General features: G+C 61.6%; 117 protein-coding genes and 1 pseudogene (2 of these 118 cut by a window edge). 28 read left to right on the top strand and 90 right to left on the bottom strand.

What is annotated here, in order from left to right:
* The 19 genes from M2333_RS01375 to M2333_RS01285 all read right to left on the bottom strand — a co-directional run.
* A protein-coding gene (locus tag M2333_RS01375) for a Bax inhibitor-1/YccA family protein (protein WP_264610624.1) crosses the window boundary here: on the bottom strand, positions 1-130 show its beginning. It extends 602 nt beyond the left edge of the window; 130 of the gene's 732 nt are visible here — the first part of the coding sequence; it begins with the start codon at positions 128-130; the stop codon falls past the left edge of the window.
* Positions 131-360: 230 nt separating this feature from the next.
* Positions 361-1,449, bottom strand: coding sequence for an OmpA family protein (locus tag M2333_RS01370; protein ID WP_264610623.1), 1,089 nt, complete (start codon positions 1,447-1,449; stop codon positions 361-363).
* A gap of 194 nt (positions 1,450-1,643) precedes the next feature.
* Entirely contained in the window at positions 1,644-2,141 is a 498-nt protein-coding gene (locus M2333_RS01365) for a DUF2793 domain-containing protein (RefSeq protein ID WP_264610622.1), read from the bottom strand.
* A 45-nt stretch (positions 2,142-2,186) separates the two neighbouring features.
* The gene (locus M2333_RS01360) at positions 2,187-4,409 is read right to left on the bottom strand and encodes a phage tail protein (protein WP_264610621.1); all 2,223 of its coding nucleotides are present in this window, start codon (positions 4,407-4,409) and stop codon (positions 2,187-2,189) included.
* Positions 4,410-4,412: 3 nt separating this feature from the next.
* Entirely contained in the window at positions 4,413-4,811 is a 399-nt protein-coding gene (locus tag M2333_RS01355; protein WP_264610620.1) for a peptidoglycan endopeptidase, read from the bottom strand.
* A 3-nt stretch (positions 4,812-4,814) separates the two neighbouring features.
* Positions 4,815-5,630, bottom strand: a complete 816-nt coding sequence (locus M2333_RS01350; RefSeq protein ID WP_264610619.1) for a DUF2163 domain-containing protein — start codon at positions 5,628-5,630, stop codon at positions 4,815-4,817.
* Entirely contained in the window at positions 5,627-7,954 is a 2,328-nt protein-coding gene (locus tag M2333_RS01345) for a DUF2460 domain-containing protein (protein WP_264610618.1), read from the bottom strand. The genes M2333_RS01350 and M2333_RS01345 overlap by 4 nt, the downstream gene beginning before the upstream one ends.
* Positions 7,955-8,056: 102 nt before the next feature.
* The gene (locus M2333_RS01340; protein ID WP_264594040.1) at positions 8,057-8,620 is read right to left on the bottom strand and encodes a tail tape measure protein; all 564 of its coding nucleotides are present in this window, start codon (positions 8,618-8,620) and stop codon (positions 8,057-8,059) included.
* Complete coding sequence (locus tag M2333_RS01335; protein WP_413716103.1) at positions 8,613-8,786, bottom strand: phage tail assembly chaperone; 174 nt, start codon at positions 8,784-8,786, stop codon at positions 8,613-8,615. The genes M2333_RS01340 and M2333_RS01335 overlap by 8 nt, the downstream gene beginning before the upstream one ends.
* Positions 8,787-8,818: 32 nt before the next feature.
* Positions 8,819-9,139 (bottom strand): gene transfer agent family protein, encoded by a 321-nt coding sequence (locus tag M2333_RS01330; protein ID WP_264610617.1) that lies wholly within the window; start codon positions 9,137-9,139, stop codon positions 8,819-8,821.
* The gene (locus M2333_RS01325; protein ID WP_181560368.1) at positions 9,136-9,543 is read right to left on the bottom strand and encodes a phage major tail protein, TP901-1 family; all 408 of its coding nucleotides are present in this window, start codon (positions 9,541-9,543) and stop codon (positions 9,136-9,138) included. The genes M2333_RS01330 and M2333_RS01325 overlap by 4 nt, the downstream gene beginning before the upstream one ends.
* A 61-nt stretch (positions 9,544-9,604) precedes the next feature.
* Complete coding sequence (locus M2333_RS01320; protein WP_264610616.1) at positions 9,605-9,988, bottom strand: DUF3168 domain-containing protein; 384 nt, start codon at positions 9,986-9,988, stop codon at positions 9,605-9,607.
* A gap of 8 nt (positions 9,989-9,996) precedes the next feature.
* Positions 9,997-10,536, bottom strand: coding sequence for a head-tail connector protein (locus M2333_RS01315; protein ID WP_264610615.1), 540 nt, complete (start codon positions 10,534-10,536; stop codon positions 9,997-9,999).
* A 94-nt stretch (positions 10,537-10,630) separates the two neighbouring features.
* Entirely contained in the window at positions 10,631-11,782 is a 1,152-nt protein-coding gene (locus M2333_RS01310) for a phage major capsid protein (protein WP_264610614.1), read from the bottom strand.
* Between the two features lie 79 nt (positions 11,783-11,861).
* Complete coding sequence (locus M2333_RS01305) at positions 11,862-12,281, bottom strand: HK97 family phage prohead protease (protein WP_264610613.1); 420 nt, start codon at positions 12,279-12,281, stop codon at positions 11,862-11,864.
* Positions 12,278-13,423: a phage portal protein gene (locus M2333_RS01300; protein WP_264612536.1), complete on the bottom strand. Its 1,146-nt coding sequence runs from the start codon at positions 13,421-13,423 to the stop codon at positions 12,278-12,280. Before M2333_RS01300 ends, M2333_RS01305 begins: the two co-directional genes overlap by 4 nt.
* Positions 13,424-13,543: 120 nt before the next feature.
* Positions 13,544-14,251: a helix-turn-helix transcriptional regulator gene (locus M2333_RS01295; RefSeq protein WP_264610612.1), complete on the bottom strand. Its 708-nt coding sequence runs from the start codon at positions 14,249-14,251 to the stop codon at positions 13,544-13,546.
* Between the two features lie 106 nt (positions 14,252-14,357).
* Positions 14,358-15,662 carry a DNA-packaging protein gene (locus tag M2333_RS01290; RefSeq protein WP_413716515.1) on the bottom strand — a complete coding sequence of 435 codons (1,305 nt, stop codon included), beginning with the start codon at positions 15,660-15,662 and terminating at the stop codon, positions 14,358-14,360.
* Positions 15,663-15,675: 13 nt separating this feature from the next.
* Entirely contained in the window at positions 15,676-16,215 is a 540-nt protein-coding gene (locus M2333_RS01285) for a hypothetical protein (protein ID WP_264610610.1), read from the bottom strand.
* Between the two features lie 720 nt (positions 16,216-16,935).
* Here M2333_RS01285 and M2333_RS01280 point away from each other — a divergent pair.
* The 7 genes and pseudogenes from M2333_RS01280 to M2333_RS01250 form a co-directional block, all read left to right on the top strand.
* Positions 16,936-17,916, top strand: a complete 981-nt coding sequence (locus M2333_RS01280) for an AAA family ATPase (protein ID WP_264610609.1) — start codon at positions 16,936-16,938, stop codon at positions 17,914-17,916.
* Positions 17,917-17,918: 2 nt separating this feature from the next.
* Complete coding sequence (locus tag M2333_RS01275) at positions 17,919-20,417, top strand: S8 family peptidase (protein WP_264610608.1); 2,499 nt, start codon at positions 17,919-17,921, stop codon at positions 20,415-20,417.
* Positions 20,418-20,541: 124 nt separating this feature from the next.
* Positions 20,542-21,153 carry a hypothetical protein gene (locus M2333_RS01270; protein WP_264610607.1) on the top strand — a complete coding sequence of 204 codons (612 nt, stop codon included), beginning with the start codon at positions 20,542-20,544 and terminating at the stop codon, positions 21,151-21,153.
* Positions 21,154-21,589: 436 nt separating this feature from the next.
* On the top strand, positions 21,590-22,342 hold the full coding sequence (locus M2333_RS01265) for a LuxR family transcriptional regulator (RefSeq protein WP_264610606.1): 753 nt from the start codon (positions 21,590-21,592) through the stop codon (positions 22,340-22,342).
* Between the two features lie 128 nt (positions 22,343-22,470).
* Positions 22,471-23,100, top strand: a complete 630-nt coding sequence (locus M2333_RS01260) for an acyl-homoserine-lactone synthase (protein ID WP_264610605.1) — start codon at positions 22,471-22,473, stop codon at positions 23,098-23,100.
* Positions 23,097-23,972, top strand: a complete 876-nt coding sequence (locus tag M2333_RS01255; protein WP_264610604.1) for a phytanoyl-CoA dioxygenase family protein — start codon at positions 23,097-23,099, stop codon at positions 23,970-23,972. The genes M2333_RS01260 and M2333_RS01255 overlap by 4 nt, the downstream gene beginning before the upstream one ends.
* 3 nt (positions 23,973-23,975) lie before the next feature.
* Positions 23,976-24,119 (top strand): annotated as a pseudogene (locus M2333_RS01250) (GntR family transcriptional regulator); the annotation flags it as partial.
* Between the two features lie 252 nt (positions 24,120-24,371).
* Here the strand turns inward: M2333_RS01250 and M2333_RS01245 are convergent.
* The 20 genes from M2333_RS01245 to M2333_RS01150 all read right to left on the bottom strand — a co-directional run bounded on the left by M2333_RS01245 (position 24,372) and on the right by M2333_RS01150 (position 47,642).
* A complete protein-coding gene (locus M2333_RS01245; protein WP_264612654.1) occupies positions 24,372-24,545 on the bottom strand; it encodes a hypothetical protein in 174 nt (57 codons plus the stop codon).
* Between the two features lie 272 nt (positions 24,546-24,817).
* Complete coding sequence (locus M2333_RS01240) at positions 24,818-26,113, bottom strand: hypothetical protein (RefSeq protein ID WP_264610603.1); 1,296 nt, start codon at positions 26,111-26,113, stop codon at positions 24,818-24,820.
* 52 nt (positions 26,114-26,165) lie between these two features.
* Entirely contained in the window at positions 26,166-26,489 is a 324-nt protein-coding gene (locus tag M2333_RS01235) for a hypothetical protein (RefSeq protein WP_264610602.1), read from the bottom strand.
* The gene (locus M2333_RS01230; protein ID WP_264610601.1) at positions 26,486-28,051 is read right to left on the bottom strand and encodes a S41 family peptidase; all 1,566 of its coding nucleotides are present in this window, start codon (positions 28,049-28,051) and stop codon (positions 26,486-26,488) included. Before M2333_RS01230 ends, M2333_RS01235 begins: the two co-directional genes overlap by 4 nt.
* 37 nt (positions 28,052-28,088) lie before the next feature.
* A complete protein-coding gene (locus M2333_RS01225; RefSeq protein ID WP_264610600.1) occupies positions 28,089-28,760 on the bottom strand; it encodes a GntR family transcriptional regulator in 672 nt (223 codons plus the stop codon).
* A gap of 15 nt (positions 28,761-28,775) precedes the next feature.
* Positions 28,776-29,510: an amino acid ABC transporter ATP-binding protein gene (locus tag M2333_RS01220; protein WP_264610599.1), complete on the bottom strand. Its 735-nt coding sequence runs from the start codon at positions 29,508-29,510 to the stop codon at positions 28,776-28,778.
* Positions 29,507-30,187 carry an ABC transporter permease subunit gene (locus tag M2333_RS01215; protein WP_264610598.1) on the bottom strand — a complete coding sequence of 227 codons (681 nt, stop codon included), beginning with the start codon at positions 30,185-30,187 and terminating at the stop codon, positions 29,507-29,509. Before M2333_RS01215 ends, M2333_RS01220 begins: the two co-directional genes overlap by 4 nt.
* Positions 30,184-30,927, bottom strand: a complete 744-nt coding sequence (locus tag M2333_RS01210; protein WP_264610597.1) for an amino acid ABC transporter permease — start codon at positions 30,925-30,927, stop codon at positions 30,184-30,186. Before M2333_RS01210 ends, M2333_RS01215 begins: the two co-directional genes overlap by 4 nt.
* A gap of 46 nt (positions 30,928-30,973) precedes the next feature.
* A complete protein-coding gene (locus M2333_RS01205) occupies positions 30,974-31,924 on the bottom strand; it encodes a transporter substrate-binding domain-containing protein (protein WP_264610596.1) in 951 nt (316 codons plus the stop codon).
* A gap of 133 nt (positions 31,925-32,057) precedes the next feature.
* The gene (locus M2333_RS01200; protein ID WP_264610595.1) at positions 32,058-35,060 is read right to left on the bottom strand and encodes a TonB-dependent receptor plug domain-containing protein; all 3,003 of its coding nucleotides are present in this window, start codon (positions 35,058-35,060) and stop codon (positions 32,058-32,060) included.
* 422 nt (positions 35,061-35,482) lie between these two features.
* A complete protein-coding gene (locus M2333_RS01195; protein WP_264610594.1) occupies positions 35,483-36,010 on the bottom strand; it encodes a hypothetical protein in 528 nt (175 codons plus the stop codon).
* Between the two features lie 80 nt (positions 36,011-36,090).
* On the bottom strand, positions 36,091-36,726 hold the full coding sequence (locus M2333_RS01190; protein WP_264610593.1) for a hypothetical protein: 636 nt from the start codon (positions 36,724-36,726) through the stop codon (positions 36,091-36,093).
* Positions 36,727-37,093: 367 nt separating this feature from the next.
* Positions 37,094-38,026 (bottom strand): SPOR domain-containing protein, encoded by a 933-nt coding sequence (locus M2333_RS01185; protein ID WP_264610592.1) that lies wholly within the window; start codon positions 38,024-38,026, stop codon positions 37,094-37,096.
* A gap of 605 nt (positions 38,027-38,631) precedes the next feature.
* Positions 38,632-39,231: an OmpH family outer membrane protein gene (locus M2333_RS01180; protein WP_264610591.1), complete on the bottom strand. Its 600-nt coding sequence runs from the start codon at positions 39,229-39,231 to the stop codon at positions 38,632-38,634.
* A gap of 13 nt (positions 39,232-39,244) precedes the next feature.
* Positions 39,245-41,203 (bottom strand): YadA family autotransporter adhesin, encoded by a 1,959-nt coding sequence (locus M2333_RS01175; RefSeq protein ID WP_264610590.1) that lies wholly within the window; start codon positions 41,201-41,203, stop codon positions 39,245-39,247.
* 212 nt (positions 41,204-41,415) lie between these two features.
* Positions 41,416-41,904 carry a hypothetical protein gene (locus tag M2333_RS01170; RefSeq protein ID WP_264610589.1) on the bottom strand — a complete coding sequence of 163 codons (489 nt, stop codon included), beginning with the start codon at positions 41,902-41,904 and terminating at the stop codon, positions 41,416-41,418.
* On the bottom strand, positions 41,901-42,731 hold the full coding sequence (locus M2333_RS01165) for a molecular chaperone (RefSeq protein ID WP_264610588.1): 831 nt from the start codon (positions 42,729-42,731) through the stop codon (positions 41,901-41,903). Before M2333_RS01165 ends, M2333_RS01170 begins: the two co-directional genes overlap by 4 nt.
* Positions 42,732-42,743: 12 nt before the next feature.
* A complete protein-coding gene (locus tag M2333_RS01160) occupies positions 42,744-45,332 on the bottom strand; it encodes a fimbria/pilus outer membrane usher protein (protein WP_264610587.1) in 2,589 nt (862 codons plus the stop codon).
* A gap of 182 nt (positions 45,333-45,514) precedes the next feature.
* A complete protein-coding gene (locus M2333_RS01155; protein ID WP_264610586.1) occupies positions 45,515-46,084 on the bottom strand; it encodes a hypothetical protein in 570 nt (189 codons plus the stop codon).
* Between the two features lie 169 nt (positions 46,085-46,253).
* Positions 46,254-47,642, bottom strand: coding sequence for an EAL domain-containing protein (locus M2333_RS01150; RefSeq protein WP_264610585.1), 1,389 nt, complete (start codon positions 47,640-47,642; stop codon positions 46,254-46,256).
* 197 nt (positions 47,643-47,839) lie between these two features.
* Here M2333_RS01150 and M2333_RS01145 point away from each other — a divergent pair, with 197 nt between their 5' ends.
* The 3 genes from M2333_RS01145 to M2333_RS01135 all read left to right on the top strand — a co-directional run bounded on the left by M2333_RS01145 (position 47,840) and on the right by M2333_RS01135 (position 49,617).
* Positions 47,840-48,442, top strand: a complete 603-nt coding sequence (locus M2333_RS01145) for a tyrosine-type recombinase/integrase (protein ID WP_264610584.1) — start codon at positions 47,840-47,842, stop codon at positions 48,440-48,442.
* Between the two features lie 23 nt (positions 48,443-48,465).
* Positions 48,466-48,639 (top strand): hypothetical protein, encoded by a 174-nt coding sequence (locus M2333_RS01140; RefSeq protein WP_264610583.1) that lies wholly within the window; start codon positions 48,466-48,468, stop codon positions 48,637-48,639.
* A gap of 369 nt (positions 48,640-49,008) precedes the next feature.
* The gene (locus M2333_RS01135) at positions 49,009-49,617 is read left to right on the top strand and encodes a tyrosine-type recombinase/integrase (RefSeq protein WP_264610582.1); all 609 of its coding nucleotides are present in this window, start codon (positions 49,009-49,011) and stop codon (positions 49,615-49,617) included.
* A gap of 8 nt (positions 49,618-49,625) precedes the next feature.
* Here M2333_RS01135 and M2333_RS01130 read toward each other — a convergent pair whose 3' ends face one another.
* Both M2333_RS01130 and M2333_RS01125 read right to left on the bottom strand, forming a co-directional pair.
* A complete protein-coding gene (locus tag M2333_RS01130; protein WP_264610581.1) occupies positions 49,626-50,285 on the bottom strand; it encodes a response regulator transcription factor in 660 nt (219 codons plus the stop codon).
* Between the two features lie 110 nt (positions 50,286-50,395).
* Positions 50,396-52,477 (bottom strand): sensor histidine kinase, encoded by a 2,082-nt coding sequence (locus tag M2333_RS01125; RefSeq protein ID WP_264610580.1) that lies wholly within the window; start codon positions 52,475-52,477, stop codon positions 50,396-50,398.
* 523 nt (positions 52,478-53,000) lie between these two features.
* Here M2333_RS01125 and M2333_RS01120 point away from each other — a divergent pair.
* From M2333_RS01120 to M2333_RS01105, 4 genes are all read left to right on the top strand, one after another.
* Positions 53,001-53,603, top strand: a complete 603-nt coding sequence (locus M2333_RS01120) for an RNA polymerase sigma factor (RefSeq protein ID WP_264610579.1) — start codon at positions 53,001-53,003, stop codon at positions 53,601-53,603.
* Positions 53,600-54,700, top strand: a complete 1,101-nt coding sequence (locus M2333_RS01115; protein ID WP_264610578.1) for a FecR domain-containing protein — start codon at positions 53,600-53,602, stop codon at positions 54,698-54,700. Before M2333_RS01120 ends, M2333_RS01115 begins: the two co-directional genes overlap by 4 nt.
* 157 nt (positions 54,701-54,857) lie before the next feature.
* Complete coding sequence (locus M2333_RS01110) at positions 54,858-57,377, top strand: TonB-dependent receptor (protein WP_264610577.1); 2,520 nt, start codon at positions 54,858-54,860, stop codon at positions 57,375-57,377.
* 113 nt (positions 57,378-57,490) lie between these two features.
* Positions 57,491-59,503, top strand: a complete 2,013-nt coding sequence (locus M2333_RS01105; RefSeq protein WP_264610576.1) for an Atxe2 family lasso peptide isopeptidase — start codon at positions 57,491-57,493, stop codon at positions 59,501-59,503.
* Here the strand turns inward: M2333_RS01105 and M2333_RS01100 are convergent.
* The 15 genes from M2333_RS01100 to M2333_RS01030 form a co-directional block, all read right to left on the bottom strand.
* Positions 59,465-61,222, bottom strand: coding sequence for an asparagine synthase C-terminal domain-containing protein (locus M2333_RS01100; protein WP_264610575.1), 1,758 nt, complete (start codon positions 61,220-61,222; stop codon positions 59,465-59,467). The two genes, M2333_RS01105 and M2333_RS01100, sit on opposite strands and share 39 nt — an antisense overlap.
* Positions 61,219-61,869: a lasso peptide biosynthesis B2 protein gene (locus M2333_RS01095; protein ID WP_264610574.1), complete on the bottom strand. Its 651-nt coding sequence runs from the start codon at positions 61,867-61,869 to the stop codon at positions 61,219-61,221. Before M2333_RS01095 ends, M2333_RS01100 begins: the two co-directional genes overlap by 4 nt.
* 53 nt (positions 61,870-61,922) lie before the next feature.
* Entirely contained in the window at positions 61,923-62,060 is a 138-nt protein-coding gene (locus tag M2333_RS01090) for a benenodin family lasso peptide (protein WP_264610573.1), read from the bottom strand.
* Between the two features lie 329 nt (positions 62,061-62,389).
* Positions 62,390-62,605, bottom strand: coding sequence for a DUF2274 domain-containing protein (locus M2333_RS01085; RefSeq protein ID WP_264610572.1), 216 nt, complete (start codon positions 62,603-62,605; stop codon positions 62,390-62,392).
* Positions 62,602-63,864, bottom strand: a complete 1,263-nt coding sequence (locus M2333_RS01080; protein WP_413716466.1) for a TrbI/VirB10 family protein — start codon at positions 63,862-63,864, stop codon at positions 62,602-62,604. Before M2333_RS01080 ends, M2333_RS01085 begins: the two co-directional genes overlap by 4 nt.
* The gene (trbG, locus tag M2333_RS01075) at positions 63,861-64,775 is read right to left on the bottom strand and encodes a P-type conjugative transfer protein TrbG (protein ID WP_413716465.1); all 915 of its coding nucleotides are present in this window, start codon (positions 64,773-64,775) and stop codon (positions 63,861-63,863) included. Before trbG ends, M2333_RS01080 begins: the two co-directional genes overlap by 4 nt.
* Positions 64,772-65,455 (bottom strand): conjugal transfer protein TrbF, encoded by a 684-nt coding sequence (gene trbF, locus M2333_RS01070; RefSeq protein WP_264610571.1) that lies wholly within the window; start codon positions 65,453-65,455, stop codon positions 64,772-64,774. The genes trbG and trbF overlap by 4 nt, the downstream gene beginning before the upstream one ends.
* 20 nt (positions 65,456-65,475) lie before the next feature.
* The gene (gene trbL / locus M2333_RS01065; protein ID WP_264610570.1) at positions 65,476-66,852 is read right to left on the bottom strand and encodes a P-type conjugative transfer protein TrbL; all 1,377 of its coding nucleotides are present in this window, start codon (positions 66,850-66,852) and stop codon (positions 65,476-65,478) included.
* Positions 66,849-67,097: a putative entry exclusion protein TrbK-alt gene (gene trbK-alt / locus M2333_RS01060; protein ID WP_264610569.1), complete on the bottom strand. Its 249-nt coding sequence runs from the start codon at positions 67,095-67,097 to the stop codon at positions 66,849-66,851. The genes trbL and trbK-alt overlap by 4 nt, the downstream gene beginning before the upstream one ends.
* Position 67,098: 1 nt before the next feature.
* On the bottom strand, positions 67,099-67,818 hold the full coding sequence (gene trbJ / locus M2333_RS01055; RefSeq protein WP_264610568.1) for a P-type conjugative transfer protein TrbJ: 720 nt from the start codon (positions 67,816-67,818) through the stop codon (positions 67,099-67,101).
* Positions 67,815-70,298 carry a conjugal transfer protein TrbE gene (gene trbE, locus M2333_RS01050; protein ID WP_264610567.1) on the bottom strand — a complete coding sequence of 828 codons (2,484 nt, stop codon included), beginning with the start codon at positions 70,296-70,298 and terminating at the stop codon, positions 67,815-67,817. The genes trbJ and trbE overlap by 4 nt, the downstream gene beginning before the upstream one ends.
* Positions 70,295-70,567 carry a VirB3 family type IV secretion system protein gene (locus tag M2333_RS01045; RefSeq protein WP_264610566.1) on the bottom strand — a complete coding sequence of 91 codons (273 nt, stop codon included), beginning with the start codon at positions 70,565-70,567 and terminating at the stop codon, positions 70,295-70,297. Before M2333_RS01045 ends, trbE begins: the two co-directional genes overlap by 4 nt.
* Positions 70,567-70,899 carry a TrbC/VirB2 family protein gene (locus M2333_RS01040; protein WP_264610565.1) on the bottom strand — a complete coding sequence of 111 codons (333 nt, stop codon included), beginning with the start codon at positions 70,897-70,899 and terminating at the stop codon, positions 70,567-70,569. The genes M2333_RS01045 and M2333_RS01040 overlap by 1 nt, the downstream gene beginning before the upstream one ends.
* Positions 70,896-71,879 carry a P-type conjugative transfer ATPase TrbB gene (gene trbB / locus M2333_RS01035; protein WP_264610564.1) on the bottom strand — a complete coding sequence of 328 codons (984 nt, stop codon included), beginning with the start codon at positions 71,877-71,879 and terminating at the stop codon, positions 70,896-70,898. Before trbB ends, M2333_RS01040 begins: the two co-directional genes overlap by 4 nt.
* A gap of 226 nt (positions 71,880-72,105) precedes the next feature.
* Positions 72,106-72,288, bottom strand: coding sequence for a hypothetical protein (locus M2333_RS01030; RefSeq protein ID WP_264610563.1), 183 nt, complete (start codon positions 72,286-72,288; stop codon positions 72,106-72,108).
* A gap of 94 nt (positions 72,289-72,382) precedes the next feature.
* On the opposite strand from M2333_RS01030, the gene M2333_RS01025 reads away from it, so the two are divergent.
* Positions 72,383-73,312, top strand: coding sequence for a nucleotidyltransferase and HEPN domain-containing protein (locus M2333_RS01025; RefSeq protein ID WP_264610562.1), 930 nt, complete (start codon positions 72,383-72,385; stop codon positions 73,310-73,312).
* Here the strand turns inward: M2333_RS01025 and M2333_RS01020 are convergent, their stop codons facing one another.
* Positions 73,313-73,477, bottom strand: a complete 165-nt coding sequence (locus M2333_RS01020) for a DUF6771 family protein (protein WP_264610561.1) — start codon at positions 73,475-73,477, stop codon at positions 73,313-73,315.
* 309 nt (positions 73,478-73,786) lie between these two features.
* Between M2333_RS01020 and M2333_RS01015 the strand changes: the two genes are divergently transcribed.
* From M2333_RS01015 to M2333_RS01005, 3 genes are all read left to right on the top strand, one after another.
* Positions 73,787-74,128 (top strand): hypothetical protein, encoded by a 342-nt coding sequence (locus M2333_RS01015; RefSeq protein WP_264610560.1) that lies wholly within the window; start codon positions 73,787-73,789, stop codon positions 74,126-74,128.
* The gene (locus M2333_RS01010; protein ID WP_264610559.1) at positions 74,128-74,505 is read left to right on the top strand and encodes a hypothetical protein; all 378 of its coding nucleotides are present in this window, start codon (positions 74,128-74,130) and stop codon (positions 74,503-74,505) included. Before M2333_RS01015 ends, M2333_RS01010 begins: the two co-directional genes overlap by 1 nt.
* A gap of 70 nt (positions 74,506-74,575) precedes the next feature.
* Positions 74,576-74,848 carry a hypothetical protein gene (locus M2333_RS01005; protein WP_264610558.1) on the top strand — a complete coding sequence of 91 codons (273 nt, stop codon included), beginning with the start codon at positions 74,576-74,578 and terminating at the stop codon, positions 74,846-74,848.
* A gap of 62 nt (positions 74,849-74,910) precedes the next feature.
* Here M2333_RS01005 and M2333_RS01000 read toward each other — a convergent pair whose 3' ends face one another.
* Positions 74,911-75,690, bottom strand: a complete 780-nt coding sequence (locus M2333_RS01000) for an NAD(P)H-dependent oxidoreductase (RefSeq protein WP_264610557.1) — start codon at positions 75,688-75,690, stop codon at positions 74,911-74,913.
* A 96-nt stretch (positions 75,691-75,786) separates the two neighbouring features.
* Between M2333_RS01000 and M2333_RS00995 the strand changes: the two genes are divergently transcribed.
* Positions 75,787-76,719: a LysR family transcriptional regulator gene (locus M2333_RS00995; protein WP_264610556.1), complete on the top strand. Its 933-nt coding sequence runs from the start codon at positions 75,787-75,789 to the stop codon at positions 76,717-76,719.
* A 22-nt stretch (positions 76,720-76,741) separates the two neighbouring features.
* Positions 76,742-76,975: a VOC family protein gene (locus M2333_RS00990; RefSeq protein WP_264610555.1), complete on the top strand. Its 234-nt coding sequence runs from the start codon at positions 76,742-76,744 to the stop codon at positions 76,973-76,975.
* 76 nt (positions 76,976-77,051) lie between these two features.
* Here M2333_RS00990 and M2333_RS00985 read toward each other — a convergent pair whose 3' ends face one another.
* From M2333_RS00985 to M2333_RS00950, 8 genes are all read right to left on the bottom strand, one after another.
* Positions 77,052-77,714 (bottom strand): hypothetical protein, encoded by a 663-nt coding sequence (locus M2333_RS00985; RefSeq protein WP_264610554.1) that lies wholly within the window; start codon positions 77,712-77,714, stop codon positions 77,052-77,054.
* 124 nt (positions 77,715-77,838) lie between these two features.
* Entirely contained in the window at positions 77,839-78,405 is a 567-nt protein-coding gene (locus M2333_RS00980; protein WP_264610553.1) for an alpha-ketoglutarate-dependent dioxygenase AlkB, read from the bottom strand.
* 417 nt (positions 78,406-78,822) lie between these two features.
* Complete coding sequence (locus M2333_RS00975; protein WP_264610552.1) at positions 78,823-79,086, bottom strand: DksA/TraR family C4-type zinc finger protein; 264 nt, start codon at positions 79,084-79,086, stop codon at positions 78,823-78,825.
* Between the two features lie 57 nt (positions 79,087-79,143).
* Positions 79,144-79,434 (bottom strand): hypothetical protein, encoded by a 291-nt coding sequence (locus M2333_RS00970; protein ID WP_264610551.1) that lies wholly within the window; start codon positions 79,432-79,434, stop codon positions 79,144-79,146.
* Entirely contained in the window at positions 79,421-82,693 is a 3,273-nt protein-coding gene (locus tag M2333_RS00965; RefSeq protein WP_264610550.1) for an error-prone DNA polymerase, read from the bottom strand. Before M2333_RS00965 ends, M2333_RS00970 begins: the two co-directional genes overlap by 14 nt.
* Complete coding sequence (locus M2333_RS00960; protein ID WP_264610549.1) at positions 82,693-84,258, bottom strand: Y-family DNA polymerase; 1,566 nt, start codon at positions 84,256-84,258, stop codon at positions 82,693-82,695. Before M2333_RS00960 ends, M2333_RS00965 begins: the two co-directional genes overlap by 1 nt.
* Before the next feature lie 178 nt (positions 84,259-84,436).
* A complete protein-coding gene (locus tag M2333_RS00955; RefSeq protein WP_264610548.1) occupies positions 84,437-85,210 on the bottom strand; it encodes an ImuA family protein in 774 nt (257 codons plus the stop codon).
* A gap of 102 nt (positions 85,211-85,312) precedes the next feature.
* Positions 85,313-85,975 (bottom strand): SOS response-associated peptidase family protein, encoded by a 663-nt coding sequence (locus M2333_RS00950; protein WP_264610547.1) that lies wholly within the window; start codon positions 85,973-85,975, stop codon positions 85,313-85,315.
* A 54-nt stretch (positions 85,976-86,029) separates the two neighbouring features.
* Between M2333_RS00950 and M2333_RS00945 the strand changes: the two genes are divergently transcribed.
* On the top strand, positions 86,030-86,527 hold the full coding sequence (locus M2333_RS00945) for an SOS response-associated peptidase family protein (RefSeq protein ID WP_264610546.1): 498 nt from the start codon (positions 86,030-86,032) through the stop codon (positions 86,525-86,527).
* A gap of 83 nt (positions 86,528-86,610) precedes the next feature.
* Here the strand turns inward: M2333_RS00945 and M2333_RS00940 are convergent, their stop codons facing one another.
* The 13 genes from M2333_RS00940 to M2333_RS16955 all read right to left on the bottom strand — a co-directional run bounded on the left by M2333_RS00940 (position 86,611) and on the right by M2333_RS16955 (position 96,689).
* Positions 86,611-87,027, bottom strand: a complete 417-nt coding sequence (locus tag M2333_RS00940; protein WP_264610545.1) for a CopG family transcriptional regulator — start codon at positions 87,025-87,027, stop codon at positions 86,611-86,613.
* A gap of 11 nt (positions 87,028-87,038) precedes the next feature.
* Positions 87,039-89,171 carry a conjugal transfer protein TraG gene (locus M2333_RS00935; RefSeq protein WP_264610544.1) on the bottom strand — a complete coding sequence of 711 codons (2,133 nt, stop codon included), beginning with the start codon at positions 89,169-89,171 and terminating at the stop codon, positions 87,039-87,041.
* 34 nt (positions 89,172-89,205) lie between these two features.
* The gene (locus tag M2333_RS00930; protein ID WP_264612533.1) at positions 89,206-90,948 is read right to left on the bottom strand and encodes a relaxase/mobilization nuclease domain-containing protein; all 1,743 of its coding nucleotides are present in this window, start codon (positions 90,946-90,948) and stop codon (positions 89,206-89,208) included.
* A 244-nt stretch (positions 90,949-91,192) separates the two neighbouring features.
* Positions 91,193-91,990 (bottom strand): lytic transglycosylase domain-containing protein, encoded by a 798-nt coding sequence (locus M2333_RS00925; protein ID WP_264610543.1) that lies wholly within the window; start codon positions 91,988-91,990, stop codon positions 91,193-91,195.
* Between the two features lie 3 nt (positions 91,991-91,993).
* Positions 91,994-92,338 carry a DUF736 domain-containing protein gene (locus M2333_RS00920; protein ID WP_264610542.1) on the bottom strand — a complete coding sequence of 115 codons (345 nt, stop codon included), beginning with the start codon at positions 92,336-92,338 and terminating at the stop codon, positions 91,994-91,996.
* Positions 92,329-92,928, bottom strand: a complete 600-nt coding sequence (locus M2333_RS00915; RefSeq protein WP_264610541.1) for a S26 family signal peptidase — start codon at positions 92,926-92,928, stop codon at positions 92,329-92,331. The genes M2333_RS00920 and M2333_RS00915 overlap by 10 nt, the downstream gene beginning before the upstream one ends.
* Positions 92,925-93,440 carry a DUF2840 domain-containing protein gene (locus M2333_RS00910; RefSeq protein WP_413716464.1) on the bottom strand — a complete coding sequence of 172 codons (516 nt, stop codon included), beginning with the start codon at positions 93,438-93,440 and terminating at the stop codon, positions 92,925-92,927. Before M2333_RS00910 ends, M2333_RS00915 begins: the two co-directional genes overlap by 4 nt.
* A 370-nt stretch (positions 93,441-93,810) precedes the next feature.
* A complete protein-coding gene (locus M2333_RS00905; RefSeq protein WP_264610539.1) occupies positions 93,811-94,704 on the bottom strand; it encodes a replication initiator protein A in 894 nt (297 codons plus the stop codon).
* 4 nt (positions 94,705-94,708) lie between these two features.
* Positions 94,709-94,969 carry a helix-turn-helix transcriptional regulator gene (locus tag M2333_RS00900; protein ID WP_264610538.1) on the bottom strand — a complete coding sequence of 87 codons (261 nt, stop codon included), beginning with the start codon at positions 94,967-94,969 and terminating at the stop codon, positions 94,709-94,711.
* Between the two features lie 132 nt (positions 94,970-95,101).
* Entirely contained in the window at positions 95,102-95,599 is a 498-nt protein-coding gene (locus tag M2333_RS00895) for a DUF2285 domain-containing protein (RefSeq protein WP_264610537.1), read from the bottom strand.
* Between the two features lie 64 nt (positions 95,600-95,663).
* Entirely contained in the window at positions 95,664-95,873 is a 210-nt protein-coding gene (locus M2333_RS16960) for a transcriptional regulator domain-containing protein (protein WP_413716463.1), read from the bottom strand.
* A gap of 54 nt (positions 95,874-95,927) precedes the next feature.
* Positions 95,928-96,203: a hypothetical protein gene (locus M2333_RS00890; RefSeq protein ID WP_264610536.1), complete on the bottom strand. Its 276-nt coding sequence runs from the start codon at positions 96,201-96,203 to the stop codon at positions 95,928-95,930.
* Between the two features lie 87 nt (positions 96,204-96,290).
* Positions 96,291-96,689 (bottom strand): GFA family protein, encoded by a 399-nt coding sequence (locus M2333_RS16955; protein WP_413716514.1) that lies wholly within the window; start codon positions 96,687-96,689, stop codon positions 96,291-96,293.
* Positions 96,690-96,797: 108 nt separating this feature from the next.
* Between M2333_RS16955 and M2333_RS00885 the strand changes: the two genes are divergently transcribed.
* Entirely contained in the window at positions 96,798-97,247 is a 450-nt protein-coding gene (locus M2333_RS00885; protein WP_264612532.1) for a DUF488 family protein, read from the top strand.
* Between the two features lie 283 nt (positions 97,248-97,530).
* On the opposite strand, the gene M2333_RS00880 is transcribed toward M2333_RS00885, so the two are convergent.
* A complete protein-coding gene (locus M2333_RS00880; protein ID WP_264610535.1) occupies positions 97,531-97,935 on the bottom strand; it encodes a MerR family transcriptional regulator in 405 nt (134 codons plus the stop codon).
* A 64-nt stretch (positions 97,936-97,999) separates the two neighbouring features.
* Here M2333_RS00880 and M2333_RS00875 point away from each other — a divergent pair, with 64 nt between their 5' ends.
* Complete coding sequence (locus M2333_RS00875) at positions 98,000-98,656, top strand: cation transporter (protein WP_264610534.1); 657 nt, start codon at positions 98,000-98,002, stop codon at positions 98,654-98,656.
* Here M2333_RS00875 and M2333_RS00870 read toward each other — a convergent pair.
* From M2333_RS00870 to M2333_RS00860, 3 genes are all read right to left on the bottom strand, one after another.
* Complete coding sequence (locus tag M2333_RS00870; protein ID WP_264610533.1) at positions 98,619-100,523, bottom strand: TonB-dependent receptor plug domain-containing protein; 1,905 nt, start codon at positions 100,521-100,523, stop codon at positions 98,619-98,621. The genes M2333_RS00875 and M2333_RS00870 overlap by 38 nt on opposite strands.
* Positions 100,524-100,851: 328 nt before the next feature.
* Positions 100,852-101,010 carry an SHOCT domain-containing protein gene (locus M2333_RS00865; protein ID WP_264610532.1) on the bottom strand — a complete coding sequence of 53 codons (159 nt, stop codon included), beginning with the start codon at positions 101,008-101,010 and terminating at the stop codon, positions 100,852-100,854.
* A 28-nt stretch (positions 101,011-101,038) separates the two neighbouring features.
* Positions 101,039-101,299 (bottom strand): hypothetical protein, encoded by a 261-nt coding sequence (locus tag M2333_RS00860; protein WP_264610531.1) that lies wholly within the window; start codon positions 101,297-101,299, stop codon positions 101,039-101,041.
* 388 nt (positions 101,300-101,687) lie between these two features.
* Here M2333_RS00860 and M2333_RS00855 point away from each other — a divergent pair, with 388 nt between their 5' ends.
* From M2333_RS00855 to M2333_RS00835, 5 genes are all read left to right on the top strand, one after another.
* Positions 101,688-102,266 (top strand): hypothetical protein, encoded by a 579-nt coding sequence (locus M2333_RS00855; protein ID WP_264610530.1) that lies wholly within the window; start codon positions 101,688-101,690, stop codon positions 102,264-102,266.
* Between the two features lie 84 nt (positions 102,267-102,350).
* Positions 102,351-103,403 carry an ImmA/IrrE family metallo-endopeptidase gene (locus tag M2333_RS00850; protein ID WP_264610529.1) on the top strand — a complete coding sequence of 351 codons (1,053 nt, stop codon included), beginning with the start codon at positions 102,351-102,353 and terminating at the stop codon, positions 103,401-103,403.
* On the top strand, positions 103,387-103,887 hold the full coding sequence (locus M2333_RS00845) for a hypothetical protein (protein WP_264610528.1): 501 nt from the start codon (positions 103,387-103,389) through the stop codon (positions 103,885-103,887). Before M2333_RS00850 ends, M2333_RS00845 begins: the two co-directional genes overlap by 17 nt.
* 17 nt (positions 103,888-103,904) lie before the next feature.
* Complete coding sequence (locus M2333_RS00840) at positions 103,905-104,198, top strand: DUF6378 domain-containing protein (protein ID WP_264610527.1); 294 nt, start codon at positions 103,905-103,907, stop codon at positions 104,196-104,198.
* Between the two features lie 92 nt (positions 104,199-104,290).
* The gene (locus M2333_RS00835) at positions 104,291-105,415 is read left to right on the top strand and encodes a hypothetical protein (RefSeq protein WP_264610526.1); all 1,125 of its coding nucleotides are present in this window, start codon (positions 104,291-104,293) and stop codon (positions 105,413-105,415) included.
* A 16-nt stretch (positions 105,416-105,431) separates the two neighbouring features.
* Here the strand turns inward: M2333_RS00835 and M2333_RS00830 are convergent, their stop codons facing one another.
* From M2333_RS00830 to M2333_RS00800, 7 genes are all read right to left on the bottom strand, one after another.
* The gene (locus M2333_RS00830; RefSeq protein WP_264610525.1) at positions 105,432-106,892 is read right to left on the bottom strand and encodes an argonaute/piwi family protein; all 1,461 of its coding nucleotides are present in this window, start codon (positions 106,890-106,892) and stop codon (positions 105,432-105,434) included.
* The gene (locus tag M2333_RS00825) at positions 106,889-108,211 is read right to left on the bottom strand and encodes a DUF4365 domain-containing protein (RefSeq protein ID WP_264610524.1); all 1,323 of its coding nucleotides are present in this window, start codon (positions 108,209-108,211) and stop codon (positions 106,889-106,891) included. Before M2333_RS00825 ends, M2333_RS00830 begins: the two co-directional genes overlap by 4 nt.
* Positions 108,212-108,638: 427 nt before the next feature.
* Positions 108,639-108,959, bottom strand: coding sequence for a DUF736 domain-containing protein (locus tag M2333_RS00820; protein ID WP_264610523.1), 321 nt, complete (start codon positions 108,957-108,959; stop codon positions 108,639-108,641).
* A gap of 306 nt (positions 108,960-109,265) precedes the next feature.
* Positions 109,266-110,120, bottom strand: a complete 855-nt coding sequence (locus M2333_RS00815) for an HNH endonuclease (protein ID WP_264610522.1) — start codon at positions 110,118-110,120, stop codon at positions 109,266-109,268.
* A 386-nt stretch (positions 110,121-110,506) separates the two neighbouring features.
* Positions 110,507-111,433 (bottom strand): DUF2493 domain-containing protein, encoded by a 927-nt coding sequence (locus M2333_RS00810; protein WP_264612531.1) that lies wholly within the window; start codon positions 111,431-111,433, stop codon positions 110,507-110,509.
* A gap of 306 nt (positions 111,434-111,739) precedes the next feature.
* Positions 111,740-112,792, bottom strand: coding sequence for a toprim domain-containing protein (locus tag M2333_RS00805; RefSeq protein WP_264612530.1), 1,053 nt, complete (start codon positions 112,790-112,792; stop codon positions 111,740-111,742).
* Between the two features lie 14 nt (positions 112,793-112,806).
* A protein-coding gene (locus M2333_RS00800) for a strawberry notch family protein (protein WP_264610521.1) crosses the window boundary here: on the bottom strand, positions 112,807-113,577 show its end. Its footprint extends 3,588 nt past the window's final position; only the last 771 of its 4,359 coding nucleotides appear in the window; the start codon falls outside the window, past its right edge; it ends in the stop codon at positions 112,807-112,809.

Genomic DNA, 113,577 nt, shown 5'->3' with positions numbered 1-113,577 from the left:
CGCTGGCCATGTAATTGTAGATCGAGAGCATGTAGGAGCGCAGGCCTGCGTCATAAGCAACCTCGCTCGCATGCGTGGAAGCACCACCGTAGCCCGTAGCGGACGACCGGGGATCTGGCCAATTCGCCATTTTATCATCTCCTCTTTCCGGCAACAGCGCCGGACTGTCAGCGCACAATATCGGGCTATGCCCTTAGATTTCAAGTGAAACCGGTCTGCGAGGCTCATCATGCCTGCTGTATCGCCCGCTCTCTATGCGCGCCCATAGACGCAAGCTGACAGCCCGACGCTCTTTCACACAAAAAAAGGGGCCGGATAAGCCGGCCCCTTCCTTGTTCGTCCCGCCGAAGCGGAGAGTTCTTAGTTGCCCGAACCCGGACCGTAGGTGATTTCCACGCGACGGTTCTGGAGTTCACGCACACCGTCGGCCGTGTCGACACGCGGACGCGTCTCACCGAAGGCCTGCGTCGAGATGACGCCGTCGGAGATGCCACGCGAGGTGAGGTAGCCACGGACCGAAGCGTTACGACGCTCGGAAAGGCCCATGTTGTAGCGCGGCGAGCCCGAACGGTCAGCGTGACCAGCGAGCATGACCTGCGCACTACCGCAGTTCGCATAAGCCGAAACCGCGTTGTCGAGGATCGAGGCAGCATCCGGCGTAATGTCGGCGCTATCCCACTCGAAGAACACGATGTACGGCCCCGGCTGGCACTGCGCGACCGGCGGAGGCGGCGGAGGCGGAGGCGGCGGGGGAGGCGGCGGCGGGGGCGGCGGGGGAGGCGGCGGCGGAGCCGGCTCTTCACCACCGAAGTTGAACACCAGGCCAGCCAGGATGCTGTGGCTGCGAACCTCAGTTTCCAGCGGCGTGCCAGCGGTGTTGATCAGGTCGATGTTGCTGTGGTTAAAGAAGCGATACTTCAGCGACAGATCGACATTGTTGCTCACCGGATAACGGACGCCAGCGATTGCCTGCCAGGCGAAGCCGGTGTCGGAATCGCGCGTGTCGGGCAGCGAGATCTTGGACCGCGCAACGCCGACGCCACCGCCGACGAAGCCCTGCAGGCCATCATCGGGACCGAAGTCGAGCATACCGTTCAGCATGATGCTGTCCACGCGAGCCTGGCCGCCGGGCAGAGCCGTCGTCCGGTTCGAGTAGGTGGTGTTCTTGTTCATCGCCTTCTTGTGCGAATATTCGGCTTCCAGGCGGAACGCGCCGAAGTCGTAACCCACATAACCCGCGGCGTCGTAACCGACCTTGTGCGGGGTGTTGGCCGTGACACCAGTGGTCGCTGCCACACCGGCAACGGTGCCGGCGTCATACGTGGTGTCAGAGTCCTCGACGATGATCGCGCCAATGTCACCGCCCAGATACCAGGCGCCGTCTTTGGCGAGCGATGGTGATGCCATCGCGGTCGAAGCGAGCGCTATGGCGAGGCCAAGCTTCCGCATATCATTCCCCTTTCAGGTTGATCGTAAAATGCTGCTCGACGTTTTTAGGAGTGCGCCGCAAAGGTTTCAAGCGCACAATCGCATGATGTTGCCTAAATGCCGCATTGTGATCAGCTAATGTTGGCCCTGCAGGAAATATTGCCTGTCGCGTCCGCATGTTGGGAACCGACAACGTCTTTGTGCTTTATGCGTGGTTACGATGCGATGAGGCCGTGTGCCCTCAGGGTATCAAGCACTGAAATGATCGCCTCTCTCGCCTGCGAATCGACGGGCGCGCCCCCGGATGGATTCGGTATTGCAGGCCGCCTGCTGCCAATCACTTTCTCGCCATCAACATAGAAACCGTCAGTCCGCAGACCGTCTTCCCGCCAGTCGCCGGCCTGGAATCTTACGCCGCTTTGCGTATCCCGCTTCCAGCAATGCAAGCCCTCGAACGGCGCAAGGAAGCGCCACCCAGCGGCGGTCCACGCCGCAATCGTCCGCTCTCGTCCCGTCCATTCGCCTGTCGCCCCACTCCCAACGAGCCAGCAGGCACCCAGATCGGGCGCAGCGGGAGGCGCTGACAGGCTCGCGCTTTCCACCACTCGTCCAATCGCGATGTCGATGAGCGACAACGCCTCATTATGGGTGAGTTCCTTTTGCGCCTGCCCAGCAGAGAGCAGCGGCAAGCCAAATCGATCGGTCTGAGCCATTGATCGTTATCCTTCTTTGGGGGATCGCGCGGACACGCTGATAAGTCAGGGCCAAGGAATGACGAGCGCCCGCCCCGCTCCCCAGCTTCCCATCTGCCTTACTTCGATCTGCATGCCAGCCGAGGCCGCGGCTGCGAGATCGGTCGCAACGTCACTCGCCGCGTAAATGCACGACGAGAGCGTCGTCTCCCATCGCCGCAATGTCACGCCGTCCGCGACGACACTGACCGCATAAGCCTCCCGCTCCTCCCCGAGAGGCGCATCCACGCCGTCGATCCATGCCGAGCCAAGCCGGCTTCTGCGAACCCAACTGATCTCAACATCATCACCGGCCAAAGTCGTGCGCCGCCCGTGCACCGGCGAAAGGGGCATCAACGCGCGGCCGTCGATCAAAAGGCTGTCCTGCGCGGGCGTACTGTCCCCGCTGCCGATTGCCCTCAGAGTCAGCGTCGTTCCAACCGCGCTTTGCTCTACCGGGATCGGCGCCAGCCGCTCGCGGTCGATCAGCACGAACCGTTCGCCCGCATCGTGCCCAGTCATGGCCCATTCGGTCCCCATGCGCCCGCGAACGAGCCGCGACAGTCGATAATGCCCCGGCGCGACCACGTCCGCCTGGCCAAATTGCAGCAGTTCCTTTCCAATCTGGCAGATGTTAGCGCCGCCGAGCAGAAGATCGTCCCCCACCCCGGTCAACACATCACCAGGATCGTCGAGAATGATCTCAACGCTGCTGAAAAGGTCGATCCGCCACGGCGCGCCCGGAGGCAGCGCGCCAACAGTGCGGCCCATCACGGCGCGCGGCGCTGTGCTGCCAATGGGCTCGGCAATCTCCAGAACCGGATCATAGCGAAAGAGGGTTGCGCGCCGCCACCCGGCATTCGAGCCGCACGCCGCTGCCGCAACGACGGGGCTCGTGGAAATCGTAGTCCCGTCACCCGGCAACTCCACAATCGCCAGACTGGTCGGCCCCTGGACGAGGTCGGGCTGACGGACCGGTTCCCCGGAGGCCCCTACGCCTGCGATCGCCCGCGTGCCGCTCTCAAAAGCCTGCAAGCTGAGCCTGAAGGCCATGTCATCCCATTCCGTCGTCTCGACGAGCCACTGCCCCGGCTCGCCCGCGACCGTCACAAGATCGCCCGGACCAAGGTCCAGCGCGCTCCAACCAGTGCCGATATTGACACTTCGGCGCCGCCGGAGCGCATTGCGCAACTTCCGGTCGGCTAGGCGCCGGGCATCGTCCGCGCCCATCGCGGCCGGCAAGTCGATTTCCTCGCTGCGCATCCCCGGCCCCGCCCGCAACGCGGTCTGCAAGCCAAGCTGATAGTCGCGAGCCGGGTCGTGGTGACGGATCGCCAGCCGGGCAGCCACCGTCTCGATCGGTGTGCGGACATGCTGAGGCTCGGCTTGCTTCTCGCCATCGATGCAGCGCACGGCGGTGACCGGATCGATGACATGGCTCGACGGCGTCCCGCTGCTCAGCGCGAGCTCCCCCTCGCGCTCTGTCCATCGCACGTCGTGCAGCGAAACGATGTCGCGCATCGCCTCATCGACCGTCCCCTCCGCCGCGAAGCCCAGCAGGCGCGCAGGATCGCCGTCTCCGGCATGACTGACGGTGCGTCCGGCAAGGTCGGTGGCAATCGCCGGCAGGGCCACTGGTTCGGCATCAGCGATCACTTCGAACGTCAGCGAGGGAATCCGGTTGCCGAAGTCCGCCAGCTGAAGCCCTTCGAACACGACATAAGCGCAGCCGCGATAAGCAGGGCATTGCGCCACGCCCACTGCGGACGCCACCAGCGGGTCCACCATTTGATCCGGCCCGCCCAGATACAGCCGAAATGCCGTGAGCGGCGATTTGAAATCCCCCACGGCACCACGAAGCAGATTGCCGTCCGCCCAGATGCGCCCGATGCCGAGAATAGGCCGTGAGGAAAGCGCAACAGCCAGGCTCGCGGAATAGCTGTAGGTCGTGACGCTTGGGCTGCCCTTGCCTCCACCGCTCGTCGATGTGCTCTCCTGAAGGTCCGTGGCCCAGATCACCGTCCCCGCGACACGGAGCGTTCCGTGGATGCGCGGGATCGCCGCGCCGTAACGAGATGTCTGGACCTGAAGGTCACTTAGCCGGGGCCCCGTCCGCCCGCTTGGTCGAAAAATCAGCGCGTCGACAGACCGTCCGGCGAGCGCGCCGACCGCGCCGCCAACCGCCGCGCCCACAGCGCCGAACGTTCCGCCAAGGGCACTGCCCACGGCGGTGAGAACCAATGTCGCCATGCGCTACTCCTGAAATTGCCAAGCGCCCAGCACCGGCCAGGGCGATGGCCCCGGCATCAGCACCACCTTGCCCAGTCCGGCATGAGCATGGACATGGCCGCCCCGCGTCACGATCATCAGATGCAACTGCATCGGACCGCTATCGACCAGCAGCACGGCGCCCTCGCCCATCTCCGGCGCCGGCGAGAGGCCGCATGCCGCGAGGTTCTGCACTGCCCTCGCCTGCCCCATCCCCCTCAGCTTATAGGTCGGGAGCGTGGGAACGCGGACTCCGGCGCGCCGCGCCGCCAGCGCAACCAAGCCCACACAGTCCACCCCCGTCTCTACGCTGCGCCCGTGCAGCCGAAAGGGCACACCGACCAAGGCCAAGCCCTCGGCCGCCATTCGTTCGCCCACGTCCATCACTCAGCTCCCCGGATAGCGCGTCAGCAGGTCCATGCCGGGCAGATGCGGCTCCCCGCGGAAATTGACAGCATTGCCGAACCGCCCCGCGCAGGTCGCGAGGCGCTTGTCGCACCCCTGCGTCAGCAGCGCGCGCGTGCCTGCTGCCACCGGGAACACCGGCGGCTCCGCCAAGAAAACGCCCCCCGCCCCCTGATCGACAATGGTCTGCACGAGGCCACAATTGGGCCCCTCCAGCCAGCGCAACGAGCCGAACGGATACACGGCGGCGACCAAGCCACTGCACGCAACGCGGTCATCAGCCACGGCATCAACCGCGACGATCTGCTGATGCCGCCGCAAAGCGATCCGGCAATCCGCATCCCCCAGCGCCGCCCGGCAGCTGGCGCTTGTCGCCGGCGCGACCGGGCGCTCGAGCGCCTCCGCAAGCGTAGATCGCAGGCTCACCGAATAAGCGCCGCCGCGCCGCTCGATGCTTCCCAGTTCGCCGCGCGCAAGTTCCAGCCACAGCACCCCGGGTTCGGTCCACTCGGTGAGATGCAGGAGCAGTGTCGCGCCGTCCCAGCGCCCGGCATCGAGATCGACCTCACTGATGGCCGCGCTGCTGATGGCGCCCTGCAAGTCCGTCAGGTCCGGGTCGTTGCCACCCTGCATGATAGCGCTCGGCGTGATCCCGGGTGCTGCCGCATAATGCAGGCCGTGCGCCTGCAGGCCCCGGTCATGGCTGGTCAGGCCGATGGTCACGCCATCCCGCCGCTCCAACCGCCAGCAAAAAGCGAGCGCGCAAAGCGGCTTGCTCAGGATCGCCGCAGCGCTCACTCACGCACCTCCATCAGGGGGACGGACGGGACAACGCCCGCCGCAAACGTCTCTTGGTCGATTTCCAGCCGGTCTTCGGCGAAGCGCACGGGCACGTCGAAGACAAAGCCCGCCGTCACCACCGCGCCCTCGGGCGGCGGGTCATCAAACGCGACCTGACCCATGCCCGGATGGGACCAGCCGGCAAACCGCTCGACCCCGTCCACCGCAACCCTGATGGTCCCCGTGACGGGCCGCGTGATCCGTCGTTGCTGGGGATCATCCACCCCGTAATTCTTGCGCAACTGGAAGCTCGTCGTCACGCCATCGCCCGTTCCGATCCACTGATCAAGCGGCCCCGGCGCAAGGCCGAACGAGCCAGACGCATGATCGAACGGATCACGGAACCGAAACCCTCGCGCTGCACCGCGTCGAGCCCGAAAAAAGGCGATGAGCGTCGCGATATCCGCCTCGGATCGCACCCCCGGCCCCGCATCGAACTGCAGCCTCGCGTCAGCCCATTGCGTGCTGCGCTGCTCGTGGCCGGACACGCTCTCCACGATCCGCGTCGAGAAAGCCGGCGCCACCTGCGCGCGATTGCCGATGTCGAGCGGAAAGGCGAGGTCGTCGAAATGCTGCACGTCCGCATCTCCTGAAAGCTGGAAATAGGTAAAGCCGTCCCGCGCGACCTGGGGCAGCGCCCAGATGAAGGTGGCGGCATGGCCGCGCGCTCGCGCAGCATCTGCAGCTGCGGCGATCCGGTCCCAGCCGATCTGCGTTGACTCATCGGTGGAGCCAGCCGGCAAAAATCCGGCGAAATAATGCTGCTCATCTGGCGGATAGCCCAGGCGCGCGTCCATCGCGGCGCGCCCTGCGGCTGAGCGGGCGGTTCGGCCCTCGGTCACCCAGTCATAATCTTCGATCTGCAACCGGTCGAAAGCCGGCGCGGCCCAGCCTGTCGGCACGTTCGCGCGTTTGAGCTCCGGCGCCTCAGGGTCCAGCACGCTCGGCAGATAGACAAGCAGAAGAAGCTCGGCGCCCGGCGTCTCCGCGCGCACGGCATCCGCCACGCCCGCCGTCGAAGTGGCCAGCAGAGCGCCAGCCGCATCCAACAAAGCCATCTGCCCGCTGTCGAGCGTATCGCGAACCGTCGGAATTTCCACGGCGGCACTCCCGAACGCAGCGCGGGCGGCATCGTCGTACAGGCAGGGTCGCCCATCCGACATCACCCACCACCAGGGCTCGCCGATCTGGAAACGCACCGCTAGCCCGGCATCCCGCGCGATGCCCGCAAAGGCCCGCGCCACCGCACGCAAATAGTCGTTAGCCGCAGCATTGGCTGGCGAAAGCAGGGCGGAGGGCGGAGTCCACCCTGTCAGCGCGGGCGCTCCGTCCCACGCCCGCTGCTTCCAATCAGGTGGGCAATAAGCATCGAACAACTCGTAAGAGAGCGACAGGATTAGCCCGAACCCCAGCGCATTGCAGCGCGCCGCGAAATCCTCGTGCCAGCGCCGGCATGGCGTCGCCAGCGCACCGCCCTCCAGCGTCACGCGAAAATCGCTACCGTCAGGGGCGAGCCGCATATAGTGGCTCATTCCGACATAATGATTGATCGCGCCGCGATAGCCGAGCGCCAGCACCTGCCGCAGCAAGCGCTCGGGCGTCTGGTTGTACGCATCATCATAGCCGCTGGCGATGGACAGCCCATGCTCCGGCAGCATCGGATCGCCCATGGCGATGACCGATCCTGCCCCCTCGCAAACCATCTCGCTGACCTCCACCCAGCCTTCGCGGGCGTCAGGAAAGGTCGTCTCTCCCTCGTCATAATCGGTCTGGACGATGGAGATGAACAGGCGGTCAATATCCCGCGCATCCACCGGGTCCGCATCGGCGGGCAAGGCAAAGCCGCCGACCAACGCGTCGAAGTCGAGGGTGACGACCGCATCCTCCGGACTGCCTTCTGCATAGTTCCATAGCCGCACGTACCAGGCGCACGCATTGCCGGCCGCATCCCGCCCCTCAAGCGTCAACGTCGGGCCCTGAATGGCATCGAGCGGCTTGACCCCAGCACTCCGCCACCGGAACCGCAGGGTGCAGCCACGATAATCCCGTCGCGTCTCATAACGGAGCAGCGGATGATCCCAGACATCAGCCGATTCCCAGATCAGCCCGGCAAGATCGCCCGAGCTGTGGAACACCGCATCCACGCGCAATCCATCATCCCCGACCGTCACGACGGAGGCCGTCATCGGCCGTGGGAAATTGACTGTCCAGAAAGGTGGCGAGAAGCGCTTGATGACATTGCTCTCCTGATTGCGCCTCTCGGTCGCCAGCCAGTAGGCCATAAGGATTGTCCTTTACTGATGCCATTTCGGCGGCGGATCCCCATCCGACCCCGCCCGCTCGTGTCGAGCGAAGTCGAGACACGGCCAGGATGGAAAAACCGCCTACTCCCCGAGCGCCCCACGCACCGCCCGCGCCACCTGACGCGCACTGCGCGCCAGCGCGCGCGGCGCCTCCTGGCCGCTGCCATTGACGGTGATCGACACGCGCACGTCTCGTCCGCCCTGCCCACCGACGCCAGGCGCGATCTGGCCGCTGTTCGTCGGGACGAACACTTCGGGCCCGCGCTCGCCGACGAGATAGGCCCGCCCCGGCGCCACCGGGCCGCCCGTTGCCCGGCCGGGCAACCCAAGCGCACCGGTGAGGAGGCTCGTTCCCAACCCCAAAAGCCCGGAAGAGCCTCCGCCGCCAAGGACGGCCTCCAAGCCGTTACGGACCGCCGAACGGGCAATCTGGTCCATGACGGACAGCGCGATCTTGCCGAGATCTTCAAAGCCGATCCGCCCCGTCCGCACGGCACGCAGCAGCCCAGCCTCGATGGCGCGGCTCGCTCGTTCCGCGCCTGCGCTCAGTAAATCCAGCTCGTCCCGCAGACCGCTCGCATCTTCGCGCAAGCGGGCCATGTCGCTACCCATCGGCGCGAACAGGCTTTGCATATCCTCATCCATCGGGATGCCTTTCCATCATCTTGGCCAGTGCAGATCGGTCGAACGGCGCGACCTGAGGCCCGGTCAAATCGCGCAACACCGCCAGGGCGTCGGCCAGCTCGGCCGGCGTCGCGCGCCAGAACTCGTCGGGGCGCCAGCCGAGCAACAGCCCGGCCTGCCCGGCCAACGTCCGAGCGACCTCCGCAAAGCAGGCCGACGTCATACCCCGCCAGCCACGACCTGCCGCATGATTGCCCGAAGCGCCGGCAAGGCCACGCCCACCCCTTGCGCGATCAGCGCGTCGCCCAGATCGGCTCGAGCCATCGCCTCGGGTCGATCCGTAAGGCAGTGCCACAACAGAGCTTCCATCTCGGCGAGGCCGAGCCGCCCGTCCGCCGCGCGCTCGACCAGCGCGATCAACGGCCCGGTCTCACGCTCGGCAGCGACCAACGCCGCAAAGGTCGGGCGCACCGTCAGGCAGTGCGCGCCGACCATGAGCGCGGCTTCCCCGCGCGCCTCATTCGCGACCGCCCCGCTCATAGTGCGCTCACGGCGCCTGAGCTTTCCAGCGCGAGCGTATAGGTGCGCTCGCCATTATAGTCGCCGGCATAGTCCAGCCGCGTGACCAGAAACCGCCCACGCAGCTTCTCGCCACTCTCGAAGCTCAGTTCATAATCGTCGATGGCACCGGCCAGCGCATGATTGCGCAGCCGGGTTTCCGCCGCCGATCCGGTAAAGATGCCGGAGCCTGACACACTCACGGAGCGCACCCCCGCGCCCGGCAGAAGGTCGCGCCAGCCGCCGGAATCCTTGGAGGTGACATTCACCGCCTCACCATTGACGGAAAGCTGCGTAGCGCGCAGCCCCGCCACCGTCGCATAGCTTACCGGCGTGCTGCCATTGCCGATCTTGAGCAGAAACGCGCTGCCCTTCTCCACTGCCATCGCCTTGATCCTTTCAATATCCGCATCCCCGTTCGCATCGAGCGAAACCGAGATGTCGGCTTCAGTTCAGCCGTGCCGCCCGCACGGCATAGTCGGCGCTCGCTCGCCACTCGGTGCGGCTGCGCAGGATGCGTGATCGCTCGAACCGCAAGCTGGTGATCCGCCAGTCGCCCAGATCGCCATCGACCCCCGCGAGCACGGCATCCAGGCGCGCCAGCACGGCGGTCACCCGCGCCAGATCATCGCCACGAACGACCAGCTGGATGGGCAAGCGGAGCGCCAGACCCGTCACATCCCGCGCGCCCCAGCCGGTCGACATCATCTCGCCGACCAGAAGCCAGGGCGGGCTCGCCTTGATCGGCTCGCCATTGCTCACGAGGTTGACCAGCGCCATCAGGTCCGCATCGTTGCGGAGGGCGGCGACGACCGCGCCCCTCACTGCCATCTCGCCGCTCATGCGAGGTGCACCCGTCGCCAGGGCCGCAACAGGGAGACAACCGATGCCGGCAGGTCTCCCTCCAGCCCGTCGCGTCGCGCATACCACTCGCCCGCCAGCCGAACGACGGCGTGCTGAAGCGCATCGGGCACCTCGGCGGTAGGAAGGGCAAGCCCGGCACGATAGGTCACGCGAACCCGTCCGGCCGATCCCGGATTGAGGATGCGCACCCACCCCGCCCCGTGCCCATCGATATCGATGGCATAGGCCGTGACCGGCAGCACGAATGCCGCGCCATCCGCCGGCAGTCCTTCTACGCTGCTGATCGCGCTGACCGGCGCCATCGTCAGCCGGTTCCATGCACCGCTGGCCCCGCGCACTTCGGTCACAGTCCTCTCGATCAGCATCTGGCCGAGATATTGCTCGGCCGCCTCGCTCGCCGCGCACAGCAGATCGGTGAGCGCAGCATCATCGTCGCTAAGGCTGATGCCCAGATACTGCTTCAGGTCTTCGAGCGGCACCGCGAGCGGCCCGCCCTTCTCGATTGTCACGGTCATGATCGCAGCCGTCCTTCAAACATGAGAAAAGGCGCCATGCCGGCGGGGAGAGACCGGCATGGCGCCCCTCATCGGTTCGCCGATCAGGGCCTCCTCAGGAGGCGGCGAACTTCATGAGCTTGATGGCCTCGCTGTTGGCGACCGCGCCGCCGATCCGCTTCACTGCGTAGAAGTGGACGAACGGCTTGTTGGTGAAGGGATCGCGCAGAATGCTCGTCTCGCTGCGCTCGGCGATCACATAGCCATTGGCGAAGTTGCCGAAGGCGATGGAGAGGCTGTTGGCGGCCACGTCCGGCATATCCTCGGCCTCGATCACCGGATAGCCAAGCAGCGTCGCCGGCTGGCCCGCGATCATGCTCGGCTGCCACAGGAATGCCCCGTCGCTGGTCTTGAACTTGCGGATCGTCGCCAGCGTCGCGGCATTCATCACAAACACCGCGCCCTGCCGATAGGGCGCCCGCAACGACTGGACGAGGTCGATCAGCCGATCCTGCGGATTGCTGGCCGGGAAGCCGCCCGCTGCCCCGGATGCGACATATTGCAGCGATCCGAACGGACGAACGCTATCCGCCTGATTGGTGGTGGCATACGTCAGGAAGCCCTTGGGCTTGCTCGTCCCGTCGCCATTGATGAATGCCGCGCCCTCGGCCCGGCCAAACTCGCGGGCGATTTCCTCGGCGAGCCAGCTCTCCACATCGAACTGGGCATCGTCCAGCATCGCCTGGCTGGCCGACGGATTGGCGTAAAGGTCGCCGGAGGGCGGCGCGATTTCCTGGAAGGTGGGGGTCGCCGTCTCGGGTCGCGCTGCCGTCTCGGCCGCCCAGCCGGATACGACACCGCCGGTCGTCACAAGCTTGCGGTATCCCGCCGACCCCGTACGCACCACATTGGCCACCGCGCGGATCGGGGAAATCGACTTGAGCGCCGCGTCGATCATCTGGTCGATCTCGCGCGGCACCGCATAGCCACCGCTGCCGCCGCTCGCGCCCGAGAAGCTCTTCAGCTCCACACCGGCCTCGATGCCGCGCCGCAGATAGCGGTCGGTAAAGGCCGCGCGCGCCGGGTCGACATCGCTGCCCTTGGCGCCATCCAGCGGCGGCCGACCGGCCAGCGCCATCGCCCGCTCGGCCTGCTTGCGCAGCGCTTCGTCAAAGGCGTCCATCCGGGCTTCCATGCCCGTCAGCCGGTCTGCCTGCAGGATCGCGTCGAAGCTCTCCTCAAGGCTTTTGGTTTCCACGTCCTGCATTGCGTCATTCTCCTACGGTCAAAAACAAAAAAGGGGCCGCAGTCGGCCCCTCGAACATCCAGAAAATCGGCGCGCGCTGTCAGCCAGCCTCCACCGCGTGAACCCGCGCCAGCGGCTGCATCGGGTGAGTCACCAGGCTCACCTCGACCAGATCGAGCGCATCGAGCCGTCGGGGTTGATGGCCCTGCGCCGCCACCACGCGATAGCCGAAGGACAATCCCTCGATCCGGCGATCGCGCAGCAGCGCCTTCGCCTGATCCGCTGTCGGCCCGGCCGCACTAATCGTACCGATCACCCGCAACCCGCGTGCGTCCTCCGCGACATGATCAATCCGCCCGATCACCGCGCCCGCCCGATGCTGCCAGAGCAGCGGCAGCGCTGTCGCCGCACGGCGCGCGAGGCTGGCCGAGAAGGCACCCTGCGCGATGACATCGCCGCCCTGATCAATCTTGTCGAAGATCGCCGCATAGCCGGCGAACCGCACGGTCCCGGCGCTCATGCGCGCGTGGCGTCCAGCCCCAGCATCGCGCGCTTTTCCTCGGTCGAGAGGAAATCCGCCCTCTCGATCCGGTCCCACAGCAGCATCCTGTCCTCGGCGAGCGCGGGCAAGCGGTTGAGATCGACCTCCAGCACCAGTTCGGGCCAGAAGTCGCGCAGCCCCTGCCCGAGCGCGCCAAGCAGTTTGGCCAGCAGCGGCAGCACGCTTTGCCGCCACAGCGCCTTATTGGCCTCCCGATAATTCGAGTAGGTGCTGTCCCCCGGCATCCCAATCAGCACGGGAGGCACACCGAAGGCGAGCGCGATGTCCCGCGCCGCCGCTGCCTTTAGCGCCACGAAATCCATGTCGTGCGGGGAAAGGCTCATCGACTGCCAGTTCAGCCCGCCTTCCAGCAGCATCGGCCGCCCCGCATTGTCCGCACCCTGAAATGCGCCTTCCAGTTCGGCCTTCAACCGGGCGAACTGCTCGGGCGCGAGCACGCTGCCATCGCCCGGCGCATAAATGAGGGCGCCGGATGGCCGCGCCGCATTGTCGAGAAGCGCCTTGTTCCACTGCGTCGCCGCATTGTGGATCGCCACCGCACCCGCTGCAGCGCCCAGGCAGCCTAGCCCATAATGATCGTCTGCCGGGTTGATCGCTTTGACATGGATGACCGCAGTCCGCCCCGCCGCGTCCTCGCTGGCATAGCGCATCTCGCTATCGCCCGCCCGGTAGCGATAGCCCACGGGCCAGCCGGCGCGATCCTGCTCGATTGTCACCCGTTCGGGGCGCAGGGCATAGAGGGTCGCGGGCAGACCATCGGCGCCATGGCCAATCTGTGCGTAACCATTGCCATGCAGCAGCACATGCGCGGCGAGCGTCTCGATGAGACTTTGCCCCGCCACGCGCCGCTGCACGAGCGCCAGGGCCGCTTGCGCATCCCCCTCCTTGGCAGCCACCGCGTGCAACGCCGCGCTTCCCGCCGCCTCCGCCACCAGCCGCACCGCACGCTGCGCCACCGGGTTGGCAATCACTGCCCCCTTGAGCTGCGCCTCATAGCTTTGCGGCCAGTCGCCCGCTCCTGCCCAGCCAAGCCCCAGCCACGCGCGCGCCAGCGGCGGCCGCGTCGGTGTCGACGCGGCTTTTCGTCCAAACCATTTCACCTGATCGTCTCCTCGCTTGCGCACGAAAAAGCCGCCAGCGTCGCGGCTGGCGGCTGCAAGATTCACTTATGGGTCGCGACGGTCGATGCGCGGCAACGCCCCCGATCGCGCAGGAATGGATCAGGCCGCGATCAAGCCCGACCCCACACCTTTGACGGCGGCGGACGTCCGGTCAGACACCTCCAGCTTCTCGTAAATTCGCCGCATATAGGTATCGACCGTTCCCGGCGATATCTGGAGGATGTCGGCAATCACCGTGTTGCTCTTGCCCCGCGCCACCCAATGCAGGATCTCCTTTTCCCGCGCAGAGAGTTGCCGTTCCCGCCCCGTTTCCTCAGAAAAAAGGCCGCAGATCCGCAAATGCGCCGCTTGCGCCGCAAAATGCAGCTGGGTCATCCGCTCTTCGCTCAGGTCCGCACCCGGCGCGATTCTCCCCAGGCCAACAACGCCATTGCGATTGCCGGGGCCATAACAGGGCAAGGAGAACCCATCGGTGAAATCGATCTGCCGCATGGCCTCCAGAAACTGGCGCTCCTCTACCGTCAATTCGGTATTGCCCCACACCTCATGCCACCGGATGGGTACGCCTGCTGCCAGCGCCGCACGCGGCACGATATCCAGCCGCTGGAAGTCGAACGAGCAATAGAGCGCCACCTCCTTTTTGGAGAAGCCATGTTGCAGCGGCAGGGTCGCCGGCATGTTGGTGCCGATTTTCACCCAATAATAGCTGACCGCGCCGAAACCGTTGCGCGCATAATAGCGCGTCATCCCGCGCCACAGCAGCGGGAGGCTGGATGCCTCGGCAATCTTCTCCAAAATGTCGTTCACCCGTGGAAGCTCCTGGGGACAGCTTCATGGGACGATCATGCTGTGCCTGCTTGCAACCAATAGCAAGCACTTCCGTATCGTTCCCGAAACGGGGTGAAGCGACAAGCTAGAGTGATCGAACCCGCGCCTGCGGATTGGTCTTCAAAAGCAGTTCGGTCAGGCACCAGACGAGGGCGTCCGCACGGTCAGGCGATCGTCCCGGCCCCTCGTAACGCCCATTGATCAACAAGCCGCACAACTGGTCCTCCAGTATCGCAAAGGGTCGGGCATGGCGGACCCGACCAGCCTCATAGGCGGCGGCAATCGGCTCGGCTCGCGCCACTTTTCCCTGCGCCGCGTGAACGAGGCGGACCGGCAGGGTCATGTCGGCTCCGCGCAGCACGGTACGCACCATCTCGCCGCCATTATTCGCTTCCGCCACAATGCGGTCTGCCGCCCAGCGCTCCGCGGCGTGCGCTACAGCCTGTGCCCAGCGTTGCGGGCTCGCCCACTCGACGCTCGCATCCTCCAGCACGATTGCCTCGCCGGCCTGATCGATTCCTGCGACAATGATCCCGCAGGCGTCGCCTCCCGCGCTCGCTGGCGGATCGACCCCCACCGCGACACGCGCCAGTTCTGCACGCTCAGGCACAAGGCCGGCTAAACGGCACGTCTCAATGAGCGCCCGCGTCCACAGCGCGCCTTCGTGATCGAGCAACAATTCCCCGTCCAGCTCCTGTCGCCCCAGCCGCGTGCCCCCGAAATTTCGTTCCATCTCCGCGAGGAAGCTCTGCGGAAGCGCACCACGATTGTCCTGCGTGCTGCCTCGCGTCACCACCACGCGCGGATCGGCTGCCAGACGTCGGATCAGTGGCACGGCGCGCGGTGTGGTGGTCGCGACAATGGCCGGTCGATTGCCCAGACGCAGCCCCATCGCCAGATTGTCCCACGCCGCTTCTCCGCGCGCCCACTTCCCGATCTCGTCTGCCCAGGCGTGGCTGTGCTGTGGTCCGCGCAACGTCTCCGGGTCCGCAGCGCCGTAGAGCATGGCGCACGCCCCACTTGGCCAGCGCAAATGACGCTTGGCCGGAAACCATTTCGGTTCATTGCCTTGTGTCGCGATGGCAAGCAGTCCGCTCTCGCCTTCCACCATCACGGCTCGCGCTTCATGCAGGCTCGCCCCAACCAAAGCGATGCGCGCGGTGGGATCGCGCTCGGCCACCATCTGCACCCATTCGGCGCCGGCTCTCGTCTTGCCAAAGCCCCGCCCAGCCATAATCATCCAGGTGAACCAGTCGCCCCGCGGCGGCAATTGCGCAGGTCGCGCCCGAAAGCGCCAAGCCTGCGTCAAGCGCCGCCGTTGGGTGAGTGACAAGTTCCGTAAGAGTTGCTGCCGCCGCGCGGGCGTCAGTCTGGCCAGGCGATCGATCATCGACAGCCTGTCGTCATTCACCTGCCGGCTCCCCGGCATTCTCCTTTCCATCGTCCTCCGTGAGGAACCGCTCGCAAATGGCCTCCAGTTCGGCATCCAGCCCGTCCAGATCTTCCGGCTCATCGCCAGCGCCACTTGCCGCCTCGGTTTCGCGCCGCCAGGATTCCACCTCCTGCCGATGGGCTGTCAGCAATCGCACTGCCACCGTCAACGGATAGCTGTGGATGGTCCGCACCTGCTTGACCGCCTTGGTCTCGCCATCGATAACCGTTTCGGTTCGCATCGTCCCGTCAAGCGATTGGCGCATGAGATGTAGTTCGAGGTCGGAATAGCCCTGCTCCAGCGCCTCTTTCCAGGCTCGGGCGAATTCCGGATCACGTCCCTTGAGCGCATAGGCCGTGCATCGATGCATAGAGACTGCTTGCGCCGCTGCACTGACATTGGATGTCTCGGCGAGCACGGCAAGAAACTGGCGGCGGCGCTGGATCGTCCAGCGCGGGCATCGGGGACGCGACATGCGCGGTCGCGGCGCACCGATCGGGCGTTGCGTCATGAACACCATCCTGTTGAGAGAAGCCTTCGCAATGCGCCGCATGACGAGGTGGCCGGCTCTGTCAGAGCGGCCCGCTCGAGCGATTCGAATTGCGATGATGCCTTCTTCTAACCAGAGAGCGTCACGATGTCAACAATAAATAACCTAAATGGTTATTTTTACTTCCGGCGATACCGGAAGTACCAGACAACACTTCCCATTCAATCTAACACCCTGAATAAGAAAACGAAAATGCTATTTTACCCAAGTGTAATTCTTCTCAGCAACCATATAGCAAACATGGCCATGAAAAGTGATGCGAAAAAGTGGCGCGCCAATCATGCTTCGAGGGCCGAAATGGAATCAGCTAAAATGGCACGGTTTTTATGAATTATTATATCCTAATTGGTTTCAATAATCCGTTTCTCTGAGGCTGGCTGGACCATCATTCAAGGCACCAAAGCACCTGATATGAGGACACCGCGGAGAAATTGGCTTTACCCGCTTCTGCAACAAGCCTTGTGTCGCAGCTGGCCTATCACCGTTGATGATCCTAAAAGCCGGAAGGCGCGCTAAGGCAGGTCATGCACCCGTGCATCAATTCATTGTCACCCGCGCCCAACGACGATAGGATCGCCATGCGACTTGGGGGCAGTCGAACAGACGCGATTTCCGAGCGTTGCCGCAACAGACAGCGCGAGTGGATGGCATGGTAATATTTTCGATAGCATATCGGCGCTTATGACTAAGGCCACACATCTCGTCGCGCTGCTGCAAAGCCATATTGATGGCGATGATGAGCAGTTTCTGACTGTGGCCATGCAGGCTGCGGCCAACGAGGCACGCCAGGGTCATGGTAAGCTTGCTCAGCAGATGCGCGAAATGGTCGATGACGCTCGCGCGCGACCCAAATCGAAGGCGCCAGGACGGGCTGTGCCTCTGGTTCAGCCACGGGGCGAATTGGGGAACCTGGTTGCCGCTCGGTACACCGACACACGCCTCTCCAGCATGGTGCTGCCAAACGCGCTTCGCGAGCGTCTCGAGCGCGTGGTCCTCGAGCAGCGCCAAGCTTATCGACTCCGCGAACATGGCTTGCAACCAAGGCGCAAACTGCTTCTGATCGGTCCACCTGGCGCTGGCAAGACTATGACGGCCGCCGCAATGGCGGGGGAACTCAAGCTTCCACTGTTTTCCGTGCTTCTGGATGGCCTGTTGACCAAGTTCATGGGCGAAACGGCCAGCAAGCTCCGAACCGTTTTCGCAGCGATGGCCGAAACGCGCGGCGTCTACTTCTTTGACGAGTTCGATGCGATCGGCGCCAAGCGCAGTGAACGCAACGATGTGGGGGAAATTCGCCGTGTCCTGAACTCCTTCCTTCAGTTTCTGGAGGAGGATGACAGCGAAGGTCTAATCGTCGCAGCGACCAATCACCCTGAGCTACTCGATCCGGCGCTATTCCGCAGGTTCGACGATGTGATCGAGTATGAGCTCCCCAGTCCTGAGGTGGCACTCGCAATTCTGGTAGGACGCCTGTCGACATTCCAGACGAGCGGCGTCGACTGGGGCCAAGCCGCGAGGGATGCCGAGGGCCTAAGTCAGGCTGATCTATCACGCGTTGCCGACGACGCTGCCAAGCATGCTCTCCTCTCAGGAAGAGACAAGGTCGATACCGGCGATATCCTTACCGCGATCTCCGAACGGAGAGCGGCGGCACGCCGCTAAGCATGGCAGACGAGCCCGCGCGGCCCTATCGGCATATCTATCTGCAGAAAACCGGCGATCGGCGGGCTTACACCGCACACCCGGGTGGCGGTGATAACGGAGATGGTCCGCCTGCGCGCAACCGCGAACAACATGCCGAGGCCTTGACACAGGCATTGACCCTAGCGGTTCAGCAGGGCGAAGCGCTGCTCGCAAATCGGCAAGCCAATCTCGAGGCCGGGACCAAAGGCTTCTACATCGAGTTCAGCCTCCCCGAGGCTCAGGCTGATATCGTCGACAAGCTCGAATACCGCCGCGGCAAGCTGCCGATCGAACTTGTCAACGTCCGTGCGCCCGTCGACGGCCAGATCAGGGCGACCGTCTTCGTTCCCGAAAAGCAGAAGGACTATTATCTCAAGAAAGTTGCGAGCTATCGTGACGAGGATAAGATCCGGCAGAAGGTCAAGGAAGACGGGACGGTCGAGGTCATTTCCCGTCCCAAAAACGAATTGCTTGTTGCGTCGATCGAGACCGCGCGCCTCGCCGTCGCCCGGTCCTTCTACACCGATCAACCCGACCTCTTTCCGGCGCCCGGCGATGCTGTCTGGTGGGAAGCGTGGCTTCGTTCTGGCACACGCGGCGCGTTCGAAATTGCGTCTCAGGCCTTGGACCTAAGTACACGCGAACACAGCCTCAGCTTTGCGGAACGCGAAGTGATCGTGGTCAGAGCGACGGCCGAGCAGCTGGGCAGCGTGATCGCAAACACCGATTGCGTGGCGGAACTCCGGCTTGCGCGCGATACGCCTGCACTGTTCATGGGCATGGATGGTGCCGAACAACGGGCATGGAGCGATGACCTTGCCGGCCGCCTGGTCCCTTGTGACAACAACGCGCCGGCAGTGTGTCTCCTGGATTCCGGATCAACGATCACCCATCCGCTGATCGCGCCGTTCCTGAATGTCGATGACATGCACGCCTTCCATGGCGGAGCGCTGGTCGGCGACACCAGCCTGCAAAGCCATGGCGGCCATGGCACACGGATGTCGGGCACTGCGCTCTACGGTGACCTTACTGAGGTACTCGACGGCAACGGTCCTGTGGAGGTCCGCCATCGACTGGAATCTGTAAAGATACTGCCGGACCACGGCGCCAACGATCCCGATCTTTACGGGGCGATCACCGCCGACTCGATTTCTCGTGCAGAGATCGCGGCGCCTCACCGCCCGCGCGCCATCTGCCTCGCACTGACCAGTCCGGGAGATCACTTGCGCGGCCGCCCCTCTTCCTGGTCAGCCAAGCTCGACGCCCTGTCATTCGGACGAGATGAGGTAACGCGCTTCCTCGCGGTTTCAGCAGGCAATATTCGCGAAGCTATCGTCTCGACGGATTACCCAGCCCATAATGACACGACCCCGATCGAGAGTCCTGCGCAGGCATGGAATGTCCTGACAGTCGGCGCTTTCACGGAGCGCACCGTGATCGCGGATCCTGCTTTCAACGGCTGGGCGGCGCTTGCGTCTGCTGGAGACATCCATCCGTGCAGCCGCACCTCGGTCAGCTGGAATCGGGAGTGGCCGCTCAAGCCGGACGTGGTGTTCGAAGGCGGCAATCTCGGTGTCGACCCTGGCACAGGCCAATCGGACAGCATCGATGATCTTGCGCTCCTAACAACGTTCCATCGGTTCAACGAGCGCGCCTTCTCCACAACCGGAGACACGAGCGCCGCCACCGCGCTTGCCGCGCGCATGGCTGCACAAATCCTCGCCGATAGGCCGGCGCTTTGGCCTGAGACTGTCCGCGGGCTCATCGTTCACTCTGCGGAATGGACGGCGGCTATGCGCGCTAATCAGGCGGACATCGGCAAGACAGCGCTACTGCGACGCTATGGCTTTGGCGTACCATCGCTCGTTCGGGCGCTGGGAAGCCTCGACAACGACGTGACCATCGTTGCCGAAGAAGAGCTGACCCCGTTCAAGAAAGACGGCTCGTCGGGGGCAACGGACGAACTGGCGGTGCATCAGTTGCCTTGGCCAAGACACAAGCTGCTCGAACTGGACGACGCTCTGGTCCAACTCAGGATCACGCTCAGCTACTTCATCGAGCCTAATCCCGGCGAGCGCGGCGTGTCCCGGCGCCACACCTATGCGAGCCACGGCCTTCGATTTGACCTTAAGCATGCAGATGATTCGCTCGACGTGTTTCTGCGTCGGCGCAATGCTCGGGCGGGTGCCAGGCCGCCAAAGCGGGTGGCGCCTGATACGGGTTGGACGATAGGCCCCCAGCTGCGAAACCGCGGATCGCTCCATGCAGACATTTGGGAAGGAACAGCGACCGAGCTGGCGTCCCGCGACGCGATCATCGTCTATCCGGTGGGAGGCTGGTGGCGAGAGAATGTTGCTCAAGGCCATCTTAGCGAGACGGTTCGCTACAGCCTGATCGCGAGCATTCGCGCCGCGCCGGGCACCGAACTTTATACTGAGATCGCGATGCCGATTGCTCCCGAGATCGAGATCGGAGTCTGACGGCCCCTGCCCTGATGGTCCAGCGTAGCTCACGGCAAGACACCGCTGCCTTGATTGGCGTTATAAGAAAGCCGAGAAAGAGCAAGTGAACTTAAAGCACCGTCCCCAGCGCTATTCGTAAGTGATGCTCGCCAAAGTCATGACCGATCGAGGCCTGACAGCCAAAGTCGCCCGTCCGACACCACAGATGCGCGCGCTGTTTCGCGAGATTGCACGAGACATCATTGCGGACGATCGCAAGGCTCGCAAATATGGGCTAGCGCAGAACGCGATCGGCAGGATCGAGCGCGCGATGGTGAAGGCCTATGTTGCGGGTCAGCAAGCGCTCCTTGATGATAGCATGGCGCTGCCCCCTGTGCCTGATGCAGCAATCGAATGGCTAGAACTACCACCAAGAGCACGGAACACGCTGATTTCGATGACCGGTGCCCTCTCTGGGCTTGTCGCCCGGCTGTTCCCCGATCGCCCGATTCCCCACGCCAAAGCGCCGGATGAGATAGAATTGACAATCGAGAACGGCCGCAAACGCTGGACGCTGGTTCGGGACGACAAGCGCGACGCCGAGTCAATTGCGGACGGCAGCGTGGCTCCACTGATCCGTCTCGGCCTGCTCGCACCCAGGCCGGACAGCGACGGACGTTATGCCCTTACCGATTCCGGGCTCGCCGCCGCCAGAGAGTATTGGCGTCGTGCAGATGCAGGCGACCCCACGCTGCCGCGCGAAAGCATGCGTTGACCGGCTGATCCACACTGCAGGATGACACCGTAGATTCTCGGCCTGATCCGGAGGATGACGGGCAAATCGGTGGACACGGGTCTTGTGAAAAACTGCAAGACAATCTGCCCAGAGCCAAGAGGATGCCGGAAGGCATCCTGCATCAGCCTGCCTCCAGTGAAATTCTTTGCTTGGGAGGAGCTTCGCGCGAGATGGAGAGGACTAGTCCATTCCCATGACGGGACGAGCACAATTATCGCGGAATTCGTTTCACTGCTAAAATGAGATATAAGGACAGCATCGCCGACTCATCGACATTGCGCGACCATGTGCATGTGAGGGATGCGAAAACGCGGGCCGAGGCATGGCGTGAGACCTGTTGTTGAGGTCCATCGGAATGAAAGGCTTATCGCGGGCCTGCGGGAAGGGAGCGCATCCGTGGTCATGACAGGGGGAAATGCGTCTTGAACTGGCCGACACTCTGGGCGAACTGCTTATAAGGACACCGTCAATCGACGGATTGAACGACGCCATGGGCCAGGCTGCCCATGATATGGGGTTCCAGCGCTTCGCTCTCTCGCTTGAGATCGGCTCTGGAAGTGAGTGCGGCAAATCGATCCTGCTGCACGATTATCCTGCGAGCTGGGCAGACGTCTATCTCGGCTTCAACCTTGCCGCGACAGATCCCATCCGCCGTGCCGCTGAGCGGAGCCTCACCGGGTTCCGCTGGAAACAGGTGCGCGATCTCATCCCTGTGACAGCGCAGGAAGAGGTCATGTTCACGACCGGTTATCGCTACGGCATTGCCGACGGATTCACAGTCCCTCGACACCTTCCAGGTGAGGCGATCGGATCCTGCAGCTTTGTCGTTGGACCGGGGCAGTCGCTGCCTGAGCAAATGCTGATTGTAGCGGACACATTGGGTGCCGTTGCGCTCGAGCGTGCCCGCTTGCTGTCCGGCTGCGGCAGCCATTCTGTAAAGCCCAAACTCACCGAGCGCCAACGCGACTGTGTGCTGTGGGTCGCCCGCGGCAAGACGGACTGGGAGATATCGCGGATCCTTGGCATCAGCCGCGAGACCGTCACACAACATATCAACGATGCCCGAGAGCGTTATGATTCCGTGCGGCGTGGCCCGCTCATCCTGCATGCGTTGTTTGATGGATTGATCAGCTTCACCGACATTTTCCGGTGGCGCCCACACCGTTGAAGCCTGCGGTGCATTAACTGGCGGCCCATACCGAAAGCCGCCGCCTGCGCTATCCCCATTTATGGGGATGGGCTGTCTCCGAATGGGATGATTTCCTGCGCGTGCAAACCATCGCGAGGAGATCCATCATGTTGGAGGAGACGTTTGAACGAACCCAAATCGATGAACACCAGGCGCTGAGGGCCATGTGGCGGGCGCGCAGGGAAGTGTTCGTCGACCTGCTGCGCTGGGATCTGCCCGTGCTTGCAGGGGACTTTGAGATCGACCAGTTCGACGATGAGGACGCCTATTATCTGATCCTGCTGGCGGATGGCGCAGCCCATCGCGCCTCTGCGCGTCTCCTGCGGACGGATCGACCGCACATTCTAGGCGACCTCTATCCGCATCTGTGCGCAGGCGTCCCGCCCAAGGGAACCAGAATTCGCGAAATCACGCGTTTCTGCCTTGATCGCCATCAGCAAGCGTCGGAGCGGCGCAGTGCGCGTAACCAACTCGTGACCGCCCTCGCGGAACATGCACTGGCGCGTGGCATCACCGAGTATACCGGCGTCGCCGAACAAAGCTGGTTCGAACAGATTCGGGAATTTGGATGGTCCTGCGAAGCTCTTGGCCAGCCCGTTCGGCACGACGGACGTTGGCTCACGGGACTGCATATCCGGATCGAGGACGATACGCCTGACCGTCTGCGGGCGAGCGGTGTCTATGCGCCGCTCCGCCACACGCTCACCGCCACCGCCATGGGAGGGTTGCTGCAATGACCGCCACCCTCCCCGTCTCCGCCACCCCCGAGGACTGGACCGACCGATTGCTAAGCCAAGGCTACTGCATCATTCCCAATGCGCTCCCGCCAGAGACGATTAAGGCCTTGGATCGCGATCTTGATCCGGTGTTCGAGGCGACACCGCTATGCCAGGGGCGCTTTTACGGCGAACGCACCAAGAGGTTTGGGAGTCTTCTCAAGCGCTCGCGCTATGCGTCCGCGCTGGTGCTTCATCCGGGCATTCTAGCCATGGTTGAGAGGGTGTTGGGGCAAGCCTGCGAGCGCATCCAGCTAAACGTGGCCCAGGCGATCGAGATCCATCCGGGCGAAGTTCGCCAACTTCCGCATCGCGATCATGACATGTGGCAAGGCCAGAAAGGCGCACATGAGTATCTGATCAACGTCATCTGGCCACTCACGCCCTTCACGCGTGAAAATGGGGCCACGCTGATCTATCCGAACAGTCACGGCGCGACGGGGCTAGCGAGGGAGCATCTCGGCGATCCTATCGGTGCGGCCTGTGGCCCGGGCGCGGCGATCTGCTTCCTGGGTTCTACGGCGCATGGCGCAGGCGCCAACATGACCGGTCAGCCTCGCAGGGGGGTGGTGATCGGATACAGCCTTGGGTGGCTAAAACCTTACGAGAATCAGTGGCTGGCTTATCCGCCTGAGATCGCCCGTGCCTTTCCCGCCGATCTGGCCGCGCTGGTGGGTTACGCGCAGCATCGCCCCAATCTTGGCAATTATGAAGGGCAATGCCCATCGATCCTACTTCAAAACGAAGTCCCAGCCCATATCGGCGCGATCGACGCGCTGCGTCCTGACCAGGAAGCAATGCTCGCCTCCTTCGACGATATGCAGCAGGCCTGAGCGGTGAGTCCGGCCCATGTTCTGGAGCCGACCTATGATGCGATCAGGCGTCGGCTGATTGCCGGCGCCTGGCGTCCAGGCCTTAGGCTCGAGGCTGCGCGGCTTGCGAGCGATTTGGGCGTAAGCATCACGCCGGTCCGCGATAGTCTCAATCGGTTGACGGGGGAGAGGCTCGTCCACTCTACGCCTGGCGAAGGCTTTCAGGTTCCGCGACTCGATGGGACAGAGCTTCGAGGACTGATCGACTGGCACCGCCGCCTAGTCTTTTTCGCTTGCGCAGTTGCCACAGATGCCTGGCCAGCCTTCATCCCGCACGGCCATGACGGAAATGCCGAGCGAACCGCACTTCTCTTTGGATGCCTCGCCGCCATAACCGAGGACCTGGAACTTGAGTGGGCACTAGGCAATGTCGCGGCACGCATAGCGCCTTATCGACGGCATGAGGACAGCATCCTGTCCGATGTGAGCAGCGAACTCGATGAGATCGAAGCGCGGCTTCAAAGTACAGACGCCGATGCGATCCACCTCGCCGTTGACCACTACCATAGGCGACGTATCAATATCGCTGACCAACTCGTTCAATTAGCACGAAAATGAAAGAAAGCTCGTGCTCCAGCCTGCTCAGGCAAGACGCCCGTAGCGCTCCAACCGGCGGTGCTGCGAAGCAATTCCCAGAACTGCCATTGCCGGCCTCGCGCAGTACCAATTACCGCCATTGAGTGGGCGGCGACGTCTAGATCCAGATTGCGACCAGCAGCAGGCAATTGGGCCGGCTGGAGCGCCAACGCCAGATTGGCCGCCCGGACATGCCTGCCTCTGATCGCAACCGGGTTGGCTGCACCTCCCTAGCTTCGAGCCGGCGCACCGACCACGTCGGAGACGTCGACAACATACATTTGTCGTTCGCCTTCATGCACGGAATCAATGCAGATCGCGTCCCCCGAACGGTTCCATCGTGGGTGCAGATCGCAGCGATTGACCTTGCCAAGTGCGGGATCGGTATAGAAGCGGCCGACATCGTAGCGCCGTTTCGATACGGTATCGTAGAGGATCAGCAATCGATGATCCTCCTCGTCAGGATAGGTGTCCGACACCATCCAGCGGCCGTCGGGAGAATAGGTCATGTGACCATTCTCCGTCAGACAATCCGCTCCAACGATCTCCACCTCATCCGTCCGGTCCGTGTAGAGATGATAGTGCGCCTGATGGTCGTGCGGCCCCCAGATCATGACATGATCATCGTCTCGCCAGGTGGGATGCGACAGCTGGTAGATCGCCTTCTCATAATCGAAAATCCCCTCCGGCGCGGCGCCGGGCGGCGACAACGGATGGTCGCCACATTCGAGCAAGCGAAGGTCAGAGCCATCGGGATTGGCAGTGAATAAGCGATGGAGCCAGCGAGTCTCATCTTCAAAGCATTCCGTCCAGCGGTGAAGGAACAGGAAACGGCCAGATCCCGGTGCGATTTCCATATGCGTGACCCAGTGAAAGGCCTTGTCCATCGATGCTACAGCATCAAACTCCCGCAGTTGCCTGAGGGATATCACGAGCTGATGCTCACCGGTCGCCATATCCATGCGATGGATGCCATCATCGGGTGGCGCGAGATCCAGCGGTGGACGCACGCTATGGGGGAAATAGCCAATGGTCGGATGAGCGAGCTGCAACCTGTCATAGCTGATGCAAAGCGCATATTCGCCGCTGGGCGCGACCACATAGATCGGGAGGGGAAGCGCGCGACGCTCACCGGTGACAATATCAAGAACGGTCGCCCCGAAATCCGGATAAAGCGCCTGTTCCGCAAAGCTTCGCGTATTGAACACTACGCTGGATGCTGTGTTCTCTAGCCATTGGAGCTGGCATCCCATCTGAAAATTCCAGGTGGTGGTCTCGCCGAAAGGACGGAAGACGCCATCCTGGGTCATGTCGAAGACGCCGACCTGTGCAGCAGCCAGACGGCCCAGGTCGCTTTGCATCGCATCGACGCGGTTCGCCAGCGCCAGCGTGCCTGCTGCGTTCCACACGGGCTTGTTATAATAGCCGAAGAAATGATGCGCTGAACCGTCACCCAGCCGCGTGACTGGACATCTTGCCCAGATGGAGCCGAGTGCGAGCGGGTCGGTGACTGGCGTGGTCGCCATAGTGCTGATCCTCAAATTGGTCGATGAAAGGGTAAATTGGGGGCGGCGAGCGCTAAGGTCGTCGCGCGGATTGCCGTTTGTCTTCGGCCAGACCTCGCAACAGAACGTCCCAGCCGGCATCGACCCGAACCGGTTCGATATCGTCTGCTGCTAAGCGAGCCGGACCCATGCGGGTCGTGATTGCAGTCGCGATGTCCGGCTCTTGGCCGTGAAAGCGAACACTGGAGATCGCCGGCAGTTCATCCCAACCCGCCCGCGCCATCTGACGATCGTCGGCCGAAAGGGACGCTTGTCGGGCAGACGCCAAACCAGAACTGGCCGTGACGGCGAGGGCCGGCACGGCCCACCACAAAGGCGAGATGGTCAGACGCTTCACTGTACGGATCCCACCGTGGCCAGCGCTCTAACCCGATCGAGCACGGAGTCGGTCGCACCGAACCAGTCGGAAGGGATGGGTTCCATCCCGATATCAGGCTGAATGCCGACCGTGTCGTATCGCTCGCCGGTCTTCTGGAATGACGCCATCGTCGAGATATTGATCAGCAGCCCGCTGTTAGGCAGCGCGGTTTCCTCACCCTGCCCGCTCCGTCCCATCGTCGGCGTGCCGATCAGGGTGATACCGGGCCAGCGTTTGAATGCCGAGGTGAAGATGTCTCCCGCGCTGCCCAGACCCCAGTCGATCAACATATAGACCGGGCGCGCATAAAATGGTTTCGCCGGGTCGGGCCGCTGCGTCGTGAAGTACCAGTCGGTGAATTTGCCGGCAGGAGGCGACCAGGCCGGCTTGAAACTGGTCATGAACGCGTGAAACGCAGCGCTCTCAGCTGCGGGATTGGCTGGATTTGACCCAAAGAGAAGGCGCTTGTCGGAACTGTCGAACACCGTGAGCGGATCGAAACTGACGGCGCCGTCCGGTATGCGAAATTTTACGACGTTAACTACATAGGGCGGTGCGCCAGGTGCCATAAAATAGGGGAAAAGCGCGTTCAGGACTTCCCGCTTGCCGCCGCCTGACTGGCGCGCGTCGATAATCAACGCGCGGGTATCGCGAAACCGTGCCATCTCGCTGTCGACATTGGCGACGAAACTGGCCGCCTCCGCACCTTGATGCGCCGGAACGCGCAGATAGCCGATATTGCCTTCCAGTATCCGGCTCGCAGTGCCGAGGTGAAAGGGCTTGGGCTGGTCAGGCCTCGTAGCGAGCACCGGCAATTTCATCGTTGTGCTGCGCTCGCCATCTTCGGACACTAGTTCAACCGTGACATCGGGCAGGCGCGGCAAGCCCATTTCGGCGCGCATATAGTTGATGTCGGTCATCAGACCCACCGCGCGGCCGAACCGTGCCGAGACCGAACTGAGCGGGCCCTGGCCAATGTCGCCGGCCACGCGCATCCAATCTTCTATCAGCACACCGTCAATCGCGCGGACGAACGGGAAGCCGCGATTGAGCAGGCCCGCAGGCTTTGAGGAGTACAGAAAATAGCGCGTGTCGATCTTGCCAACGCGGAAAGGCGAAAACCCTTGTGGAATGCGCGCTTCCCAATCGACGACCTGGGCGTGATCATCACCGAACAACCGCACCAGCTTGTTGATCTGGGTCGAAAGCCCGTTCACGGACACCTTTGCAGGCAGCTGACGCTCTATGACTGAAATAGCAGCGTCCAAGGGAAATGTGGTCGACCAGATATAGGAACTCGTCGACCGAATGATGTGTCGGACCGCCTCCAGATCCTCCACCGCTTGAGCGCGTGTGAGAAAGCGGTCGGTATCGGCTCTTCCAATGTCATTGCGATGCAGGTCCCGGACATCGAAGGCTGCAACGTGTGGCGCTGGAACAGAGGCGGAAACGGCGATAGGCGTCAGCCCACCGGCGAGGATGATGGCAAGCCGACCGGATCGGGCCGCACGATACATCCGGCGATTCAGATCAAGGCGCACACGAACCTCCCCACGCTTCTCGCACTATCGACCTTCGTCAGGACAAGCCGTGCCGGAACAGTTCGGCACGATAGAATTCGCGCGCACGCGCGATATGAGCACGCGCGGCGGCCGAAGCGCCGTGCGCATCGCCAGCATGCATTGCCTCGAGCAAAGTCTGATGTTCGCTGACAATCAAAGTCGATCGCCCCTCGAGCGAACGAACGCACTGGCGATAGCGCTCGAGCCGGACCATTAATTGCGCAAGGAGGCCCGAAGCGGCCGCATTGCCGGAGAGCACGCATAACCGCGCGTGAAAATCCACGCCAACACCCAGCAGCACACCCGTGTCACCAACAGTGGCAAGTGCACTCATCTGCGTGTTGATGCTCTCCAAGCGAGAGAGGCTAATCTCTCCAGCGACCAGACGCTCTGTCGCCTGCCGGGCGATCAGCCCCTCCAGTTCCTCACGTGTCCTGGACAACTGCACCATGTCGTCCGTCGAAAGCGGAGGAATTTCGATTGAACGGCTGCGTTCACGCCGGATCAGACCGATACTGTGGGCCCGATTGATGGCCTCGCGCAACGGCGTGCGGCTCACACCGAACACTGCGGCCAGTTCGGTTTCCGTGATCGAACAGCCCTCCATCCGGGCCGGATTGGCGATCCAATCCGTCAGGCGCGTCATCAGCGGCACCGACTGGTCCTTGAGTTCGTCCTCCAGGATCATTTCTCTCTCCACCTTTTAATGGCTTATGATTTTCGACAGGAAACGCTGCGCCCGCTCCGAGCATTGAGGGGGCGACCCGAAGAAGGCATCGCGCGGGCAGTCATCCACAATCTGACCCGCATCCATGAACACCACGCGGTCCGCCACTGCGCGGGCGAAACCCATTTCGTGGGTCACACACATCATCGTCATCCCATCCCGCGCCAGCCCCGTCATCACATCCAAAACTTCAGTGACCATCTCCGGGTCCAGTGCAGACGTGGGTTCGTCGAACAAGATGCAGGACGGGTCCATACACAGGGCGCGCGCGATGGCGACGCGTTGCTGCTGACCGCCGGATAATTGCCCAGGAAATGTGTCGCCGAACCGAGCGAGTCCGACCCGCTCCAGATAGCCGATCGCACGCTCACGCGCCTCTTCCGGGCGACGTTTGAGCACCTTGACTTGCGCAAACTCCAGATTGCGTAGCACGGACATGTGCGGGAACAGCTCGAAGTGCTGGAACACCATGCCAACGCGAGCGCGAATTTCCGGAAGCACAGATGCGGGCGCCGGGATAGAAAAATCGCCGATCAGGATTCGCCCCTTCTGGATCGGTTCCAATGCATTCACGCATTTGATGAGCGTCGACTTGCCTGATCCCGATGGACCGCAGACCACGACGACCTCACCCGCCGCAACCTGAAGACTGCAGTCATGCAGCACTTGGGTTGCGCCATACCATTTGGACACATTCTGAATATCGATCATGCTAGCGCCTTTCTGGCCGTCCAGCGCTCGACAAGCTTCGACGCGACAAGGCACATGACGAAGTAGACGGCACCAGCAAACAGGTACAATTCGATGAGACGGCTATCGCGCTGGCCGATTTTTGTCGCCGCGCCGAGGAAATCGCTCACGCTGATGACATAGACCAGCGACGTATCCTGAAAGATAATAATCGCCTTCGTCAGGATCAGCGGCGTCATCGCGCGTAGCGCCTGAGGCAACACGATATAGCGCATTGTCTGCGTACGGGTCATCCCGAGTGCAAGCGCAGCTGCCGACTGCCCGGGGCGAACGCTCAGAATTCCCGCGCGGATCACTTCGCAGAAATATGCGGCTTCGAACGCCACATAGGCGATGAAAGCCGAATAAAGCGGACCAATCGGAGTGTAGCTTCCACGGATCGCTTCCAACACCAGCGGAACAAGCAGGTAGAACCAGAAAATCGCCAGAACGAGCGGGATCGAGCGAAAGATCGTGACATAGCCAGTGGCAAAGCCCGCAACCACGCGATTTGCGGAAAGCCGCATCAGCGCAAGCCCGATGCCAAGGGCCATTCCGCCGATAAGCGACACCAGCAGCAAAGCCAGCGACAGCCCCATGCCTTGCCACAAAAATGGCAGCGCCTGTCCGATCACGCTCCAGTCGAGGTCGTGGTTCATTTCGCGCCTCCGGTGCCATGCATGGGAACAGCGAGGTACAGTTCAAGCCGCCGCATCGCCCAGGACACGGTTTGTGCGATTACGAAGTAGAGCAGCGTCGCGACAATGAATGCTTCAAAGATATGCCCCGTAAACTCGCCGATCTGCCTGCTCTGCGCTGTCAGTTCCAGGAGACCGATCGTCAGTGCAACGGCGGAGTTTTTGAACACATTCAGAAATTCCGATGTGAGGGGCGGCAGGATGATGCGGAAAGCCAGCGGCAGCGTAATCAATTGGTAGACCTGCCAGCGCGTCAGACCGAGCGCCAAACCCGCGGCGAGTTGCCCCGGCGGTTGCGCCTCGATCCCGGCACGCACTTGTTCGCACACGCGTGCTGACGTGAAGAGGCCGAGGCACAGGGTTGCCGTGACAAATTGGACTAGTGCCGGATGCGCATTGTTCAGCCCATTCTGGATCGACATCGGGAGGAAGGCCGGGGCGATATAGTACCAGAAGAAGAGCTGGACGAGCAGCGGCACGTTCCGGAACAACTCGACATAGACGCCAATGGCGCCACGCAACGCTCGCGACTGGGATGTGCGTCCGATCCCAAAGGTCACACCCAGAAAAAGTGCGATCATCCAGGACAGCAGTGAGATACCGATAGTGATGGCGAGGCCAGCCGCCATCCAGGTCAGATAACGCCCCTCACCGGTGAACGTCGTCGACAGGAAAATGCCCCAGTCCCAATCGTAGTTCACGAGGCGCCTCCCGAGCTCAGACGTCTTAGAAGAGTGCAGAGCGCGCTCATTGCAGCGGCCTGTCATTAGGGGCTGCGAAGAGGCTGGCCAGCTCAGCGGAGAATGGCACGGCCAGATTGACACCCCGAGGTGGGATCGGTGCTTGGAACCAACGCGCGTAAAGCTGTCTCATTGCCCCGGAACGCATCATCTTGATGATGGTGCGATCAGCCAATGCTTTGAAGGTTGGGTCTTGCTTTCGCAGGCCACAGCCATAGACCTCTTCCGTCAGCGGTTCGCCCACGACGTGCCAATCGCCTGGGACTTTCGCTTTCGACAACTCTCCATAAAGGATCGCGTCGTCGCTCATGAAGGCGATCGCCTTGCCAAATTCCAGCGCAACAAAGGCATCGCCATGGTCTCGGGCCGCGATCACCCGGATGCCGAGCTTCTTTTGCACATTGACGGTGCGCAGCGCGACTTCTGAGGTTGTCCCCGCCGCGACCACCACATTGCGACCGCGCAGATCGTCCAGCGCGTGCACGCCGCTGTCGCGGCGAACGAGAAACCGCGTCCCGGACATGAAATAGTTCGTGCTGAAGGCGATCTGCCGGCCTCTGCTTCGGTTGTTAGTCGTGGTGCCGCATTCCAGATCGATCGTGCCGTTCAGCAGCAGAGGAATGCGCGTCTGCGATGTGATGGGGACCAGCCTGACGCGAAGGTTCGGGATTCCCAGTTCCTTGCCCACCTCACGCGCGATGGTCATCGAGATGTCGTGCGCATAGCCCACGACATGCTGCTGGTTGTCGAAGTAAGAGAAGGGAATGCTATTCTCTCGATGGCCAAGCGCAATCTCACCGGTCCGCCGAATGCGCTCGAGCGTCGGCTCCGTGACAGACGTCGAGGCAGCATGATCGGGGTTCCCGCATCCGGCAAGCATGGTGCTGCAAGCCAGAGCGACCGCAAGCGACAGGCGGACACAAACGCGCTCCACTCCTCTCACGATCGTCCTCGCCAAACAGATTCTCCTCTGTTTTGGGTCACTGGCTTTGTTCGAACCAGTGCCCCACAACTTTTTCCCGCCCTGTGTGAGAGACGCTTGCCAAAATCACCGGCAAGCGTCTCATCCCCTATGCCATCCGCAATCGGCTTTAGAATTTCAGACTTGCCGAAACGGTGAAAGTTCGCCCGAGTATGTCGTAGGTCGTCGGGAAGGTGTTGCCGTTGTTGAACGGATTGCCACCCACGCCCGACCCGACCAGGGGCGGCTTCTTATCGAACAGGTTCTCCACAAGGATGTTGAACCCGAACTTCTCACTGACCCGGAACTGGGTCGAGAGGTCGAAGAAATCATAGGCCTTAATCTTGCGAAACGCCTCCAGCACCGTGGACGGGTTGGGACCTCCTCCTTGCGGGGTGGTCAGCGGGGTGATCACGGTGGCGTTGTAATCCTCCAGATGCACCGAACCGATGCGCGTCCAGAGCAGGGAGACATCGACGCCCCCATTACTGTAACCGACACGACCATTCCATTTCCACTGCGGTCGAGGATTGGTGCAATTGGTCGAATAGGATGCCGTGCAGTCGCGGTTGATCGAGTTCGGCGTCGCCTGATAATGGTAATATTGCAGGTAGGTGCCACTCAAGCCGAACTTCAATGCGCCTGGATTACCCCCCAATCCGAGCGAGGCCAGATCCAACCGATAGTTCATGCCAAAATCAATGCCGGCGGTCTGGATCACGCCCAGGTTCGATCCCGCAAGGATCACGCCTGGTGTATCGGCCCCACCATTCAATGAGCCGTTGAGAGGGTTGCGAGCGACCAGCTGGCAGAAGGCATTGGGGGTATAATTCGGATTGAGCGCGGCCGAATAGCAGCCATTGAGGATATCACCGGCGGCCGGCGTTGAGATCGCATCCGTGATCTTGATGTGGAAATAATCGACCGTCATCGAAAAGTTGCGGACCTGTGGCGGCGTGAGAACGAGACCCAGCGTGTAGGTGCGGGCTTTTTCAACGCCCAAATTGGGATTGCCCGACGTCGTAACGTTAATCTGTGAAGAGGATGGCGCACTGATCGAGCCAATGGACGAGGCTGGCGCGCCTGTGGCGATACACAGGGCCGTCAAGCCGGCGTTGCCGACTGGAAGGTTGCTTTGGCAAGGATCCTGCGAGAGATTACCCGCAGATGTAACGGCCGCCTGGAACAGCTCTGAAATGTTGGGTGATCGGACAGCGACCTGATACATTCCACGAAACTTGAAGCCCTGGATCGGCTCAAACGAGCCACCGGCCTTCCATGTCGCGCTGCCACCGGTCGTGCTGTAGTCGGAATAGCGGAGACCGGCTTCGGCCTGGAGGCTGTAGAGAAAGGGGCGGTCAGAGACGAGCGGCACGATCAATTCGCCAAACGCTTCTTTCACTGAGATGAAGCCGGACGTCGGCGGCGTCCGCGTGCCATAGCCAAGCACCTCACCTTGAGTCTGGGTCGCGGCGTCCGGGATGCTTTTCGCGGTCAGGCGGCGGTATTCTGCGCCGATCGAAAAGGCGATCGGCTTGTCCGCCAGCGGGCTGGTGATACCGAACAGGTCGCCTGAGATATTGCCGGTAACGACCCCAAGCGTCACCTTTCGGCGGACAAGAGCTTCGAGGCCGATGAAATCCAGCATGCTGTCGGTGACGCTGCCGAGCGGACCGAACAAATTCATCGGGACGCATCCGTTCGACGTGTCGCTACAGACGGGCGTTCCCGACGTGTTGACGTAAGACCGTAATGCTTGCTGGAGCTTGCTGTACGAACCCCAGTTCGACAGTGTCTGGTTCTGGCTTGTTTCGCCATACTGGGCGGAGACATCGAACTTGATCGCGGGCGCAAGATCCCCACGAAAACCGGCCTCTACCTGGAATTGCTGCGATTCGAACAAGTTGCCGCGCGGACCATTTTCAAGGAAACGGCGCTGCGCGATGACGGGCACTTCGCGATAATTGGCACTGGTTGGCGTGGTCGCAGCAGCGGCCAATGCGCATTGCGCCGCACTTATGCTGCGGGCCGCGCAGAGTTGGTTGCGCACGCCAACCGGAAGATAGGCGTTCGACAATGGCAGGTTGTAAGTGGCGGTGAAGGTCGCACTGGCCGTTTGCTGGATAGCGGACTCGTTGCGAACGAAGCTGCCACTCGCATAGGCTTCGATACCAGGCGTGAGCTCATAACGTGCCGCAGCGTAAATATTGAAGCGATCGAGCGGCGACTGAATATAGCTACTACCCGCAGTGTCCTGCAGATCAGATTGGGTTGCCAGACGCAACGAACCAGTGGCGGGATTGAGGATTGCACCCAGGCTGCCGGAGCCGAGACCAAGCGCCGTCGAACTGGGACTGGTAAATAGCACGGGGATGGTCGCTTGGGAGCCGCTAAACAGGCCGTTCGCTGAGTTGATCGTGACGGCGCTGACCGAACGCCTGTCTCCCGTCAGAGAGTTACGCTTCATATAACCAATGCCAAGGACGGCGTTACCGCGACCATCGTCAAGATTGGCCCCGATCAGGAGATCGGCTCGATATTGGTTTGCATCTCCCCGCTGGGTAATGCGATTGCTCGCGTCGAGCTGGAATCCGACGAAGTTCTTCTTGGTGATGAAATTGACGACGCCCGCGACGGCGTCTGCACCATAAACCGACGAGGCACCGCCTGTGGTGACGTCGACACGTTCGATCAACGTAGTGGGTATCGTATTGAGATCGACAATGCCGTCGAGGCCGAACGGGACAATGCGCTTGCCGTCGAGCAGAACAAGCGTGCGATTGGTACCAAGGCCACGAAGGTCGACGTTGGACGAACCGTCGCCGCCGCTATTCGTCGCCGAACCGAGCGAGGGCCGAACCGAGGGAAGATCGCGCAACAGGTCCTCGGCAGTATTGGGCTGGCGGAGCTGGATTTCCTCCTGACCGATGACGTTAACCGGGCTCGCGACCTGGAGGTCGGGACGCGCGATGCGCGACCCGGTGACGACGATGTCGTTCCCCGTCGACGCCGGCTCCCCTGCGTCCCGCAACTCCGACCCTTCCTGCGCACTCGCCGGCACAGCCAGCGCCAGCATCATCGCGGAAGAGGTCAGAAAGCCAACTTTACGCCCCAAACTACCGAGAATTCCCATAGTGCCCTCCCTGGCTACCGTAGATTGCATACTTGTATACAACATCATTGTCAATTGGGCTGTTCTGCACCCGTAAGGGTTCCGCATGATCAATGCCAAAGACGATGACGCTAGATCGCCAGAACTTCCTATAAGGCGATCAATAATGATCTTAGATGATCGTGTATCTCTTTAATAAATCAATGATTTCATAACTGATAAATTTTCCAGTCAGCACTGATTTCTCAAATACTGATATCGCAGACCTCATGCCATTATTAAAGTCTTACGCCATTGCGTCGGTATTTCTACACTCAAACATCACGACAAAAGCGGAAGGCGATTTCCTTCAAAGCTGTTGAGGCCTGCCTTTGCTGGGTTGCAGCCTTTGCTCCAGGCTGGCGAGCATGCCATTGCGATCACCCCTCTAGAGGGAGGGGTCGTCATGGTGACTTGGCCATAAAGGGTGGTAGCGAAGCCGACGCGGAATTCACAAGTTTGATGATGTCGTGGCCATATTTGGTTTGCAGCGCGTAGCTGCGCGGCCCTGTGACAATCGCGTCCTCAAATCCAAATGACGCAAGAGTCCGACGGAGATGGCACACGTAAACCTTGACGATCGCATTGCTCTCAGTCCTCGCCCCCATCGTAAACTTGAGGTCGTCATGCTGAACGAGCTGGCCTGGGTAGGACAGCAGGTGAGCCAGAAGCAGAGCGAGCCTGGCGGGCACGTCAAAGACATTTTGAACACGCAACACGAAGGCTTCCAGCATCAGGCCGTCCAGCCCTAGAAGCAAACTTTCGGAATTGCTGGGCTGATGCCCCGCTGGCGTCTGGAACGGGCGATCCTTGGTTCTCGCACTCTGCAACAGCTCCTGTTCGATGCGCAGCAGGCGCGCGGCAACAGCCGAGTGATGGGATCGCTCGAAAGCAAGTGACGACATCCTCAGGGCATCGAGCGCAATGCTCAACCATGGATCCGAACCGTCGTCCGTTACACGCAGTCGTGGCGCCTTAGGAAACTCTCGAGAGAATTTCGTCCGTACTCCGGTCATGCCATTGTCCCGTGGAGTTGCGCGTGACGACCGGCACATGGCTGCTGATGAGCGAGACCAAATCTTCGAACAAAACGATCTGCCTGCGCGCAGTTCTCGAACGCGAGCGTCGCTTCGACGACCGAGCCTGAAACCGGATTACGATAGGCGATCACAAGTTTGGGTCGGCGGGTGCCCATGAATTTGGCGCCGAGGAGCAAGCTGAGCTTACATGAGACAACGCGGTATCCAGTCGAACGGTCGCACAGAACGAAATGCGCATTGTCCATAGCGGCCGCACCGGGCCGCGGGCTGGTCCAGCTGTGGATGTCCCCCCTCCGACGATCGACATGGAACGCGACCAGTTGGGCGAGCCGCCGACGCCGCCGTTGCCAGATGAGGCCGCGCACCCCCTTCGCGGCGTGCTGGACATAGAGGCCCTGAGCAATGGCGACGAGAACAATTCCTGCTGCCAAGGCGGCCCATAATGAACCATCCGGCACGATCTCATGAGAACGTTCCTTCATTCCAGTGGCAACCCAAAACGCGCAGCCCAAGAGCGCCAGAGGCAAGGCCCATTCGGCGCAAATCCAGGCCCGGATGGTGAATGCCGCCCACGCATGCTTTCCATAAAAGCCGAGCGCGCGCGACATTATCCAACGCTTCCCATAAGCAGGACGTGTGGGCAGAATGATGGATGCGCAACACTGCCGCGCCGCGTCTGGTAGAATTTATAGCCGACAGCCGGTTTCGTTGGCGACGCGATATCGTCCCACCGTGCCGGGCCGTCCTCGAACAGAGATGCCCTGCTCTGAAGGGTGGGCTGAAACGGACATAAGCTGGGCCACACCGGGAACGCTTCACCAGGGATTTTGGCGTGAAATGGCGATTGTACGTGACGTTCGGGCGCGTAGCGAAGAGGCTCACACTGGTAAACGGGACCATGGCTACGGAGACCGACCCATGAGGCCGGCACATACGAACAGGTTAAAGCCACACCCGCTCCGATCATCAGGCCAATCATGATGGGATCTTGCCGGGCTGACGCCCCACGAAGCAGGGCTTGCGTGCAACCGTCATGGTTTGACACAGCCGGTTCGCACTCGTCTGGTCGATGTTCTGAAGCCGAAGTCTCACGATCTTCCCTGCAGGAATGAATGATGGCCGCCGGCCACCGGCGAGAGGACGAACGCGGGACTCCAAGTCCTTCCAGGCCGAACGCGCCTTGGCTTCGTCGGAAAAGGCGCCGAGCTGCACATAGTGCTCACCCGCCTGAACAGCGCCCTGCGCTGGCTGGCCGCCATTGCGCGCCGCCACTGGTTTCGCTGGGTTGGGCTTCGCTGGGCTTGCCTTCGCCGGGCTGACTGCTGCAGCGCTGGGTCTAACCGGGCGATCGGCGGATGGCCTGCTGGGCGGGGCAGCCTGCTGCGTGGCAAGTTGCAACTTGAGTGCGCGTAAGCGGCTCGCACCTTGGTCCCGTTGCTCGGCTGACAGCAACGACGTCACGCGCGCCAGACTGGGACGTGCGGAGACCTGCCCTCCTTCGACAGCGAGGGTGAGATAGACAAATGCCGCAGGCCAGTTCTTTGGCCCACCGTCACCATTGAACAGAGCAATGCCAGCAATGTATGCGGCTTTGGCATCGCCTCGCTCGGCTGCCTTGATCAGCCACGGTATTCCTGTGGTTTGATTTTTTGCAAAGAGAAGTCGGCCATAGTTGCCCATTGCATCGACGTCACCACTTGATGCGGCTTTGCCGTACCAAAGTTCCGCTGCATCGATGTCCATCGGAACGCCCTGCCCCAGTTCAAACGCCTGACCGAGGCGGCGCTGTGCAACAATGTCTCCCTGTTCGGCCGATTTAAGAAGAGCGCTGATGGGTTTTGTGACCTGTGCCTGTACGCTCGTTGCTGCAACGGCAATAGCCAGTGGAAAAGCGATCAGAAGGCCCACGCGACGCAAATTCGATATCATTAGAAGGGGTCTCCCGCAGGGCGGACAAAGGATTGGAGCTCCGATCGCCAGAAGCGGGCGCCCGCGAGATCATTGACGAAAGGAATGGTGACGCATCGCTGCCGCGATCCCGCACGCAGCATGAAACCGAGGCGCACGGGATCTGTGAACGCATAAATGAACAATGATTGCAGGGTCCCCGGCCCTATCAGCACGGGATGGAAATCAGTGCCCTCGCAACATATCCAAGCTCCGTCAGGAGATCGCGCAATCACGCCGGGACCACCCTCGAGCCAAGTGTAGGTCTGGTCGACATCCGGTATGCTGGCAGCCCACTGCAGAATCTGGCGTTGCCCGGTCCCGAGCACCATGCGGCGACACAGGGGAAGCCCGTAGAGAGGCCATGCTGCAAAGCCGGCGAACCAAATGACACACGCAAGGGCCCCAGCCATCAAGGCCGCAAATCCGGTAAGCGTGCCTGTGTCATGCAAGTAGAAGGGGATACCCACCATGACCAAGAGCGAGAGAATGGGCGCGCCAACCCGCAACATGCTCCACATGCGCACCGACAGCCTGACGAAAGCATGAGACGCCCGGCCCATTGCTTAGTGACCCATATTACGAATGGTGTTCGCGGCGCGCATGCCTTGCTCGATTTTTGCCATCACTTCGGCAGTGATGTCCGCGTCTTGCGCGATGGCCACCGCGCCTTGCGCGGGTAGGACAACGCCGCAACCCTTTAGCTCGCCCACCGCGCGCACTTCAGGCGCGGACAACGCAATCACCTCTGTTTTGAGTTGCTCGTTCAAAGCGGCCAGTGTGCGGTTGTCGCCTTCAACCTTGCGCTGCAGAGACAGGCGACGACCGGCAATTTCGCTCTCACGGCTTGCCGCGACAGCCGGAGGCAAAGAGCTCTTTAGGCTCGCGAGCATACGCGCATCGGACTCTATGGCAGTATTCAGTGCCTCGTTTGACGCCTGCAGCGAGCGGCGCTGCTGCTGAAACCGCTCGCCTCTCTCGACTGCTGGCGCCGATCGTGTGACCAAGGCGATCTGATCTAAAAGACAGGTGCGGGTTGCCGGTACGGAAGCGGCATGAACAACTCCCGTACCGGCGAGAAGGCCGGTCGATGTCAGCAGGATCAAGGCGCCGAATGCAGGCAACATTCGGATCAGGGGCTCTTGAGTGGGGTTTTCCTGCATCATCGCGGCCCCCTGTTCAGAATTGATATCCGACGCCGGCCGCTGCCCCGACCGTCCCGCGGCTGTCGATCGTGCCGCCCATCTTGAAGACCGCGTGGTCGTCGAACGCCCGCGAAGCTGAGATGGCGAACGAGGTCTGATCGCGATAGTAGCCAAAGCCACCGGCGATCATGGACCTGCCCGCGCCAAAGGCTTGCGGCATGGCCGCAAATGCCATGGCCGAGGCCGTTCCTGCGGCTGCATCGCGACGTAGTCTCGAAAGGTCAAAGTCGACAGCCGCCAAGCGCGCATCGGTATAGGCATTGGCGCTGTTCAATGTGGCGCCCATGCTGTTTTGCAGTTGCCCAAGATTGACGGCATCGGTCGACCGGGTGCCGGCGGCGACATTCGTGATCTGCCGCTCTGCGCCAGCCGACCCAACCGAAACGACCCCAGCGCGGCCGCCATCGTTCGATCCAAAGCCCAGGGCGACGGAGTTCGCGCCAGATGACACGGCCGCTGTGCCGACCGCTGTACTGTGGAAACCGCTGGCAGTCGCCCCGAAGCCGCCTGCAACAGACCCCGTGCCGGTCGACGCCGGGCCGGCTAGGCCGGCACTATTCTCTGCCCGGAACGGCCCAGCAGCGCCGTTATTGAGAGCAGTGATCTGGGAGGACTGAGTGCTGATCGCCGCGCTGTTGGCCGCCACTTGCGCATTGGTTGTATAAAGCTGGCTCCCATTGACAGCATCCGTCGACGTTGCCGTCACTGCACCGTTGGCGACATTATGGAGGGCAACCGGGCTGCCGGACGCGTTGAGGGTAACACTCGTGTGGCCTGCATTATCGTAGTGGATCGCAGAAGTATCGCTCCCTGCGCCCGTTGGGATAGCGGCCAATGCATCGGCAATTGTGGTGTAGCTCCCGCCCCCTGTTCCCGCCTGGAAGCTTCCGCCAGTGAAGTTACCGCTGGCAGCATCATAGCTTGTTCCACCACCGATGATTGCCGCGAGCGTCGACCCTTGATTGGCATTGGTCGTATCGAGGGCAGTCAGCGCTGCGCCAACGCCCGTGACGTTCGATCCCCCGATCGAGTAGACAGGCGCGGTCAGCGCGCCGGTCGTCGCATCAAAACTCGACCCGCCTCCAAGAGCTTGTGCGGTCGCCGTTCCAAGCGTTTCGGCCTTGTCGTTGACGACCGTGAGCTGAGACACGGTTACGGCATCGCTCGATGCAGCTCCATCAGCCAAATTGGTCAAGCGACGAGTGGCGCCGTTGGCTACGTCGCCGATAGACACCTCGATGCCAGGCGCCGCGCTGCCGGTCAGATAGCCTGTCGCGGTCGACGCGGTGGCTAACGTCGAGCTTCCGGCACCGATGGCAACGCTGCCCGAATACTTAGCGGCGCTGTCACGGCCCAACGCAATGGCATTGTTGGCCGAAGCCAGAGCGCTGGGTCCGATCGAGATACTGGCGTCGGCCACGACTGGAGAGCCGCTGGCGCCTTTGCCGGCGTTGTACCCAATGGCGATGTTCGCGTTACCCTGAACATACTGCCCCGCCAGAAGGCCTGCGGCGAAGTTGCCATCACCAGTGACATATGTACCAGCTCCGGCGCCAACACCTGTATTATAGTTGCCGGTGACACGCTGTCCTGCCGAGCCCCCAAAAGCACTATTAAAGTCGCCCTGAACATATTGCCCGGCCACCGCGCCGGTTGCGGTATTCCAGCTGTTTGTCGAGGCGCTACCCGTGCCGGCACCCGCGCCGACAGCGGTAGAGTTCGTGCCCGCAGCGTAGGCTGTCTGGCCAAACGCCGCACCGGACGTGCCATCGGCACTGGCGTGATCACCGACAGCAGTTGAACTATTGCCGGAGGCCGCAGCTCCACTGCCGATCGCGATTGCACCGCCTGTGGTTGCCGCGCTATTCCCGCCGACCGCGATCGAGCCCGTACCATTTGATGTCGCGGTCTGGCCGATAGCGATGCCGATCAAGTCAGTTGCGCTCGCACCACTTCCGATTGCAACGGCATTGCCGCCTGTGGCCGAACCCCCGCCCGCGCCATATTGCGCGTGTGCAGGGACACAGACTGCAGCCCCAGCACTTGTAAGGAGAGCTGCTCTGAAAGCGAGATGTGAGAGGGGTCTATAGACATTGAACATGAGATCGCTCCTTGTCGAGGAGAGGAGAGGAGATGGCTTAAGGCTCAACGATCCTCAAACAGGACCATGCCCGTGCCTGACCAAGCGCCAGAACTGGTCAGTGATTGGCTGTCGGCGGGGTCAATCGCGATGACCAGATCCAGTTCAGGATTGCCTTCAAGGTCGATCGAATTGCCCGGACCGGCGACAGATTGCGGGTTGCGCGCCACGCCATTGACCGCGACGACGACAGGCCAGACGGTGACGGATTTTTCCCCGTTTCTGACCTGATAGCCGTTCGGCATGGACAGCCGATACCGCGCAGCGGGATCACATCCCTGAATGCGCAGCTTCACTCGTTCGGCAGAACGCGGATTAACAACTCCGCCTTCGCGCTCGGCAAAGCGCTGAGGCACTTCGGTGTTGAGAAGACGGCCCATGCTGATGAGGCTGGAAACGTTGCAGCGCTCGACCGTCTCAGCCTTGGCGGATCCCACACCGAGCAGTGCGAGTGCAACGGCGATTGTGCGGCAGCCACGCCCGACCGCGGTCACTGGACCGTCCAGGATACGACCTGACGATCGTCTGGTCGCTGGCTACGCAAATCAACCTTCGCGTCGGGACCACTCGCATACAAGACCTCAACCCTGTCACCCTGCTTGAGGGGGACATTGAGATCGATAGACTGCCCTGGCAGAACATAGCCCACCAACTGATTTTTCTCGCCGGCGGGCTGATTCACGCCAAGCGCGACGATGCGTTGGTAGACAGGTCCGGGGTTACGCAGCCGCAGCAATTGCCCGGGGCGAGCGCCGCTTGCCTTTTCAGCAGCCGACGGTGGCGGAGCCTCACGCATACCCTCAATTTCCAACGGCAAAGCCCGAGCCGCGGCAGGCGCCCGGACGATCATTGGAACGGACGCTTGCGGCTTCACACGCAGAGTCATCATAGCCTCCGACTCCGGGGGCGGATTGTCAGTGCCGTCTGCTCGGTCGAATTCGCGCAAAACGATGCGATAGTCGCCTTCAGTCCCCCTTTGCAGGGGCTTTGCGGCCTTAATGGTTACACTCTTACGCGTATCCGACGAGATACGGACGAGTTCAGGATAGACAGTGAAATCGTCAGTTGGTTCGAGGACGTACATGTCGTCGCCACGCTGCGTCCACTTGTAGACCCGCACCGACAAATAGGTGGGGTCGGCGCCATGGAGACCGATCAACGGGTAAGCCACCCCCTTCTCAAAAGCCTCGGGCGTTTCGGCCACAAGCGTCTTCTCAACGGTGATTGCCGCCTGAGCATTGCCAACTGACAGAGCTGCGATAGAAAGGAACGCTAGTAAGGCGGAGCGGCCTCGCCAGACATGCTGACTACGAGAGAGCATAGGAAATATCCTTTACTGCGATTGTGCTAATTGAGGTCGGGACTGCTGCCCCGATCCGGCGGCAGTGAGGGGAAACTCGCTGCTTCCACTACTGAAAAGCGGATAAGGCAGACGCGGCGTAGGCTGTTCAACTGGAACGGGCCTAACTGGACTGTCTGCTGGCGAGGCGTTAAGCGGCGTGCATGCCAGGTCGCGCATTTTGCGAACAAAATCCTCAGTCTTCGCTGCCTGTGCCGCCTTCACCTGGTCGATCTGGACAGCGCAACTCCGCGTTGCATCCCCTATCTGCCAAGACAGCAGAATGTTTCGCTTCACCACGGCAAGGTCTTCAACATAGAAGGAACCGTCGGGCTCAATCGGCACATTGACGCCTTCAATGTCGGCATATGGACCGGCTTCAAGCGCATCGGGCGGCAGGATCGGAAAAATCCGCGCGGGCACCAGGGTTCGCGTCTTCACGTCAACCAAGTAGCCCCGGTAGGGATGGACCGTGCCGGGCACCGCGTTATCTGGCACCTCTAGTCCAAGCGGTGCATTGGCGTCGTTCACGCGCACCGGGTTGGGACGATAGATCAGTGGGTTGGGGATGACCGCATAGCCCGCGCCGTCCGTAGATGTGACGGGTTGCCCAAAGCCGCCTAGGTAGACGTCCTCGTCTGGCAGAGTAGGTGCCTTAACCACCAACATCGTATCATTGGTCGCTTTGCCCAGGATCACCCGCCCGTCGACAAATGTAACCGAACCACGCGCTGCGGCATTGCCATTGACCCCAGTATCGGGGCTACGGAAGGCGTTGATCGAGGCTGACAGGTTGGAGAATTCGCGCGAGTAGCTGGCAGTCCCGTAGCCCAGATTATCGACCATTAGGCTGTAGATGTTGGACTGGTTCCAGTGCGACTTGGTGCTTCCATTTACCGTCAGCGCGTAGCGATCAGGCGACAGGGACTGACCGTCTACCCGGTCGGTTTGATAGCTGAGGCTTGCCGTGTTCCGCCCGCCAAGCGATATCGACCAGAAGATGTTGCCGCTTAATGTGTCGCGACCATAGCTATCTTCGCCAGCCCGACCAAAAATCCCCCAATTGCCCCAGCGGCCAAGCCCACCATAGATTTGCGCCTCAGCATACCGCATGGCTTGGGGTTGCGCCACATAGCTGGTTGACCGGAGACGCAAGGTTCCGCTGATCCCTGTCGAGAATAGCGGACCGTTTACATACACTTGCGCATCTTCGCGCACCAGCGCGCCAAGTGTCATCAGGCCAATGTTAGCGTAGCTGCCTCGCAGCCCATCATAGCCGCCGGCAATGATGCCGCCATTTCCATAATGCTGGTAATCGCCGCCGACGGTAAGCTTGCCAACACGCCGTTCGTAGTATGCCCCTAAAGACCAGCCCTGACTGTCCTCCTGGTCGCGTGAAAGATACGGGTTTAAGCGACGCCATTGCCAAGCGCCGCTGAAGCCCATTACACCCAGATCGTAAGGGAGACGGATGTCTGCGGATGCATTTAGTGCGATGCTGTGAGGTGTGGCAGTTGTGGCCGTTTCGACAGTCAGGTCGTTGCTGACACCATAGCGCCCACCGAGATTGAGAGCGGCAACATAGCCGCCGCCTGCCGTGCGCATGCGCCCAAATTCGATATTGCCATCCCAAGTGCCCGCTTTGAACATGGGTTGGAACCGCTGGATCGTGAGTGGCAGGTTCAATGCCGTTACGCGCCCATCGTAGCCGGTAATTTCGATCTGACCGCCTTGCGGCAGACCCGCAAAGAGCGATGGATCAATGCTATAAGGACCAGCAGCCAGCGGAACCTGCTTGAGAACCTGATTACCCAAGCGATAACTCAGCACGCCTGCAGACTGATTGTAGCCCGTAATTTGCTGCGAAAGACTGCTACGGACGAAGCCCTGATTATCCAAGTTTTCACGTGCAAGCCCCACACCGTCGAAGAGGCTGCCGCTCAGATATCCCCGTTGGCGCATGGACGTGCGACCGATTGCGAGGCTCAAACGTTTATCAAACCAGTTACGACGATAAGCTGCATCCGTGATAAGGAGCCGTGTATCTCCAGAACCCCAAGTCAAAAGCTCGCCTGAGTATCCAGGAAAGAAATTGGTGCTCGGCGCGGTCGTGTGGCTAATAACAGCGCCCAGATCAAAGGCATTTTCTTCCAGGCGCAGCCCACCACGCAGGCTGCCTGTGAAAGAAAGCTCGCTGGAGATGAGCGAGCTGCTGACGTCATAGTTGAAAAAACCAAGGTCAACGGGCGTAAGTTCCGGAATGATGGCCGGCTCGCTCTCGCCGGTCAGCGCGGTGCGACGGAAGGCCGCGACGGGAACAATGAGCGCAAGGTTGCGCCCCTCTTGCGATATCCGCCGGGCAGGCACCGCACACAGGACGCGACTAAATCGCGTGACAGATCGCGTGCAGTCTAAATTAGCCGCCTGGGCCATCGCGCGTTCGATGTAGTAAGCGTCGCCGACCTGAACAGCGATGCCACTGCCTTGTGGCTCTCCATTTATTGTGATCTCGTAGAGATAGGACTCTTCGCTGTCGCTGGCGGCGATTTCCGGTTCAGGGACATTTTCCATGTCCAGATCCATTGATCGCGCGCGCGCAGAATTAGATGCAGCTAGCGACAAGGCAGAGCCAGCGATCATGAGTGCACTGATCCAGTGCTGTCGCGAAATGCGCACGACCGCCCCCTTTTAGAGATATTTCTGTTTGGAATGGCTTGAGGGATAAATCGCCGCCACCCCGAGGGTGGCGGCGATCCTGACCCGGATTAGTAGGTCAGCGTAGCCGTGGCGGCACCGGTGTACGTGCCGGTAACCAGCGCCGTTGCGAGCTGAGCAGATGTTGCGTTACGCGTAATGAAATTGCCTGCAACGATCTGTGCCGCACCAGTGCCGGTGCCGGTCGCTCCCTGACCAGCGGCGCTCATATAGCCAGCCTGCGCCACGCCACCAACAGTGCGCTTGTAGGGGAGGACACTGAACACAGCGTTGTTGCTCGGATCATTGACGGTGAAATCTCCGACAGAGCCAGCACCCGCAATCCTGAGCGACCATGCCGTGCCACTCGGGCACGTCACCGAAGCCAGCGTCTTAGCCGCTTCGCTACCGGCAGTGATGACGTTAGCCGTGTTGATGCTGCCCTGGCGATCGGCGTAGGTCTGCACAGTATCGCCTACAACGTAAGAGCCGAGATCAACTGCACCAGCTGTCAGCGTGCAAGCAGCGCCGACCGTGAACGTCAGGCCCGAAGTCGCCGTGGCAGTCGCAGCGTTGGCCGAACCGGCACCAGCGATCAGAGCAGCGCCCGAGAGCGCCGCGAGGACGATTTTCTTCATCATGATGTTGTTTTCCTTCAAAGGAACGGGATGGATATCCCGCCGTTTTTGACAGAATTGGACATGGTAAAGGGCAGCTCCCCTTTAGCCTCGGCGACCGTCTGCCCCGGACCGCCTTGTCCACAGGGGACGCCACGCGAGACGTCCCGTGCCCCTTTCGCTGGCATGCGCCTCATGCCAGCCACCGCCACAGGCCGAAGCCGGTGCCGACAATCACAGTGTTGAATGCAAGACCGAACAGCAGGCCCCGCGCGAAGCGGACGCCACTATTGGGCTCCCATGCTTCCTCGATCTCAATGCTTGGCTGAAGAAAAGCCGGCAGCGCCGGATCATCTTTTGAGCTATCCTTGGCAGCCGTCTGGACGGACGAAGAGTGCGCGGGAAAGAGCGTGACAGCTGGCGCAACCCACTGACCTTGCAGCCAGCGCGCGCCCGCCCGGACCGCGACATCGCGCATCCAAGCTGTTTCAACGCCTTCCATGATGACCTCACGGCCACGGCAGCTTGCAAGCGCAATCAGGCTGCGTAGTTCGTCAGCGGCGCCCTCACGCAAGCCTTCCGACGAAGCCCAGCGCAGGAATGACGCGTCGATCTTCACTACGGCCGGATTAAGGGCGACAATGTCGCGCAGCGACGCGCGCCCTACCCCGAAATCATCGATCACAATCGCGCAACCCAGACGCTGCAACCTGCCGCAGAAATCTACTGTGGCGGATACGTCCGGGAACTGAGCGGTCTCAGTGATCTCCACAAAGAGGCGGCTCGCAACGTCGGGGGAAAGAACGAGGTCCGCCAGCAACGAAGACCACCACGCGTCGAGGACAGCACTCTGCGCGGAGATGTTGCACGCTAGCCTGATTGTCGGATCAGCCTTAAGGCGCTCCATCACCCGACCAACGACCCAGGCATCGAGAGCCCGGACCAGACCCAAGCGCTCGAGGGCCGCCACGCTCTCGCCACCCGACTGCAGCGCAGACTCGTCAAGGATCGGCCGCCCGTCCGCGCCGTCATGGCGGACAAGGCGGAGCAGCGCCTCCTCGTAAAGCACGAGGGCAGAATCGTCGGCAGAGGTGACCGGTTGCCAGGCCAGGAAGATGCGCCCGTCCGCCAAGGCGTCATAAAGGGCGACAGCCTCCGCCATATCCAAGCGCTCGCGGATCAGTCCCTGCCCGTCGCGATCGACCGCAGCATCCCGCGCCGCGCGCTGCGGCAAACCACATCGTAGGCGATGCAGCTCCGTCGAGTAGCTTTCCAGGCCGTTGATATCTAACAGGCCCGACGCCGCCTGGGCGCTGACAAGGAAGCGATTGGCGCCCTCGTCGCCGGTGACGAACGGCACAGCCAGAGATTGCAAGAGCTCTCCCGTCAGCCGCGTATGCTCACCCGCAGAAAGACGTTTCCACGTCACCAAGGCGTCGAGATTGGCTTCGTCGTTCCAAAACAGAGCGACAGACGGACCCACCACTGATCTCAGGCGGGCTTCCACGCCGTGACGCGCAGCCACAGCCGCCGCCTCGCCATAAAGCGCCTTCAGCCGATCCAGATTATCGATCTGGACCACGACTAGAAGCTCATGGGTGTACTCAGGCGCAGTGGGCGCTGGAGCGCCACAGGCACCGCCTTCCACCACCATTTCCCTTATCGACATCCCGAACCCCTGCTCTCTTGCCAGGGTTACGGAATAGCCAAAAGTGTAACATCGGGGCGGGCGGGTTGGGCTGCGGACGTGTTGCCGCAGCTCACCGTCAGGTCGTTGTAATGGTAAATAGCAAGGCGACGGCCTGGACGTTACTCAATGAGAGGGGGAAGCGAAAATATGTCACGCGTCAAGAACGCGACAAGTTTGTGGAAGCAAGCTACACATTTCACCACGACATTGCAGATTTCTGTATGCTACTCGCAGCAACAGGATGTCGAATATCTGAAGCCTTATCTCTCACTCCGGCCCATTTTGACTTCAAACTCGGTGTGGTCGCAGTCGAAACCCTAAAGCGTCGTCGCAAGGGCGTGTATCGAGAAATTCCCCTTCCGCCACTGCTTGCCAAACGCATTCGCCATCGCATTGATGAAAGCCATTGCCAACCTGCACAGCGGCTCTGGAGCTGGTCAAGAATGACCGGCTACAGACATGTCTGCGCGGTGATGGAACGCGCTGAAATCCATGGCATCCATGCTTCACCTAAAGGGCTGCGCCACGGGTTCGCCGTCATCGCCATTCAATCAGGCATTCCGCTCAATCTCGTCCAAAAATGGCTAGGCCATGCAGATATGAAAACGACTGCGATTTATGCCGCGGCTATGGGGCAGGAAGAACAGGAAATCGCTGCGCGAATGTGGATGAAGCAAAGCCGTTGCGCGTGAGATCTAAAATTGCAATGCTTGTCATGAAATATGACCTCAACCCAAAGCGCGGCTACAACCAGCGAAGGGCCGGTATGACGCTAGACCCAATTTTCGCATTTGATTTACATCAATTTACAAACCACTGCATCAACACGGCTCTTTTTAGCGATTTTACTCTTGCGACTCGTTACACTTTTGGCTATTCTGTAACTTGAATATTTATCTTTCATTTTAGTCATTTTGTTTTTTTCTTTCTTTATCTCAAAAGCACTTCTGACCCGCTTGCAAAGGCAAGCAGAACCCCAGATCGCATGGATCTTGGGGCCCCTGCCTTCTCCCGCCCCCTACTATAGAACCGCGCCCCTCCCCATTCAGGAACGAACCGCGCTCTGAAGCCCGAATCGTGCTCGTGGCAAACGGGCTTATGACCGGCATCTTCGGTTAGCGAACGTGGCCAAAAGCTGACTGGCCGACGCCAGGCATCGTCGACGCCTGATAAACGATTAGGCCACTCCAATAGCCAGTTCAGGTCATTGTTCGAGGGAACGCGCGCTGCAATTCAATACCAGGACAGAGGGGACGATATGCATAACCTGGTGTTCAGCAACGAGGGCAAGCGGAAATATCTGACGGCTGTGGAGAGGAGCCGTTTGCTCGCATCGGCGAGCAGCATGTCTCCGCACATTGCGACGTTATGCTGGACAGTTGCGGTCACAGGATTGCGGATTTCTGAAGCCCTTGCCCTCTCTGCGGGCAACATCGATTTTGAAAATCGCATGATCGTCACGCGATGCCTCAAGAAGAGGCAACCCCATGTGTTCAGGGCAATCCCCATACCCGATGACCTGATTGAAGCTCTCATCGCCGTCCATGGCATCAAGACGAACGGCGTTGGAGCTGATGGCCCGCTGTGGCCTGTTTCACGTATGACGGCCTATCGCTGGATCCGTCACGCGATGAAACTCGCGTCGATCATGGGGCCTCATGCCATGCCCAAGGGCCTTCGCCATGGCTTTGGCGTTTGCGCGATTCAGTCAGGCGTGCCGCTCAACATGGTTCAGCGCTGGCTGGGTCATGCTGACATCCGGACGACCGCGATTTATACGCATGCCGTTGGCCCCGAAGAGAGGGCGATTGCTGCGAAAATGTGGTCGCCAGACGAGTTTAACAGCCTCGCTACTGCGCTTGTCTGAATATTAATTCAAGAATGCGGAGCGGTGTCGAGGACACCGATCTGATCAAGCTTGGTTGCCAAATCGAAGACCGAACTTACGCTCATCTTCTGCATGACGCGCGAACGGTGTACCTTGACGGTATTCTCAGATCGATCTGTCAGCCCGGCAATCTGTTTGTTGAGCAGGCCGGCAGCCAGATATCCCGCTACGTCACGTTCCGCTGGGGAGAGGCGGTCAAAAGCCTCGCGAATCGCTGCCAACCCGACGGCATCGCAACGACTTCCCGAAGCCTTTTCATAGGCGCCGTCGACTGCATCGATAATCTGCTGATCGCGAAAGGGTTTGACCAACATATCATGAGCACCGGCCTTCATAATTCTGACCGCATCGACCACCTCGGCCGTACCGCTGATAAACACTACCTCGAGGCCTGGCCTCGGCAATTCCAACCGTTCCAACAAACGCAGACCACTCATACCGGGCATGCGCATGTCGAGAATGAGAACGCCCTCGGGATTAACGACAGCCCCCAAAAAGCAGGAGGCGCAATCATACGCGGCCACCTGATAACCCACAGAGGCGAGCAATAGACTACAAGCATCTCGCATCGTGATGTCGTCGTCGACGACATAGACTGGCAGGCCCTGCTTCCCGGCAAAATCGCAGGACGGCGTCGTGTTCGTCATCTCCAAGTTCATGTCCCCTCCCGGCCTTAACCATTGGCCAATCCGATGTGAGATCGTTAATTAACAATTAACCTTGCATATGGCGTCAGTGCTATCGATTTTTGGATGTATCAGGCGGCCCCGGACACCGACCGCTCTATTGCTGCCCTGCTCGGCAGCTCAAAGCAGATCATCGTCCCACCGCTGCCTCGCCGCTCCGCTCTGATGCGACCTCCCATTTTATCGACAAGAGTATTGCAGATGAGAAGACCAAGACCGGTTCCGCCGCGACGATGCGCTGGAGCATCGACCTGCGACCAGGCTTGAAAAAGCGCCGCGATCTGATCGGCGGGAATACCGATACCCGTATCCCTCACCGTGAACTCAAGGTTGCCTGGCCGGTCGGCCCGCGAGATGCGAAGATCGACCTGGCCCTCATCGGTGAAGCGAATGGCGTTCGCGAACAGATTGTCCAAAATCTGTTGCAGACGCATTTTGTCAGCCTGCATTTCACTTGGCACGTCGGCATCGATTGACCACAGCAGCGAGAGGTTTCGGTTCAATGCGGACTCCCGATGGTCCGCAACGACCTCTTCGATTAAATCTGCCAGCAAAAATGTTGAGGGCGACAGACTTAGCACGCCTGCTTCAAGCTTTGAGAATTCAAGCATTTCTGAAAGCATTCGCGTGACCCGTTGGCCATCCTCGTCCAGCCGGGACAAATATCGCCGCTGCTCCTCGGGGAGCCTTTTCTGACGGCGAAGAGCACTGGCAAGAAGCGTCATACTGCCAATTGGCGCGCGAATCTCGTGACTGATGCGGGCAAGGAAGAGGATTTTCTCGTCGGCCACCCTAGCCTTTTCTTCTGCCAGCGTCAGGACGCGTTGGCGATGGCGATGGCGGAGCGCTAAAACACCAATCAAAAGAAGGACTATGACGCTTCCCGCAACGGCGATAATAATCAACTTCTGATCTTGTGCACGCTCGCGCTCCCGTGCGGCTTTGAGATCCCGATCCAGGCCGATGCGCTGCGCTTCATTTTCAAGCGCTGTCATTCGGGTCTGAAACGCTTCCGCCTGGAACGCCCTGTCGGCCTTATCCTGCTCATCTCTCGCTTTGGCTGACGCCTCCATAGCCGCGTAAGCACCTGCACTGTCCCCAAGAGCCGCAAGGGCTTTCGCCTTTGTATGGATTTCCTCCGGGAACGGGTTTCCCAGATTGATTTTTCGGACTTGCTCAAGAAACGCGAGCGCTTCGCGCGGCTGCCCCTTTGCAAGTGCCAGTTCCGCTTTTGCTTTCAGATGACTGGCCAACAGTGGCTCGGCCTGGCTCCGCAGGTCGTTCGAACGATCGCAGTGCCGCTGCGCCAAAGCAAGCTGCCCTAACTGGACATAAGCGCGGCACAAATTCGAATGCACGACCGTCATGATCGCGGAAGGCATGTCTACACGTTCTGAATTAGCGAGTACCCATTGTGCCGCTGCTACAGACTTTGCCGGTTCGTCCGCCCAATAATGGGCGAGCGACATCCTCACGGCAACAATGGCAGCTTGAAAATCCTGGCCATTTTCCTGGTACCAACGCTGTGCCTCTTCGTAGAGTGGCTGGGCCATCTCCATCATTTGTCGATAGGAGACGACGTCCGCCAGAGCAGCGGCATTCTCAGCACGCAGATTCTTCCTGCTGGCTCTCGAGCTTAAAACATAACCGTTCGTCAGATCGGAGAGCGCTTTAGATGACTCGTTAAGGATGTCATAGGTTCTTCCCCGTGCGTTGAGGATACAAGCTTGCTCGTCGATATCTGCAGAGCCGCGTAGCATGGTCGAATAGGCAATAATTGCTGCTCGCATATCTTCCGTACTGGTCGCGCTATTTGCCAGAGCCAGTTGCAAATCCCGATAGCTTGGCGCCTGTCTGCTTTTTGCGAGCGCGAGGCCCTTGCGAGCTGCCTGCTGAACACCCTCGGCTTCGTTAAGATCATAATGTGCGCCAGCGAGAACCGAATAGAGCCAGGCGCCGCGTTCTGGGTTCAGCCGGCCATCTTGCAAGGCCTTCAGTTCCTGCTGGATTGCCACAATAACCTTGTGCGGCTGAGCGCCGACTTGCGCGCGAAGCCGCTCAATCGAGGCGGGCGCCGGTCGCGCCCAGCAATAAGCTTGCGCTTCCCCTCCTTGCAGTCCCAAGACGAGGAGCGCGAGCGTCAAACGCGCCATCCAGCCCCACATTCGATATGGTGGTTTTGCGCGACTGGACCACCGTAATTCTTCTTTGTTGCGCGGCGCGCCAGTCGAGTCGCGCGCATGCCCAAGACCACGTCGGTCTCGACGAAAGCAAGCAATCTCGCTGACCAAATCTATGATATGTTCCGACAGCCCCACAGTCTCCAGCCCCACCCTCTCTGCTTCTGAATGTCCCATTTTTGGATACTTGCATACAAAAAGTTAACCTCTTTAACTTTTGTTAACAATAAGAGGCGGCGTGGCAGCAGGTATATTCCGAAGCGAAATCGTTATGTTGCTCTATCGCCTGATTTCCGCCATTCTTGCTAAAGCGCGGACGAATAGTCTGGCCATCGCCCGTGCTTCACTTGCGCCAGGCATTATGAACGCCGGTCCATGAAGGGACAGGCGGCTGTACCGGGCAAGGCTTCCTTCAGGGTTGCCGAACGGCGGCAAAGCTCTGGAAGTACAAAGGCCGTTTTCGGCTTTCCTGTGCTGTTGCCGGGGATCATGTCACGTGTCATCCGCACCGCCGTTCCGCGGCAGTCGCCCGCCATTTTCTGTCTCATCCGCTGCTCACAGATGCCCAGTCGACCCGGCCAAAGTCGTTGATAAGGGGATTTCGGCACGCGACCTTGATGAAACGTTTCGCGCGGAGCACGGTCCCCTCTTGCGCTATCTTCGTCGCTGCGTCGGCCATGACGCGGCGCCGGATCTTGTACAGGAGGTGTTTGCTCGCGCTGCCGGGAGCAGGCAGGCACCCTATCTCGCCAACCCGGCCGCTTTCGTGCGCCGCATTGCACGAAATCTGCTGATTGACAGGGCGCGCCGCCGCAAAAGAGAGCAGAGTGTCGTTTTTTATTCTCTCGACGAGCAGCAGGACATCAGCGCTCCGCCGGAGCAGGAAACCGCCCTTCAAGCAGTCGAGCTGATGCGCACATACCAGCAGGCGCTCGATGCGCTGCCGGAGAAGACACGAAACGTCTTTCTCATGAGCAGGGACGAGGAAATGACGTACGGCGAAATCAGTGCAGCACTCGGAATCACCGCCGCAACTGTTCAATATCATATGGTGCGCGCGATCGCATTTGTTGCAGCGGCTATGAAGGATCATCGATGACGGACGAGCATTGGTCCCCCTGCCGATCATTCTCGCCAGCAGAGACCGGAGCAGCGCAGTGGTGTGCACGCTTGCGGCAAGCGCCATCGGAGAAGATGCTGAGCGACTTCAAAGCTTGGATCGATGCGACCCCGGACAATGCGGATGCCTTCGCAAATGCGATGTACGTCGCGCCAATGTCTCGCGACGCGCGCACGCGCATAGAGACTCTGGTGGGCCGGACCTTTCCAGCGCTCCAACGCACGCGCGGCCAACCCCAAAGAGCGATGATGCCTACCTCGTCTCCTTCTTCCCAAGCGCAAACGATCACCGGACCATCCGCTACGCCGCGCTTCTGGATGGCTGGAGCGGTAGCTGTGTGCGTTGCGGCAGTCTTTTTGATGGTTGGGCCTCAACCTTATTCGCTGCTGCCGCAGTTTCTGACATTGGCTCATGCGGAGACCTATGAGACGGGCCATGGTGAGATACGCGCCATTAAGCTGCCGGACGGAACCCATCTCACGCTCGACAGCGATAGTTGCGTTGAGGTGTTGACCGATCCTCATCGTCGTACGGCTCGGCTGCGCAACGGGCGCGCACGCTTCGCTGTCATGAAGGGTCTACGCCCGTTCACGATCTCGGCCGGAAAGGGCGACGTCGTAACAGATCACGGCACGATCGACATGGGAATGGATGATGGGGCGATTGTCGATCTGCGGTTGCGATCGGGCAGCGCGCGTCTGATCACCCACCAAGTCAAGTCGCCAGCCAGTCGGGAGCCGATCGAACTCGAAATCGACAAAGCGTTGATGGTGCCTGCCAATGGCGATGCCCCCAAGGTCGTGAGTATGCCATTGGCCGACACACGCGACTGGCCGAGCGGATGGGTCGAGTATCGAACCGTTGCCCTTGGCGCTTTGGTCCGGGAAGCCAATCAATATGCGTCTGTGCCAATCCTGTTAGACGATCCCCGTCTCGCGAAGCTTAGCGTTTCGGGCCGCTTCCAACTCACCCGAACGGAAGTATTCGCACAACGGATCGCTCAACTGTTCGGCCTGTCGATGGTTCATCGCGGCGACGGCATTGTTTTGCAGGATGGAAAAAAATCGCCTGAGTGACTGACGACATGCGCACAGCGTGCGTCGAACCCCTGAGAGGAGCGAGCCGTCCGGCATGCGCTCCTGATCATGAGCTGATCAGCTCAGCATCAACAAGGGGAAAATCATGGCAGGGAATAGATTTCGTGGAGCGTCAGTATGGCTGGCGGGTTCGGCAATGGCGATTATGCCGCTTCCACAGTCTGCACATGCCGAGCAGACGTTCTCGTTCCACTTGCAGGCGCAGGATCTGGGCGACGCTCTCCGCAGTGTCGCAACGAAGGCTGGCTGGGAGCTTTATGCGCCCGCCGTCGTCGTGAACGATGTTCGTGCGCCAAGGCTCGTCGGCAAGTATACGCCTCGACAAGCCATTGAGCGGCTTCTGGTCGAAACCTCCCTACGCGCGCAGTTTCGCGACCGTGCAGTAATCATCCGGGCGGCATCCAAAAAGAACAAATTTGCGGAGGCCAGCGACGACCCGTCCGATATTCTCGTGACCGGAAGCCTCATTCGGGGCGCTGCTGTTTCATCTCCCCGCATCACCCTCTCCCGGACGGACATTGAACAGGCCGGACAGACCGATCTAGGTGAGGTGGCACGCGCAATTCCCCAGAACTTCGGCGGGGGTCAGAACCCTGGAGTCGGCTTTGGCGCGGGGCAGCTCAATACCAATCTCAATTCTGGTGCGCATCTCAACCTGCGGGGACTTGGCGCGGACGCGACACTTACCCTTCTCAACGGTCATCGCCTGCCTTACGACGGGGCATTTGGTGGCGTCGACATTTCCGCCATCCCGGTCGAGGCCGTCGAGCGCATCGAGATCGTGCCGGATGGCTCTTCCGCTCAATATGGGTCGGATGCGGTGGCCGGTGTAGCTAACGTCATCCTCCGGAAGGACTTTTCGGGTCTGAAAACATCAGCGCGGCTGGGCAGCTCGACGGATGGCGGCAATGTTCAGCAGGGCATCGATATGGTTGGCGGCACGAGCTGGTCGTCGGGCAATGTTATGGTCGCCTATCACTTCGCACACAACAATGCGATCCGGGCACGGCAACGCGATTACACGGCCAGTCTGGCGCCGGAAAACTCTCTCTATCCGTCGATCCGCCAGCATTCGGTGACGATCTCTGGACGACAGACGATCAGTCCAAGCATTGAAGTACATCTTGATGGCCTCTTCAGCGACCGGCACTCGATTATCACCGGTGGCAGTCAGGGAAGCGCAGGTCTGACCTCCACCCGCTACGCACCAACCGCCCAATCCTATGCCGTCATGCCGCAGATCGATGTCGATCTCGGCGGTCGGTGGATGGCGCGGGCGTCGCTCTCTTACGGTCGCGATGACAGTCGCTACAATACTTTGATCAGCCCGCCAAATTCGGCAGTGAGCGCCACTACCGGATGCTATTGCAATACGGCGCTAACGACCGAACTTGTACTCGACGGCCCGCTGCTGACCTTGCCGGCCGGAGATGTCCGCATCGCGCTTGGCGCAGGATATCGCTCGAACAGCATGCGCTACTCGCGCTTTCAAAATAATGCGTCGGTCGCGGCCTTTGATGTCAGCCGCAAGAGCCATTATCTCTTCGGCGAGGCCGAGCTTCCTGTCATCGGGCCCGAGCAGCACCTGCCCCTGCTTCACCGTCTCACACTCACGGGCGCGCTACGCCATGAGGATTATCCGGGGATGGCGAAGGTGACGACGCCCAAGCTGGGCCTTGTGCTGGAACCCTCTCGCGACCTGGCCTTCAGAGGCTCCTGGGGTCGATCCTTCAAGGCGCCGACGCTCTATCAGCAATATGTCGGCTATGAAGCCTACCTTCTGCCAGCAGACTGGTATGTCCCGGGTCAGGCTGGCACGATCTTCTATGCCAGTGGCGGCAATCCCGATCTGAAGCCCGAGCGCGCGCGCAGCTGGTCCGCAGGCGTAGATCTCCATCCCCAAAGTCTGGAGGGCTTCCACGTCGCAGCGAGCTATTTCAACGTTCGTTATCGTGATCGGGTGGCGAGGCCGATTGCCGGTTCGATCGCATCGGCTTTCAGCCAGCCTGGCTATGCCAGCCTGCTGAATTACACGCCCACCGCCAGTCTGCTCAATGGACTGGCGGCAAACGCGCTCTACGGCCTGACTAACTATGCCGACGATCCGTTTGATCCGGCACGCGTCCACGTCTTCGTCGACAATCGGAACCTCAATCTTGCAAAGCAGGACATTGAAGGGATTGATATCAACACGGGCATGCGACTGCGCGTCGGGCAAGATCAAAGCCTCAGCATCACAACCTCTGCGACCTATTTAAAAAGCAGCCAGCAGCTCACTGCCCTTCTCCCACGCACCGCGCTTGCGGGCATCATTTTCAATCCACCGCACTGGCGCGGACGCATGGGAGCGAGCTGGGAGACGCCGGGCGTCACATTGTCGACCTACGCGAATTACACCGGCAGCGTTACGGACGACCGTTTTAAGCCTACGGCCCGGGTTGGCTCCATTTTCACCGTGGACCTCGCGGCGCGGATCGGCATCGGGCGAGATCGGTCCGGAGCCCCTGCCCTGACGATCGCCGCGGTCACCAACAACCTGTTCAATGCCAAGCCGGACATCATCCGGGTCACCGGCGCAACGGACACGCCCTATGATAGTACGAATTATTCGGCGATCGGCCGCTTTCTGGGACTGACCGTCTCGCGGAGCTGGTAATGCTCGCTATCCTCTCGTTGTTGGCGGCTCATACCGCCAGCATTTCCGCAACCCAAGCAGACCCCTGTTCCGCTTTCGAGACGCCAGCAGAGCGCCTTCCGGCGACTCACGCCATGACCGCAGTCGACCTGGCAACACTGACCGACTTCGGCAGTGCTCACCCGTTCGATACGGAGAGCCCGTTCAGTCTATCCCCGGACGGCCGCCATATTGCGCTGCTCGTGCGGCGCGCCAATCCGCTCACCAACAGCTTTTGTCAGCGGCTCCTTGTAATTGACCGTGCGGCCACGCGCGACGCTGTGGAACTGGATCGGGGCGGGGATCTGATCCGTCCTCTCTTCGATTTGCGCAATCTAGCGGCGGTGCGCGCGGGCACTGCGCAAGTCATCACCCCGCGTTGGTCCAACGACGGCTCGCAGATCGCCTTTTTGAAACGGATCGGGGACCGCACGCAGATTTGGGTCGTTTCCTCCAATGGAGGTGCGGCCTTTCGCGCAACCGACCTCGATTTCGAGATCGAAGATTTCAGATGGGCGCGTGATGGGCAAGGTTTCATCGTTCAGGGACGGCCGGATCTGGCGAAGGCCGAAAAGGCCATCGACGAAGAGGGTAGAACCGGATTTCTCTTCGATGCCCGTTTCAGCCCCATGATGTCGGATCGTCCCTTCCCGGTGGGTCATTATCCGACGCGGTATCTGCGTGTGGGCTTTTCAGATCAGATCGGCAGCGACGCACAGCCTGAAGACATTGCCTTGTTCGAGCCTTCGGCCGATCCGGACAAACCGGTTGAAGCGATGCGTTTCACGGCCGACCGGCGGGGCAATCGCGCCTGGCTCGAGAAGCGGGATCGCTCTCTCCTCTTGTCTCCTTCCCAGCTCATTGTCCGTTGGAAGACCGGATCTGCCACCATGTGCGTGACGAAAAGCTGCCAGGGCATTCAGCGCTTGTGGTGGATGGACGGACGCGAAGCCCTTCTGTTTCTCTCCAGAGATGGATGGGGCGCGAGCCGCTCAACGCTTTATCGATGGGACAAAGGCGCAAAATCGCCGATCTTACTCATGAGCACGCAGGATGCGCTGGTCGGCTGCATCCTGAATGCCAACACGCTGATTTGCGCGCGCGAGGGACAGCGGCAACCCCGCCGTCTTGTCGCCACCGACGTCGCCACGTTGCGGGACCGAGTCCTGTTCGACCCCAACCCCCAGATGGCCAGTGTCCGCTTTGGAACGGTGCATCGGCTGCAGTTTCGCAACGCTCTGGGCATGGAATGCTTCGCGGATCTGGTGCTGCCGCCTGATGCGAGACTGGGCACAAAGCTGCCAATGGTCGTCGTACAATATAATAGCCGGGGATTTCTGCGTGGCGGGACAGGCGACGAAGTGCCGATCCAGGTCCTGGCTGCGCGCGGCTTTGCCGTCCTGAGCTTCGAGCGCCCCTTTGGCGTACCCCAGACGATGAACGCCAGAAGCGAACGCGAATATCGGGATCTGGCACGCACGGACTGGATCGACAGACGCAGCGTTCAGTCGGCGCTTGAAGAGGCCATTCGGCAAGCTGTTGCCACGCAGTGGATCGATCCAGACCGGATCGGCATTTCGGGCTTCAGCGAAGGCACGACGATGACTCAATGGGCGCTGATCAACAGCCGGCTCTTCAAGGTCGCTTCACTGGGTGTGTGTTGCGAGGACCAGGTGGCCCTGCCGCTCAACGGCGGCATTGGCTATGAGGATTATCTCCGGGAGATGGGCTATCCCTTGTTCGATGCCGATAAGTCCGGCTTCTGGACGCCGCTTTCCTTGGCCCGGAACGCCGGCAAGATCGATGTGCCGATCCTCGTGCAGACCAGCGACGATGAGTATGAAGCCGGTCTCGATGTCCTGCAGGCCTTTCGGGAGCGTGGCAATCCAATCGAGCTCTATGTGTTCCCGGATGAGCCGCACATCAAATGGCAACCCGCCCATCGGCTCGCCATGTATGAGCGCAATGTCGACTGGTTCGCATTCTGGCTAAAGCGAAGCATGGATTGCGCGCCGGAAAAGCGGCCACAATATGCGCGATGGCAAGCCATGCGCGGCGCGCCCGATCTCTCAGGTCAGTGTGTCGATCGCGTTCGGGATCGACCTTGAGCGTACCCAGGCCTCGGCATCGGCAAGATCCAGAAGTCGATAAAAGAGCGGGCTCCTGCTCGCATGAGGATCGGCCAGAAGCTGTTCGATCGCCATCGGATCGATGATCTGGTTTTCGCGGAGATGACCATCGAGGAGGAGCTCACGCAGTTTCGGTCTGCCGGCCTCGAACACACACGCCGTAAGGCTGTCAGGGCCGGCCTTGGAGGTTCTGTGCGTGACCTGCCGAGGCAGGAAGCCGCTGAACGCACGGCGAGCAACGGAACGGTTGATTCCGCCGGCGCACCATTGCCAGCTTGATATCCGCAGGCAGGTCTCGACGATTGGCTGCGCGAGAAGGGCCGGGTAGGACGCAGGAAATGCGTTTCGATCGTGCCCCTCGACGGAGTTCTGGATGCGCTGCAGCAAGCGGACATGCGCTTTTTTCCCTGGGAGCTGTCCGCCAGCTGTCTCCATATAAGGCGTCAATGGCAGCGTTTGGGCAGCCAGACCGCGCCTGGGATCAAGCAAAGAGAGGTCTGGTTCGGGCCAAAGCGCAGCGTCCCGCGCGCGCAGCAAGTCGAATGTCGCGTGCAGCATTGTCGGCACATCGCATTGTGTCACCCGGCACATGTCGAGCAGGGTCGTCCAGACCGACGACAGACGCTTTTCCTGTCGCCAACGATCGACCACTGGCGCGGCGGAATGGAGGAAACAGAAGACATTGTCGCCGCCATTTCCGGTGAAGATTGCATCCGCCCCCTCTTTCTCGATTTCGCTCGCGAGGGCTTGGTCCAGCTCCTGCAGAAAGGCGCGGCCGACCGGGCGGGGCAGATGAGACGCGCTGGACCGCCCAAGATCGATCTTCTCAGCACGATAGTGACGTGTTGTCAGCGGCGCGCCCACGGCGCTCGCCATCGCATCTGCATAGCGGCTTTCATCACCACTCGCGTCGGCCGTCGCCATGGTAAGGCAGGTAAAACGATGCCGTCCCCGCGCGAGCGCCGCACAAACGATCGAAGAGTCCAGACCACCCGACACGGTGACGACGATCTTGCGATAGCCCGTCGCTAAAGCGTTGATCGATGCGAAAACGGTCTCACGCAGCAGCGCGACCGCCTGATCCGGCGGGATCGCCAGATCGGGATGCACGAACCTCCAGGGTGTCCACAGCATCCGCGCGTCGACGTCTGGAGCATGCAGTTTGCGCGCCGAGCCTGGCGCCAGTTCCGAAACTCCCGCGATGCAACTGTGCTGGCGACGCACGTTGGGCCATTGCAGATGCTCATGCAGACGATCCCAATCCACCTTGGACACATCGACCCCCGCTTGGACAAGCGTTTGAAGATCCGATGCCCAAACATGATGGGTCTCTATTTCAGCCTGATAGCAAGGAAGAAGGCCGGAGGGGTCGCGCAAAATGAGATAGCCCCTCGCCTCCTCGCTTTGCAGAACTGCGACATAGGCACCCCAATGATGTTCCATCATCGCCGCGCCGCCGGAGTGAACCAGGCTATCCGTCTCTAAAGCGGAGAGAGTATCGACCGGCTGACAGGTCTTGCGTGAGAAGAGCCGACCAATGATCGCACCGCTGTCGTTCGGAAGCCAAAGCAGCTTGTTGGGATCGCTGCACCATAGAGACGCTGAGCCCGCGTGCAGGGACGGCGCCTTAACGGCAGCGATCTTAAACGGTGGTTGCCCGGCCTTGCCGACGCTGAGCATGAAGCGCAGCGCGCTCACAACACGAAGATCGGCGTGAAGCGCGCCACCTCTTCAGGACTATCATTGAGGACGATATCGTCCGTCTGGACCCAGGCGTGCGCAGTGAAGGGAATGCCCCTCACACCCAATACAAGATGGACCCTACACCCCTGAGCAGCAAGCTGCCGAACCAGCGCGATCGAGCGGGAGAGGCAGCGATTGGCTGGCGTGCGAACAAGCTTGGCATGTTCAAAGGCCCGTACAATTCTGGCTGGAACGGGGTCATGGATGAGGGCGATTGCGGGCCGATCTTCGGGCCACTGCAGCGAGGCGATCACCCAGCCAAGTCCTTCGCGCTCAAGATCCTTTTGAGCACGGATTTGCGCAAAGACAGCCTTCACCGCTTCCATGACGCTAGCCTCGGCGCGCAACATATCTGCGGCCCGCGACGGCAATAGGGGCTGGGCCGGCAAGGAAACTGTGTCTGTTTCGGCCGAACACAGAACCCCCCGGGCAATCAGGGTCGAAACGGCCTGCTCAGAATAGAGGCGACCATCAATAGCCGCCTGGAACGCCGCTTCGAGATCGGCGCTCAACTGAAAATAGCGGTCCTGGTTCACATCCAGGAAGATGAGGCGTGGCCCTGCCTGACAGTAGAAGATGCCAGGGGCCGTGACGCAACGCATGATGCGGCGGGCAGAGAAGAAAAGGGCGTGCGATCAATCGCACGCCCCTTCCGTCAGTCCTGCGCAATGCCGATGAGGAACTGCAGTTGGCCGCCGCCGACATCCTGCTCGATCCTCGCCTCGCCCTTCGTTTCCAAGGACGCAATGCCGAGATCGATGAGGTCCTCAACGTGGATATCATGGTTGTTCATGACGCTCTCCATTTTGACAGATCGCGACTCAAATCGTCGCGTAATCGAAGGTCACAGAGCGTCAGAAACAATACCATTTTATAATCGGATTATAATCGGATTATAATCGTGAACCCAATCCACAGCATTGCGTAACAGGATATTGTGACCGAGCATTGAGACCGTGCGAATAGGGAGCACGCGCTGACACCTTTAGCTTGAGCCTGGACATACGCGTCAGCAACCCGGTCACGCATCTGAGGATTTTTCTCCCCAGAACGATTGCAAAGTGCCGCCATTACATTGCAGGATCAAGCATAACTCATTCCTGAAGCGGCTCGCCTGATCGCTCAGCGCTTCTTGCGGGCAAAACCGCGATCGCTCGCCATGAACCGCTCAAGCATCGGCGCGACCAGCCGCTCAGGCGGATGGGGTTCGGCAAGGTCCGTTTCGGCCGCGTGGAGACGGGCATAAGCCAGAAGGTCACGATGGACCTGCGCTGGCAGTTCAATGCTGAGTTTCACCGGCTTGTCATCGTCGATCGGTCCAAGGCGCAGCCTGCTCACCGGCGGTCTCCCGGCATGATAGGGTCAAGAACAAGGTCGCGGGTCACGATCACCCGCAGCACATGGCCTGGCCGCACGGTGAGCGTGGGCGGAACGCTGAGCTCACGCTGCACGACCTGGCGACCGGTCTGGCTGATGCTATCCTGTGTGCCGGTCCGCACGGCTCGCACAAGAGCGTCATCGCTGCCGACGGCCAGTTCGGTGCCGATCCCGAGCAGGGACGAGACCAGGGCAGCTTTCAACATATTGCCCCAATGATAGTTGGCCCCGTCATGAAGGCCTGCCCTGCCCGCGGCATCGGCGCCAGGCTGACGATCTAGGAGGATCGAGCGTCCGCTCGGCAGGATCAGCCGGTCCCAGGCGAGAAGCACCCGGCTCTGTCCGGCCGAAATGTCGCTGTCATAGGCACCGACCAAGCGGGAACCTTGCGGTATCAGCAGAACGCGGCCGGTCGGACTGTCATAGACATTCTGGGTCACCTGCGCGGTGATTTGACCCGGCAAATCAGACTGGATGCCGGTGAGCAGCGCAGCAGGGATGATGCTCCCGGCCTGTACGATGTTAGGCGAAATCGGCGGAGCGATGCGCTCAGCCGAAACGAAGGTGCGATCTGCGGGACCGTTGAGGAAGCTACCTTTTCCACTTGGCGCCTGCGCTGTCGCGAGGGGGTCAGTCGATGACAGCAATGCTGGCATGATCGCCTGTTGATCCTCCTTGCTGCTCGCGGCGTTCTTCAGGAAGAGCTGGCTGGCGCGCGCGGATTCGCGTTCCTGCATCGCGCGCTGATGTGCCTGCTGGGCCTGGGTGACAAGCGGGTCGCTGCCCGGCGGGAGCGACGCGCTGATCGGCGGCACCGGCACTGGGTTGCCGTTCTGCTGAGCCCTAAGAATCGGGCGGCCGAGATCGCCAGGCATTGGCGGACCGAGCTTGGGGACCTGCGAATAGTCCTTGGGCGCGCCGGTCACAGTATCGGCGCGGTTGCGGCCGTCGGTATCGACAAGGTTTAGGTGGGCCACCTTCTGCGCTGGCCGTAGCGCGTAGACGAGGGCGCCGCCGATCGAAAGACAAGCGGCAGCCCCAAGCCCTGCCAGTGCCTTGCGCGACAAACGCATGACCCGGGGCGGTGCCCTACGCAGACTGAATGCAGCGGGATCTGCAGTGAGCGGCAACGTCATGGCCGCAACATTCCCATCCTCGTTCGCCGCGTCGGGATCTGGCCTGTCGAACGGACCTGTGCGGCCCTGTTCGACCGCGCTCATGACTGCCTCTTGCCGCGCGCGGCGAGACGTTCGATGCTGACGCGCACAGCGCGGCGCCCCGAGACGAGCCGCAGCTCGGCTGTGGCGAACAGCCGGTCGACGATCATATAGCGGCCAGCAACGCGATAGTTGACGAGTTCGGCCTCACCGCTTTCGCCGATCACGAACAGAGGTGGCATGTCGCTGCGCGCGACGCCCTCGGCGAACTCGATAAACACCTGGCGGCCATCGTCGAAAATGCGCATAGGCCGCCAGTCGGGCCGGTCACCGCCGAGCCGATAGCGAAAATCGAGCGATGTGACGTCAAGGCCGGACGCTAGCGGCGCGACGCGGTCGCGCTCGGCTTCGGCGGCACGCAATGCGATCAGCGCATCCTGCGGATAGGTCCAGGAGATGGCCGCCATATACGTGGCCGCCGTGGCGTGCAGCTCGAGATGATAGGTGCGCCGATCAGTGTTGATCACGAGGTTGGTGGCGATGTCGGCCCGGGTGGGCTTCACCAGGATATGGACCCGTCGCGCCGCGCCGCTGCCGCTCACCGTGTCGCCGATGATCCAGCGCACGGTATCGCCGGCTGCGACTGGCCCTGGCCCCACCAGTTGCTCCCCCTCCTGAAGCACGATGTCCGTGATCTGGCCGGGGGCGGTGTAGATTTGGAAAAGAGCGCCCTCGGCCCATGGATATTGCTGGATCGCATTCTGGTAGCCGGCATGATCGGGCTGGACCCGCGCGGCATCATTGGCCCGGCCGACCCGCTGGCGGGCACTGGCCGGTTCGGCCATTTGACCGGACGCGCCGGAAGGCGAGGGCGCGGGCTTTCCCTTGGCATCGCTGATAAGCGGAGCGGCAAGCCAGGCGGCGGATGCGAGGATCGGAGAGAAGCGCCGAAGGGCACGCATAGTCAGGGTCATTGGCTCAGTTCCTTCGACCAGTTTAGGGCGTTCACGAACAGACCGAGCGGATTCTTCCGCAAAGCTTCGGGACTGCGCGGTGTCTGGATCGTGACGGTGAGGATCGCTGACCAGCGCGAGGTTTCGGCGAGCGCGCCATCAACATAACGCCGCTCGGTCCAAGCGATCCGGAAACTGTCGTTGGAGGCGCGGATCACGCTCGAGACGTCGACGGCGACCTGCGTCTTGCCGACTTGCGCAAAGGGGTCGTTATTGCGGGCATAATCATTGAGCGCCAGCGCGCCCTTGTCTGTGGTAAAGTCATAGGCGCGCAGCCAGTTCTCACGCAGCACGATCGCGTCTGCGGGAACTGCCCGTACCTGTTCGATGAAGCGGGCCAAATGGAATGCGATCTGGGGATCGGTCGGGCGATAGTCGGCATCGGCGGGCGCAACGGCCTGGGCAGCGCCGAGCTTATCGACCTCGACCACCCAGGGAATGATCGTGCCACGCGCGGACTGCCACACCAGACCGACCGTCAATCCGCCCGACAAAGCCAGGCAACCGAAGAAAGCGAGCCGCCAGTTCTTAGCTGCGACGCGGGCGGAGCCAATGCGATCGTCCCAAACCTGGGCGGCACGTTGATAGGGGGTGATGGGTTCGGGCGATTGCCCGTAGTGGATGGAGGGACGACGGAACATGGGCAGTCCTTTCGGAATAATCAGCTCTTGTCAGTGATGTCGGGTCCAGCGCCAGCGCCGTGGCTATCGCCGCCTTTGAGCGTATGCGCGGTCAGGTTCACGCCGTGGGTAATGGTCCGGCGGCGCTTCATCGTTTTGGCCCAGCTGGGCTGGCCACTGGCCGCTGAGACCGCGCTTTGGGCGGTCGACCCCGCGGACGAGGACGCTTCGCCATCAGCACCTTGCGGTTCGACCCCGAAGCCGGAGCGAGCGCCAGCGTGGAAATTTGTGCGTAAATCCTCGCGCACCTTATCTGCTGCCTTGCGCAGGGGCGACGTGGCGGCAGCAGCCGTGCCGGCTGCCGCATTTTGCCCTGCAGAAGCCGTGCCGCCGAAAATAGCGCCGGCGCCGCTTCTACCAAGGGAGCCCATGCTGTAGGCGGACGTCGAGGAACCAGCGGCGCGCGCACCAGCACGCGCCGTGGCTGCGCCGGCCCTGCCCCCGGCCGACACGGCAGAACCGATGGCGCCAGTTGCAAGTCTGGCGCCGGCTGCGCCGCCCGCAAGCGTGGCGCCTGCCATGAGGGCCGTGCCGGCAGCAGCGCCGGCACCGAGCTGGGGACCGCCTGCGACAATGCCATTGGCGATGCCGGGACCGAAAATGCCGAGGCCGAGCAGCGTGAGCGCCGCAAGCGCGATTGCCATCACCTGTTTGACGTCGGGTTCGGCGCCGAACCCGGCGTCTGTGAACTGGGCGAATAAGGTGGTGCCGATGCCGGTGATGACGGCGAGAACCAGCACCTTGATGCCAGAAGAAACGATGTGGCCAAGCACCTTCTCGGCCATGAACGCCGTACGATTGAAAAAGGCGAAGGGCAGCAAGACGAAGCCGGCCAGCGTCACCAGCTTGAACTCGATGATAGTGACCAAGACCTGGATGGCGAGCACGAAGAAGGCCATCACGATGATTGCCCAGGCGAGGAGCAGGACGAAAATCTGGGGAAAATTGGCGAAGAGGCCGATCGGTCCCAATAGGTCCTCGGTTGCGTCGAGCAGGGGCTGAGCAGCGGTGAGGCCGGTTGCGGCCACGGTGCCGGGCTTCATGAACTCGGCAAGCGCCATACTGCCCCCCGACACCTTGAGACCGAGGCCGGCGAAGCTGTCGAACAGGATCGTGGCGAGGCTTGAGAAATTGCCGATGATGTAAGCGAAGACGCCAATATAGAGGGTCTTCTTGATAAGCCGCTGGAGCACATCCTCATCGGCGCCCCAGGCCCAAAATAGGGCCGCAAGTGTGACATCGATCACAATCAAGGTCGATGAAAGGAACCCGATCTCGCCACCTAAGAGGCCGAACCCGCTGTCGATGTAACCGGTAAAGACAGCGAGGAAGGTATCAATGATGCCCGTGTCGTTCATTGCCGGTCTTTTTTGCCGAAGAAGCGGCGGCGCTTTTCCTCCCAAGCGGCCTCGCAGCCGCTATTCGGCGTGGTCATAGTGCGGCAGCGGCGAAGATCGGCCTCCGGCGGGTGGGCGTGACGTTCGTCTTCCGGGACTATTCCGGTTCGGGTCGGGGGTTCGCTGCGGAATGCGATACCGATGGTCAGCGCCACCGACAGTCCGCCAAGCATAGCGGCGGCTGCGATCTTCGCCGTGCGGCTCATCCTAGTTCTTGCCCCGGAAGCGCCGGAACCGCTCGCGTGCCTCGGCTTCGATGGCAGCTCTGCCCGCCGCGTCAAGCGCCTGGGCACGGCCTTGGGCGGCTATAGCTGCTGTCAGGTCGGCAAGTTGCTGCGACTGAAGCGCGAGGAGCTGGTTTCCCGCCTGGGCCGCCTGCAACGCGCCGCTCGCCGACTGGCTGGCGCCGACCAGCGTATCGATCGCGCCGCGCGTACCGCCAAGATTGCCGACCACGCCGGCCTGAACGCGCAGCGTATCTTCGAGCGCGCCGACGCTATCCTCCCAGCGCGCCTTGGCGTTGGCCACCATCTGGGTGTGGGGGCCGGTGAGCGCCGTACCCTTGTAACGGCCCTCAAAGGCCCCCTGAATGCTTTGCACGTCATAAGCGATGCGCTGGGCCTGCCCGAGCAATTGCCGGGTATGGTCGACCTGGGCCTGCAGGGTGGAGAGAGCCGAGACCGGCAGGCTTGCGAGATTCTTCGCCTCGTTGATGAGGCTGGTCGCTGCCTGCTGGATCTGCTTGATCTGGTTGTTGACCTGTTGCAGCGCGCGGGCCGCCTGCAACACGTTTGAGGCATAGTTGGTCGGATCATAGACGATTCCGCCGAACTGGGCCTGGGCTGGTGCAACGACCGTCACGGACCCGCCTAGCATCGAGACAAGAGCCGAGGTCAGCAAGGCTCGGCGAATTGCACTGTTCTTCATGAGCTCACTCCTTGGGGGCGCGGCAACGGCACGTCGTCGCGGACGATGGACCTCAGCGGATCGGGGTTGGGCAGCAGATCTGCGGCCCAGTCGAGATCACATGAGCGCAGCCAATGAGCGGCAAAGCCGGCGCTGCCATGGGCAGCGACCAGCTCACCAATGCGCCGCTGGTCGGCTTTCGAGGAGGCCGCTGCGAAGGCGAGCGCAACTTCGCCCAGTCCGAGTTCGAACAGGCGGTTGCCGCGCCGCGACTGGCAATAATAATCGCGCTTTGGCGTCGCCCGGCTTAGAATCTCGATCTGGCGGGCGTTGAGCCCGAAGCGCGCATAGATGGCAGCGATCTGCGGTTCGGCCGCGCGTTCGTTGGGCAGGAAGATGCGGGTTGGGCAGCCTTCGATAATGGCCGACGCGATGGGCGAGGTTTCGATATCGGCCAGGCTCTGGGTCGCGAAAATGACGCTCGCGTTCTTCTTGCGCAGCGTTTTGAGCCATTCGCGCAGTTGCGCAGCGAAGGCTGGGCTGTCGAGCACCAGCCAGCCCTCGTCGATGATGATGAGGGTTGGCCGCCCACCGAGGCGCCCTTCGATCCGATGGAAAAGATAGGAGAGCACGGCCGCCGCCGCGGCCGCGCCGACCAATCCTTCTGTCTCGAACGTCTGGAAATCGGCGCCACCGAGATGCTCGCTTTCGGCGTCAAGGAGCCGGCCCCAGGGGCCGCCCATGCAATAAGGCGCCAGGCCCTGCTTCAGGCCCTGATTTTGCAGAAGCACCGCCAGGCCCGTCATTGTGCGTTCCGACATTGGCGCGGAGGCCAGCGACCCCAATGCGTCCCAAAGATGCTCCTTGGCGGCGGGATCGACCACAATCCCCTCGCTCCCCAATATGGCCGCCAGCCACTGGGCAGCCCATGCCCGTTCGCTCGCCTCATCGATCCGGCCGAGTGGCTGCAGCGCAACGCCACCCTCCCCGCCTCGGACGTCGAGCGCGCCGCCTAGATCCTGCCAGTCGCCGCCACAGGCCATGGTGGCGGCACGGATGGAGCCACCAAAATCAAAGGCGAAGATCTGGCTGCCCGCATAGCGCCGGAACTGCATCGCCACGAGGGCGAGCAGCACCGACTTGCCGGCGCCGGTCGGACCCACAATCAATGTGTGGCCGACATCGCCGACGTGGAGATTAAGGCGGAACGGGGTCGAGCCTTCGGTCTTGCCGAAAAGCAAGGGGGGAGCACCGAAATGCTCGTCCCGTTCCGCCCCCGCCCACACCGCTGAGAGGGGAATCAGGTGGGCGAGATTGAGCGTGGAAATGGGCGGCTGACGGACATTGGCGTAAACATGACCGGGCAGAGAGCCGAGCCAGGCTTCGAGCGCGTTCATGCCCTCGATTGTGCAGGTGAAATCGCGGCCTTGGATGACTTTCTCGACGAGGCGCAGTTTCTCGGCCGCCAATGCGGGATCGCGGTCCCATACGGTGACGGTCGCTGTAACATAGGCGATGCCGGCATGATCGGCGCCCAGCTCCTGAAGCGCCAAGTCGGCGTCTGCAGCCTTGTTCGAAGCGTCCGAATCGGTCAGCGCGGATGCCTCGTTGGTCATCACTTCCTTGAGAATCGCCGCGACGGATTTGCGCTTGGCGAACCACTGTCGACGGATCTTCGAGAGCAGTTTGGTGGCGTCTGTCTTGTCCATCATGATCGCGCGGGTAGACCAGCGATAGCCGAAGGCCTGGGCATTGAGTTCGTCGAGCAGACCGGGAAAGGTCTCAGTCGGAAAGCCGGTAATGGTGAGCGTGCGCAGATGATGCGCGCCGAGCTGCGGTTCGAGGCCGCCGGTCAGCCCTTCGTCGGCAAGCAGCGCATCGAGATAGCAGGGCGTCTCCGGCACGCGCACGCGGTGACGCTTGGTTGACACGCAACTATGGAGATAAGTGAGCGTCTCGCGATCATCGAGCCAGGCCGCCTCGGGCACGAAGCCATCGATCAAATGCAAGAGTCGGTCGGTGCGATCGCGGAAGCCCGCGACCCACTCGCGGGGATCGACACCACTGCTGCTACGCCCCTCAAAGAGCCAGGCTTCTGCGCGTGCCGCATCCTGAGGGGGCGGCATCCAGAGCAGGGTCAAAAAATAGAGGCTCTCGAAATGTGCCCCCTCCTCGCGAAACTGTTCACGCCGTTCCATGTCGACCAGTGCCGAGACGGCATCGGGAAATTCGCTGTCGGGATAGTCCTGCGCGGGCACGCGCTGCGCTTCGACGAATATGGCCCAGCCCGATCCCAACCGGCGCAGCGCATTGTTGAGCCGCGCCGTGACCGCGACCAGTTCTGAAGGCGTTGCGCTGTCGAGATCGGGACCGCGAAAGCGTGCGGTGCGCTGGAACGACCCGTCCTTGTTAAGCACCACGCCCGGCGCCACCAGCGCGACCCAGGGCAGGAAGTCCGCCAGACAAGCGGCTTTCAAGCGATACTCGGCAAGGTAGATCATGGCCGCATCCAGACCGGGTATTTGAGGTGACGACGGGCGACGTCGACGAACTGAGGATCGCGCCGAGCGGCCCACACCGAGAGGGCGTGACCGATCGCCCAGAGCGCGAGGCCTGCGATCCAGAGCCGCAAGCCAAGTCCCAAGGCTCCTGCGAGCGTGCCGTTGAGGATGGCGAGACTGCGCGGTGCGCCGCCAAGCAGGATCGGTTCACTCAGCGCGCGATGCACCGGCGCATAAAAGCCTGCGACGTCTTCCTGCGCACCCTGCATCACACCAGCGCTCCGCCGCCAAAAGAGAAGAAGGACAGGAAGAAGGAGGAAGCGGCGAAGGCGATCGACAGGCCGAATACGATCTGGATGAGCCGCCGGAAGCCACCCGAGGTATCGCCGAAGGCGAGACTGAGGCCAGTGACGATGATGATGATCACTGCGACGATCTTGGCAACCGGCCCTTCAATCGATTCCAGGATCGACTGAAGCGGCGCTTCCCAGGGCATGGAAGAGCCACCAGCATGCGCGGGCGCGGCTGTCATCGCTGTAACGAAAGCGGTGGTCGCGAGAAGCGCGGCGTGTTGCGCGCCACGCCGAACGGCATGGTTCATCGGATGTCTCCTTGTGAAACAGAGGGGGCAATGAGGCGATAGTCACCGGAGACGGGATCGAGCCCGTCGACACGGGCAAGCTCGGCGAGGCGTCGCCCGTGACCATCACGGACGAGCACCGCGACGAGATCGATGGTCTCGGCGATGAGGGCGCGGGGCACAGTGACCACCGCTTCCTGGATTAGCTGTTCCATGCGGCGGAGTGCGCCGATGGCACTGCCGGCGTGAATGGTGCCGACGCCGCCGGGATGACCGGTCCCCCAGGCCTTGAGGAGATCGAGCGCCTCGGCGCCGCGCACCTCGCCAATCGGGATACGGTCGGGGCGCAAACGCAGCGAGGAGCGCACGAGATCGCAAAGCGAGGCGACGCCTTCCCGGGTGCGCATGGCGACGAGATTGGGCGCGGCGCATTGCAGCTCGCGCGTGTCCTCGATCAGCACCACCCGATCGCCCGACCGCGCCACTTCGGCGAGCAATGCATTGGTGAGCGTGGTCTTGCCTGTGCCGGTGCCGCCGGCCACCAGGATGTTCAGCCGATCGGCGACGGCACAGCGGAGGATTTCGGCCTCGCCGGCCGACATCACGCCCGCCGCGACATAATCCGCCAGCGCGAACACGGCGACCGCAGGCTTGCGGATGGCAAAGGCCGGCGCGGCAACCACGGGCGGCAACAGGCCTTCGAAGCGCTCGCCGCCATCGGGCAGCTCGGCCGAGACGCGCGGGCTTCGGGCATGGACTTCGGTGCCGACATGATGGGCAACCAGGCGGATAATGCGTTCGCCATCCGCAGGTGACAGACGTTCGCCGCTATCGGAAATCCCCTCCCCCAACCGCTCGATCCAGAGCCGTCCGTCCGGGTTGAGCATTACCTCGATCACGCTTGGATCGGCAAGCCAGCCGGCGATTGCAGCGCCAAGCGCCGTGCGCAGCATGCGTGCGCCGCGGGCTTGTGCTTGCGATCGATTGGGCTCGGCGTTCATGTCATCCCCATGCGGAGCGCCGGAGAGTTACGCCGGCGCGATGGGGATGATTAAGAGAGGCAGAAAACGGCCATGTTCAACAAGGATTTGTGGCGATCGCACTCTGGCGAAGGAAGACAGGCGATAGCGTAGCGCGCCACCTCATCCTGGCCGTAACCGAGCCGCTCTGATCAATGATAGCGGCGCGCTATCTCCCGCGAATCAATCCCACTCAAGGGCCCGAAAATCAGCGTAGCGCTCGATGGTGGACCCAGCCCTTATAGGTGAGAAGCAGATCGTCCGCGTCGGTCTTGGCGGTCCCGGCCACCGCTCGGGGGATCGCCGGTAGCGCGGCGGCGATGGCAGGATGGCTTGCCCACGGCGCCACGTCCTTGAGCATATAGCGGTCGATCACGCGGGTCGCCTTCACGCCCGCCAATCTTCCGCTCGTTGGGCAACGTCAAAGCGGCGCCCAAGGTGATCTCTTGCCAAGGACGGGCCGAACCGACAGGGTAATCCAGACCATGCGCACTGACCTTGATCATCTCCCTGCGAACAAGCGGCGCGAACTCGAACGGGTGGTGCAGATCATCTTCGAGGAGTTTGGCGATGCGATAGCGCTCGCCAAACATGAGTGGAAGAAGAAGGGCCGGATCGAGAAGGTCATCCTTTACGGCAGTTATGCGCGCGGCGGCTGGGTCGATGAGCCCCATACTGCCAAGGGCTATCGTTCGGACTTCGATCTTCTCATCATCGTCAACGACAAGCGCCTCACTGATCGTGTGAGTTATTGGCTCAAACTCGAAGACCGGCTCAATCGCGAGTTGGGCATCACGCAGACCCTGCACACCCCGGTCAACTTCATCGTCCATACCCTGCAGGAGGTGAATGATGGCCTCGCCCATGGCCGCTACTTCTTCATGGATATCGCCAGGGATGGCATCGCTCTCTACCAGTGCGACGACCGCGCCCTTCATACGCCCAAGCCCAAGACGCCCGAGCAAGCGCTCGCCATGGCGCAGGAGTATTTTGAGGATTGGTTGCCCAGCGCGCAGAGCTTTATGCGGGGCTTTCGTCATGCGGTAGACGACAATGATTTCAAGAAGGCGGCTTTCGATCTCCACCAGGCGACCGAAAGGCTATACCACTGTGTCCTGCTGGTGGTGACGTTCTACACGCCGCATGTTCACAATATCGGGTTTCTGCGTACGCAGGCCGAGCGGCTCGACCTTCGGCTGGTCCATGTCTGGCCGGGCGACACGCATAAGCAGCGCGCAATGTTCGAGAAGCTCAAGGAAGCCTATGTGAAGGCGCGCTACTCCAAGCACTACCGGATCAGCGCCGACGAGCTCGCCTGGCTCGGCACGCAGGTCGAGGAATTGGGCCGGGTCGTCCACAACATCTGCGCGGAGCGGATTACCGAACTCAAAAAGCTCTCCGGCACACAGCTCTGATCAGTCTGGTTTTGCCACGTGCATGGCGTTCAGCATCATCGCCGTCAGCGCATCTTCGGCCCGCTCGCGAATGGTGCTATCCTTGGCATTGAGGTCACGGCGAACCCACTCGGGCAATCGTGCGATGATCTCTGAGATCTCCTGCTTCAGGGGGGCATCCATCATCGCCCTCTGCCAGCCACAGCAATAGCTGCAAGCGTTTCTTTCGCCATCCTCTCATCCTGGCTCGTGTCAGAACAGCGATCACTTCCAATGGTTCTGAGGCTGCTCAGCGGTACATGACAAAAGCGGCTCGGCCTACGACACGCTTCCAAACAAGAGCATGCGCTCGAGAATATATTCAAATCGCTCAGTAGCATGCGGCCGAGCGCGGTCCATTTGCGCTGACTTGAGCTCCACGAGCCGATGTTCAGGAAATGAACAGCCGAACACATGTTATCTGCAATAATCGTTCGTATAGAGGGACAGCTTTCAATGAGAAAACTGGAACACTGCGTCGCCACCATCATGATATCATTCTTGATGGCGTTGCCGGCCGCTGCCCAATATGCGCCCGTTGATCCCATGCCCATGGGACAGACTTCGACAAGCACGATGGCGAACAAGCTCTCCGGGGAGATCGCCGGTGGTCGAAAGAGCGGGGCCAACGTTTCAAGCAGGTGCTTTGCAAATTCGGGTCCCGGGCCCGAGCGCCGTGCGATGGAGGCCGAGCATGCGCGACGGCTTCGCGCGGACGGTAAACGCAGCGCCGATGCGTGGGTCGAGGAGCATGGCAAACGGTACCGAGCCAAGCTGGTCGCTGAAGGAAAATGCTGATGAGCTCCTCTGGAAAGTTTGGGCTGAGCGTTTTGGGTGCGGGAGCTTTACTGGCAGGCGCGGGGTTGGCTCCTGCCGCGGCTCAGGACTATAACTATGTTCCTGGATGGGCAGACACGCACAATCACCGCTACAAGGGCGGCGGCGAAACCAAGGAGTGGCCAGCGAAAACCGAATTGTTCGCAAAACTCCGTTCACGTGGTCCAGCCGCTCAATGCACACTGGCAAATCTCTCCGAGCCAGACGCCAACGTCATCGTAAATCGATATCGCAGCCAAGTTCGGAAGACGAACGAGCAGACGGCGCTAAGTTGGGCCCATCAGCAAGTCGCAAACCATCATCGATTGCTCGTGCGCCAAGGCAAATGCAGCGAATGAACGGTCGCTAGGCTTCAAATCGCGCGTTCGCGAGCAGAAGTAACAGTCGGCGGGGTGTGAAGGACAAGTCATGTTCGACAGAATGTTTCAGAAAGCCATTGGTATCGCGGCAAGATTGCTGTTCGCGGCCTCCTTGATGATGGTCGTCTGGGGGTGCGTCTATGCGGCCTTTGTTGTCACCAACTTTGGAGCAGCTGGACCAACTCTGTTAGAGCAGGCGGGATGGCTCGGTGCTTCACTCAGCGTCCTCCAATCATCCTTCGTTCCAGCAGCTCAACTGTTTTGCGGTTCCGTTATCATCCACTACCTCGAACTCTGGATGGCTCAACGCGAGGGTTCGTAATGCCCATCGCACCCCAGTTTCGACTGCCTGCTTGAGGCCTCGCAAGCAAGGCAGGCAACCCGCTATCGCCGGTGGAGAGAGAATCCTTTCGCCCCGGGTGCACCCAGCTCAGGCCGCAGTTCAAGGCTGGGAATGAGATAATCACCGCCATTCTGACGGCGAAAGGGTATTGGCACCGTCGTTTCGAGCGTGCGCATCCGCTCTCGCAAGCTTGTGGCCACGAGATCAAAGCCGGCGTCGTCGAGACGGTCGACCCGATAGGTCACAAATGGCGGCAGAACATCATAGCCGGGATAATGAAGAATACCGTGGTTGATCGGAAAAAGAAGATCGTCAATCGGACCGTTTATGCCCCGCGCCGCATAATGTTGTTCCCAGCCGCCGGCCGTCACGATGAGCATAGCGCGCTTGCCGGCGAGCCTCCCCTCCCCGTACCGCTCGCCCCATCGCCGGTCGCTATGCTCACCTACGCCGTAGGCAAAGCCATAGGCATAAACGCGATCGACCCAGCCCTTGAGGATTGCGGGCATGGAGAACCACCAGAGCGGAAACTGGAAGATCAGCACATCGGCCCAGAGGAGCTTCTTCTGTTCGGCCTTCACATCGGCTGTCAACGCATCGGCCGCAAAAGCCTCGCCTGACGCAGCGGGCACTTTTAGGCGCGCATCAGGATCAAGCGCGGCAAAGTCGGCACGATCCACCGGCGACTTCCAGTCCATAGCGTAAAGATCGGATAGTTCGACGCTGTGACCTTGGGCCATGAGCTCTTCGATCGCGACATCGCGCAGGGACGCGTTGAGGGATTGGGGATCGGGATGAGCAAACACGATCAGAACATTCATGGTGCACGCCTGCGGTTGGAGATGAGATCCACCAGCAGCTAGGCTGACACCCTTTATTCCACTAGGCTAGCATTATGCATATGATCTCTCCTAAACATGGATAAATCCGACGTTACGCTTGAGCGGCTTCGCACCTTCGTTCGTGTGGCGGAACGGGGCAGTCTCTCGGCGGTCGCGCGCGAGCAGACCATCGGCCAATCCAGCGTCACGCGGCATCTTCGAGAATTGGAGCAAGCGCTGGGTGTGGTGCTGCTGGCTCGCACGACGCGGCGCGTCACACTTACCGAGGAAGGTAGCCGCTATTACGCACATGCCATTCAGATTTTGCGATTGGTGGAGCAGGCCAACGACGAGGCAAGGAGCACAAGCGAGACGGCCGCCGGCACAATCCGTATATCCTGCACGGCAGCGTTAGGCGTTCGACATCTGAGCCGCCTTATCTTCGCCTTTCAGGATCAGCACCCAGCAATCAGCGTCGACCTTGGCTTGACCGATGAGCGCATCGATCTCGTGCGTGACGGTGTCGATGTCGCAATCAGGCTCGGCCCATTGAGCGACAGTTCGATGAAGCTTCGGTCCCTGGGGCATAGCCAGCGGATTCTCGTAGCTTCGCCTGACTATGTCTCACGGCATGGGCGCCCGGCGTCGCCGGAGGCATTGGCCAACCTCGAGGGCATTCGCATGTCGAATATCGCCGGCAGCGACATGCTGAGTCTGACGGGGCCAGATGGGGCGGTCCAAATGGTGCCAATTGGTGGGCGTCTTCGGGTCGATCACGGCCTTGCGGCTCGGGAGGCCTATCTTGCTAGTCGCGGCATCGGCCCTGCGCATCTTTGGCTTGTCGATGATCTGCTCTCAGAAGGCCACCTCGAGCGGGTTCTGCCGGACTATGCCCTCTCCCCGATTCCACTCAGCATGCTGATTGCCCCTGAGCGCGCGAGCATTGCGCGCGTCAGGCTGCTTGTGGAATTCTTGGCCGAGGCAGTGCTTGATATTCCCGGTGTCGAGCGCTCAGGACGCGAGGTGTAGGCTAGCGTATTGCGCGCGCAATTTGTCCAGTCGCCGCCCCCTGCCGGACGGCCCTCGCGGCGCTGGTGTCCATATCGCGTTCGAAGCCCAAAGCAGAGCTGCGGTCGATGCCTTCTACGCCGCGGCAATCGCACAAGGCGGTCGCGACAATGGCGGGCCGGGTATCAGGCCGCATTACCATCCTGCCTATTATGCAGCGTTCGTGATCGACCCCGATGGGGTCAATGTCGAGGCAGTATGTCAGAAGCCGGAATGACATGGCCTTGCGTCACGTCCGGTAGCTCCACCTGACGGGATAACGCGACGTCGGACCTAACCCAGCGCCCTGTTCTTCAGTGACTGAGCTGGCGCAGGTCCAGAACGACCGGCGGCGCGGCGCGGTCGATGCGCCATCCTCCGTCACGGTAAACCAAATCGACCAGCGCATCGTCCTCCTCCGTGAGCCGCTGATCCAGCCAGGGATAGAGCGCCTTGATCCCCGGCGCCTTCGTCCAGGACGGCACTTCGACCAGGCGGAAGCGATAACGGAGCGTCGCCCGGCGCATCATCGGATCGGCATTCTCGATTTTGACCTCCTGTGGATGGACCTTGCCGTAGCAAATCATCGTTTTGGCCCCACCATAATCCTCTCCACCAGCGCGAATATATTGCTCGCTGCCTGGCGCGGGAGCGTAGCGCAGCGCCGGCCGGGGAGCTACCGCACCCTCAAACGAAGACGAGCCCGCCGGCCGCAGGAGACCAGCGGCCACGAAGGCTTGCGCGCGGCGGCGCTCAACCGGGCTATCGACTGCGACATCCCAGGGCATGGCAAAGAATGGTGCGCAGGCAGGTCGGGTTGCGAGCCAGTCCGCGATGAGCTTGCGCCCATCCGCCGCGCTCGGCGGCGTCGGGTCACCATTCTCGTCGAGGGGAACAGACGCCGATCCGTCGGGTGTGCCCCCTGAACAAGCGGCCAGCAAAAGACAGGCTGCGAACAGCAAAAATGAACGTCTCATCACATCCTCTCAAATTGCTGATGGTGGACGAGGCCGGCTTTCTAAGGGGTCAAAGGCGGGTCCCGGTGCATCGGCTGCAGATTTTCATAACGGACAATTCAGAGCAATCGTGTGGCTAAGCCGTTTAAGCTCTGGCGAGGCTTCGAAATGTTATCGACCACCTCGGGACCTCCATAGGCGCAATGCTGTGCTCCCAATTGTCCCGGGCTTCTCCTGACAGATGATAGATGGAGCGCGGCGGCAGTTCGACCTTCGCCCGCTCGAAGCCGCGATCCGTTCGCCGGCGCAGCCGCAAACTGGCCACGTGTCCCAGCGAGATGCCGACCACATGTTCGAACACCGGTCGGTCCTTGTGCCAACCAATGCCCGCGCCTGGGTCATATCGGATCACCAGCGCCTGAACGAGGGCTTCGGCTGGAAGGCCCGCAACCCTCGCGGCCTGTGTCCTCACTGCGTGGAGCCAGTCTGGCAGCGGGTCAGTGGGCGCGAATTTGCCGGTCTCGAAGTCGTAGCTCCAGCCATAGGACCGCGTCAGGCGCTTGCCTGTCCATTGCTGGAAACGAAACGGACTAAGACCGCTCTCATCGATATCGGCGATCAAGGCGGCCTCTTGCCGCACCGTCAGCATGTCCTCCTTTATGGAGAAGCCGGGAACGACGGGGGCCTCGAAAAACTCGAACATGGCAGTCATTTGGAGCGCCCTCTCCCGCCCTCGGTGCCCCCTGCCCGTCTTAGGATATCACCCACAGGCCGCCCGTCCATGGTGCAGGCGGCCACTACGCGGTCATAGCTTCGCCGCCCTGCCCTGCAGACGAGCATCTTGCCCATGACAAGCCGTTCAAGTCGCCTTTTGGCGTCCGCGCCGCCCGGCTCGCGGAGCTCCGGCGCATAGAAGTCGGCCAGACGAACCTCAATCCAACGGTCAGGTCGCCCAGCAGGACCGACGCACAGCCCATCGCCATCGCCCACATAGCGAACGATCCCAAAAAAGGTCGTGCCCTTGCGCGGCAAGGCCCCTTCGCATGGATCGGCCAGGGCTGGGGTGGCACAGACACAGATGAAAGCCGCGGTCAGGGGACCGATAAAGCGGTACTTCATTTGGCCACCATCAGCGCAACTGACTGTCCTTGCTGCCGCGCCGGTTGATGCCGGAGAATGCGCGGTGCTTGTCGCGGCCAGACTGGCAAGCAACGCATGTCCGCGCGCCGGGAAGAGCCTCGCGGCGTGCCTGCGGGATCGGCTCTCCGCATTCCTCGCATTCGGCGCGGCCTGGTCCCGACGGCATGCGGGCGCGCGCCGTTGCCAGCGCGTCTTTCACACTGTCGTCGATTTGGTCCTGAACGGCGCCGTCCGGCGCCCAGCCATTGGCCATGCGTACTGGTTCCTGCGCAACTGTTGGTTGAGGGTCCGATATAGGAATGCGGCGGGCTCATTTCATCCTCGCTGGGTCTTCGACGATGGCGCCGCTGGTGCGCAGCTGCCGCACAATGCCGTTATAGGCGGCGTGCAATCCCTGATTGCGGCCGATCTCATGGTCCGACCCTGCCGCTTCCCAGAATGCGATCAGCCAGTCATCCGGGCAGCGCTCGCGCAGCACCCAAAGCGCCAGCGCGACACCGCGGGTCTGCACTTGGCCGTTGGCGGCCGCCGCTTCCCGCAGGACATTAAGCGCGCGCTCGGTGGTCCCCGTCTCGCGGGGTGCTTCATCAGTGGAAATCATGGCTACGGATACGAACAATCTCTTCCTGTTCCTGCGCCGACCCAAAGGGCGGTGAGGCAAGCGTGCGCCCGCGCGGGAATGTCGGGTCGCGCGGGTCGGGCCCGCCGCCATGCGTTGCGCCATCGCCGCGCCCCGGCGCCACGGCGAAATCCATGCGACCGATCGAGCGCAGCATTGCGTCATGATCAGTGATGCGATCGCAGATGATATGGATGACCTCGCCTTCCTTCTGGAGGCGCCCGCGCATCGCGATCATGGAGGCAGACATGACCTGCCGGCGATAGATCTCGAAGCGATCGGGCCATAATATGCCCTGCGCCACGCCGCTCTCGTCCTCGATGGTCACGAACAGCACGCCCTTGGCCGACCCGGGCCGCTGGCGCACGAGAATGACGCCAGCCACCTCGACATTGCGGCCATCGCGAATATTGGCAAGGTCCGCGCATTTGACGATCCGCATAGCATCGAGCTGCTCACGCAGAAACTGCATCGGATGGCCACGCAGGGAGAGCTGGAGCGAGCGATAATCCTCGACCACTTCGCGTCCGGCGGTCATCGAGCGCAACGACACGCCCGGCTCGATCCCTTCGGGCGAAAAGCCATTCTCGCGTTCGTCAGCGGCAGCAAAGAGCGGCAGCGGCGCTTCGCCCAGACCCTTCACTTTCCACAGGCCCTGTCGACGATCCTGCGCAAGGCAGTGAAAGGCATCGGCCTCGGCAAGACGCTCGATCGCGGCGCGCGGCACGCCGGCACGGCGCCAGACCTCCTCGACGCTGTCATAAGGGCCAGGCCCCCTCCCCGCGACGATGGCTGCCCCATGGACGTTGGCTAGCCCCCGCACTTGTCGGAAGCCAAGACGAACCGCCCTGTATCGCCCGCGCCCTGGCTCGAGCGTGCAGTCCCAATGGCTATGGTTGATCGAGACCGGCCGGACCTCGACGCCATGGTCGCGCGCATCGCGAACGATCTGGGCAGGCGCATAGAAGCCCATGGGCTGGGCATTGAGGAGCGCGGCGCAGAAGACGTCAGGATGATGGTACTTCATCCAGCAAGAGGCGTAGGCGATCTTGGCGAACGAGGCCGCGTGGCTCTCAGGGAAGCCGTAGGAACCGAACCCCTCGATCTGCTTGAAGGTCCGTTCGGCAAAGTCCTTGGGATATCCCCGCGCAACCATGCCGCCCACCAGCTTGTCGTAGAAATGGCTGACCCCGCCAGTCAGCTTGAAGGTCGCCATCGCGCGGCGGAGCTGATCGGCCTCGACCGCCGTGAACCCCGCGCCAACGATCGCAACCTTCATGGCCTGCTCCTGGAAGAGCGGCACGCCCAGGGTCTTTTCCAGCACCGCGCGCAGCTCTGGCTTGGGATATTCGGGTTTCTCCTTGCCCTCGCGACGGCGCAAATAAGGATGGACCATGTCGCCCTGGATCGGACCCGGGCGGACGATCGCCACTTCGATAACGAGATCGTAAAATTCCCTCGGCTTCATGCGCGGCAGCATCGACATTTGCGCGCGGGATTCGATCTGGAAGGTGCCCAGCGTGTCGGCTTTCTGGATCATGCCATAGACCTGCGGATCATCATCCTGCAGGTCCGCCATCGTGACCTTGATGCCTTTGTCCTGTTCCAGGAGATTGAAGGCGCGGTTCATGCAGCCAAGCATGCCAAGCCCCAGCACATCGACCTTCATGAACTTGAGCGCGTCGATATCGTCCTTGTCCCATTCGATGATCTGACGATCTTCCATGCGCGCGGGTTCGATCGGCACAAGGTCGTCGAGCCGGTCCTGGGTCAGCACGAAGCCACCAGGATGCTGCGAGAGATGGCGCGGCGTGCCGATTAGTTCGCGGGCCAGCTCCAAGGTCAGCTTGAGGCGATGATCGTCGGCATTGAGATTGAGGCTCTCGATCTGCTCCTGTGGGATGCCGTCCATCGACCAGCCCCACACAAGGCCGGTCAGCATCTTGGTGAGATCGCGGGGGAGCCCAAGCGCCTTGCCGACCTCAGCGACCGCGCCGCGCGTGCGGTATCGGGTGACGACGGCAGTCAGGGCCGAGCGGTCACGGCCGTAGGTCGCATAGATCCACTGGATGATTTCTTCGCGGCGCTCATGTTCGAAATCGACGTCGATATCCGGCGGCTCACGGCGCTCGCCGCTCACAAACCGCTCGAACAGCAGTTCGTGCTGGATCGGATCGATCGAGGTAACGCCCAGCAGATAACACACGCAGCTATTGGCCGCGCTCCCACGCCCTTGGCACAATATGCCGCGCCGGCGGCTCTCGGCGACGATCGAATTGACGGTCAGAAAATAGGGCGCGTAACCCAGTTCGCCGATGAGTTTGAGCTCATGGTCGATCTGCGCGCGGTAGCGCTGCGGGATGCCGTCGGGAAACTTCGCGGCCGCCGCTTTGTGCGTGAGGGCGGCAAGCGCCTCCTGAGCGGTCCGGCCCTCGATCACCTGCTCATAAGGGTATTGATATTGGATCTCGCCAAGATCGAAGGTGCATTGTGCCGCGATGTCGGCGCTGGCCTGGATGGCATCGGGGAAAGCAGCAAAGCGGCGCTCCATCTCGGTCGGCGACTTAAGGTCGCGGTCCATGAACCGTTCGCGGCGGAACCCCAGCTCATCGATCGTGCACCGCTCGCGGATCGCGCTCACCACATCCTGAAGCGGGCGGCGCTGCACACTATGGTAGAGCACATCTCCGGTCGCGACCGAGCGAATGCCGTACTTGCGCGCCAAGGCGTCGAGAAGGTGGAGGCGCTCAGCATCATCGGGTCGGCGGCGCAGCGACAGCGCGCAGAAACCCCGCTCGCCGAACAGCTGGGCAAGCTCGCGCAAATGATCGCCAGCCACATCGTCAGGCATATCGGGCAGCAAGATGCCGACCATGTCTTCGGCATGGGCCGCAACATCTGCCCATTCGAGGATGCACTTGCCCTTGCCGCCACGCTCCTTGCCGATCGACAGCAGCCGCGTCAGCCGCGACCAGGCAGGCCTTGAGCGCGGATAGAGCAGCAGTGCGCGTCCATCCGTCAGCTTGACCCGAGTCCCCGGGATCATTCGGACACCGGTCGTCTTCTGGCCGTCCCATCCGCGCACGACCCCGGCGACCGTCCCCCAGTCCGCAAGCCCCATTGCCCCGTGACCAAGCAACGCGGCGGCCGCGAACAATTCCTCCGGCGAAGATGCGCCGCGCAGGAACGAGAAGTGGCTGGTGACCTGCAGCTCGACATAGGTCGTATCCGGCGTAGCCATCAGCCGAACATCCCGTGCATGTACCAGCTAAGGTCGCCGGTCTGCGCCTCGACGCCATCGCCCCGCCGGAAGATCCAGAAGCGCGCGCCGCCTTGCGCCTCGACCCGAAAATAATCGCGCACGGCCCAGAGCTCATGCGCATTGCGCCACCATTCGCCATGGACGCGCTCGGGACCGTCCCCTGCGACCACCTGGTAGCTCTGCCGGCGCCATGTGAAGCGGCGTGGCGGATGATCGGGCAGCAGCGCGACGACGTTGGAGAGTTGTTCGGGACGCTTGAGCAAGCGCGCCGGCCGCTTCCAGCCCGGCCAGCCCTGGACGCAATCCAGCGGCGAAACCCGGCGCATGGCCCGTTCCGGCACATCGCTTTCTTCGCTCGATATGCGGAATAGCGCCGAAGCGCCTGCCCGCGTCGCCAGCTGATCGACCAGCGGGGCAAGGTCACGCACCTTGGCCGAGGTTTCGAGAAGCGCACCGGCGGCCTGCGCGCCGAGCGGCTCGGCCATCGGCACGACAAGGTGCATGGCCTCGATGCCGAGACCGGGATCGAGTTGCGTCATCCGCAGCGCGAACATGCGCTTCAAATGCTTTCCGTCGCGCGTCGCACGGGATGCGCCGACCCCCAGGCGCTGCGCTGCGCCGTCCACCCGCTCAGCGATCAGCAGCACGTTGCGGGCGCCCAATCCTCGGGCGCGCAGCAAAATGACGAGATCCTCGACAAGATCGCCGATAACCTGGGCGATGCTCTCCGGCGTGCCGATCGGTTCCAGTAGCCGCCGCGTCACCATGGGGGCTTGCGTCGGAACCACCGGGATGATCGGCTCGGCAATGAGGCCGCGCGCCTGATCAAGGCGCTCGACCGTCTTCAGGCCAAGCCGGCGTGCCAGCGGCCCGCGCGGCATGGGATAAAGGTCGGCAATCCGCTCCAGCCCGAACCGGGCTGCGGCGAGCAGCGCGTCTCCTTCAAGACGCAGCGCAGCAATGGGGAGCTCTGCGATGGCTTGGGCTTCCTTGCCCACCTCGAGCAGCGTGATCGCTTCGCTGCCAAACCGCGCGAGCGCGTTTGCCGCACCCGCCGTGCCGGCCACGGCGATCCTCGCCGTGAAGCCAAGCCGCTTCAGGAAAGCGAGCAGCCTGCGGCAGAAGCGCTCTTCGCCGCCGAACAGATGCGTCGTGCCGGTCAGATCGAACCAGAGGCCGTCAGGCCCAGACACGCTGGCCGATGGCGTCCATTGCCGCGCGGCGTGCAGCGCCAGCCGATCGAGCAACGCGCGGTCCGCTTCAGGCTCTGCGTCACGAACTTCCAGATCAGCAACCAACGCTCGGGCATGGGCTCCAGCCATGCCTGGTCGAAGCCCCAGCTCTAACGCCTGCGGACAGGCGGCGGTTATGACATCCTTCTGCCCCGTGCGCGCGACGAGAACGGTCGGCGTACCCCACCAAGTCGCCCAGGTCGGCATTGTGGCTAGCGCGCTGCTGTGACCATCGTCGCTGCGGGCGATATTGTATTTCACGGCCTTGAACGGATGCTCGGCATGCTCGCTTCGCCGACCCATCTCGCGCATCGTGGGACGCTGGTGCGCCGGCAGCGCATCGAGGTCTGACTGCGATGGTCGGCGGCCTAGCGCCCCGTCCCGCGCCCAACGCGCACCCGGTCGCCATCCGCCACCCCGCGGCACCGAGCAGGCGCCAGGATCATCGTCGACCGGCTCTGGAAAGCGTGGGCCTGGCGCAGGCCCGGCCTCAGGCGGCGTAGCTGGCCGCTCGTTCCTGCGCAGGCGCTCGAGCCGGCGTAGCCGTTCGATCGGGAGTTGCGGCAGGAAGAGCGAGGCGACCCGTTGCATCGCACGCCTCCAGTTCGAGGGAAAAAGGATCGCCATTGCGCTGACGGACAAGCTCGACCTGCCAGCGCGGCCGCCCAACGCCCGCCCAGGGAAGACGCTGCGAGGCCGTGCAGCCGATCCGCCAGCGGGTCATGGCTGACGAGGGCACGCTCAGCGGACAGCGATCGCGCGATCGATGGCGCCGGTAAAGCAGCATCGGCGTCCCGCCGTTGGCGGCTGCAAGCTGGAGCCGGCGGGTTGCGGTCATATCTGCCGCTCTCACTTCGGCGATGACGCAGGCGAGCGATCCATCGCGCAAGGCATCCTCGGCCATGGCGAGCACCTCGACGTCCTTGCGGCCTTGCGCGTAGACCAGCTTGTCCGGACCAAGCCCAACCTGCTCGAGGCCAGGGGCATAGAGATCGAAAGCGGTCACGGCCCACAGGACATTGAAGCCGGGCTGACTCGCGAAGCGCGCGGCAATGCTGGCGACGAACAGCGTCGCAGCTGCGTCGTCGTTCAGACTGGCTGAAGCGGCCGCAACCTCATGGAGCCCGCTCCCATCGATACCGTGATCGGCGAGCCGCTCGTCAAGCGCGGACACCCCAAAGCCCAGCGCGTTACCGCGCGCGGCGCGCGAGCACGCGATCTCTGCGCGGAGCGCAGCGAGCGTCTCGGCCGACGGCCGAGGCAAGGCAGAACAGGGTGCAGGCATTGGTCAGCATCGACTCACTTGTTCCCTTTATGTTCCATCCAAGTAGGCCAGTCCGTCAAGCGCCTTGCGACGACAGGATGGTCAGAGCGCCAGCGATGGCTGCTCGGCCTGTTGGTCGGGCGGCGGCCACACTTGCGTGACCTTGAGCATGCCCGCGGGGAGATAAGTGAGGACCTCCTCGGCAGGAACATCGGCATTGAGCCAATCCCCCCATTGCTCGCGCGACAGCGGGATGATCTGCCGGTGATGATAGGGCCTGATGTCATCGCCGGCATCCATGGTCAGCAGCGAAAACGCCTCGCCGACCTTGGGATCATGTTGCCACACGCCGGCCATGCAGAACCAGCGATGATCCTTCATCTCGAACAGCCATTTATCGAGACGCTTGTCCTTTGGACGCGGCATGGCGGGGTCAGTGAACTCGTAGAACCCATCGCACAGAACAAGGCAGCGATTGAGGCTGAGATCGGGGGCCTTCCCGCCAAAGCCTTCGGTTCTCAGATTATAGACCGGGCCTTTCCTGCCCGGCCAACTCCATCGCCGGTTCACCAGTTCGCCCACGGCGCGATAGTTGCCCGGCGGTCGGTCGACGGCGCGAACAATGGGCGCCATGTCGGTCATCCGGATATCGACGCGCGGGTTGTCCTCCGGCACCCCTTCGGGCGTCTCGATGTTGATTTCGAGATCCTCGAAATCATCCATGATCGAGGCAATGTCGACCTCCTGCCGATAGTCATTGCACATGGCTGTCGCTCAACCCTCCTTGCCCGCTCGCAACGTTCTTCCTATGTTCTTGTAATGGCGCTGACACCCTCTCCGTTCGATTCCGATGCGGCAGATGGCACCACCCATCATATCATTCGCATGAAGCCTGACGGATCGGGCAAGCAGGAGCTGGTGAATGCCCATTGGGGAACGAACCCGCGCTTTAGCGACGGGATCTCCTACCGGTTCGTCCAGGCCGAAGAAAAAACCTTCCCCAGCCACCGCTGTCTCGTGCCGGTATCCGACTTCCGGATGAAGGTGGGATCGAAACATTATCGCGTAACGCGCGAGGATGGGAATTTCTTCTATCTGGCCGGTGTCTGGGAGCCGCCGCTTGGGCAATGGCCGCTCGCGTTCAAGGTGATCACCGTATCAGCCAATCCCGAGGTCTCCCGCTATCAGGATCGCCACGGCGCGATCATCGAGCGGCGGCACGCGATGGACTGGCTCTGCGCAACCATGCCAGAGGAAACTCTTCTCGCCACCCCTCCCGCGCACGTCTTCCTTGTTGAGACAGTGGGCAAGAGCTGACCGCTACAAGCGTGCGACCGCAAAACGGCAATTATCGCCGCGACATATCTCAGGACATATTCCACGGCATCGAGCCAACATGTTCACAGCGAGCCGCTCACAGAATTCGGTACATCGGGCGATACTTCTGTGGTCAGGCGCGGCCCCTGCTCCATGCGTCGGCTGAGGGCTTCAACGAACCGCTCCCACCGTTCGCGCCCCTGCGCGCGAACCTCGTCGCGCCCGCTGTCCGGCAACACGGGCATCACGTTCAGCCAATTACGAATGAACAAGGCGAGCGTCTCATTCGACAGAGCAACATGCCATTCAAGACGCCCCAGATCGCGGGTGATACGATCAAGCCGCCGTGAAAGTGCGGCTTCGAGCCGCTCGGCTGCATCGGGCGACAGGAAAGAGTCGAGCGCTGCTTCGATGATCGCAGCCTGACTGGTGCGGCGCGCAATGGCCTGATCGGCGAGCCGACGTGCGATATCGTGACGAAGCCGGATGCTGCGCTTCACCGAGGCCGTTTTCACAGGACAATTCCGTCATCAGGATCGAGCGAGGCGGCACGGGCATTGCGCCCCATGGCGCGATCGGCTTGACGCTTTGCGCGCGCCGCTTCTTCATCCTGCCGATCGTCCTCGGCTCCATCAGGGAGCGCGGGCACTCTGTCGCGTGTGACAATCTCCTCATGCTGGCCGAGGCCTGGCTCAAGGCGAATGCCGGCATTGGCCGGATCAGCGGCATCGCCTTTGCTCGGCTCTTGGCGACCTCCGGCCGGCGCTTCACCAACATTGTCACCCGGCTGCGCTTTTCCAACGTCGGCCTCATTGATCCTTTCCGCGCCCTTCTGCCGATGGCCACCTTCCATCTCGCGATCCGTGCCCCTACCCGTCCCCACTTCGGTCTCCGGCGCCAAAGGTCCGTCGACCGCCTCGAGCGCCGACCAGTCATCCCGAGGCCGCTGCTTGGGATCGCTGGGCGTAATTCTGGGCGGCGTGACCATCCGGCGGGTAAAGCGCGGATCGGTGAAGTAGCGTGCTTTCCGGGCACGGATAGGCGGGATCCCTGCCACCATGACGATTTCCTCGTCGGGCGACAGTTGCATGATCTCGCCGGGCGTGAGCAGCGGCCGAGCGGTTTCGGTGCGCGAGACCATGAGATGGCCAAGCCAGGGCGACAGCCGATGCCCGGCATAATTCTTCATCGCGCGCATCTCGGTCGCGGTGCCGAGCGCGTCCGAAATCCGCTTTGCGGTGCGTTCGTCATTGGTCGCAAACGCTACACGGACATGACAATTATCAAGGATGGCATTGTTCTGCCCGTAGGCCTTCTCGATCTGGTTGAGGCTCTGGGCGATCAGAAAGGCTTTGATCCCGTAGCCCGCCATGAAGGCGAGCGCGCTCTCGAAGAAATCGAGGCGACCCAGCGCCGGAAACTCATCAAGCATCAGCAACAAGCGATGTGAACGGCCCTTGGGCGTCAATTCCTCAGTCAGCCTTCGGCCAACCTGATTGAGAATCAGGCGGATAAGCGGCTTGGTCCGACTGATGTCCGACGGTGGCACGACCAGATAGAGCGAGACCGCCCGTGGTCCGTCCACCAGGTCGGCGATGCGCCAGTCGCAAGAACGCGTGACCTTTGCCACGATCGGGTCGCGATAGAGCCCGAGGAAGGACATGGCGGTGGAGAGCACGCCCGACCGCTCATTCTCCGACTTGTTGAGCAGCTCGCGCGCGGCCGACGCGACCACCGGGTGGACGCCCGCTTTGCCAAGATGCGGCGTGGACATCATTGCGCGTAGCGTGGTCTCAATCGGGCGGCGCGGATCGGAAAGGAAGGCGGCAACGCCCGCCAGCGTTTTGTCTTCCTCGGCATAGAGGACATGGAGGATCGCACCGACCAGCAGCGCATGGCTGGTCTTTTCCCAGTGATTGCGCTTCTCGAGGCTTCCTTCGGGGTCGACCAAAACATCGGCGACATTTTGAACGTCGCGCACTTCCCATACGCCTTTGCGCACTTCGAGCAGCGGATTGTAGGCGGCGCTCGCCGAGTTGGTGGGGTCGAACAGCAGCACACGGCCATGCCGGGCGCGGAAACCAGACGTGAGTTGCCAGTTCTCGCCCTTGATATCATGAACGATGCAGCTTCCCGGCCAGGTCAGCAGCGTCGGAATGACAAGGCCGACGCCTTTGCCCGAGCGGGTCGGTGCGAAACACAGCACATGCTCAGGACCGTCATGGCGCAAATAGTCTCGCGCAAGGCACCCCAGAATGACGCCCTGGTCGCCAAGCATGGTCGCGCGTTTGATCTCACTCTCACTGGCCCAGCGAGCCGACCCGTAGGTTTCGGCCTTCTTCGCCTCGCGCGCACGCCAGACCGACATGACGATCGCAAGAACGATGCCCGCCATCGCGCCCGACACCGCGATGAGCGCGCCCTTCTCAAAGATCTTGGGCGCATAGGCATCGAACCCGAACCACCACCAGAAGAAGGCAGCAGGTGGATAGATCGGCCATGGCCCCAGCCAGAACCAAGGCGCGCCCAGTTCGGCCTGATAGGCCAGCGCATGGGCCGTCCATTGGGTCGCTGCCCAGATGCCGGCCAGCGTCACGCTGAGCACGGCGATGACCTGGCACCAGAGAATTTGGGTGGCCTTCATGAGCCTGGACTCCGTGGACATGGGGAAGGAAGGTTCAAAGGCCCATTCCCCGGCCGCGTCCTAGCGACCAGTCGACGCCGGCGGGGTTCATGGTGCCGCTGATATGTGTGCCCAAATGTTGATCGAGCGCTGGCCGCCAAGGGACGAGCTGGAAGCCGAGCCCGTCGTCGATCATTGCGAACCGGCCCGAAGCCAGCGTCACGCGCTCGCGATAAACGCCGCTCACATAGTCGCCGGCGCCCGATGGCCGATGCACAAGGCCGGTGCGCCGGACGAGAGAGTCGATCTCCTGCTCAACCTCATTGGCCTTGAGCGTTTCGATCAATCCCCGCGCGAACAGAAAGCCTGTGCCGCGTCGTTGGGCGAGCCCAGCGCCTTCGAGATGACGCGCCCGCTCAACTAGGGCGACGCGAATCTCGCCACCGAACCCTTGGCCCAGCGCCAGCGGCTCGCGGGCGATGAGCTGGCGATCGAGCCAGGTTGCACCGGGCGCCTTCACCTGCTCGGCCAATGTCAGGTCGCAGCGCATCGCGAGCGACAGACGGCTATTTCCTCTGGCGTCCTGCCAACTTCGTGTCTCGACGATGGCGCCTGGTTTCGCGTCGCCGGTCATCTCGATATCATTGAAGCGCAAATGATGGATCCGGCCGTCCGTGCCTTCGATCACGGCGTAAGCGGTGCCCATCAGTTCATCGTGCAGTCCCCGCTCGACGAGCCGGCCGATGATGGGATCGTCGGGTGCATCGCCATGCACCGCGAAGCCGCCGGGATCGAAGTTATGACCGCCCGCGCGCATCGCGCGGTGCATGGCCTTGATGATGTCGCCGCGGATGGAGAGATCGCGCAGGGTCTGTTCCGCCTGAGGCCGGATCGACCAGACCGCCGGCCCCTGCCTGGAGGCAAGCCCCAGCCGTTCGAGCCTCGTAGCGCGCCCGATCAGCAGGCGACGCATCTCGGGATCATCTGTGCCGCCAGGACGCAGATCGACCATGCCGCTGACGCCGTCGGCCATCCGTTGCAGCCGCCGGTCGAGACTGGTCCAGCGATCGGCCTCGACCTCCCGTTCGAGCGCGGTGCGAATTTCCTGGTCGGTGCGCAGGCCCAGTTCCGCAGTGACGCGCTCTTCGGCACGGGCGCGCATGCCTTCGCGGATATAGTCGCGGTCGATGACCAGGTCGGCGCCGCGCTCATCGACGCCGCGCACGAGGATATGGATGTGGGGATTGTCAGTGTTCCAGTGATCCACCGCGACCCAGTCGAGCCGGGTGTCGAGATCACGCGCCACGTCTTCCATCAGCTCGCGAGTGAACGCGCGCAGATCGCTTATCTGCACGGCGTCTTCGGGGGAGACAATGAAGCGGAAATGATGTCGATCGTCTTCGCAAGCGTGGGCAAATGCACTGCCGTCCGCCTGATCCGAGCATGCATCGAAAAGGCTGGCGTCGCGTCCATCGCGAGCCACCCCGTCGCGCTTCAAATAGTCGATATGGCGGGCGAGCGGTGCGGAACGGTACTTGGATCCCTTGTGCCGGACGACGCGGGCCTTGATGACCACGCGCCTGGCATTGGCCGGCGACCTGGCTCTCAGCCGCGCGATGCGACCGCGACCATGATGCCCGGTCCCCTTGCCCCGGGAGGCTCCTCTGCGGCTATAGCCTGCTTTTGCCGCCGCCCGGCGGACCTGCGCCGCGAGGCTCTGGGCCTTGCGCCCGGACCCCTTGCCAGCGTCGCGACTCCTTCCCGGCCGCACCTCGAAATCATCGTCGCCGATGGCCATCACATCACCGAAATCCGCGCTGCCACCTGCCAACAGGCTGATGTCACGCGATAATCGGAGAATCGCGCCACCCGGCTGAATATCGTGCCACCTGAAAAAACCGCGCACCTACAACCACATAAGGTCCAGCAGGTGGCGGCCCTTTTATCTCGCCATCCCCTTTTTCCTCCGATGACGATGCACTTATGCCATCCCCTCCGCAGTAAATCCCAACCCTGGCAGCGCCAACAGACGCCACGACCGCTCACGGCTCGCTCCGACCCGAAAGCGGGACGAAAAGGTCGTACGAAGCAGGCGACAAGGAGCGTGGCGGGATTGTCGAGGGCGGCGAAACAGGCGTTGATGTGACGCCGCCCGGCTGCGCGACGGGCGTAGTTTCGCTGACGGCGTCCGTGCGCTCTAATGCGTCGCCGCCGCGCGCGAACAGCGTCGCCTCGCGCCAGGATGGCGCAGCAGGCGGGTGCCCGATAGCAGGCATAGTGTCGAGCGAAGCGACGCCGAACGTGCCGAGGAAGGGCGTGACCTTCGCAACATAGGCGACCGTTTCGGCGGGCAAGGGACGGCCACGCTGGCGCCACTCGTCCACCCTGCCCGGTCCCGCATTATAGGCGGCGAGCGCGGCAGGAATGTCGCCATAGCGATCGACCATTTCGCGCAGATAGGCAGCGCCGGCATGGATATTGGCGCGCACGTTCCAAACATTATCGCCCAGTCCATAACGCGCGGTCAGCATGGCCCATGTGCCTGGCATGATCTGCATGAGGCCGATGGCGCCAGCGCGCGAGATCGCCGCCGCATCGCCCTTGCTCTCGACACGCATGACCGTCCAGATCCATGCCTCCGGAATGCCGAACCGCTGCGCGGCTTCGATCACATGCGCTGCATAAGGATGGGCGGCAGAAATCGCATTCACGGTAGCGGCAGGCGCGGCGGCCCGCACAGCGATGGTCGGGACGAGAACGGTGAAGGCGCCGATCAGGGCGAATGCCCCAGCGAGGCGGCGAGCATGTGAGCTACAACGCGGCGTGAGACGGGTGCGCATAGGTCACTCTGCCTTGGGACGCCGCAGGCGCGGCGACCACAGCAGGACATGCGCATTCTCGTCTTGTTTGGAGCGCAGCAGATTGGCGCGAACCGAACGGATAAGACCCGGACAATCGAGTTGAAGCGCGATGTAGGTGGTGCTCTTGCCTTCATGGTTCCAGCCCGATCCGACCTCCGGGCCAATGCCATCGGGTGCGTCGGCGTCGCGGAGATGAACGCGCCAGTCCGGTGCGCGTTCTTGCCCGGAAAAGCCGGTCGGCACGATCTGCAGCGCGACATCGAGCGTTAGCGTCTGAAGGCGCCCGGTGAAGCCGTCGCCTTGGCTCTGGAAGCAACCTATTTGCATCGAACATCTCCTTGGTGGGTGATGGGGTGAGCCTCCCGTGGGCGCGCCAAACGCCAGCGCAGCGGCGCATCGGGCGCGTCGCGGGTGAGGATCGGCGTCGCACGGCCGATCAGGCCGGACGCCGGGACAGGTCCGAAATAACGGCCGTCCAGACTGTCCGGCGCATCGTTCAGCAGGAACAATTGGTCTGCCCGAAGCCCGCGGCAGCCGCGCCAGACGGGCAACGGTCGGCCTTGGCTGTCGGACGCCCGCGCGATCGCGACCACATGCCCGTCGATCATCACCACCGCGTCGCGGCGGCAAATCGTCGCGCCCGAATAGGCTGCCACATGTTTGAGCAGCGGTATGCCCGCCGGCAGATAATGGCGCTGCGCCATGAACTGCGCGAGCACCGGCGATGGTCGATAAGCGACCAGATCACCGAAGCTTGGCTTCTCACCTGGATAGAGCCGATAGAGGCCGATCGGTGCGCTCGCACTGGCATTCCAGAGCAGGCGCGGCTGCGGCATGAACCATGCCACCGCTGTGAACAGGGCGATGAACGATTGGGCGACGACGAACGTCACCAGCACATAACCGAGGCGGGTCATTGCCCGAGCGCTTTGCGCTTGAGCCAGGCCTGATGACGTTCATGCGTATAGGCCCGCACGCGCTCACCCGCACTCAGGCGGTTGTGCGCGTGGCGCCAGTGATCGGGCGCGACCTCACATGGGTCGAGCCCCACCACTTCGATGGCGTCGATCAGTTCGAGCACCCGCTGAACCTTTGGCCAGCCCTGGATGGAAAGCAGCAATTCGCCGCCGGGCCGCACGAAGGGCGCGGTCGTATACCTTTCTCCGGCGCGCACGGCGCGCAGAATGTCGACACGAGAATGAAGGGTGCCATAGTCACTGGCAGACCAGCGCACGAACGCGAAGAGCGCGTCGGGTCGAAAGCTGACGACGCGCGTCTTTCGGCTGATGATCGTCTCACCCGCGATGCGGCCGAAGCGGATCCAGTGCTCCAGCCGCTTTTCGATCCAGATCAGTTCGACCTCGGTCATGCCCGTCCGCATTGGCGGGACGCGTGTATGCGCGCGGCTGTCGAGCGGTGAATGGGTCATGGCCTGTCTCGGGAAAGAGAGACGAATGCGACCAGGGCGCCGATCAGTGGCAGGCTGCTCGCCATGCGCTCAACGGTGTGGGCCATCAAGTCGGCGTCGATGGTAAGGTTGTTATCGTGCCGAGCTGCGCCGTTACTGGCATCATGCCGCGCGCAGTGACGCGCAGACATCCTCCGCCGCGATTGCCCGCAAGGAACATCCACAGATGCGTGTCGGGTTAGCAAGAGTCCGAAGGACTCTTTGTTAGCATGGTTAGAAGAGTTGCAATTTCGCCCGGATTTTCGGCGACTCGCGGTGGGGCGCGGTTTCCAATAGGCCGAACCTGCGGTTTTCAATCGGCCGAGCAGCGCGGTTTTCAATAGGCCGAGGCTCATCTCCGCTTATCCACAGGCTTGAGCTTGAGGCGCCGCATGGCGCGATCCAAAGGATCGACCGGCGCGGCCACGAAGTTCAGCCGTTCGCGGCCGAAGGCATGCTCGATGGTTAGGACGTAGCCGGGCAACGCCTGGCGGTGGACGATACCGCGAATATCGAAGGCAAATTGTTTGAGCGGTGAGAGCGCCCCGGACTTGCGATACAGATGCGCAACATCGAAGCTCCAGCCCCCTGATTGCTTACCGCCATGCTTGCGAACGATGCGGTAGAGCCAGCGCTCGAGCCCGCCGGTGAGCTGGAAATAGGCGCGGTCGATCGTCAGCACGAGCGCGCGATCAGCGACGCCGGCGTAGAACCAGTCCGGCAGGACCAGTTCTATCCCGAGCGGGCGCCCCTGCCCATCGGCCAGTTCGCGCCATTCATTGATCCAGGAGAAGCGATGGCGGCGGCGTTGGTGCTGCTGGCGGATCGAGGTGGCGACGGTGGTGGACTGAAGCCGGTCAAGCGCCGCCTTCAGGCGATCATAATGATCGCGCCCAGTGCTGCGCCCGATGAAGGTCAAGATTTCGTGCGGCGTGGTCATCATGAGGCGCGAACATGGCCGTCCGGCGTCACGCGCCTCCACAATCTGGCTCGCAGCCCAAATGAGCACATCCGCATCCCAGATGGTCGCCATGCCATGATCGGGGACGGCCTCAACCGAGATCCAGGTTTCACCCATCCGGAAGTCGATGGGCGCGACGCGCTTGCGTTTGGCGAGACTGAAGAACGGCCATGACATGAGATCCTGCGCGTCGCGAGCGGCGAAGTCGCCCGGCATCGAACGGAACAGCTCAAGCTGTGGACGCGCGATCCGCGCACCAACCAGTCGAGACGAATGATCAGCCATAAGTTCAGCGATCCGGGCAAACGACGATGCGCTTGGCGGGCAGGCACACCCCTATTCCCGGATCGGACGTCGAGCGGCGCCGGCCAAGCTCCGCCCAGGCATCGAGCGCCTCGGTCGAATAGACCACCCGGCCGCCCAGCTTGTGAAAGGCAGGACCAGTGCCATAGCAGCGATGTTTTTCGAGCGTACGCGGCGAGAGGCCGAGCCACGCGGCAGCGTCCGGCGTCTTCAGAAATTGCGACTTGTTGGATATGCTTTCAGTCATCGTCTTTCTCCAGCGAGGCCCGGATCACGCGCGGCGGTGATCGACCGTGCTGGAGGAAAGTGGCGAAGAAGGACCGGCAGCAGGGAGCGGCTGTTTAGCGCCTTAGCTTTTTGTCGCACCGGAAGAGCAGCGTCATCCGCGAAGCAGGGTGCGATATCCTCCATTCATGAGGCCCGTCGCCTCATCGATCAGCCGCTGTGTGCGGCGGCGTTCGGCGGAGGATTTCCACTCATTGCCCCGGCCGATCGTCATGGCGGGATAGACATGGCGTCGCGCGATTTCATGGGTCGTGACGCCGGTACGTGCGCGGTCGAGCGTCGAATCGAGAATGTCGAGCAGCATGGACAGGCGTTGCCGCTGAAAGCGCGAGGGCATGGTGCCGGGCGCTCGGCGCATCGGCGGCGCGCCGGCGAGCCTTCGGTCGAGACGCTGGATAGCCGTGCAGCGCAGATCGATGACGTCATCGCGAGGAAGTACATAAGCGAGCGGCCTCCCCTTGCCCGGATCGCGAATCCAGAGCCGGTGGGCGCCGTCGAGATCGGCAAGGACGAGATGGCGTCCGGTCGAGAGCATGCGGTCGGCAAGAATGATCGGCCAGGTGTCGATGTCGAACGGCGCGGTGCCTGCCATTCCGGGAAGGGCTTTATCGAGAATGACGGTCGTGGCGACAAGCGCCGGCTGCCAGAGTGCTGGCTCAGCCCCGGCAAATGCGTCCGGTGGGCATGGGAAAGCTCAGGCCCCATCGCCGGGCCATCACCTCCTGATCCTGCGTTGCTCCCTTCCCGGCGCGCATGATCGTCTGATGATGCGCGCGATAGAGGGGATTGCGTCGCAGAAACTCCTGTGCAAATCCCGGCCGGTCAAGGAGGCGCCGATCATCGTCACTCCCTTGCTCGCCGGGCATGTGCGCTCCCTTTCGAAACTGGAAGCAAAGGCTGCGATCGATCGGATTTCTGCGCTATTCCGATAAAGCGGGAAGTGGCTCCCCAAAAATGGGGATAGCCAGCACTATCTCGTGAGCGTGAAACTGTATGAAGCCCAAGACCGGGAAGCTGGCTCTATCGCGCGCATTGGGATGGGAACGGATCATATTCGCCAATGATTTGGGCGGTACTACCGTCGAACTCGTCCCACGCATGACGCCGAAGCCGCAATCGGTGCGCACGATGACCATGACGGTCATGAGTGTCTGTGCAAGATCCCAAGCAATCGACTGAGCGATGGAAAGCACCATGATCGTAGCACCTGTCGTTCTGCAGCGTGAGATCATCCCTCGATCGACAGGCGCCCCGCTGTTCCGGGGCTGCCTCCTTGCCCAAATTTACCTGTCCCGATCGCGCGCAAACTGGGGGACCGTAAGAGGTGTGACCCAGGGTAGCCGCTGGATGGTCCAATTCTCATATTGCGGATCGAGCCCTGACGCATCGTCGAAGCTCGCGACCGGTAGCTCGATTTCGTCGCCAGTCAGGTTGGCAACGCGCGATCCGCACGCCGGACAATATAGCCTATGATAACCGGTGCTGCTCTCCCATCCTGCATGCTCGCCCAACAGATCGACCGCCCTGCGCGGAAAGACGGCAAAGGCGAGATACGGCGCGCCATGCGCCGTCTGACATGTGAGGCAATGACACAGACCGACGCGAACGGCCCCGCCCCTTGCAACGAGGCGAAGATCTCCGCATGCGCAGCCGCCGAACCGTTCCAGACTATCGATCGTCATGATCAAATAACGCGCAACCGTCGAAGCCGGTCCGGCCAATTTTTGCAGCGGGCACAAATCCTTCGAGGAAGCTCGTGTAATTGCAGCCGGTCATCTTATCTGGGTCTCATGCAGATCTTCACTATCGGGTATGAGGGCGCAACCCAAGCCGAGCTTATTGCGGCCCTGAAGGAGGCGGGCGTCACGTTGCTGGCCGATGTTCGCGCTGTACCACTATCGCGCCGGCCCGGCTTCTCTAAGAATATCCTTGCCGCAGGACTTAAGGACGCCGGGATCGATTATGTCGGGCTGAAGGCACTTGGCACTCCGCCCGAAGGTCGGGAGGCAGCTCGCAGAGGCAACCATGCACGCATGGCGGAAGTTTATTCTGGCCAGCTCGACCTCCCCGAAGCGATCGTCCAGAGCGCACAATTGGTCGAGATGGCGCAAGAGAGGCCCACAGCCCTCCTCTGCTTCGAACGCGACCCGGGCGGCTGTCACCGATCCTTGCTGATCGACGAAATTCTGCCCGGTGCCAAACGCATAGATCTTTATCCCAACAGTACTCGAGCTGCCTGATAGCTATTTCTAAAGAGAATATAGTACGACCGCCATCTGGCCTGCTCGGAACCGGTGTTGGACCTGCTGTCAGCTGAGCGTCTTCGCCATCAGGCGCTCGAGCCGCTCGGCAAAGGGACCCGGATCGGCAGGCGGTTCTGCCGACATAGCACCGTTCGGCGGGCGATTAGAGCCCCCTGAAAGCGGACCTCCGTTCATACGGCCAGGAAGGTCGGGCTTTGGGACAACCCCGTCATTCGCGTGCGAATGACTAAACAGCGAGTTTTGTCGGGAGCTGCCATTCTTAGGATGGCGATGCTGGCCCGAGTGCTTCGATGATGCGGCAATCAGCGACGCTGCCGCCATCGCAGGAATCGATCACAGCCTTGAGTTCTTTCCGGAGCGCCGCAAGGTCAGCCAGCTTGCGATCCACTTCCAGGAGGTGCTCTTTGGCGATCTTGTCGATGCCTGCGCAATCACAGCTGCGATCACCCGAAATGCTTAGCAGCGCCCGAACCTGATCGAGCGAAAACCCAAGGTCGCGGGCGCGCCGGATGAAAGACAGCCGGCTAAGCGCCGCCTGCCCATAATCGCGGTAGTTGCTCGTCGTTCGTGCTGGTTTGGGTAGCAGGCCGATCTTCTCATAATAACGGATCGTCTCGATCTTCGTGGCCGTCGCCTTGCCCATGTCGCCGATCGTAAGTGCCATACCCTTGACCCTGTAGTTGCTACAGGCCCTATATATCCTGTCATCACCGAAACAGGAGATGCAAATGGCTGGCGGATGCTGCGGCGGCTCACAGAACAATACCGAAAGGCTGAACGATGCGGCATGGCGGCGCGTGTTGTGGATCGCGCTCGCCGTCAACGCGGTCATGTTCGGCGTCGAGATCGTCGCCGGTGTCACTGCCGGGTCCGCTTCGCTCAAAGCCGATGCGCTCGACTTTCTGGGCGATGCCGCCAATTATGCGATCAGCCTCGGCGTGGCAGGCATGGCTTTGGCGTGGCGAGCGCGGGCCGCGATGGCCAAGGGCGTGTCGATCCTGCTGTTGGGCGTATGGGTGCTGGGCAACACCGTCTGGATGGCGGCGCAGGGCGTCGTTCCTGCCGCCGAGACCATGGGGATCGTGGGCGTGATCGCGCTCGTCGCCAACCTTGCCTGCGCCGCGATGCTATGGCGCCACCGCGAGGGTGACGCCAACCGGCGCTCGGTCTGGATCTGCTCGCGCAACGATGCGATCGGCAACATCGCCGTGGTCGCCGCAGCGCTCGGCGTGTTCGGCACCGGCACGGGCTGGCCTGACATTGCGGTCGCAGCGATCATGGCTGCGCTGGCCTTGTCCGGTGGATGGCAGATCATCCGCCAAGCCCGTGGGGAACTGAGGAGCGCGCCTATTCACCGTCGAAGCGAAACCGCACCCCTCCGTTAAGGACGAACCCGTCGGTCGGTGCCCAGGCATCGACGGTCCACGCACCCGTCGCCGCCCGGCGCGGCAGGAGCAATGGATCGTATTTTGTCTGCCGCACATTGAGCAGGTTCTCGGCATTGAGGAACAGGCTGACCTTGCCCAGTATCAGTTCGCCCATCGCACCAAGTTGAACATAGGGCCTGCTGCGCGTCCGATAGGGATTGTCATCCAGCGACTGCCGCCCGGTATAATAGGCCTCGATCCCGAAGCGGCCGCGCCCTTCCTTCTCCCACATGCCGACAAGACTTGCGCTGTCTCGGGGCGTCAGCGGCACGATGCGCCGACCGGGTCCGTCTGGGTCCGGTTCGCTCGCGGCGACATGGACATAGCTGCCGGTCACCGACAGCGCCCGCCAGCGATAGCGCAACAGCACTTCGGCGCCGCGCGTTCGCGTGACGCCATCGGCGTTGACCAGCGTGACATGATCGGCGTCCACCACCTGCAATTGCTGGGCACGGTCGATGTTGGAAGCGAACAGGCTGACGTTGGCTTCGAATGGCCCACTGGCATAGCCGAAGTCGATAGAACCGCTGTCGGCGAGCTCCGCCTTGAGCTTTCCATAGGGCAGCAGGCGCGCGAGGCCATTGGCCTCCGTTTCCTCGATGAACGGTGTCGGCGCGTAGAAACCACGTCCCAGCGAAGCGCGGATCGTCCAGGGACCGGGGCGATACAGCGCGGCCAGGCGAGGGCTAACGTGCGAGCCGTAGTCACTATGCGCATCCCAGCGCAGGCTGCCTGCCAGCGTCAGCCTGTCGGCCAATTCCTGCTCACCCTGCACGAAGAGCGCGGGCACGGTGTAGCTATAGTCGAAGGCTGAGAATGCTTTGGAGCGATAGTCGTCCAACTGGACCGCGGCGCCCGCCAGCCATGTCGTCGCGCCCGCCTTGCCGCCGATCGACGCCTCGGCAAAAGCCGTGCGGTGACGGTCATTCTCCATCGTGTTACCAAAGACATGACGATGCGACTGGGTGACGCCTGAGGCACGCAGATGCAACGTGCCGATGCCGTCCAGCGGTGTCTCGGCCGTGAGGCCCAGATCGTAGCGTCGGCTGCGCAGCGTTTGCGCAAATGGCGATCCGTCCGGCGCATTTGCGCCAGGCATAGTCCCGCCATCGCGCTGCTCGGCCATTGCTCCGAAGGTCAACAATGCCTTGGTGCCATCGGCAGCATCGAGGAACAGGCGGGGCCGGACCGTGAAGCGCTCATAGCCGGGCATGTCGGCCCAGCCGTCGTCGTTCAAATCCTGACGGCTTTGCCGGTCGTAGCCAGCGGTGAGCGAGGCGCTGAGCACGCTACCGAGCGGTGCGGCGACATACCCCGTCACATCTTGCCCGTTGCGACTGGTGGCATTGAGCAGAAGTTCGCCTTGCGGCTCGGTTGCCGGACGGCGTGACACCAGATTGATGACGCCGCCAAGCGCCGAAGGGCCATAGAGCGCCGATGCTGCGCCCTTGATGATCTCGACCTGGCCAAGATCGGTCGGCGGGATCTGCAGCAGCCCGATGGAAGGCGTCTGCCCGCCGTAAAGTGGCAATCCGTCAGCCAGGATCTGCGTGTAGCGGCCCTTGAGGCCCTGAATGCGGACATTGGCCGCGCCTAGTGCAGGCGATGTGGTCTGGACGCGGACACCCGGCGTCTCGCTCACCAGCATGGCGATATTGCCCGGACGCATGAGGAGCTTCTCCTCAATCTCTTCGCGGCTGATGACATCCACGCGGATCGGTTCGTCCTGCACCCGGCGTCCAATCCGTGTCGCTTGGACGACGATCTCGGTTTCGGCCTCTTCGGCCTGATCTGCGTCGGTCTGCGCGCATGCTGGACCGGCCATCACAGTCCCAAATACCAGCACGCAGCCGACCGCATATGCTCCGCCGCAACGAAATATCCGCTTCATATTGCCCCGTTCCTGCCCGGCATAAGCGCCGGTAACGGAAACTCCATAATCCCTGTAGTAACTATAGGGTCAAGGGCGGGTTTCGACAGGAACGGTCATTCGCGCGCCCATCCGGGAACGGCCTTGCCTGGTCGGGAGCCGCCAACATCTCGGACATTCGCGAATGAATTCGCGCTGCCTGATAGCGGCCGTTCGTTCAGCATTTATCGCTCATGGTCAGGACCGCTGAGCACTCATATCGATTCGCGATTTTTGCAAGGTCTCAACCGAGCAGTTTGGCCTTCAGCGCAGCGAATTCTTCATCTGTCAAAAGACCCTGCTGACGCAGTTTGCCCAGCTTTGCGATTTCATCGGCGACCGATGGTTTCCATGCTGCAGGTTCCGACCTCGACGGCGAACCGGCCTCGATCCATTCACGCAAATCTGCGAACTTGTCTCTATCAGCGCGATCATATTGTAGTCGATTCTGGTTTTGCACATTGGGGCTGGCATGCGGCGAGGGCGGTCGCTCCCCCAAAAATGTCCAGCTCTAGGAAGCCGGCAAGCCAATCACCCGGTTCCTTCCAGGTGACTGATGTGATGTTTGAACGGGGAACACGCTTTGTTCCCAGAAATCCATAGAACCAGACCGAATATTTGAGAAGAAGGACCTCGCCTTCCGTCCAGATGGTAATCCCACCAGCTTTTAGCGGATGCGCTTCATCGATCATGTTCAAGTCCCCCGATCTAGAAGATATTGGCCAAATCTGACTGTGTCTAGCGGGAGCCTAAGCGGGGTTTCCCCTGAAATAACACTTTCGATTGACGATTGACCCTGTGTGAAATCGGCCATTCGGTCATTCTGCCGTCTATTCCATCAAAGGGACATTAAGGTGTGTGGACTTTGAATCTCGGTTTACCGATAGCAGACATTTCAGCCAAAAGCGGTGTGCGCTCCCAACAAAATGAGAGTCCCATTTAGCTTGAGACCCAACTGAAGCGCGTGTGCCGCCGCATGCTACGTGGCCGTGCGCATGTCACCGGCGGCTCACTGGGGATTTTCTTTGAGTCAGATCTCTTTTATCACTGCCAGATAGTCAATCGGGGGAGTGGCAAATAGTGAAAGGGTACATCTACATTAGCAGTCCCAATGCGGACCCCGAACGTAATCGGAATCTGAACGACCCGATCTTTAGAAAAACGCCGACCCTCGGTGGCTGCATGCCACCGATCCGGCGTCTGGTACGGCCTGGAGATTATGTTTTTGTAATCAGCGGCGCAACCAGAGGCGTTCAGCAGTATGTTGTTGGCGGATTTGAAGTGGCGGAGAAAATCGATGCTTTGGCCGCGTATAACCGGTTCCCGGAGAACCGGCTCCAGTTGAATGCTGAAGGTAAAGTCGTCGGCAATGTCCTAGTCGATAGCACCGGGAAGCAGCATCCCCTCGACACCCACAGTCCTACCAATTTCGCCAGCCGCATAGAGAATTACTTGATTGGGGTTAATCCAGTGGCGCTTGAGACGCCCGCGGAGGTCGCGCGCGGCCGAAGCGAAACTTTGGACCGGCTATCTTCGATTTTAGAAAAGCGACGCGCCAACCGCGTCATAGACGTGATGGGTCGTTGGGCTCGCCTAGACCAGGTTCAGATCGAGAAGACTCTGGACTGGCTGCAGGGAATCAAGCAACAATCAACCTAAATGGCAAACGTCGCAGCTACCCTTCGGGCGCTTTCGCTCAAACCTAGCGAGATCGCTGCGCGGACACGCTTAGCAACGGAGCGCGTGAGAGAAATTCTCGATGGCGCGCCAGTAACGGCATCGGAACTTCGCGCTTTAGCGCGTGGACTTAAATTATCCATGCGCGCGTTCACATCTGTGGGATCGCCTGCAAACAGCTCCGGGCTTGGAGCTTTATTTCGGGCACCGGGGGTTGCTGACTCCGAGCGCGAGCCGACGCTTGACCGGCTGGCTGGCTTTGTGGAGGCTGCACTAAAGGTCCTTCCGGTTCGCGGAGGACTTCCCGATTGGCTCGGCCGATTTGGTCTGCAGGCGCCTGAAACTTATGACGAGGCCGAACGGCTAGCGGCGGAGTTGCGTACCGTTCTCTACCCGGGCGAAGTTGATAGCCCTGCCATCGACCTGCCGCAGCGCCTGCGCATGCTTGATGGGCTGATCGTTAGCCAACTCAAGAATTCGAAGTTTGAAGGCGCCTCTGTTGCCGCGGGCGGTTATTTATTTGTGTTCGTTTCACCGCGCTTTCCCGCGCGCATGTTGTTCACGCTTGGGCACGAGCTGGGTCACGTCGTGGCTCATCATTCTGTCCAGTCTGCCCACCTCGATCTCGCCTCCCACATCGGGAGCTTTCGCAATCGGGTTGAAGGATTTGCCGATGCATTCTCCTCAGCCTTCCTCCTCCCGCCACAAGCGGTTGGGGGCTCGTTGCAAGCAATACGTCAATTCATTGGCGCATCCAGCAACGAGATCGGCGATGTCGAAATCCTGATCCTCGCTCGTCTGCATGGCGTGTCGTTCGATGTAGCTGCGAGACGATGCGAAAATCTCGACCTTTTGCCCCCCGGTGGAGCTGCCTCTCTCGCGCAGTATATCCGCGAGCACCACAAAAGCCCGGAGAAGCGTGCTGACGCACTGAATCTGCCGCCTAGGGAGAAGATACAGTTCGATCTGGTGTCTCCGGTTCTTATGAAGTTCGTTCATGAGAGCGTGGCTCGCGGTATGACTTCGCCGTCGTGGATCGCTGATCGGCTCGGTACGACGATCGAAAGCATCTATGAGACCCACGCATCGACGGGTGGACGCCGTGCGACTACTCATTGATGCCTGCGCAGCCATAAACCTTCACAATTGTGGAAAGCTTGCAGTCGTCTGTGGACTTCCAAACACCGAGGTCGCTTTGTCTCCGATCGTAGTCTCGGAATGCGGTTTGGATTGTGCCGCCGCAATCATTGCGTTGCAGGCAGAAGGGAGCATCCATTTTGTGCCAGACGAAGAGATCTCGCCAGATCGTTTCCTAGAGCTTGTGACCGATCACGACATTGGCGACGGCGAACTCGAATCCATTTCCATCTGTGAGGCAACTGATCGTGCATTTTGCACAGATGATGCTGCAGCTCGACGGCTCGCTACAAACCTGCTTGGTGCCCCTCGAGTAATGGGCAGCCTCCGCCTCCTGAAGCTGTCGGTTGAAGCCTCATTGCTGATGTGCACCGACGCTTTTGAAGGCTACAATAAAATGCGGGATTGCGGTGGCTTTCTGCCCGACGTGCCAAGTGATTTCTTCTGTATTGGCGAAGCGGCGTGATTGATGGGGAGGATGTGATGACCGAGGGGCCATTCCCGAACAGCTTGCTGGAGCAGTTCGATACTGCCTATGCGACCGTAACCTTTGATCGACGCGACATCTACGGCGCTCCTGAAGATACATATCGTCGAGTAGCCGCATTGCGGTCTGTGGTAGATGAGTGCCAAGATCCCCAGATTAGAGAGATCTTAGGTATGATCGTTACGAAGGTTGCACGCCTGGTACAAACGCCAAACCATCTTGATTCTTGGGTAGATGTTGCTGGCTATGCGCGCTGCGGTGTAATGTTGCTGAACGATAGATCTCAGTAAAGGGGCACGTTCCAGCCTCCTTTAAATGCTGGCTTTCCGATTTGGCTTTAATCGATGCGCGGCGTTCCAGTCGCAAGCTAAGGCGCGAGGACGTGTTGATAATCGAGAGAAAGATTTGCGCCGCGTCGGGGCGCGTAGAGTTGTGGTGGGCCAAAACGAGCCCCGAGAAGGGGCGGGTGCTCGTCAGCAAAATCATGGATGAGCAGCCCTTGGCGATGGCAGATGAAAGCGGAACGCAAGCACGCGGTGCGGTCTGCTGGGCGTATGGTCGAACTCTGGGAAACATTGAAGTCCGCTCAGCTCAACTTCTCCGTCACTTCACGGAAAAACGCGCCGCTGACACTGTTTTGCCTTGTGACTTCGTCTATGCAGGAAAGTACCGACATGGTGCCCATAGATGGTGGTGCCGGACACATCAGAGCCACTGGGGTACCAAAGCTGATCTTGCGGCACTGCAGTCCTCAAACGAGATGCTATGTGCCAAGCACACTCAGCTCATGAGCTATGAGATCGACCCTTACACGGTGTATCTTGATAAGCATGCTGAGGTGGGCGTTTGGTGTTCTATGCCTGCTGCCCTCTCGAACTTTGAGATTAAGCCCCGTCCGCCAAAGATACACGTCCACGTGCGCGACACACCCACAAGTCAAAAACGCATTGATGCAGACTTTGCTGCAATCTCGGCCATTTACACAACGCGGGAAGGTTTGTTTGGCGGAGATAGTCCCGTTCGCGTTAATATCACGCCGCCGGCTGCCTTTGAATTTGTCTGCGCTCTCGAAGCACACCAGAAGATGGGTTGTATCGATTGTTCACACTGCCGACACCCCCATCTCGACTTGGGCGACTTTGGAAAAACTCCGCATCGAAAGCACTTTTGCGCAAATTGCGGCAGAGACAGTACTTGGAGCCAAGGTCCAATAATTTCGACGCCGCTACAGCCACTGCATGATCGAACTGCGACTCATCTTACCTGTCTTCTGCCCGACCGAAGCCTCAATCTCGACGACTACAAAGGGCACAGCTACACCGTCTGGGCCTCGACCCCAGCGATTGTGTGGACTGCTAGCAGGCCGCAGGAATATGGCATCCATGTGCACGTTCATGACGGCAACAGTCGCGTGATTGACGACACCTTTGGCGAAGTCATCCTTAACGGAAAGGCGCTGGTGCGTGAAGAGTTGCTACAAGCAATGATTGATCGCGCGGTTGTATAAATCTCGAGCCGACGGCTCAGATGTAGCGAGGATAGTCCGTGCTGATTGCCTGACCCTCTTTCACATATTTCAGAACCTCGCCGACCATGCGCGCGGCGCGAATGGGGATTGGGAGCCGCTGGTTCATCTGGGTTGAGTTCCAGTTGATCTTGGTGAGAGAGAGCACTTCCTCGGCAATTTGCGAGATCGTGCTGTCGCTGCCGGGATAGGGACATAGGAGCAGTGGCCTCGGATCGTAGAGGCCAGGATAGGTGCCGTAGTACGGCATGCTGCCATTGGTGTAGAGCAGCCCCTTTCCTCCGAGATCTACGAAGGTGCCGCGCAGCACGGGATAGTTGCCGTCGCGCAGCACCTTCACCGAATAGGATTCCTGCACCCAGACGAGATCGCGTAGCTCGGTGCCGGCTTCGCTGAGCGCTTCGTAGATGCCTTCGGCCTCATCCTGACGAAACCGCGAGGTCTTGAGGACGATGACGCGCGCTGGCAGCGTCTTGTGATGGGTGCGATAGGCGGCGAGCACCCGGCCGACGAGTTCCTTGGCGTCGTCGCGCGCCATGTAAGGATGGCGGCCCCGGCTTTCGGTATGAGCGCGATTGCCCTTGAGCACAAAGCCGCGGCCGCGTTCGTCGAACATCTGGGCCGAGCTGGTGAAGAGCTGCTGGCCGCCGACCTCGCGGTAGAAGCTGATTCCAATATAGCAGGAGGTAAATTCGCCTTCCTTGGGTAGGCGGCGCCAGGGAATACGGCCGCTGCCCTTATAATAGAGCGTGGTGAGCAGATTCCAGCTTCGTCCGGCCATGTCCTGGATCTTGCGCGCGCTCGTTTCTTTGATCTTGCGCGGGATGACGGCCTTGTCGTCAAGCACATCTTCCCAAACGATCTGGATAGGGAAATTGAGGCTCATCGCTTTGGCCTTGAGCAGACCGCGAAAATTCGGAGCGTCGGAGCCCGCGCTATCCTCTTCCTCGGTCGTGCCGTCGGAATCGACCTTCGCACTCCAGACCCGCTCGATCAGCCGCACGGGCAGCGCGACCATGGCGACATGCGGCCGATTGCCGCCGTCGTCGAGCATCTGCAGCTGCTCGACAATAGCGTCGACCGCCATCTCGACAGCCTTTTCGTGGTTCGGCTCCTTAGCGATCCTATCGATCTGCGACTGTGAGAGGATGGCAGTGCCGCCCTCATCGATTTCGAAGCGGCTGCGATATGGATTCTGATTGCTCAGCCCCGGAAAGGGCGGATGAAGATTGGGATGCTTCTCGGACTTGCCCTCAACGCCTGCCGACGCGGTCTCGATGAAGCTCTTGGCATCTTCGACGGTCTTAGCGCTACCGACGACAGCCACCTTTATAACGTCACCGACGAAGGTCTGGAGCGGTCCCGCATCCATGAGACCGAGCCGCGGATCGGGATGATGGTGGCGGTCCCCGAATTCGAGCTCCGGTTCGTCGAAGATTTTGGTTGGGAAGAGCGTCATGCGAACAGACCTTCCTGCTCGTCGGCGTCCTCTACCTTGCGCTTGGGGCTTCCCCAGACGTCCTCAGGTACGCGCGTGCTAAGCTCGATACTGGGCGGCGCGCCGAAGATCAGACCGGGTTCGACGATGGGTGCTGCGGCAAAGAGATCGCCTTTATCCGATTGCCGGGCGGACAGGAAGCGGTGCCACATTATGACCTGACCGCGCAGCGCGCTGCTGTTGTCGAGGCGCTTTTTCCCTGCGAGCAGGGCGGCGGGATGCGGATGGGGCCGAAACCCATTGGTGGTGAAATAATAGCTCGGATTGACGACTAAATACCACTGGCCGGCGAGGAGTTCGAACCGCGGCGAGAAGGCGTGATGGCGCACGAAATCGACCCGGTCGGGATCGGTCTTGCTGCGCACCACGTTGACGACATCTGCGTCGGTCTTCTTCTTCGCTGACTCATAATAGAAAGTGCGCGGAACTCCCTCCTCGAAGGCGCAGAAATAGAGCAGCTTGCGCGTCTTCGACCACCATAGATCGTCGCGAAACTGGTGGCGCAACGTGTCGCGCAACAGATGCGAGAAGATGTGCCGCTCGTCCTCGTCGTCGTGAAACGCGAAATGTTCGGTCTCGATGGCCTCTACCTGATCCTCGTCGACGATCTCGCGACAGGCCGAGGTGCGGGGGTCATGAAAGGACCAGAAAAGTCCGCCGCGCATGACCCAATCGAAGCGCGGCGTCTCGTCGCCGTCCAGCAGGGTGGCGATTGCCTTATTTGGGGTGAGCGGCGTGGTCGCGACAAACAGCTCGGTGGGCAGTGTGAGCGGGAGAATGTTGACCAAGGCCTCCTCGCCGCCGCCCAGTGGAGGCACATAGTAGCCGAAGCCGGCCTTGGGAACGGTGAGAGCTGCGAGGCGGTCCACCGCCGCACTGTCGAGACGATCGGTCTGCTTGTCGAATTGCAGGCGGCGCTCACCATCCCCGAGGTCGGACGGGATCGCCTTCCAGTAGAAGCTCTCGTCATCCTGCCGGTAGAGCACCAGAATTACGGGTAGGTTCGAGCCCCGCCAGTAAGCGAGATCGGCGCTACGGATCAGATAATAGAAGCTATTGTCAGTCTCCGAGGAATAGCGTCCCTTGGCGGTGCTCTTGACCTGGACCGCGATCATGCGGGCCGTGGGCTGCCCTTGCGCCATAACCTCAGCGATGCCGTCGATCCCGGTTTCGAGACGCGAGCGGGCGTCGAACTGAAAACCGATGCCAAGAAACCTCAGCCTAACTGCCGCTTCGCCGATTTCGCCTATGAGCTGATTGGACGTGATTGTTTTCGCCATGTTGCCATCTTGAAACAGTCGAATAGGCAAAGGAGCTACCATAGGAGCGGGGGGAACAGATAGTGAAAACCTAGCTTGCCCTCACACGGCGGGAGCAGTCGCCGCTAGACGGCCGAACGTTTGTTAGCTTGGCGTCGCGGTCGCGGGCGCTGCGGATTGATAACCGAAGTCGTCGGCCTTTTGTCGACCATACTGCGTGCCCAACCTGGGAAAGGCGACGGTCGACATCTTGAAGTAAAATTTAGAGGGCCGAGCGAACGACGCTAGTCGAATGCCGCCGATGCGATCATCGCGATCGAATGTCAGCTTTGTCTCGATCGCTGCCCGAAAGCTGCCTGTCCAGAACGTCCGCAATAGCTGCCGATATTAGTGCATAAGCGATGACGAGATTGCGGCCCCGCCTATCGGCGGGGCCGTCGTTGGCCAATCAGGCCGGCGCGTTCCAGATGATCACCTTTTTCGTCGGATCGTCGCCCGGCGCGTTGGCAATGTTGCCGTAGATCGTCCCGAACTCCGGCGCGGAGAGCACCACCGAGATGTAGTCGGCACCAGTTGTCTGTGAGGACTTGATCCAGCCGGCGCCCAGCTCAAAACCATTCTTGCGGCTAATGATCCGGTAGTCGGGTTCGGATTCCTTCGCCTTGCGGGCGTTGGGGATGATGGAGATCGGACCACTGACGGTGAACGTGGCGAGCGTGCCTTCGAAACTGTCACCCTTGACGGTCAGATTTGCGACTGTGGTAGCCATGTCAAAAAACTCCTTCGGTTGCTCGGGGACCATCCCCGATGGCGCCCAAAGGAGAGCCCGGTTGCCGACGTCATCGAAGCACAGCGGAGGGGAACCCCCTTGCGGGGTTGACGGAATAAGGCTGCCGAGGCTCGTATTCAGGCGACGAGTGAGGGGTGGCTTCGTGCTACCGGGGGGGGGCAACCAATCTGGCGGCCAAAGCGCATCTCGCCGGCTATTCAACTTCGAGGCCAGCCTGCTTGCCTAACGCCGCCCATCCTCTCACAACCTTTCCACCGCAATATGATACCGAACCTGCCTCGGTCGTCAGATGTTGAGGCTGAACGCTCGGTTTAGAAAGTCTTTCCGTAACTGTGCCGCCTCCGCTCCGAAATGGGCCTCACGATGATGATTGGGACACAGGCAGACGATGTTCGCCACCGTGTCGAGGCCATCTTCCGACAAGGGGATGATGTGGTGCGTCTCAAGGTAGATCGCACCGTCGGCACGCACAAAACCGGTCGCGCCACAATGTTCGCAGCGGCCCGCAGCCCGTTCGAGCGCCGCAAGTCGCACTTTCGGATCACGCACATACACAAGCCCCGCGCGCTGCCGCCGCGCGCCTTCTCCATCCTCCCTGTGAACATGCGCGAACTGGTCGACGAAACGCGGACCCGCCTCGCCGCGAACCAGCAGATGCGCGCCGGTCGTGCCGTCGTACGATACGAGGGTCCAGGGCTCAGGATCGAGTTCGCGTTCGGTCACCTGCGAGGCCTTGGCATCGGGATCGTCGCGCTCGCGACGTTTCCCAGCATTGAGGATAACCCGGATCGCCAGCCCTTCGTGATAAACCCGTTGCAAGGCCTCATCCAACTTGCGAGCGCGGCGGCCCCAAGGGTTGCCGTGTCCATTCGCGAATTGGATGGCCGCATCCTCACGAAAATTACCGCGATGCACAATCCGACCGTCGGCGTCCTCCTGCAGCAGCACATGCCAGAGGTTCAGAACGATCGCGCGCCCGGGCTCGACGAAGACCCATTCATAGCAATATTTGGGGTTTGCGCGGGCCCCTGCCCCACCACGCTTTCCGTTTGACCAATCTGAAACATCAAGGCCTGCCTCGCGGACCAGGTCGTGAACGAGGCCTTTTGTTTTGGGCCGAATTTGCTCGATCTTCGTCATGCGTCTGTATCTAACAGACCCGGGTTAACATCGGTGAGCCCGGACCATCATAAGAGTACATAGCCACGTCAGGGTGTATGTGTGGTTGCCCCTGATCCACATCCCTTGTTTCAGCGCGGTTGCGCACCGAATCTTCCGCATCTTGGCAAACGCGTTGTGCCACATGGGCAAACTGGCATTTTGATGTCCCGTATCGATGTGCAGGACTGGGACCCATGATGGCCATGTTCTGATCAGCGGCAGGATCATACAGGACACGAAGCATTTCCCGACCGGCTATGTGAAAGACTGCCGTGGCGAGCAACACTGCAAATTCGCGACGGAGAGCGACTGTTTGCGCCTGACGAACGCGCCACTGGATTTAGGACGTCACGATCGCGGTGCCGTCAGGTTCGACGCCGGTCACGAAAATCCCAAATGCGGATCCCCATCTTGCGAGCCTTATCGGCAAGATTGTCCTGAATGCCGGTGCCCGGGAACACGATGACGCCCCTCGGCATCCGTTCCAGCATCGCATCATTGCGTTTGAACGGCGCAGCCTTCTTATGGCGTTCCCAATCAGGCTTATAGGGATCCTGCGGCACAGACCGGTCCCGCGCCCAGCAGGCGGCGATGCGTTCGGCTCCGGTCGGTGTCGCGCCGTGCATCAGGATCAGATTCGGAAGCTGTCGATGAACCTTGTCCAGCACCGCGTAGATGAGTTCGTGGTCGATGCAATCGGCGCCACCGCTAAAGGCGATACGGTCACCATCGGGATCGAGCACACGCTGCTTCTGATGGCCCCGCTTGTCGATCATCCTCCGACTGTCGAGTACAGCTGATGTCAGCGCCTTATGGTTCACCATCGGCCCGGAACGCGGCAGCCAGGGCTTGCGGATATGGAGGCGGAACTGGTCGGCGGCGGCGTCGCGGAAGAACTCCATCGTGTCGCGGCGTTCGATCATGCTGATGCCTTCGGCAGTGGTGCGTTCCAACTCGACCGACTTCACCTCACTGCCATCCTGTTCGCGCTGCATCCGCTTCTGCGCGCGCTCATTGTCATCCAGCTCGCGCTCGACCCGATCGCCGGCGCGTTGGAAGACATTGACGATGCTCCAGAGCAGGTCTTCGAGATCGGGTTCGATCCGCGTGTCGATCAGGCAGGACACCATCGCATCGAACATGTCAGCGACCGCACCGGCTGCGATCCGGGCGTCCGGGAGCGGACGATGATCGGGTTCATCCTCATAGGGGCGATAGCCATAAAGCTGCATTTCCTGAAGCAAATAGGCGGTCGAGCCGGGTTGGGCTTCCTGTTCTTGTTCGGGCTTCATCATGAACCTCCGTGCCTTGAGCGCCGCGCCTCTCGCGGCCTTCGTGGCGACGCCCGGCGGCGGGTGGTTCGGGGCTGCACCGCGCCCTCGTGGCGCGGCCGGAGTGCGAGCGGAGGATGTCGGGATCAGGCTATTTTGCTTCGCGATGCAAAGGGGCACTGCCCCGGCGGAAAATAGCCGCAAGCCCTGCATTGCCGCCCCGGGGCGCCTGCCGCAGTCGCCCCTCCAACGAAGGCCGAGCGCGCGGCCCCTCTGGCAAGCGGAGAAATGGAGCCCGAGCAGGCAGGAGCACAGTGCCGTCCCGGCCTATGCCCCGGAGATCAGGAACTGCCCGGCATCAACGGCCCGAAGCTGGGCATGGACCGTCTCGGCCAGCTTCGCCCGACCAAAGGCCATCAGGTCGCTGTTGAAATCGTCGAGCCGGGGTTCGAGTGGCACGATCTCGATCCCCGCCGGGATCGCCCGCTCGGTCAGGGTCCTCAACGCCCCCGCACCAGCCGAATCGTCGTCGCGCGCGACGTAGAGGCGCCGCAGACCTGCCGGGAACAGGATGGCAGCGAGGTGTGCGGCCGACAGTCCCGCAATCGCCGACAGAGCCGGCATCACCTGACGCAGCGACAACATGGTCTCGATGCCTTCGCCCGCAACCATGACGGGTCCGGCCCGCCCGAACCGCACGCCGTTGCCAAGCAGATGCCCCATGGCGCGGCGGGGGTAAGCGACGGCTGCCTTGTCGGAGCCGTCCAGCGCCAGCCAGGTGCGATGAACGCCCATGACGGTGCCGTCGAGATCCGTGACGGCCGCGATCATCGCCGGGCATGCCGGGCGGACGTCGGGCTCATCGCCCTGCGATGCCCGATACCAGCAGCAGGGATGGAAGCGCAGCGCCTCGCAGCCGATGAGATCGATAATGGCACGACCGGCCAGATAATGCTGTGCAAGGCTGCCCATGATCGGCCGCGATGCCGCATGAAGCCGCTGCGCCGCCTCCGGCGTACCGGTCGACGTCTTGGTCTGCCGATATCGCACGCCCTCATCGGAGGATGGAGGTATCGGCAGACGCAGAAATTGCCGGGCCTCGTCGAGTGTCTCGCGCAGAGTGCGGTGCCCACAGGCCGCGGCGATCACATCGAGCAGGTCGCCACGATCGCCGCTCTGGGCATCGGTCCATTTGCCCGCTGCCCCCCGCCCATCGGGGGACGCGAGGAGGCGGACATAGAGGCTACGCCCCGGCGTGTTACGAACGTCACCGACCAGCCAGTAACGGCCCTCCTTGTGGCCTTTGGAGAGATAGCGCCGACAAACGCTTTCGGCATGCTCAGCCAGACGGTCGGCAATGAGGGTCGCGGGGCTTTGCATCGACATGGGGCTCCTCAGGCAGCCTTGCGCGATGAGAGCTTCTCGATCGGGAACCGGTCGAACAGGCGCTCCAGCACGCCCGCGCCGACAGCCCCTGTCGGCACGTAAAGCCGGAGCTTCCACGAGACGATCTCCGAGATCAAGCCCATGGCTTTCAGCCGCTCGATACCGAGATCGTTGAAGCCGGTGAGTTCGATCCGCCAGTCGTTCATGGCCCGGACACGCTGGAGCTTCTGATTGTCCGCCAGCATCAGCACGGTTTCGCCGGACATCAGCATGGCGAACGCATCTTTGCCGGTCAGCGTCACTGGCCCGTCGTCATTGGCAACCCGCGCGGCCCAGGCCGGCGACACCCGGCGACCGATCACGCGCTCGCCGTCATCGGTCTGGAGCCGATAAACGCGGGTCGATTCGTCGGGGAGCAGCTTCCAGATTGGCAGCAGCAACCCCGAGACCATGTGGATCGTCGAGAGCTGATGCACGGGAAGTTCCGCCAGTTCGGTAGACCAGGCCGCGCTGAACACATCGCGCTGCGCTTCCTCCCACTGGCTCACGGCCAGCGTCTCGACAGGAACCACGCTGTCGGCCAGCGGCCAAACCAGACGCACGCGCGGATGGATCGCGCCGTCATCATCAGTGACGCTGCGCGCCCGGCGCTGGATCGCCGCCCGACCCGTTTTGGCATTGATGAGCAGCTTCGCCCCCCGGTCATCGGCCTGCGCCAGCGCGTCGGCCAGCGACAGGGGCGTCAATCGATCCTTGCGCTCGATCGTCAGCAGCGCAGT

Source organism: Sphingobium sp. B11D3B (genome assembly GCF_025961735.1).
GTDB lineage: Bacteria > Pseudomonadota > Alphaproteobacteria > Sphingomonadales > Sphingomonadaceae > Sphingobium.
This window is presented reverse-complemented; position numbering and strand designations above follow the sequence as displayed.

Coding starts and splice junctions, on each gene's coding strand:
- M2333_RS01370 (WP_264610623.1), bottom strand. CDS start 1,449: ATGCGGAAGCTTGGCCTCGCCATAGCGCTCGCTTCGACCGCGATGGCA.
- M2333_RS01365 (WP_264610622.1), bottom strand. CDS start 2,141: ATGGCTCAGACCGATCGATTTGGCTTGCCGCTGCTCTCTGCTGGGCAG.
- M2333_RS01360 (WP_264610621.1), bottom strand. CDS start 4,409: ATGGCGACATTGGTTCTCACCGCCGTGGGCAGTGCCCTTGGCGGAACG.
- M2333_RS01355 (WP_264610620.1), bottom strand. CDS start 4,811: ATGGACGTGGGCGAACGAATGGCGGCCGAGGGCTTGGCCTTGGTCGGT.
- M2333_RS01345 (WP_264610618.1), bottom strand. CDS start 7,954: ATGGCCTACTGGCTGGCGACCGAGAGGCGCAATCAGGAGAGCAATGTC.
- M2333_RS01340 (WP_264594040.1), bottom strand. CDS start 8,620: ATGGATGAGGATATGCAAAGCCTGTTCGCGCCGATGGGTAGCGACATG.
- M2333_RS01330 (WP_264610617.1), bottom strand. CDS start 9,139: ATGAGCGGGGCGGTCGCGAATGAGGCGCGCGGGGAAGCCGCGCTCATG.
- M2333_RS01325 (WP_181560368.1), bottom strand. CDS start 9,543: ATGGCAGTGGAGAAGGGCAGCGCGTTTCTGCTCAAGATCGGCAATGGC.
- M2333_RS01320 (WP_264610616.1), bottom strand. CDS start 9,988: ATGGCAGTGAGGGGCGCGGTCGTCGCCGCCCTCCGCAACGATGCGGAC.
- M2333_RS01315 (WP_264610615.1), bottom strand. CDS start 10,536: ATGACCGTGACAATCGAGAAGGGCGGGCCGCTCGCGGTGCCGCTCGAA.
- M2333_RS01310 (WP_264610614.1), bottom strand. CDS start 11,782: ATGCAGGACGTGGAAACCAAAAGCCTTGAGGAGAGCTTCGACGCGATC.
- M2333_RS01305 (WP_264610613.1), bottom strand. CDS start 12,281: ATGAGCGCCGGGACCGTGCGGTTCGCCGGCTATGCGGCGATCTTCGAC.
- M2333_RS01290 (WP_413716515.1), bottom strand. CDS start 15,662: ATGATCGATCGCCTGGCCAGACTGACGCCCGCGCGGCGGCAGCAACTC.
- M2333_RS01285 (WP_264610610.1), bottom strand. CDS start 16,215: ATGACGCAACGCCCGATCGGTGCGCCGCGACCGCGCATGTCGCGTCCC.
- M2333_RS01280 (WP_264610609.1), top strand. CDS start 16,936: ATGACTAAGGCCACACATCTCGTCGCGCTGCTGCAAAGCCATATTGAT.
- M2333_RS01275 (WP_264610608.1), top strand. CDS start 17,919: ATGGCAGACGAGCCCGCGCGGCCCTATCGGCATATCTATCTGCAGAAA.
- M2333_RS01270 (WP_264610607.1), top strand. CDS start 20,542: ATGCTCGCCAAAGTCATGACCGATCGAGGCCTGACAGCCAAAGTCGCC.
- M2333_RS01265 (WP_264610606.1), top strand. CDS start 21,590: ATGCGTCTTGAACTGGCCGACACTCTGGGCGAACTGCTTATAAGGACA.
- M2333_RS01260 (WP_264610605.1), top strand. CDS start 22,471: ATGTTGGAGGAGACGTTTGAACGAACCCAAATCGATGAACACCAGGCG.
- M2333_RS01255 (WP_264610604.1), top strand. CDS start 23,097: ATGACCGCCACCCTCCCCGTCTCCGCCACCCCCGAGGACTGGACCGAC.
- M2333_RS01240 (WP_264610603.1), bottom strand. CDS start 26,113: ATGGCGACCACGCCAGTCACCGACCCGCTCGCACTCGGCTCCATCTGG.
- M2333_RS01225 (WP_264610600.1), bottom strand. CDS start 28,760: ATGATCCTGGAGGACGAACTCAAGGACCAGTCGGTGCCGCTGATGACG.
- M2333_RS01220 (WP_264610599.1), bottom strand. CDS start 29,510: ATGATCGATATTCAGAATGTGTCCAAATGGTATGGCGCAACCCAAGTG.
- M2333_RS01215 (WP_264610598.1), bottom strand. CDS start 30,187: ATGAACCACGACCTCGACTGGAGCGTGATCGGACAGGCGCTGCCATTT.
- M2333_RS01200 (WP_264610595.1), bottom strand. CDS start 35,060: ATGGGAATTCTCGGTAGTTTGGGGCGTAAAGTTGGCTTTCTGACCTCT.
- M2333_RS01190 (WP_264610593.1), bottom strand. CDS start 36,726: ATGTCGCGCGCGCTCGGCTTTTATGGAAAGCATGCGTGGGCGGCATTC.
- M2333_RS01180 (WP_264610591.1), bottom strand. CDS start 39,231: ATGATGCAGGAAAACCCCACTCAAGAGCCCCTGATCCGAATGTTGCCT.
- M2333_RS01165 (WP_264610588.1), bottom strand. CDS start 42,731: ATGCTCTCTCGTAGTCAGCATGTCTGGCGAGGCCGCTCCGCCTTACTA.
- M2333_RS01160 (WP_264610587.1), bottom strand. CDS start 45,332: ATGGATCTGGACATGGAAAATGTCCCTGAACCGGAAATCGCCGCCAGC.
- M2333_RS01155 (WP_264610586.1), bottom strand. CDS start 46,084: ATGATGAAGAAAATCGTCCTCGCGGCGCTCTCGGGCGCTGCTCTGATC.
- M2333_RS01145 (WP_264610584.1), top strand. CDS start 47,840: ATGGTAAATAGCAAGGCGACGGCCTGGACGTTACTCAATGAGAGGGGG.
- M2333_RS01140 (WP_264610583.1), top strand. CDS start 48,466: ATGAAATATGACCTCAACCCAAAGCGCGGCTACAACCAGCGAAGGGCC.
- M2333_RS01135 (WP_264610582.1), top strand. CDS start 49,009: ATGCATAACCTGGTGTTCAGCAACGAGGGCAAGCGGAAATATCTGACG.
- M2333_RS01130 (WP_264610581.1), bottom strand. CDS start 50,285: ATGACGAACACGACGCCGTCCTGCGATTTTGCCGGGAAGCAGGGCCTG.
- M2333_RS01125 (WP_264610580.1), bottom strand. CDS start 52,477: ATGGCGCGTTTGACGCTCGCGCTCCTCGTCTTGGGACTGCAAGGAGGG.
- M2333_RS01115 (WP_264610578.1), top strand. CDS start 53,600: ATGACGGACGAGCATTGGTCCCCCTGCCGATCATTCTCGCCAGCAGAG.
- M2333_RS01110 (WP_264610577.1), top strand. CDS start 54,858: ATGGCGATTATGCCGCTTCCACAGTCTGCACATGCCGAGCAGACGTTC.
- M2333_RS01105 (WP_264610576.1), top strand. CDS start 57,491: ATGACCGCAGTCGACCTGGCAACACTGACCGACTTCGGCAGTGCTCAC.
- M2333_RS01095 (WP_264610574.1), bottom strand. CDS start 61,869: ATGCGTTGCGTCACGGCCCCTGGCATCTTCTACTGTCAGGCAGGGCCA.
- M2333_RS01090 (WP_264610573.1), bottom strand. CDS start 62,060: ATGAACAACCATGATATCCACGTTGAGGACCTCATCGATCTCGGCATT.
- M2333_RS01080 (WP_413716466.1), bottom strand. CDS start 63,864: ATGAGCGCGGTCGAACAGGGCCGCACAGGTCCGTTCGACAGGCCAGAT.
- trbG (WP_413716465.1), bottom strand. CDS start 64,775: ATGACCCTGACTATGCGTGCCCTTCGGCGCTTCTCTCCGATCCTCGCA.
- trbF (WP_264610571.1), bottom strand. CDS start 65,455: ATGTTCCGTCGTCCCTCCATCCACTACGGGCAATCGCCCGAACCCATC.
- trbL (WP_264610570.1), bottom strand. CDS start 66,852: ATGAACGACACGGGCATCATTGATACCTTCCTCGCTGTCTTTACCGGT.
- trbK-alt (WP_264610569.1), bottom strand. CDS start 67,097: ATGAGCCGCACGGCGAAGATCGCAGCCGCCGCTATGCTTGGCGGACTG.
- trbJ (WP_264610568.1), bottom strand. CDS start 67,818: ATGAAGAACAGTGCAATTCGCCGAGCCTTGCTGACCTCGGCTCTTGTC.
- trbE (WP_264610567.1), bottom strand. CDS start 70,298: ATGATCTACCTTGCCGAGTATCGCTTGAAAGCCGCTTGTCTGGCGGAC.
- M2333_RS01045 (WP_264610566.1), bottom strand. CDS start 70,567: ATGCAGGGTGCGCAGGAAGACGTCGCAGGCTTTTATGCGCCGGTGCAT.
- M2333_RS01040 (WP_264610565.1), bottom strand. CDS start 70,899: ATGAACCATGCCGTTCGGCGTGGCGCGCAACACGCCGCGCTTCTCGCG.
- trbB (WP_264610564.1), bottom strand. CDS start 71,879: ATGAACGCCGAGCCCAATCGATCGCAAGCACAAGCCCGCGGCGCACGC.
- M2333_RS01025 (WP_264610562.1), top strand. CDS start 72,383: ATGCGCACTGACCTTGATCATCTCCCTGCGAACAAGCGGCGCGAACTC.
- M2333_RS01020 (WP_264610561.1), bottom strand. CDS start 73,477: ATGATGGATGCCCCCCTGAAGCAGGAGATCTCAGAGATCATCGCACGA.
- M2333_RS01015 (WP_264610560.1), top strand. CDS start 73,787: ATGAGAAAACTGGAACACTGCGTCGCCACCATCATGATATCATTCTTG.
- M2333_RS01010 (WP_264610559.1), top strand. CDS start 74,128: ATGAGCTCCTCTGGAAAGTTTGGGCTGAGCGTTTTGGGTGCGGGAGCT.
- M2333_RS01005 (WP_264610558.1), top strand. CDS start 74,576: ATGTTCGACAGAATGTTTCAGAAAGCCATTGGTATCGCGGCAAGATTG.
- M2333_RS01000 (WP_264610557.1), bottom strand. CDS start 75,690: ATGAATGTTCTGATCGTGTTTGCTCATCCCGATCCCCAATCCCTCAAC.
- M2333_RS00995 (WP_264610556.1), top strand. CDS start 75,787: ATGGATAAATCCGACGTTACGCTTGAGCGGCTTCGCACCTTCGTTCGT.
- M2333_RS00985 (WP_264610554.1), bottom strand. CDS start 77,714: ATGAGACGTTCATTTTTGCTGTTCGCAGCCTGTCTTTTGCTGGCCGCT.
- M2333_RS00980 (WP_264610553.1), bottom strand. CDS start 78,405: ATGACTGCCATGTTCGAGTTTTTCGAGGCCCCCGTCGTTCCCGGCTTC.
- M2333_RS00975 (WP_264610552.1), bottom strand. CDS start 79,086: ATGGCCAATGGCTGGGCGCCGGACGGCGCCGTTCAGGACCAAATCGAC.
- M2333_RS00970 (WP_264610551.1), bottom strand. CDS start 79,434: ATGATTTCCACTGATGAAGCACCCCGCGAGACGGGGACCACCGAGCGC.
- M2333_RS00965 (WP_264610550.1), bottom strand. CDS start 82,693: ATGGCTACGCCGGATACGACCTATGTCGAGCTGCAGGTCACCAGCCAC.
- M2333_RS00960 (WP_264610549.1), bottom strand. CDS start 84,258: ATGCGCGAGATGGGTCGGCGAAGCGAGCATGCCGAGCATCCGTTCAAG.
- M2333_RS00950 (WP_264610547.1), bottom strand. CDS start 85,975: ATGTGCAATGACTATCGGCAGGAGGTCGACATTGCCTCGATCATGGAT.
- M2333_RS00945 (WP_264610546.1), top strand. CDS start 86,030: ATGGCGCTGACACCCTCTCCGTTCGATTCCGATGCGGCAGATGGCACC.
- M2333_RS00935 (WP_264610544.1), bottom strand. CDS start 89,171: ATGAAGGCCACCCAAATTCTCTGGTGCCAGGTCATCGCCGTGCTCAGC.
- M2333_RS00930 (WP_264612533.1), bottom strand. CDS start 90,948: ATGGCCATCGGCGACGATGATTTCGAGGTGCGGCCGGGAAGGAGTCGC.
- M2333_RS00925 (WP_264610543.1), bottom strand. CDS start 91,990: ATGCGCACCCGTCTCACGCCGCGTTGTAGCTCACATGCTCGCCGCCTC.
- M2333_RS00920 (WP_264610542.1), bottom strand. CDS start 92,338: ATGCAAATAGGTTGCTTCCAGAGCCAAGGCGACGGCTTCACCGGGCGC.
- M2333_RS00915 (WP_264610541.1), bottom strand. CDS start 92,928: ATGACCCGCCTCGGTTATGTGCTGGTGACGTTCGTCGTCGCCCAATCG.
- M2333_RS00910 (WP_413716464.1), bottom strand. CDS start 93,440: ATGACCCATTCACCGCTCGACAGCCGCGCGCATACACGCGTCCCGCCA.
- M2333_RS00905 (WP_264610539.1), bottom strand. CDS start 94,704: ATGGCTGATCATTCGTCTCGACTGGTTGGTGCGCGGATCGCGCGTCCA.
- M2333_RS00900 (WP_264610538.1), bottom strand. CDS start 94,969: ATGACTGAAAGCATATCCAACAAGTCGCAATTTCTGAAGACGCCGGAC.
- M2333_RS00895 (WP_264610537.1), bottom strand. CDS start 95,599: ATGGCAGGCACCGCGCCGTTCGACATCGACACCTGGCCGATCATTCTT.
- M2333_RS16960 (WP_413716463.1), bottom strand. CDS start 95,873: ATGCCCGGCGAGCAAGGGAGTGACGATGATCGGCGCCTCCTTGACCGG.
- M2333_RS00890 (WP_264610536.1), bottom strand. CDS start 96,203: ATGGTGCTTTCCATCGCTCAGTCGATTGCTTGGGATCTTGCACAGACA.
- M2333_RS16955 (WP_413716514.1), bottom strand. CDS start 96,689: ATGACGATCGATAGTCTGGAACGGTTCGGCGGCTGCGCATGCGGAGAT.
- M2333_RS00885 (WP_264612532.1), top strand. CDS start 96,798: ATGCAGATCTTCACTATCGGGTATGAGGGCGCAACCCAAGCCGAGCTT.
- M2333_RS00880 (WP_264610535.1), bottom strand. CDS start 97,935: ATGGCACTTACGATCGGCGACATGGGCAAGGCGACGGCCACGAAGATC.
- M2333_RS00875 (WP_264610534.1), top strand. CDS start 98,000: ATGGCTGGCGGATGCTGCGGCGGCTCACAGAACAATACCGAAAGGCTG.
- M2333_RS00870 (WP_264610533.1), bottom strand. CDS start 100,523: ATGGCCGGTCCAGCATGCGCGCAGACCGACGCAGATCAGGCCGAAGAG.
- M2333_RS00860 (WP_264610531.1), bottom strand. CDS start 101,299: ATGATCGATGAAGCGCATCCGCTAAAAGCTGGTGGGATTACCATCTGG.
- M2333_RS00840 (WP_264610527.1), top strand. CDS start 103,905: ATGACCGAGGGGCCATTCCCGAACAGCTTGCTGGAGCAGTTCGATACT.
- M2333_RS00830 (WP_264610525.1), bottom strand. CDS start 106,892: ATGACGCTCTTCCCAACCAAAATCTTCGACGAACCGGAGCTCGAATTC.
- M2333_RS00825 (WP_264610524.1), bottom strand. CDS start 108,211: ATGGCGAAAACAATCACGTCCAATCAGCTCATAGGCGAAATCGGCGAA.
- M2333_RS00820 (WP_264610523.1), bottom strand. CDS start 108,959: ATGGCTACCACAGTCGCAAATCTGACCGTCAAGGGTGACAGTTTCGAA.
- M2333_RS00815 (WP_264610522.1), bottom strand. CDS start 110,120: ATGACGAAGATCGAGCAAATTCGGCCCAAAACAAAAGGCCTCGTTCAC.
- M2333_RS00810 (WP_264612531.1), bottom strand. CDS start 111,433: ATGAAGCCCGAACAAGAACAGGAAGCCCAACCCGGCTCGACCGCCTAT.
- M2333_RS00805 (WP_264612530.1), bottom strand. CDS start 112,792: ATGCAAAGCCCCGCGACCCTCATTGCCGACCGTCTGGCTGAGCATGCC.